This window comes from Kaistia soli DSM 19436 (assembly GCF_900129325.1).
GTDB classification, from domain to species: Bacteria; Pseudomonadota; Alphaproteobacteria; order Rhizobiales; family Kaistiaceae; genus Kaistia; species Kaistia soli.
Window position 1 is genome coordinate 2501 of the sequence record NZ_FQUP01000007.1, and the last position, 112695, is coordinate 115195.

The 112695-nt window shown below is 64.4% G+C and carries 111 protein-coding genes, 1 tRNA gene, 2 rRNA genes, 1 other RNA gene and 1 riboswitch (1 of these 116 running past the window's edge); of the genes, 79 read left to right on the top strand and 36 right to left on the bottom strand.

Translation table 11 applies throughout. The features are described from left to right. Positions 1 to 232 precede the first annotated feature (232 nt). Positions 233 to 2996: ribosomal RNA gene (locus tag BUB39_RS21635) — 23S ribosomal RNA — on the top strand. A 79-nt stretch (positions 2997 to 3075) separates the two neighbouring features. Next, positions 3076 to 3190 (top strand): 5S ribosomal RNA (gene rrf, locus BUB39_RS21640). A gap of 785 nt (positions 3191 to 3975) precedes the next feature. Here rrf and BUB39_RS21645 read toward each other — a convergent pair. Further along, the gene (locus BUB39_RS21645; RefSeq protein ID WP_073057937.1) at positions 3976 to 4197 is read right to left on the bottom strand and encodes an alkylphosphonate utilization protein; all 222 of its coding nucleotides are present in this window, start codon (positions 4195 to 4197) and stop codon (positions 3976 to 3978) included. Between the two features lie 343 nt (positions 4198 to 4540). Between BUB39_RS21645 and BUB39_RS21650 the strand changes: the two genes are divergently transcribed. Both BUB39_RS21650 and BUB39_RS21655 read left to right on the top strand, forming a co-directional pair. After that, the gene (locus tag BUB39_RS21650) at positions 4541 to 4960 is read left to right on the top strand and encodes a hypothetical protein (protein ID WP_073057938.1); all 420 of its coding nucleotides are present in this window, start codon (positions 4541 to 4543) and stop codon (positions 4958 to 4960) included. 24 nt (positions 4961 to 4984) lie between these two features. Then, positions 4985 to 5578, top strand: a complete 594-nt coding sequence (locus BUB39_RS21655) for an OmpA family protein (protein WP_073057939.1) — start codon at positions 4985 to 4987, stop codon at positions 5576 to 5578. 63 nt (positions 5579 to 5641) lie between these two features. Here the strand turns inward: BUB39_RS21655 and BUB39_RS21660 are convergent, their stop codons facing one another. Next, complete coding sequence (locus tag BUB39_RS21660) at positions 5642 to 6493, bottom strand: amidohydrolase family protein (protein WP_073057940.1); 852 nt, start codon at positions 6491 to 6493, stop codon at positions 5642 to 5644. A gap of 370 nt (positions 6494 to 6863) precedes the next feature. On the opposite strand from BUB39_RS21660, the gene ykgO reads away from it, so the two are divergent. The 3 genes from ykgO to BUB39_RS21675 all read left to right on the top strand — a co-directional run bounded on the left by ykgO (position 6864) and on the right by BUB39_RS21675 (position 8517). Beyond that, on the top strand, positions 6864 to 6989 hold the full coding sequence (gene ykgO, locus BUB39_RS21665) for a type B 50S ribosomal protein L36 (RefSeq protein ID WP_073057941.1): 126 nt from the start codon (positions 6864 to 6866) through the stop codon (positions 6987 to 6989). A gap of 166 nt (positions 6990 to 7155) precedes the next feature. Beyond that, the gene (locus BUB39_RS21670) at positions 7156 to 7743 is read left to right on the top strand and encodes a tetratricopeptide repeat protein (protein WP_210187123.1); all 588 of its coding nucleotides are present in this window, start codon (positions 7156 to 7158) and stop codon (positions 7741 to 7743) included. 231 nt (positions 7744 to 7974) lie between these two features. Further along, positions 7975 to 8517, top strand: coding sequence for a glyoxalase superfamily protein (locus tag BUB39_RS21675; protein WP_073057945.1), 543 nt, complete (start codon positions 7975 to 7977; stop codon positions 8515 to 8517). A 75-nt stretch (positions 8518 to 8592) separates the two neighbouring features. Here BUB39_RS21675 and pyk read toward each other — a convergent pair whose 3' ends face one another. From pyk to BUB39_RS21690, 3 genes are all read right to left on the bottom strand, one after another. After that, complete coding sequence (gene pyk, locus BUB39_RS21680) at positions 8593 to 10026, bottom strand: pyruvate kinase (RefSeq protein WP_073057946.1); 1434 nt, start codon at positions 10024 to 10026, stop codon at positions 8593 to 8595. Then, on the bottom strand, positions 10023 to 10616 hold the full coding sequence (locus BUB39_RS21685) for a DUF1036 domain-containing protein (RefSeq protein ID WP_425292928.1): 594 nt from the start codon (positions 10614 to 10616) through the stop codon (positions 10023 to 10025). The genes pyk and BUB39_RS21685 overlap by 4 nt, the downstream gene beginning before the upstream one ends. A 116-nt stretch (positions 10617 to 10732) precedes the next feature. After that, a complete protein-coding gene (locus BUB39_RS21690; RefSeq protein ID WP_073057948.1) occupies positions 10733 to 11626 on the bottom strand; it encodes a DMT family transporter in 894 nt (297 codons plus the stop codon). Between the two features lie 155 nt (positions 11627 to 11781). Between BUB39_RS21690 and BUB39_RS21695 the strand changes: the two genes are divergently transcribed. The 3 genes from BUB39_RS21695 (at position 11782) to BUB39_RS21705 (ending at position 13265) form a co-directional block, all read left to right on the top strand. Then, entirely contained in the window at positions 11782 to 12588 is an 807-nt protein-coding gene (locus tag BUB39_RS21695; protein WP_073058263.1) for an N-formylglutamate amidohydrolase, read from the top strand. Positions 12589 to 12602: 14 nt separating this feature from the next. Next, the gene (locus BUB39_RS21700; protein ID WP_073057949.1) at positions 12603 to 12908 is read left to right on the top strand and encodes a DUF1244 domain-containing protein; all 306 of its coding nucleotides are present in this window, start codon (positions 12603 to 12605) and stop codon (positions 12906 to 12908) included. A gap of 105 nt (positions 12909 to 13013) precedes the next feature. Further along, on the top strand, positions 13014 to 13265 hold the full coding sequence (locus BUB39_RS21705; protein ID WP_073057951.1) for a DUF2312 domain-containing protein: 252 nt from the start codon (positions 13014 to 13016) through the stop codon (positions 13263 to 13265). A gap of 191 nt (positions 13266 to 13456) precedes the next feature. Here BUB39_RS21705 and BUB39_RS21710 read toward each other — a convergent pair whose 3' ends face one another. From BUB39_RS21710 to BUB39_RS21720, 3 genes are all read right to left on the bottom strand, one after another. After that, a complete protein-coding gene (locus BUB39_RS21710) occupies positions 13457 to 15223 on the bottom strand; it encodes a peptidoglycan L,D-endopeptidase MepK (protein ID WP_073057953.1) in 1767 nt (588 codons plus the stop codon). 297 nt (positions 15224 to 15520) lie between these two features. Next, positions 15521 to 17182: a L,D-transpeptidase family protein gene (locus BUB39_RS21715; RefSeq protein WP_175561928.1), complete on the bottom strand. Its 1662-nt coding sequence runs from the start codon at positions 17180 to 17182 to the stop codon at positions 15521 to 15523. 124 nt (positions 17183 to 17306) lie between these two features. Then, a complete protein-coding gene (locus tag BUB39_RS21720; RefSeq protein ID WP_073057955.1) occupies positions 17307 to 18767 on the bottom strand; it encodes a sigma-54-dependent transcriptional regulator in 1461 nt (486 codons plus the stop codon). A 196-nt stretch (positions 18768 to 18963) separates the two neighbouring features. Here BUB39_RS21720 and BUB39_RS21725 point away from each other — a divergent pair, with 196 nt between their 5' ends. The 11 genes from BUB39_RS21725 (at position 18964) to BUB39_RS21770 (ending at position 27214) form a co-directional block, all read left to right on the top strand. Next, positions 18964 to 20796 (top strand): M3 family oligoendopeptidase, encoded by a 1833-nt coding sequence (locus tag BUB39_RS21725; protein WP_073057957.1) that lies wholly within the window; start codon positions 18964 to 18966, stop codon positions 20794 to 20796. Between the two features lie 56 nt (positions 20797 to 20852). Further along, the gene (locus tag BUB39_RS26025) at positions 20853 to 20942 is read left to right on the top strand and encodes an AbrB/MazE/SpoVT family DNA-binding domain-containing protein (RefSeq protein WP_425292929.1); all 90 of its coding nucleotides are present in this window, start codon (positions 20853 to 20855) and stop codon (positions 20940 to 20942) included. A 3-nt stretch (positions 20943 to 20945) separates the two neighbouring features. Further along, positions 20946 to 21077, top strand: a complete 132-nt coding sequence (locus tag BUB39_RS25905; protein ID WP_280174679.1) for a hypothetical protein — start codon at positions 20946 to 20948, stop codon at positions 21075 to 21077. Next, positions 21074 to 21463: a type II toxin-antitoxin system death-on-curing family toxin gene (locus BUB39_RS21735; protein WP_073057959.1), complete on the top strand. Its 390-nt coding sequence runs from the start codon at positions 21074 to 21076 to the stop codon at positions 21461 to 21463. The genes BUB39_RS25905 and BUB39_RS21735 overlap by 4 nt, the downstream gene beginning before the upstream one ends. A gap of 84 nt (positions 21464 to 21547) precedes the next feature. Beyond that, positions 21548 to 22900, top strand: a complete 1353-nt coding sequence (locus BUB39_RS21740; protein ID WP_073057961.1) for an ABC1 kinase family protein — start codon at positions 21548 to 21550, stop codon at positions 22898 to 22900. Further along, complete coding sequence (locus tag BUB39_RS21745) at positions 22897 to 23223, top strand: YnfA family protein (RefSeq protein WP_073057963.1); 327 nt, start codon at positions 22897 to 22899, stop codon at positions 23221 to 23223. The genes BUB39_RS21740 and BUB39_RS21745 overlap by 4 nt, the downstream gene beginning before the upstream one ends. 84 nt (positions 23224 to 23307) lie before the next feature. Further along, positions 23308 to 23433, top strand: a complete 126-nt coding sequence (locus BUB39_RS21750; protein WP_073057965.1) for an aa3-type cytochrome c oxidase subunit IV — start codon at positions 23308 to 23310, stop codon at positions 23431 to 23433. A gap of 88 nt (positions 23434 to 23521) precedes the next feature. Continuing rightward, the gene (locus BUB39_RS21755; RefSeq protein ID WP_073057967.1) at positions 23522 to 24682 is read left to right on the top strand and encodes a Re/Si-specific NAD(P)(+) transhydrogenase subunit alpha; all 1161 of its coding nucleotides are present in this window, start codon (positions 23522 to 23524) and stop codon (positions 24680 to 24682) included. Continuing rightward, positions 24682 to 25176, top strand: a complete 495-nt coding sequence (locus tag BUB39_RS21760) for a proton-translocating transhydrogenase family protein (protein ID WP_073057969.1) — start codon at positions 24682 to 24684, stop codon at positions 25174 to 25176. Before BUB39_RS21755 ends, BUB39_RS21760 begins: the two co-directional genes overlap by 1 nt. A gap of 10 nt (positions 25177 to 25186) precedes the next feature. Further along, positions 25187 to 26590: an NAD(P)(+) transhydrogenase (Re/Si-specific) subunit beta gene (locus BUB39_RS21765; RefSeq protein WP_073057971.1), complete on the top strand. Its 1404-nt coding sequence runs from the start codon at positions 25187 to 25189 to the stop codon at positions 26588 to 26590. Positions 26591 to 26692: 102 nt separating this feature from the next. Next, positions 26693 to 27214 (top strand): GNAT family N-acetyltransferase, encoded by a 522-nt coding sequence (locus tag BUB39_RS21770; protein WP_073057973.1) that lies wholly within the window; start codon positions 26693 to 26695, stop codon positions 27212 to 27214. A 101-nt stretch (positions 27215 to 27315) separates the two neighbouring features. Here BUB39_RS21770 and BUB39_RS21775 read toward each other — a convergent pair whose 3' ends face one another. Further along, positions 27316 to 28176: a tetratricopeptide repeat protein gene (locus BUB39_RS21775; protein WP_084527840.1), complete on the bottom strand. Its 861-nt coding sequence runs from the start codon at positions 28174 to 28176 to the stop codon at positions 27316 to 27318. A gap of 141 nt (positions 28177 to 28317) precedes the next feature. Then, positions 28318 to 28551, bottom strand: a complete 234-nt coding sequence (rpsU, locus tag BUB39_RS21780) for a 30S ribosomal protein S21 (protein ID WP_073057974.1) — start codon at positions 28549 to 28551, stop codon at positions 28318 to 28320. Between the two features lie 227 nt (positions 28552 to 28778). Here rpsU and BUB39_RS21785 point away from each other — a divergent pair, with 227 nt between their 5' ends. Then, positions 28779 to 29564, top strand: coding sequence for an SDR family NAD(P)-dependent oxidoreductase (locus BUB39_RS21785; RefSeq protein ID WP_073057976.1), 786 nt, complete (start codon positions 28779 to 28781; stop codon positions 29562 to 29564). Positions 29565 to 29583: 19 nt separating this feature from the next. On the opposite strand, the gene BUB39_RS21790 is transcribed toward BUB39_RS21785, so the two are convergent. From BUB39_RS21790 to BUB39_RS21805, 3 genes are all read right to left on the bottom strand, one after another. Further along, complete coding sequence (locus BUB39_RS21790; RefSeq protein ID WP_073057978.1) at positions 29584 to 30303, bottom strand: DUF1013 domain-containing protein; 720 nt, start codon at positions 30301 to 30303, stop codon at positions 29584 to 29586. A gap of 590 nt (positions 30304 to 30893) precedes the next feature. Then, a complete protein-coding gene (locus BUB39_RS21800; protein ID WP_073057981.1) occupies positions 30894 to 31118 on the bottom strand; it encodes a DUF2171 domain-containing protein in 225 nt (74 codons plus the stop codon). 48 nt (positions 31119 to 31166) lie between these two features. Beyond that, entirely contained in the window at positions 31167 to 32174 is a 1008-nt protein-coding gene (locus BUB39_RS21805) for an NAD(P)H-quinone oxidoreductase (RefSeq protein ID WP_073057983.1), read from the bottom strand. 93 nt (positions 32175 to 32267) lie between these two features. Here BUB39_RS21805 and BUB39_RS21810 point away from each other — a divergent pair, with 93 nt between their 5' ends. Further along, complete coding sequence (locus BUB39_RS21810; RefSeq protein ID WP_073057985.1) at positions 32268 to 32459, top strand: DUF1192 domain-containing protein; 192 nt, start codon at positions 32268 to 32270, stop codon at positions 32457 to 32459. Between the two features lie 248 nt (positions 32460 to 32707). After that, on the top strand, positions 32708 to 33235 hold the full coding sequence (gene rcdA, locus BUB39_RS21815; RefSeq protein ID WP_073057987.1) for a protease adaptor protein RcdA: 528 nt from the start codon (positions 32708 to 32710) through the stop codon (positions 33233 to 33235). 90 nt (positions 33236 to 33325) lie between these two features. On the opposite strand, the gene rpmE is transcribed toward rcdA, so the two are convergent. Next, entirely contained in the window at positions 33326 to 33550 is a 225-nt protein-coding gene (rpmE, locus tag BUB39_RS21820) for a 50S ribosomal protein L31 (protein ID WP_073057989.1), read from the bottom strand. 233 nt (positions 33551 to 33783) lie between these two features. Between rpmE and BUB39_RS21825 the strand changes: the two genes are divergently transcribed. Then, positions 33784 to 35577: an ABC transporter transmembrane domain-containing protein gene (locus tag BUB39_RS21825; protein ID WP_073057991.1), complete on the top strand. Its 1794-nt coding sequence runs from the start codon at positions 33784 to 33786 to the stop codon at positions 35575 to 35577. Positions 35578 to 35596: 19 nt separating this feature from the next. On the opposite strand, the gene BUB39_RS21830 is transcribed toward BUB39_RS21825, so the two are convergent. The 8 genes from BUB39_RS21830 to tkt form a co-directional block, all read right to left on the bottom strand. Beyond that, positions 35597 to 35977 carry a DoxX family protein gene (locus BUB39_RS21830; RefSeq protein WP_073057993.1) on the bottom strand — a complete coding sequence of 127 codons (381 nt, stop codon included), beginning with the start codon at positions 35975 to 35977 and terminating at the stop codon, positions 35597 to 35599. Between the two features lie 107 nt (positions 35978 to 36084). Further along, positions 36085 to 36561 carry a GNAT family N-acetyltransferase gene (locus BUB39_RS21835; protein ID WP_073057994.1) on the bottom strand — a complete coding sequence of 159 codons (477 nt, stop codon included), beginning with the start codon at positions 36559 to 36561 and terminating at the stop codon, positions 36085 to 36087. 32 nt (positions 36562 to 36593) lie between these two features. Further along, entirely contained in the window at positions 36594 to 37622 is a 1029-nt protein-coding gene (locus BUB39_RS21840) for a peptidoglycan -binding protein (RefSeq protein ID WP_073057996.1), read from the bottom strand. 2 nt (positions 37623 to 37624) lie between these two features. Continuing rightward, positions 37625 to 38641 carry a flagellar motor protein MotA gene (locus BUB39_RS21845; protein ID WP_073057997.1) on the bottom strand — a complete coding sequence of 339 codons (1017 nt, stop codon included), beginning with the start codon at positions 38639 to 38641 and terminating at the stop codon, positions 37625 to 37627. A gap of 132 nt (positions 38642 to 38773) precedes the next feature. Continuing rightward, positions 38774 to 39805 (bottom strand): class I fructose-bisphosphate aldolase, encoded by a 1032-nt coding sequence (locus BUB39_RS21850; protein WP_073058267.1) that lies wholly within the window; start codon positions 39803 to 39805, stop codon positions 38774 to 38776. Positions 39806 to 39982: 177 nt separating this feature from the next. Then, positions 39983 to 41179, bottom strand: a complete 1197-nt coding sequence (locus BUB39_RS21855; RefSeq protein WP_073057998.1) for a phosphoglycerate kinase — start codon at positions 41177 to 41179, stop codon at positions 39983 to 39985. Positions 41180 to 41278: 99 nt separating this feature from the next. Beyond that, positions 41279 to 42286, bottom strand: coding sequence for a type I glyceraldehyde-3-phosphate dehydrogenase (gene gap, locus BUB39_RS21860; protein WP_073057999.1), 1008 nt, complete (start codon positions 42284 to 42286; stop codon positions 41279 to 41281). Positions 42287 to 42362: 76 nt separating this feature from the next. Beyond that, positions 42363 to 44354, bottom strand: a complete 1992-nt coding sequence (gene tkt, locus BUB39_RS21865; protein ID WP_073058000.1) for a transketolase — start codon at positions 44352 to 44354, stop codon at positions 42363 to 42365. Between the two features lie 288 nt (positions 44355 to 44642). Here tkt and BUB39_RS21870 point away from each other — a divergent pair, with 288 nt between their 5' ends. The 25 genes from BUB39_RS21870 (at position 44643) to glmM (ending at position 66083) form a co-directional block, all read left to right on the top strand. Further along, positions 44643 to 44924 (top strand): DUF4164 domain-containing protein, encoded by a 282-nt coding sequence (locus tag BUB39_RS21870; RefSeq protein ID WP_073058001.1) that lies wholly within the window; start codon positions 44643 to 44645, stop codon positions 44922 to 44924. Positions 44925 to 44928: 4 nt separating this feature from the next. Next, a complete protein-coding gene (locus BUB39_RS21875; RefSeq protein ID WP_073058002.1) occupies positions 44929 to 45300 on the top strand; it encodes a cell division protein ZapA in 372 nt (123 codons plus the stop codon). 61 nt (positions 45301 to 45361) lie between these two features. Next, on the top strand, positions 45362 to 45880 hold the full coding sequence (locus BUB39_RS21880; protein WP_073058003.1) for a pyridoxamine 5'-phosphate oxidase family protein: 519 nt from the start codon (positions 45362 to 45364) through the stop codon (positions 45878 to 45880). 33 nt (positions 45881 to 45913) lie between these two features. Beyond that, a non-coding RNA gene (gene ssrS, locus BUB39_RS21885) (6S RNA) lies at positions 45914 to 46071 on the top strand. A gap of 41 nt (positions 46072 to 46112) precedes the next feature. Then, entirely contained in the window at positions 46113 to 46682 is a 570-nt protein-coding gene (locus BUB39_RS21890) for a 5-formyltetrahydrofolate cyclo-ligase (RefSeq protein ID WP_073058268.1), read from the top strand. Between the two features lie 27 nt (positions 46683 to 46709). Beyond that, complete coding sequence (locus tag BUB39_RS21895) at positions 46710 to 47531, top strand: TIGR00282 family metallophosphoesterase (RefSeq protein WP_073058004.1); 822 nt, start codon at positions 46710 to 46712, stop codon at positions 47529 to 47531. A 124-nt stretch (positions 47532 to 47655) separates the two neighbouring features. Then, positions 47656 to 48444 (top strand): inositol monophosphatase family protein, encoded by a 789-nt coding sequence (locus tag BUB39_RS21900; protein ID WP_073058005.1) that lies wholly within the window; start codon positions 47656 to 47658, stop codon positions 48442 to 48444. Between the two features lie 88 nt (positions 48445 to 48532). Then, the gene (locus tag BUB39_RS21905; protein ID WP_084527842.1) at positions 48533 to 49243 is read left to right on the top strand and encodes a thiamine phosphate synthase; all 711 of its coding nucleotides are present in this window, start codon (positions 48533 to 48535) and stop codon (positions 49241 to 49243) included. After that, a complete protein-coding gene (locus tag BUB39_RS21910) occupies positions 49240 to 50493 on the top strand; it encodes a tetratricopeptide repeat protein (protein WP_073058007.1) in 1254 nt (417 codons plus the stop codon). The genes BUB39_RS21905 and BUB39_RS21910 overlap by 4 nt, the downstream gene beginning before the upstream one ends. Positions 50494 to 50590: 97 nt before the next feature. Further along, the gene (locus tag BUB39_RS21915) at positions 50591 to 51340 is read left to right on the top strand and encodes a YebC/PmpR family DNA-binding transcriptional regulator (protein ID WP_073058009.1); all 750 of its coding nucleotides are present in this window, start codon (positions 50591 to 50593) and stop codon (positions 51338 to 51340) included. 102 nt (positions 51341 to 51442) lie between these two features. Next, positions 51443 to 52048, top strand: a complete 606-nt coding sequence (locus BUB39_RS21920) for a hypothetical protein (RefSeq protein WP_084527844.1) — start codon at positions 51443 to 51445, stop codon at positions 52046 to 52048. A 56-nt stretch (positions 52049 to 52104) separates the two neighbouring features. Continuing rightward, a complete protein-coding gene (gene ruvC, locus BUB39_RS21925) occupies positions 52105 to 52614 on the top strand; it encodes a crossover junction endodeoxyribonuclease RuvC (RefSeq protein WP_073058011.1) in 510 nt (169 codons plus the stop codon). 122 nt (positions 52615 to 52736) lie between these two features. Continuing rightward, positions 52737 to 53354, top strand: a complete 618-nt coding sequence (ruvA, locus tag BUB39_RS21930; protein WP_073058013.1) for a Holliday junction branch migration protein RuvA — start codon at positions 52737 to 52739, stop codon at positions 53352 to 53354. Continuing rightward, positions 53351 to 53887: a hypothetical protein gene (locus tag BUB39_RS21935; protein WP_073058015.1), complete on the top strand. Its 537-nt coding sequence runs from the start codon at positions 53351 to 53353 to the stop codon at positions 53885 to 53887. The genes ruvA and BUB39_RS21935 overlap by 4 nt, the downstream gene beginning before the upstream one ends. Before the next feature lie 73 nt (positions 53888 to 53960). Further along, entirely contained in the window at positions 53961 to 54995 is a 1035-nt protein-coding gene (gene ruvB, locus BUB39_RS21940) for a Holliday junction branch migration DNA helicase RuvB (RefSeq protein WP_084527878.1), read from the top strand. Next, complete coding sequence (gene ybgC / locus BUB39_RS21945) at positions 54992 to 55444, top strand: tol-pal system-associated acyl-CoA thioesterase (RefSeq protein WP_073058019.1); 453 nt, start codon at positions 54992 to 54994, stop codon at positions 55442 to 55444. The genes ruvB and ybgC overlap by 4 nt, the downstream gene beginning before the upstream one ends. Positions 55445 to 55683: 239 nt before the next feature. Further along, on the top strand, positions 55684 to 56397 hold the full coding sequence (tolQ, locus tag BUB39_RS21950; protein WP_073058021.1) for a protein TolQ: 714 nt from the start codon (positions 55684 to 55686) through the stop codon (positions 56395 to 56397). Positions 56398 to 56400: 3 nt separating this feature from the next. Continuing rightward, the gene (gene tolR, locus BUB39_RS21955; RefSeq protein WP_073058023.1) at positions 56401 to 56859 is read left to right on the top strand and encodes a protein TolR; all 459 of its coding nucleotides are present in this window, start codon (positions 56401 to 56403) and stop codon (positions 56857 to 56859) included. 5 nt (positions 56860 to 56864) lie between these two features. Then, the gene (locus BUB39_RS21960) at positions 56865 to 57863 is read left to right on the top strand and encodes a hypothetical protein (RefSeq protein ID WP_073058025.1); all 999 of its coding nucleotides are present in this window, start codon (positions 56865 to 56867) and stop codon (positions 57861 to 57863) included. An 80-nt stretch (positions 57864 to 57943) separates the two neighbouring features. Beyond that, the gene (gene tolB, locus BUB39_RS21965; protein WP_084527846.1) at positions 57944 to 59317 is read left to right on the top strand and encodes a Tol-Pal system beta propeller repeat protein TolB; all 1374 of its coding nucleotides are present in this window, start codon (positions 57944 to 57946) and stop codon (positions 59315 to 59317) included. A gap of 224 nt (positions 59318 to 59541) precedes the next feature. Then, positions 59542 to 60036, top strand: coding sequence for a peptidoglycan-associated lipoprotein Pal (pal, locus tag BUB39_RS21970; RefSeq protein WP_073058026.1), 495 nt, complete (start codon positions 59542 to 59544; stop codon positions 60034 to 60036). A gap of 178 nt (positions 60037 to 60214) precedes the next feature. Further along, positions 60215 to 61216 (top strand): tol-pal system protein YbgF, encoded by a 1002-nt coding sequence (gene ybgF / locus BUB39_RS21975; RefSeq protein ID WP_073058028.1) that lies wholly within the window; start codon positions 60215 to 60217, stop codon positions 61214 to 61216. After that, complete coding sequence (tilS, locus tag BUB39_RS21980) at positions 61203 to 62510, top strand: tRNA lysidine(34) synthetase TilS (protein ID WP_073058030.1); 1308 nt, start codon at positions 61203 to 61205, stop codon at positions 62508 to 62510. The genes ybgF and tilS overlap by 14 nt, the downstream gene beginning before the upstream one ends. A gap of 135 nt (positions 62511 to 62645) precedes the next feature. Next, positions 62646 to 64568: an ATP-dependent zinc metalloprotease FtsH gene (ftsH, locus tag BUB39_RS21985; protein ID WP_073058032.1), complete on the top strand. Its 1923-nt coding sequence runs from the start codon at positions 62646 to 62648 to the stop codon at positions 64566 to 64568. Between the two features lie 168 nt (positions 64569 to 64736). Next, positions 64737 to 66083: a phosphoglucosamine mutase gene (gene glmM, locus BUB39_RS21990; RefSeq protein WP_073058272.1), complete on the top strand. Its 1347-nt coding sequence runs from the start codon at positions 64737 to 64739 to the stop codon at positions 66081 to 66083. Between the two features lie 15 nt (positions 66084 to 66098). Here glmM and BUB39_RS21995 read toward each other — a convergent pair whose 3' ends face one another. Next, a complete protein-coding gene (locus BUB39_RS21995; protein WP_073058034.1) occupies positions 66099 to 66662 on the bottom strand; it encodes a cupin domain-containing protein in 564 nt (187 codons plus the stop codon). A 122-nt stretch (positions 66663 to 66784) separates the two neighbouring features. On the opposite strand from BUB39_RS21995, the gene aptA reads away from it, so the two are divergent. The 8 genes from aptA (at position 66785) to BUB39_RS22035 (ending at position 76527) form a co-directional block, all read left to right on the top strand. Further along, on the top strand, positions 66785 to 68107 hold the full coding sequence (gene aptA, locus BUB39_RS22000; protein ID WP_073058036.1) for an omega-aminotransferase AptA: 1323 nt from the start codon (positions 66785 to 66787) through the stop codon (positions 68105 to 68107). A 21-nt stretch (positions 68108 to 68128) separates the two neighbouring features. After that, positions 68129 to 69622 (top strand): CoA-acylating methylmalonate-semialdehyde dehydrogenase, encoded by a 1494-nt coding sequence (locus BUB39_RS22005; protein ID WP_073058038.1) that lies wholly within the window; start codon positions 68129 to 68131, stop codon positions 69620 to 69622. A gap of 155 nt (positions 69623 to 69777) precedes the next feature. Next, entirely contained in the window at positions 69778 to 71028 is a 1251-nt protein-coding gene (locus BUB39_RS22010) for a Zn-dependent hydrolase (RefSeq protein ID WP_073058039.1), read from the top strand. 32 nt (positions 71029 to 71060) lie between these two features. Next, complete coding sequence (gene hydA, locus BUB39_RS22015) at positions 71061 to 72518, top strand: dihydropyrimidinase (protein ID WP_073058040.1); 1458 nt, start codon at positions 71061 to 71063, stop codon at positions 72516 to 72518. Between the two features lie 7 nt (positions 72519 to 72525). Beyond that, the gene (locus BUB39_RS22020; protein WP_073058041.1) at positions 72526 to 73338 is read left to right on the top strand and encodes an ABC transporter ATP-binding protein; all 813 of its coding nucleotides are present in this window, start codon (positions 72526 to 72528) and stop codon (positions 73336 to 73338) included. Positions 73339 to 73455: 117 nt separating this feature from the next. Then, on the top strand, positions 73456 to 74382 hold the full coding sequence (locus BUB39_RS22025; RefSeq protein WP_073058042.1) for an ABC transporter permease: 927 nt from the start codon (positions 73456 to 73458) through the stop codon (positions 74380 to 74382). Continuing rightward, positions 74379 to 75506: an ABC transporter permease gene (locus BUB39_RS22030; RefSeq protein ID WP_073058043.1), complete on the top strand. Its 1128-nt coding sequence runs from the start codon at positions 74379 to 74381 to the stop codon at positions 75504 to 75506. The genes BUB39_RS22025 and BUB39_RS22030 overlap by 4 nt, the downstream gene beginning before the upstream one ends. A 28-nt stretch (positions 75507 to 75534) precedes the next feature. After that, the gene (locus BUB39_RS22035) at positions 75535 to 76527 is read left to right on the top strand and encodes an ABC transporter substrate-binding protein (protein ID WP_073058044.1); all 993 of its coding nucleotides are present in this window, start codon (positions 75535 to 75537) and stop codon (positions 76525 to 76527) included. A 63-nt stretch (positions 76528 to 76590) separates the two neighbouring features. On the opposite strand, the gene BUB39_RS22040 is transcribed toward BUB39_RS22035, so the two are convergent. The 3 genes from BUB39_RS22040 to BUB39_RS22050 form a co-directional block, all read right to left on the bottom strand. After that, positions 76591 to 77157, bottom strand: coding sequence for a DUF2087 domain-containing protein (locus BUB39_RS22040; RefSeq protein WP_073058045.1), 567 nt, complete (start codon positions 77155 to 77157; stop codon positions 76591 to 76593). A gap of 178 nt (positions 77158 to 77335) precedes the next feature. Continuing rightward, positions 77336 to 78514, bottom strand: coding sequence for an NAD(P)/FAD-dependent oxidoreductase (locus tag BUB39_RS22045; protein ID WP_244540347.1), 1179 nt, complete (start codon positions 78512 to 78514; stop codon positions 77336 to 77338). A 78-nt stretch (positions 78515 to 78592) separates the two neighbouring features. Beyond that, entirely contained in the window at positions 78593 to 79054 is a 462-nt protein-coding gene (locus tag BUB39_RS22050; protein WP_073058046.1) for an Lrp/AsnC family transcriptional regulator, read from the bottom strand. Between the two features lie 135 nt (positions 79055 to 79189). Between BUB39_RS22050 and ald the strand changes: the two genes are divergently transcribed. Beyond that, a complete protein-coding gene (ald, locus tag BUB39_RS22055; RefSeq protein ID WP_073058047.1) occupies positions 79190 to 80305 on the top strand; it encodes an alanine dehydrogenase in 1116 nt (371 codons plus the stop codon). 4 nt (positions 80306 to 80309) lie between these two features. On the opposite strand, the gene BUB39_RS22060 is transcribed toward ald, so the two are convergent. Continuing rightward, positions 80310 to 81926, bottom strand: coding sequence for a glycosyltransferase family 39 protein (locus tag BUB39_RS22060; protein WP_073058049.1), 1617 nt, complete (start codon positions 81924 to 81926; stop codon positions 80310 to 80312). Between the two features lie 271 nt (positions 81927 to 82197). On the opposite strand from BUB39_RS22060, the gene cysQ reads away from it, so the two are divergent. The 3 genes from cysQ (at position 82198) to cysN (ending at position 85995) form a co-directional block, all read left to right on the top strand. Beyond that, positions 82198 to 83025 (top strand): 3'(2'),5'-bisphosphate nucleotidase CysQ, encoded by an 828-nt coding sequence (gene cysQ / locus BUB39_RS22065; protein WP_073058050.1) that lies wholly within the window; start codon positions 82198 to 82200, stop codon positions 83023 to 83025. Between the two features lie 145 nt (positions 83026 to 83170). Further along, positions 83171 to 84079, top strand: a complete 909-nt coding sequence (gene cysD / locus BUB39_RS22070; protein WP_073058051.1) for a sulfate adenylyltransferase subunit CysD — start codon at positions 83171 to 83173, stop codon at positions 84077 to 84079. After that, positions 84079 to 85995, top strand: a complete 1917-nt coding sequence (cysN, locus tag BUB39_RS22075) for a sulfate adenylyltransferase subunit CysN (RefSeq protein ID WP_073058052.1) — start codon at positions 84079 to 84081, stop codon at positions 85993 to 85995. Before cysD ends, cysN begins: the two co-directional genes overlap by 1 nt. A 72-nt stretch (positions 85996 to 86067) precedes the next feature. On the opposite strand, the gene BUB39_RS22080 is transcribed toward cysN, so the two are convergent. Both BUB39_RS22080 and ppk2 read right to left on the bottom strand, forming a co-directional pair. Then, positions 86068 to 87258: a RodZ family helix-turn-helix domain-containing protein gene (locus BUB39_RS22080; protein ID WP_073058053.1), complete on the bottom strand. Its 1191-nt coding sequence runs from the start codon at positions 87256 to 87258 to the stop codon at positions 86068 to 86070. A 72-nt stretch (positions 87259 to 87330) separates the two neighbouring features. Further along, a complete protein-coding gene (gene ppk2, locus BUB39_RS22085; RefSeq protein WP_084527850.1) occupies positions 87331 to 88332 on the bottom strand; it encodes a polyphosphate kinase 2 in 1002 nt (333 codons plus the stop codon). Positions 88333 to 88469: 137 nt separating this feature from the next. Between ppk2 and BUB39_RS22090 the strand changes: the two genes are divergently transcribed. The 14 genes from BUB39_RS22090 (at position 88470) to BUB39_RS22155 (ending at position 104616) form a co-directional block, all read left to right on the top strand. Then, a complete protein-coding gene (locus BUB39_RS22090) occupies positions 88470 to 89792 on the top strand; it encodes an ATP-binding protein (protein ID WP_084527852.1) in 1323 nt (440 codons plus the stop codon). Positions 89793 to 89943: 151 nt separating this feature from the next. Next, on the top strand, positions 89944 to 90999 hold the full coding sequence (pstS, locus tag BUB39_RS22095) for a phosphate ABC transporter substrate-binding protein PstS (RefSeq protein ID WP_073058054.1): 1056 nt from the start codon (positions 89944 to 89946) through the stop codon (positions 90997 to 90999). Between the two features lie 149 nt (positions 91000 to 91148). After that, on the top strand, positions 91149 to 92078 hold the full coding sequence (gene pstC / locus BUB39_RS22100) for a phosphate ABC transporter permease subunit PstC (protein ID WP_073058276.1): 930 nt from the start codon (positions 91149 to 91151) through the stop codon (positions 92076 to 92078). A gap of 12 nt (positions 92079 to 92090) precedes the next feature. Beyond that, positions 92091 to 92972, top strand: coding sequence for a phosphate ABC transporter permease PstA (gene pstA / locus BUB39_RS22105; protein ID WP_073058055.1), 882 nt, complete (start codon positions 92091 to 92093; stop codon positions 92970 to 92972). Continuing rightward, entirely contained in the window at positions 92969 to 93754 is a 786-nt protein-coding gene (gene pstB, locus BUB39_RS22110) for a phosphate ABC transporter ATP-binding protein PstB (protein WP_073058056.1), read from the top strand. The genes pstA and pstB overlap by 4 nt, the downstream gene beginning before the upstream one ends. 25 nt (positions 93755 to 93779) lie before the next feature. After that, positions 93780 to 94496, top strand: coding sequence for a phosphate signaling complex protein PhoU (gene phoU / locus BUB39_RS22115; protein WP_073058057.1), 717 nt, complete (start codon positions 93780 to 93782; stop codon positions 94494 to 94496). Between the two features lie 34 nt (positions 94497 to 94530). Then, on the top strand, positions 94531 to 95232 hold the full coding sequence (phoB, locus tag BUB39_RS22120; protein WP_073058058.1) for a phosphate regulon transcriptional regulator PhoB: 702 nt from the start codon (positions 94531 to 94533) through the stop codon (positions 95230 to 95232). 263 nt (positions 95233 to 95495) lie between these two features. After that, positions 95496 to 96245 (top strand): outer membrane protein, encoded by a 750-nt coding sequence (locus tag BUB39_RS22125; protein WP_073058060.1) that lies wholly within the window; start codon positions 95496 to 95498, stop codon positions 96243 to 96245. 164 nt (positions 96246 to 96409) lie between these two features. Beyond that, positions 96410 to 97585: a phosphoserine transaminase gene (locus tag BUB39_RS22130; protein ID WP_073058061.1), complete on the top strand. Its 1176-nt coding sequence runs from the start codon at positions 96410 to 96412 to the stop codon at positions 97583 to 97585. 134 nt (positions 97586 to 97719) lie between these two features. Next, positions 97720 to 99306 (top strand): phosphoglycerate dehydrogenase, encoded by a 1587-nt coding sequence (gene serA, locus BUB39_RS22135; RefSeq protein ID WP_073058063.1) that lies wholly within the window; start codon positions 97720 to 97722, stop codon positions 99304 to 99306. Between the two features lie 147 nt (positions 99307 to 99453). Then, positions 99454 to 100746, top strand: coding sequence for an adenylosuccinate synthase (locus BUB39_RS22140; RefSeq protein ID WP_073058065.1), 1293 nt, complete (start codon positions 99454 to 99456; stop codon positions 100744 to 100746). 52 nt (positions 100747 to 100798) lie between these two features. Then, positions 100799 to 102529: a hypothetical protein gene (locus BUB39_RS22145; protein ID WP_073058068.1), complete on the top strand. Its 1731-nt coding sequence runs from the start codon at positions 100799 to 100801 to the stop codon at positions 102527 to 102529. Between the two features lie 169 nt (positions 102530 to 102698). Next, a riboswitch (TPP riboswitch) is annotated at positions 102699 to 102804 on the top strand. 97 nt (positions 102805 to 102901) lie between these two features. Next, positions 102902 to 103642: an ABC transporter permease gene (locus BUB39_RS22150; protein ID WP_073058070.1), complete on the top strand. Its 741-nt coding sequence runs from the start codon at positions 102902 to 102904 to the stop codon at positions 103640 to 103642. 23 nt (positions 103643 to 103665) lie between these two features. After that, the gene (locus BUB39_RS22155) at positions 103666 to 104616 is read left to right on the top strand and encodes an ABC transporter substrate-binding protein (RefSeq protein WP_073058071.1); all 951 of its coding nucleotides are present in this window, start codon (positions 103666 to 103668) and stop codon (positions 104614 to 104616) included. 7 nt (positions 104617 to 104623) lie between these two features. Here BUB39_RS22155 and BUB39_RS22160 read toward each other — a convergent pair whose 3' ends face one another. The 3 genes from BUB39_RS22160 to BUB39_RS22170 form a co-directional block, all read right to left on the bottom strand. Further along, positions 104624 to 106423: a tetratricopeptide repeat protein gene (locus BUB39_RS22160; RefSeq protein ID WP_073058073.1), complete on the bottom strand. Its 1800-nt coding sequence runs from the start codon at positions 106421 to 106423 to the stop codon at positions 104624 to 104626. Between the two features lie 238 nt (positions 106424 to 106661). Continuing rightward, positions 106662 to 107582: an RNA polymerase sigma factor RpoH gene (gene rpoH / locus BUB39_RS22165; protein WP_073058074.1), complete on the bottom strand. Its 921-nt coding sequence runs from the start codon at positions 107580 to 107582 to the stop codon at positions 106662 to 106664. A 169-nt stretch (positions 107583 to 107751) separates the two neighbouring features. Then, positions 107752 to 108762, bottom strand: a complete 1011-nt coding sequence (locus tag BUB39_RS22170) for an RluA family pseudouridine synthase (RefSeq protein ID WP_073058075.1) — start codon at positions 108760 to 108762, stop codon at positions 107752 to 107754. On the opposite strand from BUB39_RS22170, the gene BUB39_RS22175 reads away from it, so the two are divergent. The 3 genes from BUB39_RS22175 (at position 108761) to BUB39_RS22185 (ending at position 109801) form a co-directional block, all read left to right on the top strand. After that, a complete protein-coding gene (locus BUB39_RS22175) occupies positions 108761 to 109177 on the top strand; it encodes a hypothetical protein (protein WP_073058076.1) in 417 nt (138 codons plus the stop codon). The two genes, BUB39_RS22170 and BUB39_RS22175, sit on opposite strands and share 2 nt — an antisense overlap. 84 nt (positions 109178 to 109261) lie before the next feature. Further along, positions 109262 to 109336: transfer RNA gene (locus BUB39_RS22180), tRNA-Glu, on the top strand. A gap of 48 nt (positions 109337 to 109384) precedes the next feature. Next, positions 109385 to 109801 carry a hypothetical protein gene (locus tag BUB39_RS22185; RefSeq protein ID WP_139251578.1) on the top strand — a complete coding sequence of 139 codons (417 nt, stop codon included), beginning with the start codon at positions 109385 to 109387 and terminating at the stop codon, positions 109799 to 109801. Positions 109802 to 110029: 228 nt separating this feature from the next. On the opposite strand, the gene BUB39_RS22190 is transcribed toward BUB39_RS22185, so the two are convergent. From BUB39_RS22190 to yegS, 4 genes are all read right to left on the bottom strand, one after another. Further along, positions 110030 to 110176 carry a DUF1127 domain-containing protein gene (locus tag BUB39_RS22190; RefSeq protein WP_073058077.1) on the bottom strand — a complete coding sequence of 49 codons (147 nt, stop codon included), beginning with the start codon at positions 110174 to 110176 and terminating at the stop codon, positions 110030 to 110032. Positions 110177 to 110371: 195 nt separating this feature from the next. Beyond that, on the bottom strand, positions 110372 to 111193 hold the full coding sequence (locus BUB39_RS22195; RefSeq protein ID WP_073058078.1) for a universal stress protein: 822 nt from the start codon (positions 111191 to 111193) through the stop codon (positions 110372 to 110374). A 95-nt stretch (positions 111194 to 111288) separates the two neighbouring features. After that, entirely contained in the window at positions 111289 to 111819 is a 531-nt protein-coding gene (locus BUB39_RS22200; RefSeq protein ID WP_073058278.1) for a gluconokinase, read from the bottom strand. Between the two features lie 64 nt (positions 111820 to 111883). Beyond that, positions 111884 to 112695 carry the 3' portion of a lipid kinase YegS gene (gene yegS, locus BUB39_RS22205; RefSeq protein ID WP_073058079.1) on the bottom strand. It continues 109 nt past the right edge of the window, so 812 of the gene's 921 nt are visible here — the last part of the coding sequence; its start codon lies off the right edge, out of view — the gene reads right to left on this strand; it ends in the stop codon at positions 111884 to 111886.

Genomic DNA, 112695 nt, shown 5'->3' on the forward strand with positions numbered 1-112695 from the left:
GCTTCGCCGCTGACATGAGGTCCAGGATGAGCGTGTTGTTTAGACATCGTGAAGAGAGAAGATCCATCTGAATGCCCCTCATCAGGGCATGTCCCCAGATTCGTACGCTTGACCGCATACGCTCGGGTGGATCTCGAAGAAGCTGGTCTTTAACAGGCTATCCTCGCCGAGGGGATGGCCTGCGTCATTGATGGTTCGTCCATGCGAATGGATGGGCATCGATAATGAGAGCGATCAAGTGATAGAAGGGCATTCGGTGGATGCCTTGGCGCTAAGAGGCGATGAAGGACGTGGTACGCTGCGATAAGTCATGGGGAGCCGCGAACAGGCTTTGATCCGTGAATTTCCGAATGGGGAAACCCACTCAGCAATGAGTATCGTGCACTGAATACATAGGTGTACGAGGCGAACCCGGGGAACTGAAACATCTCAGTACCCGGAGGAAAGGACATCAACAGAGACTCCGCTAGTAGTGGCGAGCGAACGCGGACTAGGCCAGTGGCTTATGCGAGACAACCGGAACCTGTCAGGAAAGCAGGGCTTTAGAGGGTGATAGCCCCGTACGGGTAATGCGAGCATAAGTCCTTGAGTAAGGCGGGACACGAGAAATCCTGTCTGAACATGGGGGGACCACCCTCCAAGCCTAAGTACTCCTTAGCGACCGATAGTGTACAAGTACCGTGAGGGAAAGGTGAAAAGCACCCCGACAAGGGGAGTGAAACAGTTCCTGAAACCGGATGCCTACAAACAGTCGGAGCCCAAGGGCGGAGCGATCCGCATTCTGGGTGACGGCGTACCTTTTGTATAATGGGTCAGCGACTTAATCTGACGAGCAAGCTTAAGCCGGTAGGTGTAGGCGCAGCGAAAGCGAGTCTGAACAGGGCGTTCAGTTCGTCGGATTAGACCCGAAACCGGGTGATCTAGCCATGAGCAGGCTGAAGGTGCGGTAACACGCACTGAAGGGCCGAACCGACGTCTGTTGAAAAAGACGCGGATGACTTGTGGCTAGGGGTGAAAGGCCAATCAAACTCGGAAATAGCTGGTTCTCCGCGAAATCTATTTAGGTAGAGCGTCGGACGAATACCTTGGGGGGTAGAGCACTGGATGGGCTAGGGGGATTTACCATCTTACCAAACCTAACCAAACTCCGAATACCCAAGAGTACTATCCGGCAGACAGACGGTGGGTGCTAACGTCCATCGTCAAAAGGGAAACAACCCTGACCACCAGCTAAGGCCCCCAAATCATGGCTAAGTGTGAAAGGATGTGGGGATCCCAAAACAACCAGGATGTTGGCTTAGAAGCAGCCATCATTTAAAGAAAGCGTAACAGCTCACTGGTCTAGACAAGGGTTCCTGCGCCGACAATGTAACGGGGCTCAAGCCATGTGCCGAAGCTGTGGATGTGATCGCAAGATCACGTGGTAGCGGAGCGTTCCGTAAGCCTGCGAAGGGATACTCGTGAGAGATCCTGGAGGTATCGGAAGTGCGAATGCTGACATGAGTAACGACAAACAGTGTGAGAGACACTGTCGCCGAAAGTCCAAGGGTTCCTGCGTAAAGCTAATCTGCGCAGGGTTAGCCGGCTCCTAAGGCGAGGCCGAAAGGCGTAGTCGATGGGAATGGGGTGAATATTCCCCAGCCTGCGGGTAGTGACGAATCCCGTGTATTGTACGGTCTTATTGGATTGACCGTGCCGTGAAGGGGTTCCAGGAAATAGCTCCCGCGTATAGACCGTACCCTAAACCGACACAGGTGGACTGGTAGAGTATACCAAGGCGCTTGAGAGAATGGTGCTGAAGGAACTCGGCAAATTGCCTCCGTAACTTCGGGAGAAGGAGGCCCTGTACTTGGGCAACCAGGTATAGGGGGCACAGACTAGGGGGTAGCGACTGTTTACCTAAAACACAGGGCTCTGCGAAGCCGTAAGGCGACGTATAGGGTCTGACGCCTGCCCGGTGCCGGAAGGTTAAGAGGAGAGGTGCAAGCTTTGAATCGAAGCCCCGGTAAACGGCGGCCGTAACTATAACGGTCCTAAGGTAGCGAAATTCCTTGTCGGGTAAGTTCCGACCTGCACGAATGGCGTAACGACTTCCCCGCTGTCTCCAGCACCCGCTCAGTGAAATTGAATTCCCCGTGAAGATGCGGGGTTCCCGCGGTCAGACGGAAAGACCCCATGAACCTTTACTACAACTTTGCACTGGTATTCGTGTTTGCATGTGTAGGATAGGTGGTAGGCTTTGAAGTTCGGGCGCCAGCTCGGATGGAGCCATCCTTGAAATACCACCCTTGTGAATATGGATATCTAACCGCGGCCCGTCATCCGGGTCCGGGACAGTGCATGGTGGGTAGTTTGACTGGGGCGGTCGCCTCCCAAAGTGTAACGGAGGCGCGCGATGGTGGGCTCAGAGCGGTCGGAAATCGCTCGTCGAGTGCAATGGCATAAGCCCGCCTGACTGCGAGACTGACAAGTCGAGCAGAGTCGAAAGACGGCCATAGTGATCCGGTGGTCCCACGTGGACGGGCCATCGCTCAACGGATAAAAGGTACTCTGGGGATAACAGGCTGATGATGCCCAAGAGTCCATATCGACGGCATCGTTTGGCACCTCGATGTCGACTCATCACATCCTGGGGCTGGAGAAGGTCCCAAGGGTTCGGCTGTTCGCCGATTAAAGTGGTACGTGAGTTGGGTTCAGAACGTCGTGAGACAGTTCGGTCCCTATCTGCCGTGGGTGTAGGAAAATTGAGAGGATCTGTCCTTAGTACGAGAGGACCGGGATGGACGTACCTCTGGTGGACCTGTTGTGGCGCCAGCCGCATTGCAGGGTAGCTACGTACGGACGGGATAACCGCTGAAAGCATCTAAGCGGGAAACCCACCTCAAAACGAGTTTTCCCTTGAGAGTCGTGGTAGACCACCACGTCGATAGGCCGGGTGTGGAAGTGCGGCAACGCATGTAGCTTACCGGTACTAATCACTCGATAGGCTTGATCGCCCTCATTAATCCATGCTCATCCCGACGGATGAAGCGTCAGTGACAACAGCTTCTTCAAATCCGATACGAACTTTGCCGGCCTGGTGGTCATGGCGAGGAGCCTGAACCCGATCCCATTCCGAACTCGGCCGTTAAACTCCTCCGCGCCAATGGTACTTTGTCTTAAGACACGGGAGAGTAGGTCGCCGCCAGGCCTGCAAAGTTCGTATCCAATCTCTCTTCACACCCTTTCAAAAAGCCCCGACGCGCAGAAATGCCCGCCGGGGCTTTTTGTCGTCCGCGAACAGCGGAAGGTGGGGGGCGACGGCCCGGCTCCGGCGGCAACACAACACGGCCCGCTCCATGCGAAACATAAGAGCCGCCCCAAGGCGCTGCCGCCGGTGGGGGGAGGGGGCGGACAGCCGCCAGGACAACCATGTTCCCCAACAGACGCGATCCACGATGCAACCGCCGAACGGCGGGTAACCAAAGGTCGCGCTCCAAGCCCCGCAGCACCCCGAAGCGAACCCGCCGCCCAGGCTGAGATGACGCGCCTGAAAGCAACCGACAAGCCGCGCGCGTGAGCAGCGGCACAGGCAACAACACAAGCAGAGCGTCAGGCATCTGAACACCCCTCACGCTCGCAGGCGCGATCCACGCGCCGACATCGCCCACAACAAACGCCCCCCACCTAAACGCATCCCTACCCACACAAGCCTCCCACAAAGCAGCACTCAGAGGTGTGAAGCCTCGATGCGAACGCCGAATTATGCGCAAGGAAGAGCGCCGCCGGACGACCCACGCGGTTCATCCCCCGCCTGAGCATCCGCATGCACCGCAGCCTACACTAGGATGCGACAAGCGCAGACGATCCGCATCCAACGCGTTGTCAACGCTTGGCGCTGGGGCACTTGGACCGATCGCTCGGTGAGGAGACCGGCCGCGACGGTCTTCTCTCCACGCTCGCGATACACTCTCAGTCCCTGAACTGATCAGGACATCAGGCCTTCTTCAGAAACTCGGTCTTCAGCACCAGTCCCTTGACCTGCTTGGTGTTGCACTCGACCTCGGCCGGGTTTCCCGTCAGGCGGATGCCCTTGACCGTCGTTCCGCGCTTGATCGTCTCGGACGTCCCCTTGACCTTCAAGTCCTTGATCACCGTGACGGAATCGCCGTCCTTCAGCAGATTGCCGTTGCTGTCCCGGACGTTGTCGTCGCTCATTGCATTTCCCTTTGCGCCGCCTCGAAGCGCCATGCCTCTGGCTGGTCGCGACGCTTATCACGGTCGAAGTCCAGGGGGAGCCCATTGAACGGCTTTCGGCTGCGGCACTGGGCGTGGCGAGCGCTTGTAGACATGACAAGTGAAACCGTTGTGGCAGCAAAATCTTCGGTGTCTGTCGCGAGATGAGATTGACTATCGCTCTGGAAGACCCGCCATTAGGCACCGTCGCCAGCGCCGAATCACGGGGACTCCCGCGCGCTGGCTGGCTTTCGACCCGTCGCCCCGGCGGCGGTGAGGATCGCCGGCTTGGCCGGCATATCGATACGGGGAAGGATTCACGTCAATGCGATTCATCACGATCGGGCTGGCCGCCGCCGCCATGGCGATTGGCATGGCCGGCGCCTCGGCTCAGACCATGAGCTATTCCGACGCCGGCGCTCTTTTGGCACAGAGCTGCGGCAAGGACATCACCAAGTACTGCGCCAAGGTCAATCTCGGCGACGGCGCGCTGCGGGACTGCATGATGTCCCAGCAGGCGAAGATCAGCCCGCAATGCCTCACCGACTACCAGGCCGTCGTCGCCTCGATCACCAAGAGGAACGCGGCGCAGCAGTCAGTTGCGAAGCTGTGCAAGAACGACGTTGTCCGGCACTGCCAGGGCATGGTCGCTGGTGATGCGCATTTCCTGAGCTGCCTCAATGCGGCCTCGCGCGTCGTTACCGCCGCCTGCAATCAGGCGATCGTCGATGCGGGCTGGCGCTAAGCCGCGACCGGAGGGACCAAGATCATGAAGAAGACCATATTCGGCGGGCTGGTGCTCGCCATCGCCCTGACCGGTGCCGCCGGTTCGGCGTCCGCGCAGACGGCTCTCGACCAGAACCAGATCATGCAGAGCCTGCAGAGCGCCGCGCGCGCCGCTCCGCCGGAGCTGTCGGCTGCGTTGATCCGCAATGCCGTCCAGGAGCATATCAAGAACAATCCCGGCATGCCGATCACCTGGACGCCGCTGCAGCTGCTTGACGGCCTTGCGCAGATCAATGTCCAGATCCAGTTCGCATTGAACTCTGACATCATCCGTCCAGAGTCCTATGCGACAATCGGTTCGATCGCCGATGCGCTGCATCACCCGATTCTCGGCGGCTACAAGTTCGTCGTCACCGGCAACACGGATACGACCGGTGATCGCCAGGCCAACCTCGTGCTCAGCCAGAAGCGCGCCGACGCGGTGATGGCTGCCCTCGTAACCACTTATGGCGTTGATCCGTCTCGCCTTGAAGCGGTCGGTCTCGGTGAGGAAAACCTCGAGGACACCAAGGATCCGACCAATCCGCTGAATCGCCGCGTCCAGCTGATCAACATCGGCAAGTATCTGCCGAAATAGTCGGAGTCGCCTTAGCGATCCAGATCGCGCCGCGGCCGGTTTTCACCGGCTGCGGCGTTTTCACTAGAGGCGGTAAAACGCGACCGCGTTGTCGTGCCAGAATTTGCGCTGTTCCTCGGCGCTCGTGCCGCTGAGTGCTGCATCGGCGATCTCGACCCAGCGGCGATAGGTGAGCGCCAGCGTCGACACCGGCCAGTCGCCACCAAACATGATCCGATCAAAGCCGAAGGCCTCGATGGCGACCGCGACGTAGCGCTTCAGCTCATCCTCGGTCCACGCCTTGTGATCAGCTTCCGTGACGACCCCCGAAATCTTGCACATGACGTTGGGCAGTCTCGCCAGCTCGCGCATGTCCTCGGCCCAAGGCGACATCAGGCCGTCGCGGATGCCCGGCTTGCCGATATGGTCGAGAATCAGTGGAACATTCGGGACCTGCCGGGCAAAGGCGATGGCGCTCTTCATCTGGCGATGGGTGATGCAGATGTCGAAGGACAGGTTGAACGATTCGAGCAGCCTCACGCCCTCGATAAAGTCCGACCTCAAGCAGAATTCGGGGTCTGGCTCCGACTGGATGAGGCGGCGAACGCCACGCAGAAGATCGATTTCGGCGAGCCTCTCGAGATTTTCACGTACAGCCGCGCCGCGCTCGACGGGCGCGAAGGTGACCATGCCTTTGAGGCGCGGCTCCTGCTTGGCCAGCGACGCGATCCATGTGGCTTCGTCTAGATATTGTGAGGGGTCGGCGTCGCATTGCAGGAACACCATGGCTTCCAGCGGAAGGCCTTCCGTGGCGGCGTGAAACTCGGGCAGCTCATGGCGCCGGTCGAGCGTCTCGTCGCCGTCCAGCCAGGCATAGCGCAGCCGCGCTGGGTCCCAGAGATGCACATGCGTGTCGACGAAGGGAATGGCGGGCATCAGCGACGGCCCCGGGGCTTCGCGACATACGCAAACCGCTGGATCGTGTGGCATGGCAAAGCCCATGCGGCACAGTTCTTCATTCTGGTCCTCCCATTATATCTGCGGCGGGTGGCGCCCACGCGTCCTCACGCTGGCAGGCGTCCGCACACCGTTATTTTCGCCATAGCATGTCGCGCCGCACGAATCGATCGTGGAGCCCGGGCGAAAGGCGGTGGGCAAGGTGGCTCAAAAGGTAGCCAATCCCTTGCGCTCCGGCGTCATCTGGTTGACAAGCCCTGAGCGGCTGCCTATGGTCCGGCCGAATTTTCGAGCGGGCGCCTTGGGCGCTCGTTTCGTTCCCAGATCATCGATTGCGGATATTTGCGCCATGAAAATCAAGAACTCGCTGAAGGCGCTGCTTGGGCGCCATCGCGCCAACCGGCTCGTGCGCCGCAAGGGCCGCGTCTTCATCATCAATAAGGTCAACCCGCGCTATAAGGCGCGTCAGGGCTGATCTTCCGTCGAGGCGGCGTCCGTTCACGGGCTGCTGACACGACGTTCATTTGACGATGCCTGCATGCCGCCTTAGCTTGGCCGGCATGCAGGCATTTTTCGTTCTGGCTCTCACTCTCCTCGTCACGGTGGGGGCGGCATGCGTCCATGCATCCGAGGCGCAGAGCATGCCGCCGCCGCTCGGAGACGGCGCGCCTGACGGCCAGTCGATACGGCCGCAGTCTCCGTCCGACGAATCGAAACCGCCGGTTCCTTCGCAAAAGCCGCTCGCCGAGGAGACGATGGACCAGCTGTTCGCGACCCTTGCCGACCCGTCGGACGAGACGCGCGGCAAGGCGGCGGAGCAGGAGATCCAGCGCCGCTGGCAGCGCTCCGGCAGCGCGACGATCGATCTCCTCATGGGCTGGGCCCAGCAGTCGCTCGCCGCGAAAGACTATGGCCGTTCGCTCGATTTTCTCGACCAGATCGTCATGCTGAAGCCGGACTTCGCCGAAGGCTGGAACCGTCGGGCGACGATCTATTATCTGCGCGACGATTATGGAAAGGCGCTCGGCGATCTCGAGAAGGTCCTGACGCTCGAGCCGCGGCATTTCGGGGCGCTCGCCGGAATCGGCCTGATCTTCCAGGATATCGACCGCAAGGCAGATGCGCTGGCGGCCTTCGAGAAGGCGCTGGCGCTCGATCCCTATCTCGATCCGGAGATCAAGAACGCCATCAAGACGCTGAAGCCGGACGTTCGCGGCAAAGAGATCTGATGCTGCTTCCGGCTTTGGCGGCGCGATGTCCATTGGTGATTCCGGCACTTCCCTGATGACAGGCTGGACTGATCGCGGATAGCGTGGCGCTGCGGCTGAAGGTGGCCGGCAGCTCGCGCCCTTCGAGGCATGGCGAATACCTTCCTATCTTCCTGCGCGCTTATCAGCCCTCGGGCGAAGGCGTCGGCAATGCGGGCACTGACGATGGCTTCGCCGCGACGAGGAGTAGAGATGCGCGACTATCGCGATGCAAAATCCATGGCCAAGGCCCTGCGGGAGACATTGGCCTCCCGGGACGTGACAATCACCCATAGCGAGGCGCTGGAGATCGTCGCGGGGCAGTTCGGCCTCGCCAACTGGAATATCCTGTCGGCGAAGATCGACGGCGATACCAAACAAAGCGATGCGGTCGCCTTCGAGCAAGCCATTCCGATTGTGCGGATGTTCGATGTCGCGAAAGCACACGAGTTCTATCTCGGCTTTCTCGGTTTCACGGTCGATTGGGAACATCGTTACGGCGACAATTTCCCGCTCTATACGCAGATCTCGCGCGCGGGATTGCGCCTGCATCTCAGCGAGCATTCGGGCGATGCGACCCCTGGCGGCAACATGATCGTCTATATGCGCGGCATCGCCACCTTGCATGCCGAGCTCACGGCCAAGAACTACCGCTACATGAAGCCGGGACTTCAAGATGAAGGAAGTCGGCTCGAATTGCAGGTCACCGACCCGTTCAACAACAGAATCCGCTTCGTGGAACTGAAGAGCCGCTGAGCCGAACGCATATGAAAAAGCCCGGGGCCGAGGCCCCGGGCTTGATGACTGGTCGCGGTAGCCTGAAGGCTGGTGTCAGCGGCTGGCGCTGTCGCCGCCGACAAAGGCGATGCGGATCAAGTTCGTTGCGCCGGGCGTGCGCAGCGGCACGCCGGCAGTGATGATGATCCGGTCGTGCGGCTGCGCGAAGCCCTCACGCGCCGCGATATCGCAGGCGCGGCTGACCATGTCGTCGAGATTGTAGGCATCTTCAGAGACGACGCAGTGGAGGCCCCAGACGACCGACAGACGCCGCGCCGTGGCCTCGATCGGCGAGAGCGCGATGATCGGCGTGCGCGGCCGCTCGCGCGCGGCACGCAGGCCCGTCGAACCCGATGCCGTGTAGCAGCAGATGGCGGCGAGGTTCAGCGTCTCGGCGATCTGCCGTGCGGCGGCCGAGATGGCGTCGGCGCCGGTCGCCTCTGGCTCGGTGCGCTGCGCATGCATGATGTTCTTGTGGTTGCTGTCGCGTTCGACGGCTGTCGCGATCTTGTCCATCGTGGCGACGGCATCGACGGGGAAATCGCCTGCGGCTGACTCGGCCGAGAGCATGACCGCATCTGCGCCTTCATAGACGGCAGTGGCGACGTCGGACACCTCGGCGCGCGTCGGCACCGGGGCTGTGATCATCGATTCGAGCATTTGTGTTGCGACGACCACCGGCTTGCCGGCACGGCGGCAGGCGCGGGTGATCTGCTTCTGGATGCCGGGAACCTCTTCGAGTGGCATCTCGACGCCGAGATCGCCGCGCGCGACCATGAGCGCATCGGAGATCTCGATGATTTCGGCGAGGCGCTGCACGGCCTGCGGCTTTTCGATCTTCGACATGATGCCCGCACGGCCGGCCGCGATCTTGCGGACCTCGGCGACGTCTTCGGGACGCTGCACAAAGGACAGCGCGATCCAGTCGACCTTCGCTTCAAGCGCGGCGTCGAGATCGGCGCGGTCCTTCTCGGTCAGCGCGCCGGTGCGGATCGTCGAGTCGGGCACGGAGACACCCTTGCGGTCCGAAAGCTTGACGCCGACTTCGACCGTGGTGAGGGCCGACTTGCCGTCGGTCGAAACGACGCGCAGGCGGACCTTGCCGTCGTCGATCAACAGTCGGTGTCCCGGCTCGAGCGCTTCGAGGATTTCGGGATGCGGCAGGTAGACGCGTCCGGCCGAACCCGGGGTCGGATCCGAATCGAGCGTGAATGTCTGGCCGACGGATATTTCGACGAACTTGTTGGCGAAGGTGCCAAGGCGGAGCTTAGGGCCCTGGAGGTCGGCGAGGATGCCGATCGGGCGGCCTTCCTCGGCGTCGATCTCGCGAATGATCGACACGAGCTCGCGCAGCTTGTCGTGCGCGGTATGGCTCATATTGATCCGGAAGACGTCGGCGCCGGCCTTGAAAAGAGCCAGAATCGTCGCCTTGTCCGAAGACGCGGGCCCGAGGGTCGCGAGAATCTTGACCTTGCGCGACCGTCTCATTGTGCTTTTGCTCCTGCTTGGGCGGGTTCGTTCAATTGAATGGTCCAGTTCGTCTGTTCGCCAGTGTCCACCTCGAAGAAGCCGGAACGATTATAACCGCGCGCCACGCAGTCTTCCGTTCCTTCGATCGTGAACATCTTGTCCTTGGTGCACATCACGTATTTGCCGCTCCACTCACCGCCGTGGTCATAGTCGACCGCATAGACGTAATAGAAGCGTGACACGAGCGTGCCGCTGACGAGGGTCTCGCAGCTATTGACGGGGATGTTCCACCAGCCTTCCGTGGTCCAGATCTTCTTGTCCTTGTAGCCGATGGAGACGCCTACGCGGTTGTTCGTCTTGTTGCAGAGCCTCAGGTCGGCCGATGCAGGAGCTATGCCAAACCCCGGTATCATCAGGAGGAGCGCGGCGAGAGGCCCGGCGGCCAGCAGTCCGGATCGAAGCTTCGCAAAGGGCATCGATATGGACGCCGAACCGTTGAACCAGTTGGGAGCTTTATGGTCGCGATTTTTTTCGGCTGTCAACGCCAGAAGCGGGCGGAGGCTTGCGCAGCTGGCCGAAGCGGGCTTGGAAGCAAAGTCGTCGGTCATGGGTCTCTTCGGTCGTTCGTCGCGTCCGCGGCGGGGCGAATCCAGCACGGACGCCCGCGAGATGTTCGCAACAAAGGCGGCGGCATGATGACCTTGTCCCATTCATCTGGCTCGTCTCACGCTGGGCGACGCGGCCGCGCGACATAGATGCCGGCAAGGATGAGCAAGCCGCCGATCGCCTGCGGCAGCGAGACGGCCTCGCCGAGAAACAACCAGCCGAACACGGCCGCTGCGATCGCCTCAAGAAAGATCACAAGGGCCGAAAAAGCGGCCGGCAGATGGCCAAGCGCGAAAGCCAGCAGGCCTTGTCCACCGGCATGGCTGACGAAAGAGAGGCCGATGATCGCACCGACGCCCTCCGACGAGGTCGGCAGGATGCGCGGCTCGATGACCAATGCGATCGCGAAGAGAATGACGCTGGTGATCAGCGTGGACAGAAAGGTGATCCGTGCTGCGGACATGGTCCGGCGCGCCACCCGCACGGGCAGGAAATAGGCGCCGAAGAACACCGACGTGGCCAGTCCCGCGAGATCGCCCATGAGATGCTGCGGCGATGCGTGCCAGCTCATGCCGATCAGGAAGGCGGCACCGGCGAGGCAGAGTGCGAGACCACCGATGATGGTGGGCGGGACACGCTCGCCGATGAAGAAGCCGGAGCCGAGCGCTACCCAGACCGGGGCCATCGTGGCGAGGAAGGTCGCGTTGGCGACCGTCGTATGCAGGATCGCGAGGTGCCAGAAGATCAGGTCGCCGGCGAAGAGCACACCGGCGAGCAGGATCGGCCCGTCGAAGCGGAAGAGGGTGCCGAGCGGTTCGCCTCGCCTGCGGCTTTCGAAATAGCACCAGGCGAAGAGCAAGGGGAGCGCGCCGCCGACACGCCAGAAAGCGCTGGCAAAAGGCCCGACTTCGGCATGGCGCACGAAGACGGGCGAAATGCCCATCGCGAGAGCGCCGAGCAGCAATGCGGGCAGCGCGACCCGCGCGGCGGAGAAGGCGGATGAGTGGCTCAAGGCGGGATCCGAATTGCCGAGGCGCGGAATTGCTATGGCAGGCGTCCGGCCCCGTCAGTATCATCCGCCGCATGCACGACAAACCCACATTCGATCTCGCCGCGGCGCCGACCTCGCCCGCGACCGGCTATGGCGCTGCCACAGCACCTCACGCGATGCACCCGGCCCGATCAGAGGCGGCTTTCGAAGTCGTGGCGGGAGACGCAGCGTCGGGGCTGCTGCTTTTCTGCGATCACGCGTCGAATGCCGTGCCGCCTGACTATGGCGACCTCGGCCTGCCTGCGACCGAGTTCGAGCGGCACATTGCTTACGACATCGGAGCTGCTGCCGTGACGCGCGGCCTTGCGGCGCGGTTCGGCGTCCCGGCCGTGCTGTCGCGCTTTTCCCGGCTTGTGATCGATCCCAATCGCGGGCTCGACGATCCGACGCTGATCATGCGGCTTTCGGATGGAGCCGTGGTTCCCGGCAACGCCAAGGTCGACGCGGAGGAGCGCAACCGCCGGATCGAACGCTTCTATCTGCCTTATGACGGGGCGATGGGCGACGCGATCAATGCCGCGATGGCCAGCGGCCGCGTCCCCGTGATCCTTTCCGTACACAGCTTCACGCCGATCTGGCGCGGCGTGCCGCGGCCCTGGCATGCGGGCGTGCTCTGGGATGCTGATCCCCGCTTCTCGCAGCCGCTGATCAACGGCCTTGCAGCCGATCCGGCTCTGGTGATCGGCGACAACGAACCTTATCTCGGAGCTCTCAAGGGCGACACGCTCTATCGCCATGCGACGCGGCGCGGGCTTGCCCATGCGCTGATCGAGGTCCGCCAGGACCTGATCGCCGATGCAGCCGGCGTTGCCGAATGGGTCGAGCGGATTGGTGCCGTATTGGACACCATGCATCTCGGCGCGACACCGCATGGCGTCGTGATGCATGGGTCCCTGACCGGGCCGGTCGAGCCCCTTTCCTGAATGACGAGGACGCGATGACCGATATAGACCAGGCGACGCGCACCGAGCTTGAGGCGGCGGCTTTCCGCCGCCTGCTCGCGCATCTTTCCAGCCGGCCCGACGTGCAGAACATTGATCTGATGAACCTGGCCGGCTTCTGCCGCAATTGTCTCGCCAACTGGTACCGCGATGCCGCCGAGGCGAAAGGCCTCGCGATCTCGAAGGAGGTTGCCCGCGAGACCGTCTACGGCATGCCATATGAGGATTGGCGTGCGCTGCATCAGGGCGGCGCGAGTGCCGAAGCGCTCGCAGCCTTTGCCGAGAATCGTCCCAAGGACTGATCAAAAGCGGTGGAGAGCCAAGGCGCTGCGGCGCTGCTGGCGCTTGACCCGTCCCCCGGAAGCGGGCACTCACCCGGCTTGAGAAAGAATACGAGGAGTTCCTTCATGTCCAACGAAGACGTCCAGGGCGTCGCCGCCGCCCAGCTCCGCTCCATTGTCGAGCGGATCGAGCGGCTCGAGGAAGAAAAGAAGGCGATCGCGGACGACATCAAGGACGTCTATGGCGAGGCCAAGGGCAACGGCTACGACACCAAGGTGCTTCGCACGATCATTCGCCTGCGCAAGCAGGATGCCAGCGAGCGGGAGGAGCAGGACGCCATCCTTGACCTCTACAAGCAGGCGCTCGGGATGGTTTGAGCCAGCCGTAGCGGCCTCGCGCCGCCGGTGAGCTTGCTGGACGATGTTGATGCCCGGGACTTGTCCCGGGCATTGTGTTTTCAGGGCTTGGCCGCCGTTTGCGCGCCAGCGCGGGATCAGGCTGGCAAACAAAAAAGGACGCCGTGGCGACACGGCGTCCTTCTTTGTTTTGATCGATCGTGCAGGAAGCGTCAGCGCTTCAGCGAGACGGTCTGCTTGTAGTCGTTCGAGGCGAAGACGAGGGTTCCGACCGGGCGGACCATCGGTCCCGAGAAGCGATCGGTGCGCAGGCCCTCATAGGCGATACGTCCGAAGCCGAGCTGGATCGAGCGCTCAGGAGCTGTGAACAGGGCCGGCTCGCCGAACGGATGCGGCATTTCCATCTCGGCATAGGCCCGCTGGCGGGTCGAGCCGGGGCGGGTCACCAATTCGATCGTGCCAGCGTCGTAGCCGACCGCAGTGAAGCGGGCGAGCGGATCCTGCCAGTCTTCATTGCTCTCGACATTAGCGGCCGTCACGTCAGGCGCCGCGGCACGGCCAGCGACAAGTGCACCGGTACGGGCGTCAATGCGAGGCGCGCCTTCATCCGCGGCCGATGCGTAAGCGAGGACGGGCGCTCCGCCCATCGTATTGCCCTTGCCGACGGCCTCGGCGATGGCCTCCGCAGCGGTTGCAGGCTGATGGGCGGCCGGAAGGGCTGCCATCGCGACCTGCTCGGCACCTGCCGGTGCATTGAGAGCAGCAAGCTGAGCTGCAACGGCATGGCCGGAAACGGCGCCGGTCGAGGATGCGCTGGCGAGCGTGACAGCCGGCCGGGCAACCGGCGACGTGCGCGGCACGGGCAGGGCTTCGGAAGCGTCGGCGACCACGGCGACCGGCTCTTCCGCCGGTGCTTCGTGGCCAACCGGCGACGGCCGCGGAACGGGCGCCATCGCAACGACGGTCTCGACCGCGGCAGCATCGGCCTCGGCGACGACGGCCTGCTCGGCGGCGGGCGCGGTCTGCGGGATCGGCGACGGGCGCGGGACAGGCGCCATCGCGACGAGCATCGGGGCGGCCTCGCTGTCGGGCTCGGCGGCCGGAGCCGTCTTCGGCGCATCCTTGGCCGTGACGACAGGCGCATCGCTGTCGTCGTCGCCAGCAGCCGGAGCGGCCTTGCCGGATGCCTTCACGCTCGGCGCGATGTCGGCATTGTCTTCTTCTTCGTCGGCACCGCCGCCGAAGATGCGCTGCAGGAACGACTTGCCGCCGGCGCCGGAGGCGCTGGCCATGACGATCGCATCGCCGCCATTCGCCTTGCGGGCATTATAGGAGGCGAGCGCCTCGGCATAGCCGGGCAGGGGCTTGCCGTCGGAGGGGATATGCAGCGTCTTGCCGTCCGGGAAGATTCGCACGAGCTGTTCGCGCGTCATCTTCGGCCAGTGGCGAACGCTGCCGGTGTCCATGTGGACGAAAGGCGAGCCGGAGGTCGGATAGAAGCCGACGCCGCCGATCTGCATCTTGAGGCCGATCGCGCGTAGCTTCGGCAGCGCAACGTCCGGAATATAGAAGTCCATCGCCTTGCCGAGCATATGCTGGCTGTGCTTGGCGACGCCGCGCGAACGGGAGCGGAGCATGCCATTGGTCTCGGGCGAACGATAGCCGCAGACGACCTTGATCGGCACGCGCGAGCCGCTCTGCTGATAGACCTGCCAGATGAGGTCAAACAGATGCGGATCCATATTGGTGGGCTGGTTCTTGCGCCAGTCGCGCAGCACCCAGTTGAGGCGCTTCAAACCCTCGGGATCATAGCGTCCATTGCGCTTGAAGACGATCGTGCCGCCTTCGTTGGTATGGACGTTGACGAGGGTCAGGGCCCTGTCGCCAGCGGCCGCATCGGCTTCTCCGACGCGGGCGGTTACCAGCATGGTGCCGGCGACGAGCGCCGAAGCCGTCGCTACACGAACAGTGGAAGCCACTCGCTTCCGCCATCCGCCGTTGCGCTGAGATTGATTCATGTGACTAGTCAACCTGCTTCTGCGTCCACGGCCCGTTCGGGCGCCCCCGTCGAGGGCAGAATGCTTGAATAGAGTTAACCAGCATTTACCGTGATCGTCATTCTCTGGCCCTCGGTATCCGCACACAGGATGAGCGAACGATACTGGCTCACCATCCGGGTCAAGTGTGGCGACAACGCGGCAACACAAAGGCCGCGCATGGAAGCTCCATACGCGGTTTCGCATGTTCGGATGAAAATGTCGACCGTCTATTCGGCGCTAAGGGCCGAGCGCACGCTCCACGCGGGCGTTGTAGCCATAGATGTCGGGCCGCGTCTGTAGCTTCCCTGCATCATCGACGAACGCCGTGAAATAGGTGATGTGAATGGGGATCTTTTTGGGCAGCTTGACCCAGCTTTCGCGCCCGCCAATCATTTTGCGCAGCCGCTGCTTGGTCCAGCCGCCTTCATAGCCAAGCAGCACGTCGGCGAAATCGAGCGGGTTCTGGACGCGGACGCAGCCATGGCTGAAGGCGCGCGCATCGCGCTGGAACAGGCTCTTCGACGGCGTGTCGTGCAGATAGACCGAGTGCTCGTTGGGGAAGAGGAACTTGATCGAGCCGAGCGCATTGTCGTCGCCCGGAACCTGGCGGATCTGGATGTTGCGCGCACTCGCCGTGCTCCAGTCCACCGAGGACGGGCTAACGGGAACGACCTTGCCGCCCACTTTGGCCAAGACCTGATAGCCGTTGCGGGAGAGATAGGACGGATCCTGACGAGCCTTTGGCAGCATCTCCTTCATCGTGATGGAGGCGGGAATGTTCCAGCTCGGATTGACGACGATTGATTCCATCTCGTCGGAAAAGATCGGCGTCTGATTGGTGACTTTGCCGGTGACGACGCGTGTCTGGTGAACGACTGTGTCACCGTCGAAGACACGCACCTCGAATTCGGGAACATTCACCGCGACGTGGAAGGCGCCGAGGTCGCGCGGCAGCCACCGCCAACGCTCCATATTGGCGATGATCTCGGCGGTTTTGTTCTTTCCAACACCGTTCAGGAACGCGATCGTATTGCCGCCGGCAGCACCGTCGGCCTTGAGGCCGCTCGATGCCTGGAAGCGGGCGACCGCTTCTGCCAGGGCGTTGTCGTAAACGTCCGGATTGTCGCTGACCGGCGCGAGCGCCAGCCGGGCGCGCAGCAGCGGGACACGCGGATCGCTGGTGCCGAGCTTCAGCAGCTTGCCCTCGGCAATCGGAGCGGGTGCATCGGCGGGCTGCGTCTTGCGGGCCTCGGCGAGTGCTGCCTTCAGCGCCCGATATCCGGCATGCGGCGGATTGTAGCTGTCGACCGCGGCGGCGGCGTCCTTCGCGGACGAGACGCTGGCGAGAATCTCGACCGGATCGGGCAGCAGCGGCTTGATGGTGATCAGCTTGCCGACGGAAGCCGGATCGAGCCGGCCTGCATACGCTTGGCGCGCATAGGTGAGCAGCGCCCTGTCGAGAGTCATCTCGACGGCGGCGGCAAGATCGGGGCCGAGCGGCGCGGCGCTGCCGAGCGTCTTGGCCGGCAGTGCATAGGCGGCGGGATCAAGGCCGTCATCGGCGGCGCCCGCGATGCGCGCCATGACGGCTTGCGCCGACGGGGTCAGATGCCCGTCCTTCACCCAGACCGGCTGGTAGTCGCGCTCGGAATAGAATTCGGCCATCGCGGCGCGGTCGCGCTTCTCGAGGAACGTCTCCTTCGCCGGCGCAATGGCAATCGCAGCCTTCAGCGCGATGGCGGCCGGATCGCTGGCAACGTCAGCCACCGTCAGGCTCGCCACGCTGCCGGCGCGCTCGCGGAACGTCTTGCCCTCAGGCAGATAAGCGCTCGCAGATCCTGCCGTCAGCACGAGAAGCGCCGTTCCCGCCAACAATGCCGTCAAACGCTTCTCGATCATGGCTGTTTCCCTGCCGAACTTCTGACAGACGACGCACAAACGGGCCTGTCGTTCCCGCCCAGCTTCCGTTTCCGGGCCGGAACTTCTTTCAACACCCGTTCGGACGAAGACGCTGCGATCCTGGTCACTCTGCCGCGAGCTCCTCTTCACCATCGGCAATGCCGAGTTCCTTGAGCTTGCGATAGAGGGTGGAGCGCCCGATTCCGAGTTTCCGGGCAACCGTTGCTATGCGGCCACGGTAATGTTCGATGGCGAGGCGGATGGTGTCGGCCTCGATGGCTTCGAGCGTGCGGATATCGCCGCCAGCGTCGAAGATCATGACGGGCGTGTCGACAGCACTATCGGCCCTCGGCGCTGTGTCCGTGTCAGACAAGTCGATGGCCGGGCGCGTCGCCGGATCGTGCTGCGGCTCGATCTGCGGGAATTCGCCCGCCGTGATCATCGGCCCGTCCGCGAGCACGACCGCGCGGAACATCGCATTTTCGAGCTGACGGATATTGCCGGGCCAAAGGCTGCGCGAAAGCAAGTCGAGCGCATCAGGCGCGATCGCCTGGAGACGCGGCTTCTTCTCCTCGGCGGCGAAGCGGGCGAGAAAATGCCGGGCGAGCTCCGGGATGTCCTCGCGCCGTTCCCGGAGCGGCGGCACGCGGATCGGGAAGACGTTCAGGCGGTAATAGAGATCCTCGCGGAAGCGTCCTTCCTTCACGAGCGCGATCAAATCCCGGTTGGTGGCCGAGATCAGGCGGAAATCGACGCGAACCGACCGCTTGCCGCCAACTGGATCGACCTCGCCCTCCTGCAGCGCGCGCAGCAGCTTGACCTGCGCGTCGAGCGGCAGTTCCCCGACCTCGTCAAGGAACAGCGTGCCGTTATGCGCTTCCTGGAATTTGCCGGCGTGCTTCTCGGTCGCGCCGGTGAAGGCACCGCGCTCGTGGCCGAACAGGATCGATTCGACGAGATTGGCGGGGAGGGCACCGCAATTGACGGTGACGAAAGGCTTTGCCCGCCGCTCGCCCGAGCCCTGGATGGCTCGCGCGATCAGTTCCTTGCCGACGCCGCTCTCGCCCTCGATCAGGATCGGGATCGAGGAACTCGCCGCGCGGCGCGCCAGGGCGATGACGCGGTCCATGGCCGGGCTCGCCGTCACGATATCGCGGAAGCCCAGCGTGCCATTGGCCGAGCGTTTGACTCTCGCCAGTTCGCTTTCCAGCGTGCTGAGCCGCAGCGCATTGGCGATCGACACTTCGATGCGCTCAGGCGACATCGGTTTCACGACGAAGTCGGTCGCGCCGGCCCGCATCGCGCTGACGACGGTGTCGATGCCGCCATGCGCCGTCTGTACGATGACTGGCAGGCTGCGTCCGAGCGGCGGAAGACGTTCCAGCACGCCCATCCCGTCGAGCTCTGGCATTAAGAGATCGAGAATCATCAGTTGGAAGCGATCGCCGTCCGGGCCGGCGAGGCGGTCGAGCGCTGCGCGGCCATTTTCGACGGTCACGACCTCATGGCCGAGCCGGCTCGCGGCTGCTTCGAGCAGCCGGCGTTGCACGGGATCGTCGTCGACGATCAGAATTCTCGCGGACATGAAGGTCGACTGTGCTCCCGGTATCCGGCAAGGCGGCATGCGCTGCCGGCTTGCCGTGCCAAGCGCATGATCGCGGCGGTTCCTTAACGTCGGCCTTACGCCCGCCTTACGATCGCGTCATGTTGTGAAGTGTTGATTGATCGCGGTTGCTGACCCTATCTACGCAGCACCATCCTCGACATCCGGACATCACCCTATGCGCCCGACTGCCAAGCCAGCCTTCGCCCCCGCCGGCGTCGCGACCGCGACGACGAACGAGATCGGGCACCTGCCGGAATGGGACCTCACCGATCTCTATCCCGGCACGCAGTCTCCGGCGATCGAGGCCGATCTAGCCCGGGCCAGCCGCGATTCGGCTGAATTCGAGGCGAAGTGGAAGGGGACACTGGAGGTCCTGGCGCGCGAGGGCGGCCTCGTCGAGCCGATCCGCGCCTATGAGGCGCTCGATGAACTGCTTGGCCGGCTCGTCTCGTATGCCGGGCTCGTCTATTCCGGCGATACCACCGATCCGGCGGGCGCAAAGTTTTATGGCGACGTGCAGCAGAAGGTGACCGACGCCGGCACGCATGTGCTGTTCTTCACGCTCGAACTGAACCGGATCGACGATCAGGTGATGGAAGCAGCGATGGCGGCCGATCCGGCGCTGGCGCATTACCGGCCTTGGATCGAAGACGTCCGCAAGGAAAAGCCCTATCAGCTCGAGGATCGGGTCGAGCAGCTCTTCCACGAGAAGTCGGTGACAGGGCGCGGCGCCTGGAACCGGGTTTTCGACGAAACGATGGCTTCGCTGCGCTTCGACGTGAACGGCGAGATCCTGACGCTCGAGCCGACGCTCAACCTGATGCAGGATGCGGACGAGACGAAGCGGAAGGCTGCCGCCGAGGCGCTCGCCACTACCTTCTCGGAGAATATCCGTCTCTTCACGCTGGTGACCAACACGCTCGCGAAGGACAAGGAAATCTCCGATCGCTGGCGGGGTTTCCAGGATGTCGCGGAATCGCGCCATCTTGCCAATCGCGTCGAGCCCGAGGTGGTCGATGCGCTGGTCGCAGCCGTTCGGGCGGCCTATCCGCGTCTGTCGCATCGTTATTATGCGCTCAAGGCCAAATGGTTCGGCAAGGAACGGCTCGACCATTGGGATCGCAACGCGCCGCTGCCCAAGGTCGCGAGCCGCACCATTCCCTGGACGGAGGCACGCGATACCGTGCTTTCGGCCTATCGGCTGTTCTCGCCGGAGATGGCGTCGATCGCCGAGCAGTTTTTCGACAAGGGCTGGATCGATGCGCCGGTTCGTCCGGGCAAGTCGCCCGGCGCCTTCGCGCATCCGACCGTGCCCTCGGCGCACCCTTATGTACTGCTCAACTACCAGGGCAAGACGCGTGACGTGATGACCCTCGCGCATGAGCTTGGCCATGGCGTGCACCAAGTGCTGGCCGCCCCTCAGGGCGCGCTGATGGCGCCGACGCCGTTGACGCTGGCCGAGACGGCGAGCGTGTTTGGCGAGATGCTGACCTTCCGCGCGCTTCTCGACGCGACCACCGACGGCGTGCAGAGGAAGGCGATGCTCGCGTCCAAGGTGGAGGACATGATCAACACCGTCGTGCGGCAGATCGCGTTCTATTCCTTCGAGCGTAAGGTCCACACTGAGCGGCGCGAGGGCGAGCTCACGGCCGATCGCATCAACGGCATCTGGATGGATGTGCAGCGCGAAAGTCTCGGCGACGCGATCCGCCTCTCGCCGGGCTATGAGGTGTTCTGGACCTACATCCCGCACTTCATCCATTCGCCGTTCTATGTTTACGCCTATGCCTTCGGCGATTGCCTGGTGAACTCGCTCTATGCCGTCTATCGCGAGGCGGAGAGCGGCTTCCAGGAGCGCTATTTCGACCTCCTGAAGGCGGGCGGCACCAAGCACCATTCCGAGCTGCTCGCTCCGTTCGGACTCGACGCACGCGATCCCGAATTCTGGCAGAAGGGCCTCTCGGTCCTCGAAGGCTTCATCGCTGAGTTGGAAGAGATGGAGGGGTAGTTTCTTGAAACCGGGCTCATCCTCCGTTGTACACAATGTACAACGGAGGATGAGCCATGAAGCTTGGGATCAAGAAGATCGGCAATTCGACGGGTTTGATCCTGCCGAAGGATTTGCTCACGCGGCTCAATCTCAGCCAGGGCTAATGGGTGAGCGTGACCGATAATGCCGACGGGTCAGTGACGATCTCCCCCTACGACGCCGATTTCGAGGAATCGATGGCGATCGTTGACGACATCATGGTGGAGTATCGGGATGCGCTGCGCGCGCTCGCCAAATGATCGAGCCAAGGTGGCTGTCGCTCAGAGAGGTTCTGGTCGCGCACGAGCGCCAGTTGTTGCGGTTTGGCGGTCCGGCAGGCTTGCGTGCTCCGGGGCCGCTCGAGTCTGCGCTCGATCAGCCGCGCAACAAATGGACGTATGGAGAGACGGATCTCCCCGTCCTCGCATCGGCATATGCTTACGGCATCGCACGCAATCGCCCCTTCATTGACGGAAACAAGCGCGCGGCGTTTGTTGCAATGGTGCTGTTCATTCGTCGCAATGCCGTCCTGTTTGCTCCCCCGCCTGCAGAGTCGACCCTCGCCATCCTCGGCCTTGCCGCCGGTGAGATCTCCGAGGACAGCCTCGCGCGCTGGATCCGCGACCGCATGCCAGCGGCGGACTGACGCGGCGCGTTGTTTGCTGCAGCCCTTGCAGCGCCGCGCCGGGGCCGCATGTTAGGGGCTCTGCCTCGAAGGGTGCCGCTTCTCATGTCCGATTCCGAACGCAATCGCCTCTCTGGCCGACTGTCACGCTATGCCCGCGTTGGTGTGAATGTCGGCGGGGTCGCGGCCAAGGTGGCCGGCGCGCGGCTGTTCGGAACCAGCCTCGATAAGGGCAAGAACGCCGGCGAACTGGCGGCGGCGCTCGGCGGCCTCAAGGGGCCGCTGATGAAGGTCGGCCAGATCCTCTCGACGGTGCCGGATCTCGTGCCGCCCGAATATGCAGCCGAGCTATCGCAGCTCCAGTCCAACGCGCCGCCGATGGGCTGGCCGTTTGTGCGGCGGCGGATGCAGGCCGAGCTTGGTCCTGACTGGGAGCAGCGCTTCGGCTCCTTCGATCGCCAGCCTGCCGCGGCGGCTTCGCTCGGCCAGGTGCACCGGGCGGTCGGCAAGGATGGCCGCGCGCTGGCGGTGAAGCTGCAATATCCGGACATGCAGTCGGCCGTCGAGGCTGACCTGACGCAGCTCAGAATGTTGTTTTCGGTCTATCGGCGCATCGATGCCTCGATCGATACCAGCCAGATTCTGGAGGAGATCAGCGCCCGCATTCGTGAGGAGCTCGACTACGGCCGCGAGGCGCGCCATGCGTTGCTCTACAAGATCATGCTCGACGGCCAGTCGCTGGTGCGCGTACCGGAGGTCGAGCCCAATTTGTCGACGCAGCGGCTACTGTCGCTGACCTGGCTCGAGGGCGGACGGCTGCTGGACTTCCGCGATCGCTCGCTTGAGGAGCGCAACCGGATCGCGACTGCGATGTTCCAGGCCTGGTGGTCGCCGTTCGCCCATTACGGCGTCATTCACGGCGACCCGCATCTCGGCAATTACACCGTCTTCGAGGAGGATGGCGTCGCGGGCGGCATCAACCTGCTCGACTATGGCTGTATCCGCATCTTCCCGCCGGTCTTCGTCGACGGCGTCGTCAATCTTTTCCACGGTCTGCTCGAGGATGACCGGGCGCGGGTCGTGGCTGCCTATGAGAGCTGGGGCTTCGTTGGTCTTTCCAATGAATTGATCGATGCGCTCAACATCTGGGCGCGCTTCATCTATGCCCCGCTGCTTGATGATCGTGTCCGCACCATCGCCGACGGTGTGGCGCCGGCCGAATATGGCCGCCGCGAGGCCTTCCGCGTTCATCAGGTGCTCAAAGAGAAGGGGCCGGTGACGGTGCCGCGCGAGTTCGTCTTCATGGACCGCGCCGCCATCGGGCTCGGCGCGGTGTTCCTGCATCTGCGGGCAGAGCTGAATTTCCATCGCCTGTTCATGGAGACGCTGGACGGCTTCGACGCGCGGCTGCTCGGTCTTCGCCAGCAGGCGGCGCTGGGCGGCGTCGGACTGGCTTGATATCGCCGTTTCTCTATGGTGCGGCAGCGCTCGCCGAGATTGCCGGCTGCTTCGCCTTCTGGAGCGTGTTCCGCGCCAACGCGTCGCTCGGCTGGCTACTGCCTGGCCTCGGGGCGCTCGTTCTCTTCGCATTTCTGCTGACATTGACGCCGGCCGCCAGCGCGGGTCGGACATTCGCCGTCTATGGCGGCGTCTATATCGCGGCGTCTCTGGCCTGGCTTTGGGCCGTCGAAGGCATCCGCCCGGATCGCTTCGATCTGATTGGCGGGGCGATCGCGCTGGTCGGCGCCGCGGTGATCCTCTGGGCACCCCGCGCGAACTGAGCGCGTCAGCGTGGCGGATTGCGAGGCGTTATCTTCTGAGCTATAGCCCCGGGCAGCCTGAGTTCAGTCGAGGAGCCCGATCCGATGGCCGAAAGCCCCATGGACTACGCGGAACATGACCGCACCTATCACTTCTTCATCGGGCTGACGAAATACGGCACGATCGCCGTCGTGGTCATCCTGATCCTGATGGCGCTGTTCCTGCTCTGACAGAACGCGCTGCCGCGCCGGCGCGGTGTTGGCCGGCCGGCATCCGGAAGAGACGGTTGCCGTCCGTTTCCAACATCGAGGACCATTCATGAAGATCGGTGTACCGGCGGAGATCGACGGCGGGGAGACGCGCGTCGCCGCGACGCCCGAGACGATCAAGAAATTCATCGCGCTCGGCGCCACGGTCGCCGTCGAACGCGGCGCTGGCCTCGCCTCGCGCATCACGGATCCTGATTATGAAGCCGTTGGCGCGACGATTGCGCCGGACGCGGCTGCAGCCGTTGCTGATGCCGATGTGGTGCTGAAGGTTCGCCGACCGCTCGAAAGCGAGCTGCCCGGCTACAAATCTGGCGCACTGGTCATCGCGACCATGGACCCCTACGGCCATGAGGATGCGGTCAATGCCATGGGCGAAGCCGGCATCACGGCGATCGCCATGGAGTTCATGCCGCGCATCACCCGCGCGCAGGTCATGGACATCCTTTCCAGCCAGGCCAATCTCGCTGGCTACCAGGCGGTGATCGACGCGGCCTCGACCTATGATCGCGCGCTGCCGATGATGATGACCGCCGCCGGCACTGTTCCGGCGGCCCGCGTTTTCGTCATGGGCGCCGGTGTCGCGGGTCTGCAGGCGATTGCGACCGCCCGGCGTCTTGGCGCGGTGGTCACGGCGACCGATGTCCGCCCGGCCGCCAAGGAGCAGGTCGAGAGCCTCGGAGCGAAGTTCGTCGCCGTCGAGGACGAGGAGTTCAAGCAGGCCGAAACGGCGACCGGCTACGCAAAGCCGATGTCGCCCGAATATCAGGTCAAGCAGGCGGCGCTCGTTGCCGAACACATCAAGAAGCAGGACATCGTCATCACGACCGCCCTGATCCCGGGACGCGCCGCGCCGCGCCTCGTGACTGCGGCGATGGTTGCCTCGATGCGGCCTGGCGCCGTGCTGGTCGATCTCGCGGTCGAGCGCGGCGGCAATGTCGAGGGCAGCAAGCCCGGTGAAGTCGTCGATCTCGATGGACGCCGCATCGTCGGATACCTCAACGTGGCCGGCCGCATCGCGGCCACGGCGTCCCAGCTCTACGCGAAAAACCTTGCGGCCTTCCTGGAGACGCTGGTCGACAAGACGAGCAAGGAACTGGCCGTCAACTGGGATGATGAACTCGTCAGGGCGACGGTGCTGACGCGCGACGGTGCGGTCGTGCATCCTGCCTTCAAGCCGAAGACCGTCACCGCGGACGAAGGGAGCCTCTGATGGCCAATTTGACGCCGGAACAGGCGGCTGCCGTCGCCCAGCAGGCCGCCGATGCCGCGACCGCGGCTGCCGAGGCCGCCCAGCAGGCTGCCCGCGCTGCCCATCAATATGCCGCCCAGGCCGGCGTGCCGGGCGATGGCGGACTGGCGGATGCCACCAGCCTTGCGCTTCACGCGGCAACGGGCGGGGCCATTGATCCCTTCGTCTTCCGCCTCTCGATCTTCGTTCTCGCGATCTTCGTCGGCTACTACGTCGTCTGGCAGGTGACGCCGGCACTGCATACGCCGTTGATGTCGGTCACCAATGCGATCTCCTCGGTGATCGTGGTCGGCGCCTTGCTGGCGGTGGGCGTGGACGCAGTCGGCAATACGGCAGGCCATGGCCTTGCCCAGGGCTTCGGCTTTGTCGGGCTGATCCTTGCGAGCGTCAACATCTTCGGCGCCTTCCTCGTCACCAGCCGCATGCTGGCGATGTACAAGAAAAAGACGAAGTGAGGATCGCGCCATGACAACCGCCAACATCACGGCCGTCCTCTATCTCGTCTCCGGCGTCCTGTTCATCATGGCTCTGCGCGGGCTTTCGAGCCCGGCAACGTCGCGGCAGGGCAACCTCTACGGCATGGTCGGCATGGCAATCGCCATCCTGACGACGCTGGTGCTCGCCGCGCCATCGAGCGCGACCGCCTGGGCATTGATCATCCTTGGCCTCGGCATCGGCGGCGGCATCGGCGCGGTTATCGCCCGCCGTATAGCGATGACCGCGATGCCGCAGCTCGTCGCCGCTTTCCACTCGCTGGTCGGCCTCTCCGCCGTCATGGTCGCCGCCGCCGCGCTCTATGCGCCGGCTGCCTTCGGGATCGGCGAGGTTGGCGACATCCACCGCCAGGCGCTGTTCGAAATGAGCCTCGGCGTCGCGATCGGCGCAATCACCTTCACCGGCTCGGTGATCGCCTTCCTGAAGCTCAACGGCAACATGTCTGGCAAGCCGATCATCCTGCCGATGCGGCATCTGATCAACATCGCGCTCGCCGCGCTGCTGGTCGTGCTGATCATCGCGCTGGTTTCGAGCGGCAACCCGACGCTGTTCTGGCTGATCGTCCTCGTCAGCCTCGTCCTCGGCGGTCTGATCATTGTGCCGATCGGCGGCGCCGACATGCCGGTCGTCGTCTCGATGCTCAATTCCTATTCCGGCTGGGCGGCGGCGGGCATCGGCTTCACGCTCGGCAACACCGCGCTCATCGTCACGGGTGCCTTGGTCGGCTCTTCGGGCGCGATCCTCTCCTACATCATGTGCAAGGCGATGAACCGCTCGTTCATCTCCGTCATCCTCGGCGGCTTCGGTGGCGAGCAGGCTGCAGCCGCTGGCGGCGCGGTCGAGCAGCGTCCTGTGAAGCAGGGCTCGGCCGAGGACGCGGCCTTCATCATGAAGAACGCCTCGAAGGTCATCATCGTGCCTGGCTATGGCATGGCAGTGGCGCAGGCCCAGCACGCGCTGCGCGAAATGGCCGACAAGCTGAAGCATGCCGGCGTCGAGGTGAAATACGCCATCCATCCGGTGGCCGGGCGCATGCCGGGCCATATGAACGTGCTGCTGGCCGAAGCCAATGTTCCCTATGACGAGGTGTTCGAACTCGAGGACATCAACTCGGAATTCGCACAGGCCGACGTCGCCTTCGTCATCGGCGCCAATGACGTGACCAATCCGGCGGCGAAGACCGACAAGACCTCGCCGATCTACGGCATGCCAATTCTCGATGTCGAGAAGGCGGGGACAGTGCTCTTCATCAAGCGCGGCATGGGCTCGGGCTATGCCGGCGTTGAGAACGAACTGTTCTTCAAGGACAACACCATGATGCTCTTCGCCGACGCGAAGAAGATGGTCGAGAGCATCGTGAAGTCGCTCGACTGAACGAAGGGCCGCCTCCTTCCGACAAGCGGCCGCCTTCGGGTGGCCGTTTGCTTTTGAGGGCGTGCTGAATGCGCAAGTTCCGCACCTGTGGAGGTCCGACAGATGGGTGATCCGGCTATCGCATCGTTCGAGCTGCGGCAGCTCCGTGCGCCGGATGCCGAAGCATTTCGCGCCCTGCGCCTTGCCGGTCTCATCAACGCGCCGACGGCCTTTGGGGCCAGCCCGGCTCAGGAGGTGGCGCGTCCGATCGAGACGGTTCGGGCGCTGCTTGACGCGGCACCCAACGCCGTTTTTGGAGCCTTTGTCGAAGGGCGGCTGGTGGGTCTCGCTGGCTTCTTCAGGCATGACGGAGACAAGGCGCGCCATCGCGGCCAACTCTGGGGCGTCTATGTCGACCCTGCTGTGCGAGGGCGAGGGGTTGCCCGCCGTCTCGTTGAGGCGGTGATCGATCACGCACGCCGCCATGTTGCCATTCTCGAGGCGGCGGTTTCGGTCGGCAACGATCATGCCGGGGCGCTCTATAGCGTGCTCGGGTTTGAAGCCTATGCGCGCCACCCGGCGGCGCTCATGGTCGAGGGCGCCTTCATCGACGAGATTTTGCTGCGCCTCGATTTCCGCGCGTAGCCGGTCGAGCGTGCGCTCTTGGGCCTGCGCTCTTGGCGGGCCTGTCATGCCGGCTCGAACAGAGCCGCGGGAGACGACTACCGGCCAGTCAGCAGCGTGTATCAGGCGCCGTTCGGAGCCGTGCGGCGCATGCCGTCGCGGGCTGGGACGTAGCCCGGATTGATGATCTGGGCGCGGGCGAAAGCATCATGCGCCTTGCCGGGCTCGCCGAGCTTTTCGAGCGCGAGACCCTGATAGGTCCAGCCGAGATAGGACTGCTTGTCCTTCCGGACGGCGATGTTGAAATCGTCAAGCGCCGCCTTGTAGTCGCCCATCGCGAGATAGGAGAGACCGCGGCTGAGATAGGGATCGACCGTGTTCGGCGCATAGGTCGTCGCGGCGGTCAGATCCTGGATCGCGTCGTCATGGCGGTTCTGGCTCTGATAGATCAGAGCGCGGTTGTAATAGCCCTTCGGGTCGTTCGGCTCGAGCTGGATGGCGCGCGTCAGGTCGGCCAGCGCCAGATCGACCTGCCCCTGCGAGCGATAGAGATTGGCACGGCCGACATAGGCGTCGCTGTAGTTCGGATTGAGCTGGATCGCGGTGTTGTAGTCCGCCAGTGCCTTCTGGTCCTGCTTCATGCGCCGCTCGACAAGCGCGCGATTGGAGTAGGCCTGGTAGAAGTTCGGGTTAAGCTGGATCGCCCTGTTGAAGTCGGCGAGGGCGTCCTCATAGCGGCCAGCGCGGCCATAGGCCGTGCCGCGCACATTGTAGCTCGAGGCGTCGTTCGGGCTCTGGCTGACGACCGCGCTCAGTGAGGCGATATTGGCCGGCGAGGCGATCGCCGGGTCGATGCCCGCTTCCGGGCCTGGCAAGCCGGACTGGCAGCCCGCGAGGGCGAGGGCGATGAGCGAGCCACCGATAAAATGGCCCGCAGTTCTCGATCCGCCCGGTCGGCGCAGCATCAGCATCGAGACGTTCATGGGCGGCTCCTCATTCGGTGTGTCCAGGCGCCAGGATGAAGACGAGCAAAGGGCAACGAACACCGCGCCTGCGGGCTCGTTACCCTTATGACCTTAGCGGAAGGGCGAAAGGATGGCGCCGACTAAAGTCGGCCGCCAGTCTCAGTGCTTGTTCGCTTTCGGCGCCGCGACGATGCCGAGCTCGCGCTGGGCCTTCTTGCGCGCCAGCTTGCGGGCGCGGCGAACGGCCTCGGCCTTCTCACGAGCGCGCTTCACGGACGGCTTCTCGTAGAAGTCGTGGAGCTTCATCTCGCGGAAGATGCCTTCTCGCTGCATCTTCTTCTTGAGGACCTTGAGCGCCTGGTCGACGTTGTTGTCGCGAACGAGTATCTGCACGCGGTTGCGTCCTGTCTTGATCCGATCGGTAGGGTTTGCGGGAACGTCAGGCGCGCTTCGCTAACAAATCTGCGGCCTTTGTCCCGAATTCGGGGGCTCTCATAGCAGAAGCCGCAAAGGGCGTCAAAGCGTCTGCGGGACGAAAAGCGCGGATTTTCGGTGTTTTTGAGCCGTCTCAGCCGCTATGTGTCATTGCTGACGCATGATCCGGGTAAAGGAATGACACTGTGAAGCTCGAGAACAAACTGGCCATCGTCACCGGCGGCGCAAAGGGAATCGGCTTCGCCATTGCCGAACGCTTTCTTCAGGAGGGCGCGCGGGTCGTCATCGCCGACATCGACGAGGACGCAGGGTCAGCGGCGGTCCAGCGCCTCGGCGCGGAGGGGGCCTGCCGTTTTGTGCGCTGCGATGTCGGCGATCGCGACGACGTCGCCAATCTCGTCGCGGCCGCAATGACCTTCGGCGGCGAGATCGATATTCTCGTCAACAATGCCGGAATCGTCGCAGGTGGTGATTTTCTCGATGTCGCCGAAGAAGATTTCGACCGCGTGCTGCGCGTCAACCTGAAAGGCGCATTCCTGTGCGGACAGGCGGTGGCGCGCCACATGGCTGCGCGGGTCGACGCCGGCGGCACAGCCGGTGCGATCGTCAACATGACATCGGTTAATGCAGTCTTCGGCCTGCCAAACCAGGTGCCCTATACGGCCTCGAAGGGCGGGCTCATGCAGCTCACGCGGGCGATGGCCGTCTCGCTCGCGCCGCGCGGCATCCGCGTCAATGCGATCGGCCCCGGCTCGATCGCGACGGATATTCTTGCCAGCGTCAACAGCGATCCCGAAGCGAAGCGGCGGCTTCTGTCGCGGACGCCGCTCGGCCGTATCGGGGAGCCTTCGGAAATCGCCGCCATCGCCGCGTTTCTGGCATCGGACGATGCCAGCTATATCACGGGCGAGACGATCTACGCCGATGGCGGCCGTCTCGCGCTCAATTACACCGTCGCCGTCAAGGATTGAGGGCGGCGGGACGTTCTTACTAGAGGTCCTCGTCGTCCTCGACCGGACCCTTCAGCGACTTCAGCTTCGCGAAGACTGCGTCGGCGTCGAGTTCGTCTTCCTTCGGCTCTTCCGGGCGATAGGAACGGAGCGCTGCGGAGGCGAGCGCGTCGGCAGCCGTCGTCTCCTCGGGGCGCAGCAGCGTCTCGCCATCGGCACCGACTTCGCGCGGCGGGGCGCTCTTCGCGGCCTTCTCGACTTCGAAATCGAGATCGATCTGCGAGCAGAGACCGAGTGTCACCGGGTCCATCGGCGTGAGATTGGTCGAGTTCCAGTGGCTGCGACCGCGGATCGAGTCGATCGTTGGCTTGGTCGTGCCGACCAGACGCATGATGGCGGCGTCCTTCAGCTCCGGATGGCTGCGTAGCAGCCACAGAATGGCGTTCGGACGGTCCTGGCGGCGCGAAACCGGCGTGTAACGCGGGCCCTTGCGCTTCTGAACGGGAACGCGAACCTTGGTCTCGGCCATCTTCAGCTTGTATTTCGGATCGCGCTGGGCGCGGTCGATTTCTTCACGCGTGAGCTGACCCGTCAGGACCGGATCGAGCCCCTTGATCGTCTGTGCGGCTTCGCCATCGGCGATCGCCTTCACTTCGAGCGGGTGCAGCTTGCAGAATTCGGCGATCTGGTCGAACCCGAGCGAGGTGTTTTCGACGAGCCAGACGGCGGTCGCCTTCGGCATCAGCGGGATGTTCGACATAAGTCTCTCCTGATCGCTCGCCCGGTTGTCCGCCGGAGGAGCAGGATTTCGTCTGATTGACGGGGTATGCCGGCTATATAGACCCCTGGACCCTTTGAATCAAACTATTCGGCTGCTTGCGGCGATGGCATCGGCGCCAGCGTCAAAAACAACGGGCGCGGCCAAGCCGCGCCCGTCATCGTCGAAAGCTGTTTCTTAGTTGGCCGGAGCAGGCGTCGCGGGTGCGGGCGCCGGTTCAGCCGGGGCAGGAGTCGCAGGAGCCGGTGTGGCCGGGGCAGGCGCCGGTGCGGTCTCAGTCGCTGCCGGCGGCGGAGGCGGCGGAGCGACGGTGCTGCGGGACTGCCACCAGAACCACGCGATCACGATCACGACGACGACGACAACCACCCAAATCCACGTATTTTGGCGTTGCATTCCGTTCCTCCTTGTTCTTCAGGAACTCAGACACTGTATTCCATACCTGATTCACGCGTCGTTACGAAGTGCAGTGGCAAGAAGCGGCCTTCTGAGGGCATGATCACGCTGCTGCGCTCGGATGACCATTTATGAAGGCACCGCCGACGCGCGGCATCGACTGATGGGCGTCTTGCTCAGACGCGGTCACGAAAGATTTCGGCGCAGCACTTGCTGAGACGAACGGCGCTGTCCACCTCTGACACCCAGTCGAGCGGGATATAGTGGTGGAGTCCGTCGGGAGAATCGCGCCGCGTCAGCTTGATCTCGTTATCGGGAAGCACGCGGTCGACGAACCCGACGCGGTTACCGCGCGAATCCAGCACCTGCATCCTGCTGAGGATCATATTCGAATTGATCATGGCCTCCCTCCTTCAAACAAAGTTCAATGCGCGAAGGACGGCTTGGTTTCATGGCTTCCCGGTGAGGAGCATGATTTTCCCGATGTGGCCGGAACGTTCCATAAGTTGATGCGCCTTTGCCGCTTCGCGAAGCGGAAGCATCGCATCGATCACCGGACGGACGCGGCCGGACTCGATCAGCGGCCACACCTCGCGATGGACCGCTGCAGCGAGCCGTTCCTTGAAGGCCACAGGTCGTGCCCTCAATGTCGATCCTGTCCAGGTCAGGCGCCGTGTCATCAGGCGCTGCGCGTCGAACTGGATCTCCGATCCGCCGAGAAACGCGATCTGTACGATCCGGCCATCTTCAGCCGCGGCCGCCATGTTGCGGGCGACATAGTCGCCGCCGACCATGTCGAGGATGACGTCGGCGCCACGACCCTCGGTGGCTGCCCTGGTCGCAGCCACGAAATCCTCCTCGCGATAGTTGATCGCCACGGAGGCGCCGAGGTTGATGCAGGCCGTGCACTTGTCGCTTGAGCCGGCTGTTGCGATCACCCGCGCACCGCGCGCCGCTGCGATCTGGATCGCGATCGTGCCGATTCCGGATGTTCCGCCATGCACCAGCAGCGTTTCGCCGGCGACGAGGCCACCGCGCTCGAACACGTTGTGCCACACGGTGAACACCGTTTCCGGCAGCGCTGCAGCCTCGACCAGTGACAGGCCGGCTGGGATGGGAAGGGCACAGCCGGATGACGCCACGGCATATTCGGCATAGCCGCCGCCCGCGAGCAGGGCTGTTACCGCGTCGCCGATCGCATGGCCGATAACGCCCGATCCGAGAGCCACGACCTGGCCGGAAACCTCGAGTCCCGGCAGGTCGGATGCGCCCTTTGGCGGCGGGTAGAGTCCTTGGCGCTGGAAGGTGTCCGGCCGGTTGACGCCTGAAGCCGCGACCTTGATCAGGATTTCACCTGGACCGGGGCGGGGAAGGGGCCGATCGACGAGATGAAGCACCTCGGGTCCGCCGGCGCCTTCAATCGCGATGGCGGCCATTGTGGCGGGAAGGTCGGGCATGCGGGCTGTCCTCATCGGCGTCGCTGCAAGGGGCGAACATTGTTGCTAGTCTCCGTCCCAGAAGGTCTCGAAGCAAGCGCAGGAGGTGCCACGATGGCGTTGTTCGATGAGCCAGCCAAGGAGAAGCCGCTGCCGCACCGGCTCGGCGAGGACGTTTCGGCCCTCTCCATCGATGAATTGCAGGAAAGGGTTGGGCTGCTCGAAGCCGAGATCGTCCGGCTGCGCGCGGCGATCGAGGGCAAGACTGCCTCGCGCCACGCAGCCTCATCCTTTTTCAAGAGCTGAAGAATGTTAGCAAAGCATTAACCTTTACGGTCGATTATATGGGGTGTCCGGTTCTCCGGACTGGAGCGGGGCCTGTCCGCTCTGTTTCTCTCCCTCCCTGTTGACCTATAAGAGCCGTGCCAGAAGCGGCTCTTTTTTTGTTCGCTCGGCCACGTGTCGCGGCTGGCAGGAATCCCTTAGCGGTTCGCTGCCATGCTGCGCCGAAGAATTTGGCTGCCTGAGGGCGGCTCGGGAGATTGGCAGGCGCGATGAGCAACGATAATTCCACCAAGGAGGACGACGTCGCGCCGATCGTTTTCGGCCGGCGCTTCGCGCATTCCGAGACGTTCAAGACGCTGTTCCGCGAGGGCATGGACTTGGTCGAGGAGACGGCTGCGTATCTCGACGGAGATGGCCGCTCCGAATCGCGCGACCTGATGCGCGCCGCTTCTCTCGGCTATGCGACCGAATCGATGCGCCTGACGACGCGGCTGATGCAGATCGCATCATGGCTCCTGCTGCAGCGCGCCGTGAACGACGGCGAGATGACCGCCGAACAGGCCGGCCAGGAACAGGCGAAGGTCCGCCTCCGGGGCTACAATTCCTCCATCACCGGCCCGGCCTGGGACGAACTTCCGGCGCGGTTGCGTTCGTTGATCGAGCGGTCCATCCGACTGCAGGATCGGGTCGTGCGGCTCGACGACGCGCTTTCCGGCGCTCCGACGGAGGCCCCGGCTGATAATCCCGTGGGTTATCAGATCGGACGGCTCGCCCGCGCATTTGGCGGCGGCGAATAGCTAGGCGACGTTCCAAAATCCAGCTGTTCGAAATGAAAAACCCCGACGCAGGCGCCGGGGTTTTTCATTTCTGGACTTCGGGACTGATGATCAGCCGCCGATGAAGCCCTTGAACTTGTTGTTAAAGCGCGAGACGCGGCCGCCGCGGTCGAGCAGCGTCTGGTTGCCGCCGGTCCAGGCCGGATGCGTCGACGGATCGATGTCGAGCTGAAGCTTTGCGCCCTGCTCGCCATAGGTCGACCGGGTCTGGTACTCAGTGCCGTTCGTCATCACGACCGTGATGGCGTGGTAGTCAGGATGAATGCTCTTCTTCATCGCTCGGTCCTTCGAAACCGGTCGCATCAGGACCGCTTTGCCGGCCGGGCCTGGCGCCCGTACGGCCACATGAATGGGAAAGCCGGCCGCGCACAGGCGACCGCTCTATCGGGGCGACGATATAGCCCACCCCTTCCGGACGCACAAGAGCGGACGCGCGCTTGAAACGGCCGAATCCCTCATGCAACTAAGCCGGAGGAGCGGCGCCGGCCGCGCGAGGGATCGAAAGCGACATGACTGACCGCGACGACCGGCGGCGGGAGGCGACGAATCGCTCGCGCGGCGCGTTGAAGCCGCTGCGGATGCTGGTGCCCTATGTGCTGCGCTACAAGCCGCAACTGGCCGGCGCCGCGCTCGCGCTCATCGCCGCTGCCGCTGCGACACTGACCGTGCCGATGGCCGTCCGGCGGATGATCGATCATGGCTTCAACGCTGACGACGCCGCGGCAATCAACACCTATTTCCTGGCGCTGATCGCGGTCGTCGCGGTTCTGGCCGCCGCGTCCAGCCTCCGCTTCTACTTCGTCACCTGGCTCGGCGAGCGTGTGGTGGCGGATCTGAGGGCCGACGTCTTCCGTCATCTCGCCTCGCTCGGCATCGACTTCTTCGATCGCAACCGTTCCGGCGAGATCACGTCGCGCCTCACGGCTGACACGACGCAGATCAAGGCCGTCGCCGGCGCCAATGTCTCGATCGCGCTCAGGAACATCGTGATGTTCATCGGCGCCATCGGGCTGATGGTGGTGACCAGCCCCGGGCTTTCGGCACTGGTTCTGGTCGCGCTTCCCGTGGTGGTGTTGCCGCTGGTTGGATTCGGCCGCAGGGTGCGGGTTCGTTCGCGCAAGGCACAGGACATGCTGGCGGATGCCTCGGCCTATGCCAGCGAGGCAATCGGCGCGATCCGCACGGTCCAGGCTTCGACGGCCGAGGTTGCCGTTACCGGTCGTTTCGCCGGCGCAGTCGAGTCGGCCTTTGCCGCGGCGCGCCAATCGACGGCCGCCCGCGCCGCGCTGACTGCCTTCGGCATCTTCATGGTGTTCTCCAGCATGGTCGCGATCCTCTGGTGGGGCGCGCAGGACGTACTGGCCGGCCGGATGAGCCCGGGAACGCTCGGCCAGTTCCTTTTCTACGCCGTGATCGGCGCGGGGGCTCTCGGCGAACTCAGTCAGGTCTGGGGCGATATCGCCAATGCCGCCGGGGCAGCCGAGCGGCTATCGGAGATCCTCGACGAGCGCGCCAGCATCGCCGCGCCTGCATCGCCCCTGCCGATGCCACAACCTGCGCGCGGGGCGATCGCGTTCGAGAATGTGTCGTTCCGCTATCCCGAGGGTGGCCGCGAGGCCGCGATCACCGGCATCGACTTCGCGATCCGCCCCGGCGAGCGGATCGCTGTCGTCGGCCCGTCCGGTGCCGGCAAGTCGACCCTGTTCAACCTGATCCTGCGCTTCTACGACCCGACAAGCGGCCGCGTCCTCTTCGATGGGATCGACCTTGCTGGGCTCGATCCGCTCGCGCTCCGAAGCCAGATCGCGATCGTTCCGCAGGACCCGACAATTTTTGCCGCTACTGCGGGCGAGAACATCGCTTTTGGCGACGTGGCGGCCACGCCTGAGGCGATCCGCGCTGCCGCGCGCGCCGCGCATGCCGACGGGTTCATCGCTGCCCTGCCGGAGGCCTATGGGACCGAACTCGGCGAGCGCGGCGTGACACTATCGGGTGGCCAGCGCCAGCGCATCGCTATCGCCCGCGCCCTGTTGCGGGACGCGCCGCTTCTTTTGCTCGACGAGGCGACCAGTGCGCTCGACGCCGAAAGCGAGGCGGCCGTGCAGGAGGCGCTCGACCGCCTCATGGCTGGTCGAACGACAATCGTCATTGCCCATCGCCTGGCGACGATCCTCAAGGCCGACCGCATCCTCGTGATGGATGGCGGAAGGATCGTCGAGGAGGGCCGCCACGAGCAGCTTGTTGCCGCAGGCGGCCTCTACGCGCGGTTGGCGCGGTTGCAGTTCCGCGCCGACGCGGCCTGAGATCAGGGCAAGCCCGCGATCAGGGCAGCCAGGCCTTGAGGCGTTCACGCTGAAGATAAATCAGTACGAGCAGCAAAGCCGCGATGACGATCGTGTGGACGACGTCGCCATGCAGCACGAAAGCTTGCGCGAGAAATGCGCCGGCATCGACGCAGAGCAGGAGAACGGCGCCGAGGACCGACACCGCCGGTACCAGCAGCGCAATTCCTCCAATGAGTTCTAGAAGGCCGGTCAAATAGCGGAACCATTGGCCGAGGCCAATCATGCCGAATTCCTCGACCATCATCGTCTGCCCTGAGAGCTTCATGAAGGCTGCAAAGAGGAAGAGCGCCGCCAGCAGGATGCGCAGGATCCAGATGACGATCGTCGTTACGCGGGAAGGGGCGGCAAGGGTGGCCATGAAAGCTGTCTCCGGAGGCTCAACTGGGCGGAAGCATGATCCCTTCGCCAAGATAGAAAATGCTCATTCCGGTTGACGCAGTGTTCGCGCTTTCACGCCCAACCGCACTACGGCCATCGTGCCAGTGGCGCGATGTCGGCAATGTGCGTGGCGCGCCATTCGCCGGCCGCTGGGCGAAAGCCATAGCGCTCATAGAGCTGGGCGGCGACGGGATTGTCGGTGTGGAGACGGAGCCTCCGCCAGGTTCCACGCGCGCGGCCAAGACATGCTGCGACAAGCCCTTCGGCAATGCCGCGCCGGCGCGCCGCAACGCGGACATAGATGAAGCGGAGCCGCCCGGTCGCCTTGTCCTCAACAAAGGGGTCGGCGCTGATCGTTGCCATCGCCAGCAGCGCGCCGCCGCCAAACGCCACGAACAGCGCCTCGCCGTCGCCGGCAAATGCGCCGGCTTCCCAGGCAGGCCGAAAGTCCGCGACCCACTCATGATCCGTCTCGACGGCTTCCTGGAGAAGAGCGTCGAGACCGGGCGGCAAGTCTGGGTCGCCCCAGCGGACGATCTCGATCGGGCTGCTTGACTGATCCATGACTATGACGCCTCCGGATCGAGCCGCTCCGACTAGCGCTCCGTGAGCTTCAGTTCGATGCGGCGATTCTTGGCATTCGCCTCGTCGCTGTCGCCGGGCTCCAGCGGCTGATACTCGCCAAAGCCGGCGGCGACCAGATGCTGGGGCGAGACGCCGCGATCGATCAGATAGCGCACCACGGCAATAGCGCGGGCAGCCGACAACTCCCAATTGTTGCGGAAGCGGCCGGTGCCCGAGAGCGGGCGCGCGTCGGTGTGACCGTCGACACGCAGCACCCAGGCGATCTCAGGAGGAATCTCACCTTCAAGCTGCTTGATGGCGTCGGCGAGCTTGTCGAGCTCGACCTTGCCGGCGTCGTTGAACTCGTCGGAGCCGGAGGGGAACAACACTTCGGATTGGAAGACGAAGCGGTCGCCGACCACGCGGATATCCGGACGGTCGCCGAGGATTTCGCGGAGGCGGCCGAAGAAGTCCGAGCGGTAGCGCGACAGCTCCTGGACACGCTGGGCGAGGGCGACGTTGAGACGCTTGCCGAGATCGGCGATCTGGGTCTGGCTCTCCTGGTCGCGCTTTTCCGAGGCGCCGAGCGCATCTTCGAGAGCGGCGATCTGGCGGCGCAGCGCCGCGATCTGCTGGTTCAGGATCTCGACCTGCGATAGCGCCTTCTGGCTCACCACCTTCTCGTTCTCGAGCGCCTTGGTGATGATGGCGATCTGGCCGTCGGCCGAATTGGCGGCCTGCGAGGAACTGTCGGCGGCGCCCTTGAGACGGTCGCGCTCGCTCTCCGCCGCACCCAGCGAGGCGCGCATGCTCGTGAGTTCGTCGTTGAGCTCCTGCTTGTTGGAGCGCTCCATCGCAAGGAGTTCCGTCAGCTCCGCGATCTGCGAATTGAGACGGTTCAGCACCGTGTCCTTGCCGCTAATCTCCCGCGTCTGCAGGAACTGCAGCAGCGCGAAAATCGACAAGAGGAAGATGAAGACCAGCAGGAGATTGGAGAGGACGTCGACGAAGGCGGGCCAGACATCGCTTCTCGCCTCGCGGCGGCGGGCGCGTACGGCCAAGTCTATTCTCCCGGCGTCGGTTGTTTCAGCGCGCGGGCGATGACTTCGAGCAATTGCTGGATGTCGCGCTGCTGGTCAGCCTGCTGCTCAACCCAGCCGCGCACGACCTGCTGCTCGCTGCGCATGTGCTGGACGAGACCCTGAATGCCTTCGGCCAGATTGGCCATGGCAGCGGTCGCGCGCTGCGAGGAGGCTGGCGCCCCGGCGCCGCCGCCTTCCTGGAGGGCAAGTGTCAGCCGTTCGACGGCAAGGCGGAGATCATCGCCAGAAGCGGCGCGATCGGTCACATCCAGCATCGTCGGATCGAGGTCGGTGACCGTCGCCAGCCAGTCTTCAAGCTCGGTGTAGAACTTGTTCTGGGCCTGGCCGGCCTGGAGATCGAGAAAACCAAGGATCAGCGAGCCCGAAAGGCCGAACAGCGAGGACGAGAAAGCCGTGCCCATGCCGGCCAGCGGGCTCTGCAGGCCGGCCTTCAGATCCTCGAAGATGACGGCGCTGTCGCCTGTGCCGACATTCAGCGAGCCGATGGCGTCGGCAACGGCGCTCACGGTCTGCAGCAGGCCCCAGAACGTGCCGAGCAGGCCGAGGAAGATCAGGAGGCCGGTGAGGTAGCGCGAGGTGTCGCGGTCCTCATCAAGGCGCATCAGGATCGAATCCAGCACCGATCGCATCGTCTGGGTCGAGATCGACATGCGGCCGATGCGGTCGCCGAGGATCGCGGCCATGGGCGCGAGCAGAACGGGCATGCGCTCCATCTCGGCCGAGCGGTCCGAGGTCCGGAACGAGTTGACCCAGCGGATTTCCGGGAAGATTCGGATCACCTGGCGGAAGGCCAGCATGATGCCGATCGCCAGCACCGCAAGGATGACGCCGTTCAGTGCCGGATTGGCGAGGAAGGAGGCATAGGCCTGGCGATAGAGGATGAGGGCGACGAAGCCGGCGATGATCAGGAAGATGATCATCCGCCAGAGATAGACCTGGGGGCTCGCAAGCCTGTAGGGATCGAAGTCTCGTGCCATCGGTCGGGCCGGCCGTCTCAAAGGGGAGGTGTACCTCACTCCTGTAGCGTGATTTGGCCGAAATTAGGAAGACTTTTGGACAGCCGGGCGATCTAGCCGCCCGGCCGAGCCTCGCAGCGGTGGCGCGATCGGTCAGGCCGCCTGCTTTTCCTTGGCGTCGGTCCATTCGCCGACCGTCGCAAGACCGTTCATCTCGCAGCGATGCAGGAAGGCGCGCTGACCGGCCGCGACATTCTCCGCCTTGCCGCCCCAGGCCTGGATTGCCGCCGCCTGCAGCGCGCGGCCGAAGGAGAAGGTGATCGGCCAGGGCAGGCCCTTGATCTGGTTGATGGCCGAGAGATTGGCCGTCGCTTCCTCATCCGACTGGCCGCCGGACAGGAACGCGATGCCCGGCACCGTGGTCGGAACGCTTGCATGGAACACCGCGACCGTGCGCTCGGCGATCTCCTGCGCGCTGACGACCTGACCGCTGTCCTTGCCGGGGACGACCATGTTCGGCTTGAGGATCATGCCGGTGAGATCGACGCGGAGACGCACCAACTCCTCGAAGACGACGCGCAGCACTTCCTGCGTCACGGCCTGGCAGCGCTCGATGTCGTGCGTCGCCTCGACGCCGTCCATCAGCACTTCCGGCTCAACGATCGGCACGATGCCTTCCGACTGGCAGAGCGCAGCGTAGCGAGCGAGGGCATGGGCGTTCGCATAGGTCGCGCCGGCAGTCGGAAGGACCTTGGAGATGGCGATCGCTGCCCGCCACTTCGCGAAGCGTGCGCCGAGGCCGCGATACTCGGCCAGCCGCTTGCCCAGGCCGTCGAGCCCTTCGGTGATCGTCTCGCCCGGGAAGCCGACCATCGGGATCGCGCCGGCATCGACCTTGATGCCGGGAATGGAGCCGGCGTCCTCGATCAGCTTGACGAGGGGCGTGCCATCCTTGGCCGACTGGCGGATCGTCTCGTCGAAGAGGATGACGCCGGAGATGTGGTCGTGCATCGCCTTCTTGGCGCTGAACAACATCTCGCGGTAGTCGCGCCGGCTCTCGACCGTCGAGGTCAGATTGATCGTGTCGAACCGCTTCTTGATCGTGCCAGAGCTCTCGTCGGCAGCAAGGATTCCCTTGTGTGGCACAACCAGGCGGCGGGCAATGTCCTGCAAGCTCTCGCTCATGCGTATCGATCTCTTGTCGAAGCGGGGATCGGCCGATCCGACCCGCAAACCCTGCATACCGTGCGGGTTTTGATTTTGCATCGCAAAATAAAACCCGAAGAAGAGAACGTTCCGCCAGGATGAAGAGGGCGTCAATCAGGAGGATCGCGCGGCCCTCAAAAGATCACGATCTTCGCATCATCCGCGCCGGAGAACCTCGACGCCCGGCAGTTGCTTACCCTCAAGCCATTCAAGGAACGCGCCGCCCGCTGTCGAGATATAGCTGAAGTCATCTGCCGCGCCGGCTGCATTCAACGCGGCGACCGTGTCGCCGCCGCCGGCGACCGAAAGCAGGTGGCCGTCGCGTGTCCGCGCCGCTGCATGTTGCGCCGCCGCCAGCGTGCCGCGGTCGAACGGCTCCATCTCGAAGGCCCCGAGCGGTCCGTTCCAGACCAGCGTCGCGGCGTCGTCGATCGCCGACTTGACGCGCTCGATCGAATGCGGGCCGATATCGAGGATCATCGCGTCGGCCGGAATTGAATCGACTGCATAGGCTTGGCTCGGCGCCCGAGCCTCGAAGCGCCAGGCGACCACGGCGTCGACCGGCAGGATGATGGCGCAGCCGCTGTCGGCGGCCGTAGCGAGGATGCGACGCGCGGTATCGGCAAGCTCATGCTCGCAAAGCGACTTGCCGACATTGTAGCCTTGGGCGTTCAGGAAGGTATTCGCCATGCCGCCGCCGATCACCAGCGCGTCGACCTTGGTCACCAGATTGTTGAGCAACTCGATCTTGGACGAAACCTTGGCGCCGCCGACGACAGCGATCACCGGGCGGCGCGGCGCGGTCAGCGCCTTCTCAAGCGCTTCCAGTTCCGACTGCATCGAGCGGCCGGCAAAGGCCGGAAGCTGGCGCGCGATGCCTTCGGTCGAGGCATGGGCGCGGTGCGCGGCCGAGAAGGCGTCGTCGACATAGATGTCGCCGAGCTCGGCCAGGGCCGAAACGAAGATCGGGTCGTTCTTTTCCTCGCCCTTGTGAAAGCGGGTGTTTTCCAGGAGCAGAACATCGCCGTCCGACATCCGCGCGATCGCCGAGGCTGCGTCGTTGCCGATGCAGTCATTGGCGAAGGCAACCGGCTTGCCGAGCAGCGTCTGCAACACGGGAACGACGGGCGCGAGCGACATGTCGGGGACGCGCTCGCCCTTCGGCCGGCCGAAATGGGCAAGCAGGATCGCCTTGCCGCCCTTCTTCGTCACCTCGTTGACCGTCGGCAGAATGGCGCGGATGCGCGTGTCGTCGGTGACGACGCGGTCGTTCATCGGCACGTTGAGATCAACACGGATCAGGACGCGCTTGCCCTTCACTTCGGCGGAATCGAGGGTTCGGAAGGCGGTCATGCTGCGTGTCCTCGTGGATTGCTGCGGGTCCGGACCATGCCCGGACCCGATCTTCATCGGTGGCTTCTGTTCGCCAATACGCTCAGACCGACGTGATGATCAGATCGTCTTGGCGAGGGCGACCGACATGTCGGCCATGCGGTTCGAGAAACCCCATTCATTGTCGTACCAGGCGAGCACACGAACAAACGTGCCGTCGATCACCTTGGTCTGGTCGAGATGGAAGGTGGCCGAATGCGGGTCGTGGTTGAAGTCATGCGAGACGTTCGGCTGGTCCGTCACCGCGAGAATGCCCTTCAGCGGGCCGTTCGCAGCGGCGACCATGGCGGCGTTGATCTCTTCCTTGGTCGTGGCGCGGTCGGCGACGAAGGTCAGGTCGATCAGCGAGACATTCGGCGTCGGAATACGGATAGCGCTGCCGTCGAGCTTGCCCTTCAGGGAGGGAATGACGAGGCCGATCGCCTTGGCGGCGCCGGTCGAGGTCGGGATCGAGGAGAGCGCTGCGGCGCGGCCGCGATAGAGATCCTTGTGCATCGTATCCAGAGTCGGCTGGTCGCCGGTGTAGGAATGCACCGTCGTCATGTAGCCGTGATGGATGCCGACGAGGTCCTGCAGCACCTTGGCGACCGGCGCCAGGCAGTTTGTCGTGCAGGAACCGTTCGAGATGACAAGGTGGTCCTTGGTCAGGCCGTCATGATTGACACCGAAGACGGCGGTGTAATCGGCATGGTCGGCGGGGGCCGAGACGATGACGCGCTTGGCGCCAGCGGTCAGGTGCGCCGCCGCCTTGTCGCGCGAGGTGAAGATACCCGTGCACTCCAGCGCGATATCGACGCCGAGCTCGCCATGCGGCAGCGTCGCCGGGTCCTTAATGGCGGTGACGCGGATCGGCTTGCCGTCGACGACGATGCTGTCGCCCTCGACCCTCACATCCTTCGGAAAGCGGCCATGCACCGAATCGAAGCGAAGCAGGTGCGCATTGGTCTCGACCGGGCCGAGATCGTTGACCGAGACGACCTCGATGTCCGTGCGGCCCGATTCAACGATCGCGCGCAGGATGTTGCGCCCGATCCGGCCAAACCCGTTGATAGCAACCCGCACCGCCATATCTGGTCTCCTGAAGAGGCGCATCGCGCCGTCGTTGTCATGGTCGGCCGGGACGCGTGCCCGGCCGCTCCGTCATTCACGTGTTCGAATCGAGCCGCTTCAAAGCCGCATCGGCCGCCGCATCGGCCGTGATTCCGAAATAGGGATAGAGCGCCTCGATCGGCGCGCTGGCGCCGAAGGTGCTCATGCCGATGAAGATGCCGTCATTGCCGATGAAGGCGTCCCAGCCCTGGCGGATGGCGGCCTCGACGGCGACCTTGACCTTCGAATTGCCGATCGTCGCTGCTTGGTACGCCTCGTCCTGCTTGAAGAACAGCTCGAAGCAGGGGACCGAGACGACGCGGGCCGTGCGGCCAGCGGCCTCGATCTTCGCCTTGGCGTTGACCGCGATCTCGACTTCCGAGCCGGTGGCGAACAGCGTCACGTCGGCGGTCTCGGGCCCATCGATCAGATAGGCGCCGCGGGCCGACTTGTTCTCCGACGAATGCTGGACGCGCAGCACCGGAAGGTTCTGGCGCGAAAGGGCGAGCAGCGAAGGATTGTGTCGGCTCTCGAGCGCGATCTGCCAGGCTTCGGCAACCTCGACGGCGTCCGCGGGGCGGAAGACGTTGAGTTGCGGGATGGCGCGGAGTGCGGCGAGATGCTCGACCGGCTGGTGGGTCGGGCCGTCCTCGCCGAGGCCGATCGAATCATGCGTCATCACATAGATGACCGGCGCGCCGGTGAGCGCCGAAAGGCGGATCGCCGGGCGGGCATAATCGGAGAACACGAGGAACGTGCCGCCATAGGGCGCGAAGCCACCATGCTGCGCGATGCCGTTCATCGCCGCCGACATGCCGAATTCGCGGATGCCGTAATGGATGTAGCGGCCGGAATAATCGTCGGGCGTTAGCGGACGCTGCGGCTTGCCGCGCGTCAGGTTCGAGCCGGTGAGGTCCGCCGATCCGCCGACCAATTCCGGAACGATGGCGGTCAGCATGTCGAGCGCCATCTCCGAGGACTTGCGGGTGGCGACCTTCGGCTTGGTATCGGAAAGGCTGCGCTTGTAGGCCTCGACCGCCGCCTCGAAATTGCCGGGCAGGATATTGGCGAAGCGGCGCTTGAACTCGGATTTGACGTTGTGCTCGCGAGCGGCGAAGCGCGCCTCCCAGGCTTCGCGATCGGCGATCCAGCGCTTGGCGGTGTCGTGCCAGGCGCTCGAAACGTCGTCCGGAATCTCAAACGCCGGATAGGGCCAGTGCAGCGCCTCGCGGGCGCCGGCGATCTCGGTCGCGCCAAGCGCGGAGCCGTGCGAAGCGTGGCTGTCGGCCTTGGTCGGGGCGCCGTAGCCGATAATGGTCTTGCAGGCGATCATCGAAGGCTTGTCGGACGCCTTGGCGCGCTCGATCGCCGCGGCAACGGCCTCGCGGTCGAAGCCGTCGACATGCTCGGCATTCCAGCCCGACGCCTTGAAGCGCGCGACCTGGTCAATCGAGGTCGAAAGGTCGGTATGACCGTCGATGGTGATGCGGTTGTCGTCCCAGAGGACGATCAGCTTGTTGAGCTTCAGGTGGCCCGCGAGGTCGATCGCCTCGTGGCTGACGCCTTCCATGAGGCAACCGTCACCGGCGATGACATAAGTGTGGTGGTCGACGATATCCTCGCCGAATTCGGCGGCGAGCATGCGCTCGGCCAGCGCGAAGCCGACCGACATGGCGAGACCCTGGCCGAGAGGACCGGTGGTGGTCTCGATGCCTGTGGTGTGGAAGTTCTCGGGGTGGCCCGGGGTCTTGGAATGGAGCTGACGGAACTGCTTCAGTTCGTCCATCGTCACGACGCTCGATCCGAGCAGCTCGAGGATGGAATAGAGCAGCATCGAACCGTGGCCGGCCGACAAAATGAAACGGTCACGATCGGGCCAATGCGGCTGCGCGACGTCAAATTTCAGGAAGCGTGTGAAGAGCACGGTCGCCACATCGGCCATGCCCATCGGCATGCCGGGATGGCCAGACTTCGCCTTCTCGACGGAATCCATGGCGAGCGCGCGGATGGCGTTGGCCATGCGCGTTTCAAGTTGGGGATCAATCATGATTTGCTCTTCGCTTCGAATGGGGGCGGAGCTGATCGCATCGCCGCGCCCGGCCTCGTTGTCGTTCGGATCGATACCCGGCCGCAGCGACCGTCGGGAAAGGTCGAAGCGACAAATAACAGGTCAGGGAGTCGAGTCAATCGCGCGCGATGCCGGGGCGCCGGCTTCGATTCCGCGCGCTTCATGGCGTTTTCCTTTGCCGGCGACGTGCCATTGACGCTCGGTTCCAGCCCTGCCTAGAATCAACCGACACGGCTTCGACACCGGGCCAGAGGGGGCGAGGCAGACATGCAAGGTACGTCTCCTATCGAGAATGCGTTGAGACGTCTCACGGCTGCGCTGGATGCGTTGGAGGGTGCGGTCGACGGACGGCTGGATTCCGGGCACAGGCTCGAGGAACTCGAAGCCGAATTGCAGCGTATCAGCCTCGACCGTTCGCGCCTCGCGCAGTCGCTCGACGTGGCAGAGGCGCGCTCCGACCGGATCGAGGAGGCGAATCAGGACGTATCGCGGCGGCTCGTCGCAGCGATGGAAACGATCAGGTCCGTCCTCGATCGCAACGGAGCGTAAGCCCATGCCGCAGGTCAACGTCACCATCAATGGCAAGATCTACCGCATGGCCTGCGACGACGGGCAGGAGGCGCACCTCGAGGGGCTGGCGGATCGCCTGAATGTGGTCATCGATCGCCTGCGCGGCAGCTTCGGCGAGATTGGCGATCAGCGGCTCACGGTGATGGCGGCGCTGACGATGGGGGATGAACTCACGGAGGCGCATCGGCGCATCCGCCGCCTGGAAGCCGAGCTCGCCGGCATCAACGAGACCAAGTCGGCCGTCATCGCCCGGTATGAAGAGGCGGAAGCAGGCTTTGCGCGCGCCATCGACCAGGCAGCCGTCCGGATCGAAGGATTCGCCGACCGGATGATCGCGCAGCGTCGCCAGGGCTGAGGGCAGGGAACCGCCATCCGGCCGGGCCGTTCACTTCGAATTGCGGTTCGAGGAGACGCCGATGTCCGAGACAGACCCTTCCGTGAAGACTGGCCCAGAGGCGCGCGCGAAAGTGTTCGCGCTGGTCGCGGATGCGCATATCGCGATGATGGCCAATCTCGGCGCGCACGGCCGCTGGCACGCAAGGCCGATGGCGACCGGCAAGGAACCGCTTGATGGTGCCCTGTGGTTTCTCACGGATGCCCGTTCGGGCAAGATCGAGGAGCTGGAGCAGGAGCCGACGGTGTTGCTCGCTTATTCCGACGAAGCGGCGGGCCGCTATGTCTCGATCTCCGGCATGGCATCGATCTCCCGCGAGCCGGCGAAGGTGCGCGCCCTGTGGTCGGAGGCAGCGCGCCCCTGGTTCTCAGGTGGGCCTGACGATCCCCATCTCGCGCTCATCCGTGTCGATATCGAGGAAGCCGAATACTGGGATGCCCCGTCCTCCGCGATGGTGAGCCTCTACGGCTATGCCAAGGCGATGTGGACCGATGAGCGTCCAGATGGCGAAGGCGAGCATGGCACGGTGGATTTTTCCTAGGAGGCGGCGGCATGGTCGCCTATATTGGCGGTGGCGATGCTGCGCGGCCCGACAGGATGTCTAATTCCCCGGGGCCTTATCGATCCAAAAGGGAGCTGTCCCTGTCCTGGCCCCTGGGCTAGGGTACACGGCGCCCACCTACGCTGTAGGTTCCCGGGATCGATCAATCCATCGGCCCATCGTGGGTCGCCACCTTTCCTTTTCATTTCAGACGTTCGAGACCGGTTCCGCCTTGTCCGAGAAGTCAGAGCTTCGAGCCGCGACCCTCGCTCGGCGCGATGCGATTTCGCCGGCCGCCCGTGCCGCCCATGCGATGGCGGCCGCCGAACACGCCAAGCCGCTTCTCGTCGATCTCCGCGGCCGCGTCCTCTCCGGTTATTTTCCTATCCGAAGTGAAGCCGATCCGCGGCCGCTGATGTCGATTGCCGCGGCGCGGGGTGTCGAACTGGCCCTTCCCGTCACCACGCCGGCAGGGCTGCTGTTCCGCCGCTGGCATCATGGCGATCCACTTATCCCGGCCGGGTTCGGTACATCGGGCCCTTCGCCGGCGGCGCCATCCGTGATCCCGGACATCCTCGTCATGCCGCTCGCCGCCTTCGACCGGCGGCTCCACAGGATCGGCTATGGGCAGGGGCACTACGACCGCGCGATCGACGGACTGCGGGCTGACGGGCACAAGCCGCTGCTCATCGGCCTTGCCTTCGCGGCGCAGGAGGTCGAAAAGGTTCCTTTCGAGCCGCATGACATTCCCCTCGATTTCATCGTCACGGAGGAAGAGCTGATCGCGGTGCAGTGCGCCTGACGGCGCAGACCTTTTTGGGGATCAACCGTGCGTCTGCTTTTCCTCGGCGACATTGTTGGGCGGCCCGGACGGGCGGTCGTGTCCAGCCAGCTTCCCGGCCTCGTCGACCGCCACAGGCTCGATTTCGTCATCATCAATGGCGAAAACGCTGCCGGCGGCTTCGGCATCACCGAGGAGATCGTGCAGGATGTGCTCGACGCCGGCGCTGATGTCATCACGACCGGCAACCATGCCTTCGACCAGCGCGAGGCGCTTGTCTTCGCCGAGCGGCAGCCACGCTTTCTGCGGCCTGTGAATTTTCCGGTGGGCACGCCCGGGCGGGGCGCCAATCTCTTCGTCGCCCGCAACGGCGCGCGCGTCCTTGTGGTCAATGTGATGGGCCGCGTCTTCATGGATGCGCTCGACGATCCTTTCGCGGCGCTCGATCGCGAGGTCGCCGCCTGTCCGCTCGGCGAGCAGGCCGACGCCATCGTGATCGACTTCCACGCAGAAGCCACGAGCGAGAAGCAGGCGGCAGCCCATCACCTTGATGGGCGTGTCAGTCTCGTCGTCGGAACGCATACCCACGTGCCGACGGCCGACCATCGCATCCTGCCAGGCGGCACCGCCTACCAGTCGGATGCCGGCATGTGCGGCGACTACGATTCCGTGCTGGGGATGGAGAAGGAGGAGCCGGTGCGGCGCTTCCTGACCAAGATTCCCTCGGGCCGGTTCTCGCCGGCCAGCGGGGAGGGGACGCTCTGCGGCATCGCCGTGGAGATCGACGAGGCGACGGGTCTTGCGAAGGCCGTGGCGCCGCTTGCCATCGGCGGCGTGCTCGAGCAGCGACTGCCGCCGTTCTGGGCCTGAAACCGTTCTGGGGTTGACGGCCGGCGCCATTCCGTGATCGGAGAAGCGCCCACCCGTCATTCGTCTTCGCCCGGCCTCGACGGGAGCGACCGCTCCCTCGGCATGGCGCAACAGGAGTTCCGTCATGGCCCGTTCGGCCCTCTTGAATGTCATGGTCGCCGCCGCGATGAAGGCCGGCCGGACGCTTGCCCGCGACTTCGGCGAGGTGGAAAACCTGCAGGTCTCGCTGAAAGGACCGGGAGATTTCGTTTCGGCCGCCGACAAGAAGGCCGAGCGGACGCTCGTCGAGGAGCTTTCGAAGGCACGGCCCGGCTATGGCTTCCTTGCCGAGGAATCGGCCGAGATCGAGGGCACCGACCGGGCTCACCGCTGGATCATCGATCCGCTCGACGGCACAACGAATTTCCTGCACGGCATTCCGATCTTCGCCATCTCGATCGCGCTGGAGCGTGAAGGCCAGATCGTCGCCGGCGTGATCTTCAATCCGGTCATGGACGAACTCTATGTCGCCGAGCGTGGCGGCGGCGCCTTCGTCAACGACCGCCGCATGCGCGTCGCCAAGCGCAATGCGCTGCCCGACTGCGTGATCGCAACCGGCATTCCGCATCTCGGCAAGCCCGGCCATGCGACCTATCTGCAGAAGCTCGGTCATGTGATGCTGGAAACGTCGGGGGTGCGCCGCAACGGCGCTGCCGCGCTCGATCTCGCCTGGGTCGCCTCTGGCCGGTTCGACGGATTCTGGGAAGACGGCCTGAAGCCTTGGGATATCGCGGCCGGTATGCTGATGGTGCGCGAGGCCGGTGGTTTCGTCAGCGATTTGCAGGGCGGCGATACCATGATGCAGAGCGGCGACGTCTGCGCCGGCAACGAAACCATTCACCGCAAACTGCTCGCGACGCTGGCACGGGCCTGAGGGCGGCGGGCCGGGCGCTTCCGCGCCCCGTCCCGTTTTCGCCATAAGGCTGTGCCGAAGTCCGGCGGTTTTTCCGAGAAGCCGAAGCATGGCCAAATCCACAAAGACCGGCAGCAGCCCGCAGACATCGTCGAAGAAGAAGAAGGGTGCGGCGCTTGATCCGCCCTTCGCGCGGCTCTGCCTGATCACGCCGCCCGTTTTCGACCTCGCGAGTTTCGCGCCTCTGTTGGATGCCGCGCTGGCATCCGGTGCAGTCGCCTCGCTGATCATTGCGACGGAGGGGTTGGCACCGGATCTCCGTCTGGCCGCTGTCGAGAAACTCGTCCCGATCGCGCAGGCGAATGGTGCCGCTGCGATCCTCACGGATAGCGACCTCGTCGTGCGGGCGGGTGCCGACGGTCTGCATGTGACAGGCGGAATCGCCGATTTGCGCCGCGCCGTCGATCAATGGCGCCCGGACCGGATCGTCGGCAGCGGCGACATCCACAGTCGCCATGAAGCGATGCTGCTCGCCGAGACCGAATGCGACTACCTGTTCTTCGGGCGGTTCGATGGCGATGACAGCGCCACGATCCACGACAAAACGCTCGATCTCGCCGCCTGGTGGTCCGCGCTCTTCGAAATCCCAGCAGTCGTCATGGGCGGCACGAGCCTCGATTGCATCGCTGAGGCGGCCGCCGCGCGTATCGAATTCATCGCGCTTCGCGCCGCCGTCTGGGATCACCCCGAGGGCCCGGCCGCCGCCGTCGAAGCTGCGGCTCGGCTCGTCCTCGCTGCCCAACCCGAGGGGGCAATATGAGGCTCGCGGCCCTTGCCGCTGCGCTTGCGCTCGGCATCGTTCTGCCGGTCGCGGCCGATGCGGCGCCGCCTAAGCCCGAGCCTAAGCCGGCAAGCGATGCCGCTGCCGGCACCACAGCCCCGACTGCGGGCCAAACCGGCCAAGCGGCGCAACCGGACGGCAAGGTCGAATTGTTTGAGCCGCCGCCGGATCCGATGCTCGGCGTGCCGCCGCCGGATGCCGGTGTGCTGCCCTCCGCCGATCAATATCTGCGTTCAGGGCGCGGCCTCGATGCCGATGTCGGCGACCCCGCCTTTGGCGCCTTCCAGCGTGGCCTCTATCTCACGGCATTCAAGCTGGCACTCGAACGGGCCAAGGTCGGCGACCCTGCTGCGCAGACGCTTGTCGGGCGCATCTACCAGGATGGTCTCGGCGTCAAGCAGAGCGACCGCGCGGCGGCAGCCTGGTATCAGCAGGCCGCGCTCGGCGGCGATCCCGCGGCGCAACTTTCGCTTGGCCTGCTCTATCTAGACGGCAAGGGCGTCAATAAGGACAAGGCCAAGGCAGCCGACGCTTTCGAGCAGGCCGCCGCGTGGAACGACCGCGCCGCGCTCTATAATCTCGGTCTGCTCTATCTCGAAGGGGAGGTGAGGCCTCGCGATCCGCTAAAGGCCGCCGATCTCTTCGGCAGGGCGGCGGCGCAGGGCAGCGCCGATGCGCAATATGGACTTGGCGAGCTCTATGCGGCCGGCGACGGGGTTATTCTCGACGATGCGATCGCCACGATGTGGCTCGGCAAGGCTGCAAAGGCCGGCCATGCCGATGCGGAAGTCGAATATGGCATCCGTGTCTTCAATGGCACCGGTATTGCCAAGGACGAGGCGGCCGCCGCGATATGGTTCAAGCGTGCGGCTGAGGGCGGCAATCCCATCGGCCAGAATCGCTATGCCCGCATGCTGGCGATCGGCGCCGGCGTGCCGCAGGATCGGATCGAGGCGGCCAAGTGGCACCTCATCGCTGCCAAGGCGGGCGCGAAGGACACGTGGCTGGACGATTTCATCGGCCGCCTGCCCGATGCCGATCAGAAGAAAGCCAAGGATGCGGCTGCGAATTGGCCGCCCGGCAGCGTCGCTTCGCCCGTCGGGGCGCAGGTGCTGAAGCATGATGATCGCATCGCAAAACCCGTCATGACCGGTCCGGCTCCGGCTGATGAATTGCCCCCGCCCGGGCTCAAGCCGCCCGTGACCGTGGCTAAGCCGCCGCCGGGCTAAGCGTCGCCGGCTTTATTTCGGGTGGCCCAGCCCCTATAAGCGGCCATCGAACGACGAGCGCGGGGCTGCCGCGCCGCAGCTGACAGGACGACGGACGATGGCCGGCCATTCACAATTCAAGAACATCATGCACCGCAAGGGCGCAGCCGACGCCAAGCGCTCCAAGCTGTTCGCCAAACTGGCTCGCGAAATCACCGTGGCCGCCAAGCTCGGCCTGCCGGATCCGAAGATGAATGCGCGCCTGCGCCTCGCCATCCAGAACGCGCGCGCCGAAAATATGCCGAAGGACAATGTCGATCGCGCCATCAAGAAGGCGCTCGGCAATGACGGCGAGAACTATGACGAGATCCGCTACGAGGGCTACGGCCCCGGCGGTGTCGCGGTCGTGGTCGAGGCGCTGACCGACAACCGCAACCGCACCGCCAGCGCCGTCCGCTCCTATTTCACGCGCGCCGGCGGCGCGCTCGGCGAGACCGGCGCGGTCTCGTTCATGTTCGATCACGTTGGTCAGATTACCTTCAAGCCCGAGGCCGGCACGCCCGACGCGATCATGGAGGCGGCGATCGAGGCCGGCGCCGACGATGTCGAGAGCGGCGAGGAAGGCCATGTCGTGATCGCCGCCTTCGAGGCGATGGGCGATGTCGCAAAGGCACTCGAAGAGACAATCGGCGAGGCCGAGTCGGTCAAGGCCGTCTGGAAGCCGCAGAATCTCGTTCCGGTCGACGAAGAGAAGGCGGCGTCGCTGCTGAAGCTGATCGACCAGCTCGACGACGACGACGACGTCCAGGCCGTCTACACCAATTTCGAAGTCTCGGACGAAGTGCTGCAGAAGCTGACGGCCGCCTGATCCGCCTGCGGCTCACGCCGCCAACACATTTTCGCGCGCTTCGGTTTGGAGCGTCCCGTTGGGCTAGATTGTCCGGCGGGGCCTCAGTCCGGAACAACAACCATGCGCGCGCCTGTATTTTTCCAACGCTTCGTTTTCGGTGCCGCGCTCGTCGCGGCGACATCGGCATTGGCAGCCTCGCCGCCAACCCGTATCCGCGGGACGGTCGAGACGCTCACCGGCGATCTCTTGACCGTCAAGCAGGCAGACGGCACGGAGACCACCATTCATCTTCCGCCGCATCTCTCGGTGACGGCGCTGGCGAACAGCAAGCTCTCCGACATCAAGGCCGGCGATTATGTCGGCTCTGCCGCCGTCGCCGGGGCGGACGGCAAGCTGCATGCGCAGGAAGTGCACATCTTCTCCGAAACGATGCGCGGTGTCGGTGAGGGTCATCATCCGATGGCCGGACCCAGCCAGACCATGACCAACGCGACCGTCGCCACCGTCAAGGCGGATCCGTCGGGTTCGACGCTGCGGCTGACCTATCCGGGCGGCGAGCAGGCGATCGAGGTCGGACCCGACACCCGCATCGTCGCCATCATCCCCGGCGACATGGCGCTCGTGAAGCCCGGCGCGCTTGTCGCCGTGATGGTCAATCCGCAGGGCGACGGCGCGCTGACCGCGCGCGCGATCCAGGCGGAGAAGGATGGCGTGCCGCCACTCTGAGCAGACGTTCACCGAACGTTCTTCTTTGCCGCGCCATCTTCGGCTAATTCTGGAGGATGGCGGCAGTGATTCGAATATTGGGCATCGACCCCGGTTTGCGACGTACAGGCTGGGGCCTGATCGAGTGCCGCGGCAATACACTTTCCTATGTTGCCGCAGGCACGGTCCGCGCGACTCTCGATGGCGAGATGGCGCATCGGCTCGTGGCGCTGCATGAGGGGCTGACCAAGATCGTCGCGGCCTTCCAGCCCGACGAGGCGGCGGTCGAGCAGACTTTCGTCAACAAGGATCCGGCCGGCACGCTGAAGCTCGGCCAGGCGCGCGGCATCGCGTTGCTGGTGCCGGCGCTGGCGGGCATCTCGGTCGCCGAATATTCGCCGAATTCGGTCAAGAAGACGGTTGTGGGTGCTGGTCACGCCGAGAAGGCTCAGATCCGCATGATGGTCGGTGTACTGCTCCCGAAAGCGGACTTCGATTCAGACGATGCCGCCGACGCGCTTGCGGTCGCAATCTGTCACGCCCATCACCGTGTCTCGCTGGCGCGGATGAAGGCGCTGGTAGGTTGAGGGCGGCTTGTGACAGCATTGCGCAACCTGCCTCGTGTCATGGGCCGGATCGCCGCTGAAGGCCGGTTGCCGGCCGCCTATAGGTCAGCGGTGCAGAACAACTCCATCGGGGACGACAGCACATGATCGGCAAGCTCAAGGGCATCGTCGATTCCTTCGGGGAGGATTGGGTCATCCTGGATGTCGGCGGCGTCGGCTATCAGGTGCACTGCTCCTCGCGCACGCTTCAGGGATTGCCCGCGCCGGGCGAGGCGGCGCAACTTGCGATCGAGACCTATGTCCGCGAAGACATGATCCGTCTCTATGGCTTCGCCGGTGATATCGAGCGCGAGTGGTTCCGCCTCCTGATGACCGTACAAGGCATCGGGGCCAAGGTGGCGCTGGCGATCCTCGGTGTGCTGAAGCCGGGCGACCTCGCCACGGCGATCGCGATGTCTGACAAGGCACAGATTGCGCGGGCGCCGGGCGTTGGTCCGAAAGTGGCGGCCCGAGTCGTGGCGGAACTGAAGGACAAGGCGCCGGCCTATTCGACGGCTGACCCGGCCGCGATCGCGCTGCAGGCCGAACTCGTCGAGAAGCGGGCACCGCAGCCAATCGCGGATGCGGTCTCAGCGCTCGTCAATCTCGGTTATCCGCAGGTTCAGGCGAGTACAGCGGTCGCTGCCGCGGCGCGCAACGCCGGCGAGGGCGCGACGACCGAGCAATTGATTCGTCTCGGCCTCAAGGAATTGGCCCGGTGAGCGGCGGGCCAACCGACGCCCAGCCCCGGCCGTCAGGTGGGCGCGAATTGTTCCAAATCACGGTCGGCGTCGCGCTCTTCGTGCTGGTGGCGCCGCTGGTGCTGGGCGCCGTACTGTTCCTGGGAGTGATCGTAACGACCTTTGCCGGCGATGCCATCGATGCCATGACGCTCGGCCGGACGTTCGATCCGACCACTTCGATGATCGTCGCGACCGGACTGATGCTGGTCATGCTGCGCGTCGGCTGGCTGATGATCTACGGCGCCTTGCTGTTGCCCTCGGCAGCGGCTGGCGCCGCGATCGCGGTCCGGCGGATCCTGTTCGGCGCAGCCAGTTGGCGATTTGCGGCCGCGACGGGGATCATCGTCGGCCTCATCGCCGATGTCGCTGTTGTCGGGTATGGGCATTCATTCCTCGGTGCGACGCGCATCGCGCTTTTCGCCGGCTGGGTCGTGATCGGCAGCCTTGTTGCCACGCTCATCTGCTGGCGCATCGCCGCGTTGGCGCCCGCTGCCGCGGGATGGACGCGATGACCATTGGCCGCGTCATCATCGGTCTGCTAGGGACTTTGCCGATCAGCGCGGCCTTGCTGCCGCCGGAGGGATGATGAGCGACAGCCGATTGCTGGGCGGAGCCGAGCAGCAGGAGGACGACGACCGCACGCTGCGGCCGAAAGTGCTGGCCGATTTCGTCGGGCAGGCGCAGGCGCGCGCCAATCTGTCGGTATTCATCGAGGCGGCACGCGGGCGCAAGGATGCGCTTGATCATGTGCTTTTCGTCGGTCCGCCGGGTCTCGGCAAGACGACGCTCGCGCAAATCGTGGCGCGCGAGCTCGGCGTCAATTTCCGTGCGACCTCAGGTCCGGTCATCGCGAAGGCGGGCGATCTTGCGGCGCTGCTCACCAATCTTGAAGAGCGCGACGTCCTGTTCATCGATGAAATCCATCGGCTTTCGCCAGCTGTCGAGGAGATCCTCTATCCGGCGATGGAGGATTATCAGCTGGATCTCATCATCGGCGAGGGGCCAGCGGCGCGGTCGGTGCGCATCGAACTTGCGAAATTCACGCTTGTCGGAGCGACGACGCGCCTCGGGCTGCTGACGACACCGCTGCGCGATCGCTTCGGTATCCCGGTCCGGCTGCAGTTCTATACGGTGCCGGAGCTCGAACACATCGTCTCGCGCGGGGCCCGACTGATGGGCGTTGCCATGAGCGAGGACGGCGCCAGCGAGATCGCGCGGCGGTCGCGCGGGACGCCGCGCATCGCTAGCCGGCTGCTCCGGCGGGTGCGCGACTTTGCGCTGGTCGAGGGGTCAGGCGTGATCGACCGCACGATCGCCGACAAGGCGCTGTTGCGGCTCGAAGTCGACGCGATGGGTCTCGATCAGCTCGATCGGCGCTATCTGACGACGATCGCGATGTCGTTTGGCGGTGGCCCGGTTGGCATCGAGACGATTGCAGCGGCTCTCGCCGAGCCGAGGGATGCGATCGAGGAGATCGTCGAGCCCTATCTGATCCAGCAGGGCATGGTGCAGCGGACGCCGCGGGGCCGCGTCCTGACGCCGCATGCCTTCGCGCATCTCGGCCTCGCTGCGCCCAGCGCGCCCGCTGTTCCCCTGCCGCTTTTCGAGGACGACCCGTGAGCGAGGCCAATCTTCCTTCGTCCGGCCGCCACACGCCGGAAGGGCATGTGTTGCCGGTCCGCATCTATTTCGAGGACACCGATTTTTCCGGCGTCGTCTATCACGCCTCCTATGTGCGGTTCCTGGAGCGGGGACGAACGGAATATGTCCGCCTGCTCGGTGTTCATCACGCGGCCCTTGATGCCGGGGAAACGGGCGAATCGCTCGCCTTTGCCGTGCACAGGCTTGAAATCGAGTTTCGCCGGCCAGCACGGATCGACGACGTTGTCGAAGTCGTGACGCGGCCGAAGGAGATTCGCGGCGCGCGAATCATCCTGTCGCAGCAGGTGATGCGCGGCACCGAGCGGCTCGTCGACGCGACCGTGACGGTTGTTCTGGTCAACCGAGCGGGACGGCCGTGCCGCATTCCGGACGCACTGGCGGAGCGATTTGCTGCGGCGCCAGGATAAGGATTGATTAACCATGCGGTCGCTATAAGGAAGTGACGCGGAAGCGGCCGAGAACCTGTTGGAAACGCCCTCTTTTCGACAAATTTGAAGGCGAGACACCCACCGGGAAATCACGTCCGGCCCGCCGCTTGCAAGGACATTATTTCCAGGCGGGGATCAGCATCAGGCCGGTCCCGACCTCGTAAATGCCAAGGTCCGCACCGAGGCATCGAGGGTCAACCCCGAGAGGTTCGAAGCGAATGAATCCGGCCGACGTGGGCCAGGCAGCACTCGACGCGCCTGCTGCAAGCCTGTCCCTCATCACGCTGTTCCTCAACGCGCATATCGTCGTCAAATGCGTCATGCTGGGGCTCGGCTTCGCTTCGATCTGGAGCTGGGCGATCATCGTCGACAAGGTCCTGCTCTACGGCCGCGTCAAGCGGCAGATCGACCGGTTCGAGAAGGTGTTCTGGTCGGGCCAGTCACTGGAAGATCTCTATCGCTCCCTGTCTAGCCGGCCGGCGTCCGCCATGGCGGCGCTCTTCGTGGCGGCGATGCGCGAGTGGAAGCGCTCGTTCGAGGCCGGTGCGCGCTCGCCGATCGGCTTGCAGATGCGCATTGATCGCGTGCTCGACGTGACGATCGCGCGCGAAAGCGAGCGGCTCGAAAGCCGGCTGCTCTTCCTCGCGACCGTCGGTTCGGCCGGGCCGTTCATCGGCCTGTTTGGCACCGTCTGGGGTATCATGACGTCGTTCCAGGCCATCGCGGCGTCCAAGAACACGTCGCTTGCCGTCGTGGCGCCCGGCATCGCGGAAGCGCTGATGGCGACCGCGCTCGGCCTCATCGCGGCCATTCCCGCTGTTATCGCCTACAACAAGCTTGCGAGTTCCGCAGGCAAGATCACTGGTCGTCTCGAGGGCTTTGCCGACGAGTTCTCCGCGATCCTGTCGCGTCAGATCGACGAGAGGAACTAAGCGATGGGCATGGCTGTCGGTGGAGCGGGCGGGGGAGGCGGGCGCCGCGGCGCGCGCCGTCGTCGCCGTTCGACCGCAATCATGAGTGAAATCAACGTCACGCCGTTCGTCGACGTTATTCTGGTCCTGCTCATCATCTTCATGGTCTCGGCACCGATGCTGACCTCCGGCGTGCCGATCAACTTGCCTGAGAGTGAGGCCAAAGCGCTTTCGGCCGATAAGGATCCGATCTCCATCACCATCGATCCGACGGGTAAGATTTTCCTGCAGGACACCGAGATTCCGGCTGACGAGATCGTGCCGAAGCTCAAGGCGATCGCCACCACCGGCTATGACGAGCGTATCTTCGTGCGGGGTGACAAGAGCAGCAATTATGGCGCGATCATGCAGGTCATGGGCCTGATCTCCGGCGCCGGCTACCGCAACATCGGGTTGGTCACGATCGACTCCCAGGGCGGCTGATCCCGATGCGTACCGGGCTCATCACTTCGATTATTGCCCATCTCCTCATTCTGTTCTGGGGCCTCTTTGCGCTGCCCGACACCAAGCCGTTCGATACGAGTTCGGTGGAGGCGCTGCCGGTCGAACTCGTGCCGATTTCCGAGCTGACCAGCTTGCAGAAGGGCAAGAAGACGGCCGAGGTGAAGGACAAGCCGTCGCCGAACAAGCCGGCTGAAAAGGATTCGCCGAAGCCGGCGCCGACACCTCCGCCGCCGAAGCCGACGCCTCCCTCGACCCCGCCGCCGCCTAAGGCCGAGCCGACCCCGCCGGCTCCGAAGGCGGAACCAACGCCGCCCACCCCGAAGGCCGAGGAGACGCCGCCGCCTCCGACGCCTGCTGCGCCGGAGAAGCCGGCCGAACCGGCGCCCGCCCCGACGCCTGAACCCGCCCCCGCACCGAAGCCGGCCGAGGCGGAGAAGCTGGCAGAAGCACCGCCGCCGCCGCCGGCGCCGAAGCCGCGCGTTCGCCCGACGCCGCCGACCCCCACGCCGCCGAAACCCGATCAGACTGCCGCAGTCAAGCCGGCGACGCCGACGCAGAGCACGACCGATTCGAAGTTCGACCCTGACAAGATCTCGGCGCTCCTCGATCGTCAGAAGCCGACCGGCAGCACGCAGGCGAGCCAGGAGCCGGAGAGCTTTGGCGCCGAAGAGGCGCGCAACCCGACGGCGGTGATGTCGCAGAGCGAGCTCGACGCGTTGCGCGCGCAGGTCCAGCGCTGCTGGCAGCTCCCGGTGGGATGGACAAATCCCGCCGAGGTCACCGTCACCATTCGCTTCAAGCTCAACCAGGACGGCACGGTCAATGGTACGCCGAGCGTCGAGCAGTATCCTGCCAGCAACTATGGCACCGTCGCCGCAGAGGGCGCGGTGCGTGCCATCCTGCAATGTGGGCCGTATCAGCTTCCGGTCGAGAAATACGACCAGTGGAGCGAAGTCCAGATGCGCTTCAGCCCTCAGGGTTGAAGCGTCTTCGTCACTGCACCGCCGTTATCTTCATGCATGACCGGCCCAACTCAAGACTTTCGGACCTAAGGAACACCATCATGACGGTTCACGCTGCCGAGAGACGCGCCGCCGGGCCGCTCCGCTTCTTCCGCCTGACGCTCGCATCGCTCGGCCTAGCCGCGGCGGTGCTCGGCGGCGGAATAATGACGGCTGACCGGGCCGAGGCGCTGATCAGCCTCGACGTCACCGAAGGCAATGTCCAGCCGCTGCCGATCGCCATTCCGGCCTTCATCGGCGGCAGCGCCGAGGACGCGCAGCTCGCGGCCGATGTTTCCGGCGTCGTCGCGGCGGACCTCAAGCGCTCCGGGCTGTTCCTGCCGCTCGATCCGGCATCGTTCATCGAGAAGATCACGCGTGCCGACCAGACCCCACGCTTCCAGGACTGGACCGTCATCAATGCCCAGGCGCTGGTGACCGGCGGCGTCTCGCGCCAGCCGGACGGCCGGCTTAAGGCCGAGTTCCGCCTGTGGGACATCTATGCCGGGCAGCAGATGGCCGGCCAGCAATTCTATACGAGCCCCGACAATTGGCGCCGCGTTGCCCATATCATCGCCGATGCGATCTATGAGCGCCTCACCGGAGACGGCGGCTATTTCGACACGCGTATCGTCTATGTCGACGAGAGCGGCGCCAAGGACAAGCGCATCAAGCGTCTCGCGATCATGGATCAGGACGGCGCCAATGCCCGCTTCCTGACGCGCGGCAACGATCTGGTGCTGACGCCGCGCTTCAATCCGTCGTCGCAGGAAATCGTCTACATGTCCTACGGCCAGGATCAGCCGAGCGTCTATCTGCTCAATATCGAGACCGGCCAGCGCGAACTCGTCGGCAATTTCCCGGGCATGACCTTCGCGCCGCGCTTCTCGCCCGACGGGCAGAGCATCGTGATGAGCCTTGAGGATCAGGGTAACGCCAATATCTACCGGATGGACCTGCGCTCGAAGAAAACGACGCGGCTGACCAATTCTGCCTCGATCGATACCAGCCCGTCCTATTCGCCGGACGGCACGCGGATGACGTTCACCTCCGATCGCGGCGGCAGCCAGCAGATCTACGTCATGGGCGCCGACGGATCGAACCCGACGCGTATCTCGTTCGGCCAAGGCTCCTATTCGACGCCGGTCTGGTCGCCGCGTGGCGATCTCATCGCCTTCACGCGCCAGTCCGCGAACGGCTTCGCCATCGGCGTCATGAAGCCCGACGGTTCGGGCGAACGCATCCTGACCGAGGGCTTTCACAATGAGGGTCCGACCTGGGCGCCGAATGGCCGCGTGCTGATGTTCTTCCGCGATGTTCCGGGACCGACGGGCGGACCGCAGCTCTGGTCGATCGACCTGACGGGGTATAACGAGTTCCGCGTTCCGACGCCGAATTTCGGCTCGGACCCGGCTTGGTCGCCCTTGATCAACTGAAGCGGGGCCCCTAGCGTGCGCGCCGCTCAATTTCCCTCATCCGTCTCGGATCGCCGGCCGCTTTTGCGCGTTGGCGGAATCGAGGCGGAGCAAGGCTTCCGCCGCGCGGCGTCGCGTAACGCGCTATCGCTTAACCTTTGATCAACCCTGTCCGTGAACCCGCACTTAACCAAGCGCGGCCTAAAAACCGGAAGTCCGATCATGGTGGACAAGGAGTTTCTTTAATGATGGATATTCGATCGGTCTCGCACGGGATGAAGCTCGTCGGGTTCCTGGGCCTTGCTTTGATGCTGGCTGCCTGTGCTAACAAGCCGGGTGGTCCAGAAGGCGCTGGCGCCGGCGGCATCGGCTCGGCCACGCCGGGCAGTGCGCAGGACTTCGTGGTCAATGTCGGCGACCGTGTCTTCTTCAGTACAGACGAGACCGACGTTTCGGCCCAGGGTCGCGTCACGCTCGACAAGCAGGCCGCCTGGCTGCAGCGCTTCCCGCGCTACCAGGTGACGATCGAGGGTCACGCCGACGAGCGCGGCACCCGCGAATACAACATCGCGCTCGGCGCCCGCCGCGCCACCAACGTCAAGAACTATCTCGTCTCGCGCGGCATCAGCCCGGCCCGTATCCGCACCATTTCCTATGGCAAGGAGCGTCCGGTCGCGGTCTGCAACGACATTTCCTGTTGGTCGCAGAACCGTCGCGCCGTCACCGTGCTCGACAACTAGGCCCATCCGTCCACCAGCGGATCGTGATACGCGGCGGTTCCCGGAAACGGGGCCGCCGCTGTCGTTTATGGCCGGCGTCAAACTTTGGCCGAACTCAACACTATCTATGGGCTGAAAGGGATGCCGCGGTCAGCGGCGGTTTCTCCGGCGCGCCGCGCGCTGTCCCGTGGATGGATCAATGACGACACGCGACACATTTCTCGCCGTGGCGCTGGGTGCCATGGTACTGGCGTCGAGCGCGCCCGCCCATGCGGGCCTGTTCGACATCTTCAAACGCGAGCAGCAGGTCCCCGAGCAAAACGCCCCGGCGCCGCCTTCGTCGGTCGGCGGCGGCGGCGATATGACGGGGACGCCCGGCTTCTCGGCACAGGCTGCCTCGCCGTCCAGCGAGGCGCAGGTTGCCATGCGGATGGACCGCATGGAGCAGCAGATGCGCCAGATGACCGGTCAGATCGAGGAGCTGACGTTCCAGCTCAATCAATTGCAGGCGCAGATCCGCGCGACGCAGGGCGGGACGCCCGGCAATCGCAAGGCTGCGGCCGCAGCGCCCGTCGCGCCGGCGCTTCGACCCTCAGCCAGCCCGACTGCTGCCGCGCCGGGGCCTGATCCGATTGGTCAGGCGATCGGGTCCGCCTCGCCGAGCGCGACCCAGGGCGTCGCTCCTGCCGACGCCGGCGGGCCGGGCACCCCGCCGCGTCCGCTCGGCCAGTTGCCCGCCAGCGAGAGCGGCCAGCCACTGGATCTGGCGACACTCGCCGCGCCGGCGGCTACGCCTTCGCCCGCGCCGGCACCCTCGGGCAACTCTCGCAACGATTATGATGCGGCCTATGATCTGGTGCTGAAGGGCGATTACGACGTCGCAGAGAACGCGTTCCAGCTGTTCCTCGCCAATTATCCCGGCGATGCGCTGGCCCCGGATGCGCAATTCTGGATCGGCGAAAGCCTCTATCAGCGTAGCGATTTCCGTGGTGCGGCCGACGCGTTCCTGACCGGGTACCAGCAATATCCGAAAAGCGCGAAGGCGCCCGACATGCTCCTGAAGCTCGGCCTTTCGCTGGTCGGCCTCGGGCAGCGCGATGCTGCCTGCGGCACCTATGCCGAGATTCTGAAGAAGTATCCGAAGGCCTCCAACGCGCTGATGCAGCGCGTCAAGACTGAACAGGCCAGTGCGAGCTGCTGAGCCCGCCGGCGATCTGGAGGTCGCCGGACTGTTCGGCCGTTGGGCCACTGAGCCAGTGATCGCCCTGGCGGTCTCGGGCGGGGCGGATTCGCTCGCGCTGATGTCGCTGGCGCATCGCTGGCGGCAATCTCTGGATACTGGCCCGCGTCTCGTCGTCCTCTCGGTCGATCATGGACTGCGGCCCGAAGCGGCAACCGAGGTTGCAGCCGTCGGGACGGCGGCGGCCAAGCTCGGTCTGGCGTTCCAGGCGCTACGCGGCACGGGGTCGGCGCCGACCTCCGACATCGAGGCCGCGGCGAGAGATTTGCGCTACGGCCTCCTGTTCGCGGCGGCGCGTGCCGAGGGCGCGACCGTGCTCATGACTGCGCACCATGCCGACGACCAGGCGGAGACGCTGCTTCTGCGGATGGCGCGCGGTTCGGGTGTCTACGGCCTTGCGGCGATGGCGGCCGAGAGCCGACGCGAGGAGATGCGCATTGCCCGTCCGCTGCTCGGTCTCCGCCGGGTGGATCTGGCCGCCGTGGTTGCAGCATCCGGCCTTACTCCGGTGAGCGATCCGCATAATGAGGACAGCCGCTTCGCACGGGCTCGCCTCCGTCGTGTGATGCCGGCGCTCGCCGGGGAGGGTCTCGATACCCCGACGCTGGTGGCAACCGCCGCGCGCTTCCGCCGCGCGGCATCGGCGCTCGACGACTACGCCGATCGCCTGCTCCAGTCGGCCAAAGTCGACGTTACCGGCGCGGTGCGGCTCGAGGTTGCACGGCTCGCAGCGGAGCCGGAGGAAACGCGGCTGCGTGTTCTCGCTCGCATTTTGCGGGCGGTGGGCGGCGCCATCTACGGCCCGCGCCTCGACAGCTTGGTCGAGCTTGCGTCGGCAATGACATCAGGCGTTGGGACGGTTCCTGCGCGGACACTTGCCGGAGTGACGATCGAGCGGCGGAAAGGCGAATTGCGGTTTCAGCGTGAGGCTGGCCGCGCCGGCCTGCCCGAGATTCACGTTGCCGGTGCCTTCGAGGGCGTCTGGGATGGGCGCTTCATCGTGCGCATTGTGGCAGCCGAAGCGCGACTGAGGCTCGCCCCGCTCGGAGACGCCGGACGGCGATCGCTTGGCGCCTGTCTCGAGGACGGATTGCCGCGCGCCATGGAAGCGAGCCCAGCGCTTTTTCAGGACGACAGGCTCATCGCCGCGCCCATCCTGGGGTTCCAGGCCGCGCCAGAGCATAATATCCGTGCCGAAATGCGCTCGATCGTGCCGCTGCGCCTGCTTGATCGCAGGCGGATCGATGATCTATGACCGGCCTCTCAACCATTCTGGCATTTTATGCATCGGCGCTGCCAGAGCTTCACTTGGCTTCCCAGGCCCGTACACCTATCTTAGCCGGTGACGAGCCGCGCCCGTGCGCAGCTCCCCGCCCTTGAAGGGACTCTTATGAACGCGAATTTTCGCAACTTCGCCGTTTGGGTCATTATCGGCCTGCTTTTGATCGCGCTTTTCAACCTGTTCCAGAATCCGGGTCCGCGCGCAGCTGGCCAGGACATCGCCTATTCGCAGTTTCTGAATGATGTCGATTCCGGGCGGGTGAAGAGCGTTGTGATCGCGGGCCAGCAGATCAGCGGCTCCTACAGCGACAATAGTGGCTTCCAGACCTTTGCCCCACAGCAGGATTCCGATCTTGTAAAGCGCCTCGAGGCGAAGAGCGTCGCCATTTCGGCGAAGCCGCCGTCCGAGGCCGGCACGTCGCTGATCGGCGTGCTGATCTCCTGGTTCCCGATGTTCCTGATCCTCGCGGTCTGGATCTTCTTCATGCGCCAGATGCAGGGCGGCGCCGGCGGCAAGGCGATGGGCTTCGGCAAGTCAAAAGCCAAGCTCCTGACCGAGGCGCATGGCCGCGTGACCTTCGATGACGTCGCCGGTGTCGACGAAGCCAAGGAAGACTTGCAGGAGATCGTCGAATTCCTGCGCGATCCGCAGAAGTATCAGCGGCTTGGCGGCCGGATTCCGCGCGGTGTGCTGCTTGTCGGCCCGCCCGGTACCGGCAAGACGCTGACGGCGCGCGCCGTCGCTGGCGAAGCCAATGTGCCGTTCTTCACGATCTCGGGTTCCGACTTTGTCGAGATGTTCGTCGGCGTCGGCGCGAGCCGCGTGCGCGACATGTTCGAGCAGGCGAAAAAGAATGCTCCTTGCATCATCTTCATCGACGAAATCGACGCCGTCGGACGCCATCGCGGCGCCGGGCTTGGCGGCGGCAATGACGAGCGTGAGCAGACGCTGAACCAGTTGCTCGTCGAGATGGATGGCTTCGAGCAGAACGAAGGCATCATCATCATCGCCGCGACCAACCGTCCCGACGTGTTGGACCCGGCGCTTCTGCGTCCCGGCCGTTTCGACCGTCAGGTGATCATCCCCAACCCGGATGTCGTCGGCCGCGAGAAGATCCTGAAGGTGCATGCCCGCAAGGTTCCGATGTCACCCGACGTCGACCTGAAGACGCTGGCCCGCGGCACCCCCGGGTTCTCCGGCGCCGACCTGATGAACCTCGTCAACGAGGCGGCGCTGATGGCGGCCCGGCGCAACAAGCGCATGGTCACCATGCGCGAGTTCGAGGATTCGAAGGACAAGGTGATGATGGGCGCCGAGCGGCGTTCGCTGGTCATGACCGAGGACGAGAAGCGCCTGACCGCCTATCACGAGGCCGGTCATGCGATCGTCGCACTCAACGTCCCCGCGACCGATCCGGTCCACAAGGCGACGATTATCCCGCGCGGCCGTGCGCTCGGCATGGTCATGCAGCTGCCCGAACGCGACAAGCTGTCGATGAGCTACGAGCAGATGACGTCGCGCCTTGCTATTATGATGGGCGGCCGCATCGCCGAGGAAGTCACCTTCGGCAAGGACAAGGTCACGTCGGGCGCCGCGTCCGACATCGAGCAGGCGACGCGCCTTGCCCGAGCCATGGTCACGCGCTGGGGCTTCTCTGAAGAACTCGGTACCGTCGCCTATGGCGAGAACCAGGAAGAAGTGTTCCTCGGTCACTCGGTGTCGCGGACGCAGAATATTTCGGAAGAGACGGCTCGCAAGATCGACGCCGAAGTGCGGCGGCTGGTTGAGCTTGGCCTCGACGACGCCCGCCGCATTCTTTCCGAGAAGCACGGCGATCTCGAGATCCTGGCACAGGGCCTGCTCGAATATGAATCGATGAGCGGCGACGAGATCCGGGGCCTGCTCGCCGGCAAGCCGCCGATCCGCGACACGGGCGACGATACGCCGCCCTCGCGCCCCTCGGTGGTGCCGACGACGCGCGGGCCTCGGCCGAAGGGTGACACCGGACTGGAGCCGCAGCCGCAGTCCTGATCGAATTGTTTGCCACGCAATAGGGCGGCCTTCGGGCCGCCCTTTTTGTTTGTGCATTCTTTTATCCGAGGGCGTGGCGACGATGTAACCGTCGCTCATCAATTTTGAACGGTATTCGCCTAGTGTTCGGACTATGAAGGTCCGCATGCGAAAAGACGGATGGCAGTGATGGCGCGCAAGCTCTTCGGTACAGACGGCATTCGGGGCAAGGCCAATGCTTTCCCGATAACGCCGCAGATGGCGCTACAGGTCGGCATTGCAGCCGGCATTGCCTTCCGCAACGGTTCGCATCGCCATCGTGTCGTGATCGGCAAGGATACCCGCCTCTCGGGCTACATGATCGAGCCGGCGCTGACCGCCGGCTTCACGGCTGCCGGCATGGACGTGTTCCTGCTCGGGCCGATGCCGACGCCGGCCGTCGCGATGCTGACGCGCTCGCTCAGGGCCGACCTCGGCGTCATGATCTCGGCCTCGCACAATCCCTATGAGGACAATGGCATCAAGCTGTTCGGCCCGGACGGCTACAAGCTTTCCGACGAAGCCGAGGCACGGATCGAGGCGCTGATAGAGGAGGATCTGTCTGGCCGCCTCGCCGCATCCGGCGATCTCGGACGCGCCAAGCGTATCGATGGCGCTCGCGAGCGCTACGTGGAATTCGCCAAGCGGACGTTGCCAAAATCGCTTGATCTCTCAGGCCTAAGGATCGTCATCGATTCAGCCAATGGCGCTGCTTACAAGGTGGCGCCGGAAGCGCTGTGGGAACTTGGCGCTGAAGTGATTTCGATTGGCGACAAGCCCGATGGGCTCAATATCAACCGCGATGTCGGCTCGACGGCGACGGATGCGCTGAGGCGCAAAGTCCACGAGGTACGTGCGGATATCGGCATCGCGCTCGACGGCGATGCTGATCGCGTGATCCTGATCGACGAGCGCGGCGAGATCGTTGACGGCGATCAGCTCATGGCGGTGGTTGCTGCTTCCTGGGCTGAGGAGGGAAAGCTCTCGAAGCCCGGCATCGTCGCCACGATCATGTCCAATCTCGGCCTTGAGCGTTATCTCGGTTCGCTTGGCCTGTCGCTTGCCCGCACCAAGGTCGGCGACCGCTATGTCGTCGAACATATGCGCAGCCACGGCTTCAATGTCGGCGGCGAGCAATCGGGCCATCTGATCCTCTCGGATTTCTCGACGACGGGCGATGGTCTCGTCTCGGCCCTGCAGATCCTCGCAGTGGTGCGGCAAACCGGCAAGCCGGTGAGCGAGGTCTGTCGCCGCTTCGAGCCGGTGCCGCAGATCCTCAAGAACGTCCGCTTCGGCGGTGGCAAGCCGCTCGATACCGCAAGCGTCAAGGCGGCGATCGCCGAGGGCGAGGCACGCTTGTCCGGCTCCGGCCGTCTGGTGATCCGCCCGTCCGGCACGGAGCCGCTCATCCGCGTCATGGCGGAAGGCGATGACGAGACGGTCGTCACCTCGGTCGTCGACGATATCTGTGTCGCGCTGAAGCAGGTGGCAGCGTAGCCCGCCCACACCGTCCTAGAAGGTCGGTGGCGTGCAGGCGGAGACGAGTTCGAGTTCGCCTTCGCCGATATTTTTGAAGGCGTGCGGCTGGCGGCTGTCGAAGAAATAAGCGTCACCTGGACCAAGCTCATAGCGGGCGCCGGCGACCTCCAGCAGCATGCGGCCGCGGATGACGAGGCCGGCTTCCTCGCCCTGATGCGACAGCATGGCCTTGCCGCTCTCGGCGCCCGGCCGATAGCGCTCATGGATCATCTGCAGCGCGCGGCCTTCGAGATTGGCGCCGACCTGGCGGAAGGAGATCGGACCTCCTGCAATCTCTTTCAACTCGTCAGCGCGAAACACCACCTGCTCGCGATCACCAGGCGGCCCGGCAAAGAACTCTCCAAGGCTGATCGGGATGCCTGCCAGAATCTGCCGGAGACCCGAGACCGAGGGGCTGATGCGGTTGGCCTCGACCATCGACACGGTCGCATTGGAGACGCCGGCGCGCTTGGCCAGGGCGCGCTGCGAGAGCCCCTGCTTGAGGCGCAGATCGCGCAGGCGGGCGCCAACATCGATGTCAAAATGCGTGGCGTTCATGTGTTCAATATAAAGAACACTCTTAACGTCCGCAACGAATTGACCGGCTTTTCTGGCGGGCCTACGTTCAGGAAAATGACCGGTCGAACCGTTCCGCCCGGCATCCCGGAGACCTTTTCAACATGACTGCGCCCGTCCGTCCTAACAATCTTGAAGCCTTCTGGATGCCGTTCACCGCGAATAGGCAGTTCAAGCAGAACCCGCGCATGCTGGTTGGCGCGAAGGACATGTACTACACCTCGGCCGACGGACGGCAGATCCTGGACGGCACGGCCGGCCTCTGGTGCGTCAATGCCGGCCATGGTCGGGCGAAGATCGTCGAGGCGGTTTCGGCGCAGGTGGCTGAGCTGGATTACGCGCCGGCCTTCCAGATGGGCCATCCGAAAGCCTTCGAGCTTGCGGCGCGCCTCGCCGGCATGATGCCGTCGCCGCTCGACCATGTGTTCTTCACCAATTCGGGTTCGGAATCGGTCGATACGGCACTCAAGATCGCGCTCGCCTATCATCGCGCCCGCGGCAAGGGCTCGAAGTTCCGTTTGCTCGGCCGCGAGCGCGGCTATCACGGCGTCGGCTTCGGCGGCATCTCGGTCGGCGGCATTTCGGGCAACCGCAAGACGTTCGGCACGCTGCTCACGGGTGTCGACCACATCCGTCACACGCACGATCTCGAGCGTAACGCCTTCACGCGTGGCGAGCCGGAATATGGCGCCGAATTTGCCGACGATCTCGAAAAGGTCATCGCGCTGCATGACGCCTCCAACATCGCGGCCCTGATCGTCGAGCCGGTCGCCGGCTCTACGGGCGTGCTGCTTCCGCCGAAGGGGTACCTCAAGCGCCTCCGCGAAATCTGCGACAAGCACGACATCCTGCTGATCTTCGACGAGGTCATCACCGGCTTCGGCCGCCTCGGCACGCCGTTCGCCGTCGATTATTTCGATGTCGTCCCGGACATGGTCTGCACGGCCAAGGGCATCACCTCGGGCGTGGTGCCGATGGGCGCGGTGTTCGCCTCCAAGAAGATCTACGACACCTTCATGGACGCGCCGGAAAACACGATCGAGTTGTTCCACGGCTATACCTATTCGGCGCATCCGGTCGCCTGCGCCGCAGCGCTGGCGACGCTCGACATCTATGCCGAGGAGGGGCTGCTCACCCGCGCGGCCGAGCTTTCCGACTACTGGGCCGATGCACTTCACAGCCTCAAGGGCCTGCCGCATGTCATCGACATCCGCAATCTCGGCCTGATCGGCGCGATCGAGCTGGAGCCGATCGCAGGCAGCCCGACCAAGCGCGCCTTCTCGATCTTCCTCAAGGCGTTCGAGAGCAACCTGATGATCCGCACGACCGGCGACATCATCGCGCTGTCGCCGCCGCTGATCATCGAGAAGACGCATATCGACCAGATCTTCGAGACGCTCGGCCGTCTCCTGAAGCAGGCCGACTGACGGGAAGGGGAGGAGCCCAGCATGGACAGGATCGCCAATCTCGTCGGTGGCAAGAAGCTGCCCTCGACCTCGGCCCGCACGGCGCCGATCTTCAATCCGGCGACCGGCGAGCAGATCGCCGAACTACCGCTCTCGACAGCGGCTGAACTTGACGCGGCGGTGGCTGTCGCCAAGGCGGCATTCCCGGCCTGGGCCGAAACGACGCCGCTGAAGCGCGCGCGCGTGATGTTCCGCTTCAAGGATCTCCTGGAGCAGAACGCCGACCGCATCGCTCGTGCGATTTCATCCGAGCATGGCAAGACGCATGACGATGCGCTCGGCGAAGTGCAGCGCGGCCTCGAAGTGGTCGAGTTCGCCTGCGGCATCCCGCATCTCCTGAAGGGCGAATATTCGAAGAATGTCGGCCCTTCGATCGACAGCTATTCCGATCGCCAACCGCTCGGCGTCGTTGCCGGCATCACGCCGTTCAACTTTCCCTGCATGGTGCCGCTGTGGATGTATCCGGTGGCGATCGCCGCCGGCAATTGCTTCATCCTGAAGCCGTCGGAGAAGGATCCGAGCGCGGCGATGGTGGTCGCTGAACTGCTGCACGAGGCCGGGCTGCCTGCCGGCGTGCTCAATGTCGTGCATGGCGACAAGGAGATCGTCGACGCGATCCTCGCGCATCGCGACATCAAGGCGGTCAGCTTCGTCGGCTCGACGCCGATCGCGTCCTATGTCTATGCGACGGGCACGGCGGCCGGAAAGCGCGTGCAGGCGCTCGGCGGCGCCAAGAACCACATGGTCATCATGCCCGACGCCGACATGGACAAGGCCGCCGATGCGCTGATGGGCGCGGGCTACGGCTCGGCCGGCGAGCGTTGCATGGCGGTTTCCGTGGCGGTGCCCGTCGGGGCCAGGACCGCGGATGCGCTGATCGAGGCGCTGGCGCCGCGCGTGCGCGCGCTGAAGATCGGCCCAGCTACCGACCGCGAGGCCGAGATGGGCCCGCTCGTCACGAAGCAGCATCTCGACAAGGTCGCTTCCTATATCGACAAGGGCGTCGCCGAGGGCGCGAAGCTCGTCGTCGACGGCCGCGGCTTCAAGCTGCAGGGCTATGAGGGCGGCTACTTCATCGGTGGCACGCTTTTTGATCATGTGGACAAGGAAATGACGATCTACCGCGAGGAGATCTTCGGTCCGGTCCTCTCGGTGCTGCGCGCCGGGAGCTATGACGAGGCAGTCGAGCTGATCAATGCCCATGAATTCGGCAACGGCACCGCGATCTTCACCCGCGATGGCGACGCTGCGCGCTCCTTCGCTGACAAGATCGAGGCAGGGATGGTCGGCATCAATGTGCCGATCCCGGTCCCGGTCGCCTATCATTCCTTCGGCGGCTGGAAACGGTCGATCTTCGGCGACCACGCCATCTACGGGCCGGAGGGCGTGCGCTTCTATACGCGCATCAAGACCGTCACCTCGCGCTGGCCGGATGGCATCAAGTCGGGTGCCGTGTTCAACTTCCCGACGATGTGAGGGCTTTCAACGCGACGCCTCCAAAGTCTACTCTCGACTTCATCCTGGGGCTTGACCCGGGGATCCAGGCTCTCGGTCATCGAGGGAAAGTCTGGATTGCCGGGCCAGGCCCGGCAACGACACGCTGCCGACCGTCATCGAAGGACCAGAACGATATGACCGCCCCGACCGACAACCTCCGCATCAATGGCGAGCGCCTGTGGGACAGCCTGATGGAGATGGCGAAGATCGGGCCGGGGCTCAGGGGCGGCAACAACCGCCAGACGCTGACCGACGCCGATGCCGAAGGGCGAAAGCTCTTCGAGGGCTGGTGCGAGGCCGCCGGGCTCACGATGGGTGTCGACAAGATGGGCACCATGTTCATGACGCGGCCGGGCACGGATCCGGCGGCGCTGCCGGTTTATGTCGGCTCGCATCTCGACACGCAGCCGACTGGCGGCAAGTTCGACGGCGTCCTCGGCGTGCTCTCGGCGCTCGAAGTGGTGCGCAGCCTCAATGATCTCGGCATCAAGACGAAGCATCCTATTGTCGTTACCAACTGGGCGAACGAGGAGGGAGCGCGTTTCGCGCCGGCCATGCTCGCGTCGGGCGTGTTCGCCGGCCAGCTGACACTCGATTATGCCTATGGCCGCAAGGATCCCGAGGGCAAGACCTATGGCGAGGAGCTGAAGCGCATCGGCTGGGTCGGCGATGAAGAGGTCGGCGCGCGCAAGATGCACGCCTATCTCGAATATCATATCGAGCAGGGGCCGATCCTCGAGGCCAGCGAGAAGCAGATCGGCGTCGTAACACACTGCCAGGGCCTCTGGTGGCTGGAGGTGACGCTGACCGGCAAGGAGGCGCATACCGGCTCGACGCCGATGGCCATGCGTGTCAATGCCGGGCTGGCGATGTCGCGGATCATCGAGATGGTCCAGGCGGTGGCGATGGAGAACCAGCCCGGGGCCGTTGGCGGCGTCGGGCAGGTGTTTTTCACGCCGAACTCGCGCAATGTTCTGCCCGGCAAGGTCGTGTTCACGATCGATATCCGCAGCCCCGATCAGGCGAAGCTCGATGGTATGCGCGCGCGGATCGAGGAAGAAGCGCCGCTCATCGCTGCAGAGCTCGGCGTCGGCTGCTCAATCGAGCCGGTCGGCCATTTCGATCCGGTGACCTTCGATCCGACGCTGGTCGCACGCGTACGGAACGCCGCCGAGCGGCTCGGCTACAGCCATATGGACATCATCTCGGGAGCCGGACACGACGCCTGCTGGGCCGCGAAGGTGGCGCCCGCCACCATGGTCATGTGCCCCTGCGTCGACGGGTTGTCGCATAACGAAGACGAAAACATCACACCGCAATGGGCATCAGCCGGGGCGGACGTGCTTCTGCACGCCGTGCTCGAGACGGCCGAGATCGTCGGCTGATCCGCCTGCCAGAACCGAAGAGGGATTTGACTATGACGACGGTGATCAAGGGCGGCACGATCGTAGCCGCGGACCGCAGCTATGAGGCTGATATCCTCATCGAGGGCGAGACGATCAAGGCGATCGGGCCGGATCTGAAAGGCGATACGGTCATCGACGCGGCCGGCGCCTATGTGATGCCCGGCGGCATCGATCCGCACACGCATCTCGAAATGCCCTTCATGGGTACCACGGCAGCCGAGACCTGGGAGAGCGGCAGCTTCGCTGCGCTTTCGGGCGGCACGACGATGGTCGTCGACTTCGTCATTCCGGGCGAGGACGGCATGCTCGCCGCCTTTGACGCCTGGGCCGAGCGCTCGGCGCGGCAGGCTTCGGGCGATTACTCCTTCCACATGGCCGTCACGGGCTGGTCGGAGAAGCATTTCGACGAGATGGAGAAGGTGGTGGCGCGCGGCGTCAACACCTTCAAGCATTTCATGGCCTACAAGGGCGCGTTGATGGTGAATGACGACGAGATGTTCGCGTCATTCCAGCGCTGCGCCGCGCTTGGCGCGCTGCCGCTCGTCCATGCCGAGAATGGCGATATCGTCGCCGCGCTGCAGCAGAAATACATGGCAGAGGGCCGTCCGGGACCGGAGAGCCACGCCTTCTCGCGGCCACCCGAGGTGGAAGGCGAGGCGACCAACCGCGCGATCATGATCGCCGACGCCGCCGGCGTCCCCGTCTATATCGTGCACACTTCCTGCGAGCAGGCGCATGAGGCGATCCGCCGGGCGCGGCAGAAGGGCATGCGCGTCTATGGCGAGCCGCTGATCCAGCATCTCGTGCTCGACGAGGGCGAGTATTTCAGCAAGGACTGGAACTATTCGGCGCAGCGCGTGATGTCTCCGCCGTTCCGCAACAAGAGCCATCAGGACAGCCTCTGGGCGGGTCTCGCCGCCGGTTCGCTGCAGGTGGTTGCGACCGACCACGCAGCGTTCACCACGGCGCAGAAGCAGTTCGGTCTCACAGATTTCACCAAGATCCCGAACGGCACCGGCGGCCTCGAAGACCGTATGCCCGTACTCTGGACGCGCGGCGTCGAGACGGGCCGGCTGACGCCGAACGAGTTCGTCGCGGTGACTTCAACCAATATCGCGCAGATCCTCAACATCTATCCGCAGAAGGGCGCCATCCTGCCGGGCTCGGATGCCGATCTCGTCGTTTGGGACCCGACCCTGACCAAGACGATCACGGCTGCCAACCAGAAATCGATCATCGACTACAACGTTTTCGAAGGCATCGCCGTGAAGGGCCTGCCGCGTTACACAATCTCGCGCGGCGAGGTTGTCTGGTCGGATGGACAGAATTCCGGCCCGAGGCCTGGTCGCGGCAAGTTCATTGCCCGCAAGCCATTTCCGGCCATCAATCGTGCGCTGTCGAAATGGAAGGAACTGACGGCGCCGCGTTCCGTGACGCGATCGCCCGAACATATGCCGATCGGCGTCTGAGCGCCTGATGACCGGGGAGGGGACATCGGGAACCGCGAAGGAAGCGCCGGCGATCAAGATTGCCGGCCTGTCGCTCGTCTTCAACACTAATGACGGCCCGGTGCAGGCGCTGTCCGATATCGACCTCGAGGTGAAGCGCGGCGAGTTCGTCTCGTTCATCGGCCCGTCAGGCTGCGGCAAGACCACGCTGTTGCGCGTCATCGCCGATCTGGAGCAGCCGACCGGCGGATCGATCACGGTCAATGGCGTCTCGCCGGAGGAGGCGCGCCTCGCGCGCGCCTATGGCTATGTCTTCCAGGCGGCGGCGCTCTATCCTTGGCGCACTATCGCCAAGAATATCGCGCTGCCGCTGGAGATCATGGGTCTCACCAGGGCGGAATGCGACAAGCGCGTCGCCGATAACCTTGCCCTCGTCGACCTCGCGGGCTTTGAGCGGAAATATCCGTGGCAGCTTTCCGGCGGCATGCAGCAGCGCGCCTCGATCGCCCGTGCGCTCGCCGTCGAGCCCGAGCTTCTGCTGATGGACGAGCCGTTCGGCGCGCTCGACGAGATCGTCCGAGATCATCTCAACGAGAAACTGCTGCGGCTCTGGGACCGGACGCAGAAGACCGTGGTCTTTGTCACGCATTCGATTCCCGAGGCTGTATTCCTCTCGACCAAGATCGTCGTGATGTCGCCACGGCCCGGTCGCGTCACCGATGTCATCGAGTGCGGCTTTCCGCGCCACCGCACGCTCGATATCCGCGAGACGCCTGAATTCCTCGCCATCGCAGCGCGTGTCCGCGCCGGGCTTCGGGCAGGGCATTCCTATGAGGATTGATGGCTCGTTGATCGAGCCCCAGCGGTCAGGCCCGGCGATGACAGGCATGAGAGCTTCAGCCAAAGGCGCGAAGGCTTCTGCCAGTCACGGCGCCGGACTGGCCGACAAGGTGACGACATGACGACTGCCGTGTCGCACCGCCTGGCGAAGCCGCCAGGCAAGCTCGTTCCCGTGCTCGTCGTCACGCTGGCGCTGATCGCGCTCTGGTATGTCGGTGCCTATTTCATGAATGCCACTCTGGCGCGCGATGCGTTCGCGCGCGCCAAGAAGGAGCCGACCGCGAGCGAGCTGCTGTTCGCCACCTATGCCATGGATCGGCCGCTGCTGCCGGCGCCGCACCAGATCGTCACTGAAATCTGGAAGTCGACCGCCCTGACGCCGGTCACCTCCAAGAAGAGCCTCGTCTATCATTCCTGGATCACGCTTTCGGCGACCTTGGCCGGGTTTCTCTCCGGTGCGCTGCTCGGCCTGATCCTTGCCGCAGCGATCGTGCATGTGCCGAGCCTTGATCGCAGCCTGATGCCCTGGGTGATCGCCTCACAGACAATCCCGATCGTTGCGATCGCGCCGATGATCGTCGTGGTCGGCTATAATCTCATGAACGGGCAGATGGGCTTCTCGACCGATACGTCGCGCTTCATCGCCAAGGCGCTGATCTCGACCTATCTCTCCTTCTTCCCGATTACGGTCGGGCTGGTGAAGGGGCTGCGCTCGCCCGACACCATTCTCGTCGACCTGATGCGCACCTATTCGGCCAATCGCTGGCAGACCTTCTGGAAGCTGCGCATGCCGGCGGCGCTGCCCTTTCTATTTGCCTCAATGCAGGTCGCGATCGCCATCAGCCTGGTCGGCGCCATCGTCGGCGAACTGCCGACCGGCGCCTCAGCCGGTATCGGCGCGCGGCTGCTCGCCGGTTCCTATTATGGACAGACGGTGCAGATATGGTCGGCGCTGATCGCTGCATCCGTGTTGGCAGCGCTCCTTGTTTGGATGGTGAGCCTAGGGGGCACGGCCGTCGTCAAGCGGATGGGGCTCGCGCGATGAACCACAGCCGCGGCCATATCCAGCCCTGGATCGCGTTGGTCGGGCTGATCGCGCTCAGCGCGCTGCCGCTCGACGCGGCCGATCCTACGCGCCTGCTGATCCGCGAGGGCCCCGTCGGCTGGGGGCTCGTCGCGTTGATGGCGGCCGCCATCGTCGCCGCTATCCGAGCCGGACGCAGCCTTGCCGCAGCAATTTTGCTGGCGCTTGCCGCGCATGGCGGCGCGGCGATGGCGATCGGCCTGTTGCCGAGCCTTGCCGGTCACACGGGCAGCGGCTTCTGGGCGCTGGTCCTGACGTCCTGGCTGCTCGTCTGGGCGCTGGTGACGGAACTCTCCGAATGGCCACGCCGGCCCGGGCTGCCGGGGCTCGTGCTCTCGCTGCTGATCCCCTTCCTGTTCGGGATCTGGCTGCTGATCCTCTGGCAGATCGTCGTGGTCGTCTTCCAGGTGCCGTTCGTGCTGATCCCCCCGCCTTCGGCGATCGGCGCGCGCATCGCAACCTCGCTGCCCATCCTTGCCGCCGACTTCCGGCAGACCTTCTTCAAATCGGTGGTGGCGGGCTATGCGATCGGCTGCGGCGCCGGCTTCCTGGTCGCAATCCTCGTCGACCGCGTCTCATTCCTGAAGCGTGGCCTGCTGCCGATCGGCAATCTCGTCTCGGCGCTGCCGATCGTCGGTATCGCACCGATCATGGTGATGTGGTTCGGCTTCGACTGGCCGTCCAAGGCGGCGGTCGTCGTCGTCTCGACCTTCTTCCCGATGCTGGTGAACACGGTAACTGGGCTCTCCGCCTCGCAGCCGATCAGCCGCGATCTGATGCGCACCTACGCCGCAACGTATTGGCAGACGCTGTTCAAGCTGAGGCTGCCCGAGGCGATGCCGTTTGTCTTCAACGCGCTCAAGATCAATTCGACTCTCGCCCTGATCGCGGCCATTGTAGCCGAGTTCTTCGGCACGCCGATCGTGGGCATGGGCTTCCGCATCTCTACCGAAGTCGGGCGCATGAATATCGACATGGTGTGGGCGGAAATCGCGGTGGCGGCGCTGGCCGGCTCCGCGTTCTACGGCGTGGTCGCGCTCGCCGAGCGCGCCGCGACTTTCTGGCATCCGTCCTTCCGCACCTAGGGACGGAAACGACAACCTGGAGGGGTCAATGAAGAAGTGGATGATGGGCGCGATCGCTGCCGCGACCGGCCTTGCGATGAGCGCGCCGGCCTATGCTGCCGATCAGCTGACCCTGCAGCTGAAATGGGTCACGCAGGCTCAGTTCGCCGGCTATCTCGTCGCAAAGGCGAAGGGCTTCTACGAGGCCGAAGGGCTCGACGTCACGATCAAGCCGGGTGGCCCGGACGTTTCGCCGGTGCAGGTGATCGCCGCCGGCGGCGCCGACGTGATCGTCGACTGGATGGCAGATGCGCTCGCCTCGCGCGAAAAGGGCGTCAAGCTCGTCAACATCGCGCAGCCGTTCAAGAGTTCGGGCCTGCTGCTCGTCTGCCGCAAGGACACCGGCATTGCCACGCCCGCCGACTTCAAGGGAAAGACCCTCGGCGTCTGGTTCTATGGCAATGAATATCCGTTCATGGCCTGGATGAACAAGCTCGGCTACAAGACCGATGGCGGCGCCAACGGCGTCACCGTGCTGAAGCAGGCGTTCAATGTCGATCCGCTGGTACAGAAGCAGGCCGACTGCATCTCGGCCATGACCTACAACGAATATGGCCAGATCCTCGACGCCGGCCTCAAGGCCGAAGACCTCGTCGTCTTCAACTATCGCGACGAGAATGTCGGCATGCTGGAAGACGGGCTCTATGCGCTCGAGGACAAGCTCGCCGATCCCGCCTATGTCGACAAGCTCGCCCGCTTCGTGAAGGCGTCCGAGAAGGGCTGGGCCTATGCGCGCGAAAACCCGGACGAGGCGGCACAGATCACGGTCGATGCCGACGAGTCGGGTTCGCAGACATTAGATCACCAGAAATACATGATCGGGGAAGTGAACAAGCTCACCGACGCTACGTCCGGCGCGCTCGACCCGGCTGATTACAAGCAGACGGTGCAGACCATGCTGTCGGCCGGCGGCGTCATCTCCAAGGAGCCTGACGCGGCCGCGACGACGACGGCGGTCACCGACAAGGCCGGCCTCAAATAGGCTTAGCCACAAGTTGCAATGCAGGGATCGGGCGCCGTCTGGCGCCCGATTTCGTTCAGGCGATCATGTCGCCATTTCCAGTGCCGAAACCCGCCTGATCAACGCCCGCGCATCCGGCGGCGGCTCGCGCTCGATGCGACGATAGACGCTTCCTTCGGCGTTTCTGGTGATCAGACGGCAATCCACCAGTTCGCGCCGCAGCAGCGCATGATCCCCAAATGTGTGCCGCTCGGCCAGAAATGCTTTCACACCGGCATCTCCAAGGGTCTGCCGGGTGGGAAATGCCGCCCAGAGCGCCCATAGGCAGAGCAACTGATGGTTTCGACGCGCCGGCCAGCGGATCAGGCGGCCGCGCGCATCGAAGTGGCGCTGAGCACGCGCCACGAGAGCAAGATCAGGACCGGCCGGCACCGGCAGCGGCGACAGTGGCAGCGCGGCAGCGGTGTCGGGCGATTGCTGCACCGTGGCGGCGCGCAACTGCTGGAACTTGCGGTGGCCGGTCGAGCGCGCCAGCATGTTAAGCACTTCGACATGGCTCGGAAGGGCGCTGCGGCCCTCGAACTGCTTGCGCAGCGACTTTGCCAATGCGGAGATGTCGCCCACAGAGAAGGCGATCGGGGTTCGTGTCATGACCAATCCTCGATGTGCCGATCCATCGGATTGTCGCGGTCACCGCTTGCGACCCGGCACGAGGCTGGTGTCAGTCTGATCGCATGATGCAGGTTTAGCTTCCCCTCGCGGGGCGGTGACGCCTGGGTGAACTGCTGACCCTACACCATCATAGCGGCTCGCTGCGCCGAGCGCCATGTCAGACGATGTTCTTCTCGAACAAGGGTCGGTTGTGGGTGATGCGCTCATAGCCGAGAGGAGAAAGGTCGAGCGTCTGGTAGGCGCCGTCGACGGCTAGCTCGGCGAGGCCGCGGCCGACGGCGGGCGCCTGCTGCAGGCCATGGCCGGAGAAGCCGTTGGCGATGAAGAGATTGTCGAAGGGCGGCACACGGCCAACGATCGCGTTGTGGTCGAAGAGGTTCATGTCGTAGTGCCCGGCCCAGGATCGCGCCTGTCGAATGGTCTCGAACGCGGGCACTCGGCTCGCCAGAACCGGCCAGATCAGATCCTCGAACAGCGCATGGTCGACATCGAAATCGGTCGCGAGAGGATCATGAGCTTCGTCCGGTGCCGAGCCACAGAGGAAGAGCTCCCCCTCCGGACGGCAATAGACGCCGGACGGATCGATCAGCATGGGAAAGCCCGGCAGCTTTTCCTTGCAGGCGAAGGTGAAGATGCAGCGCTTGCGCGCCTCGACCGGCAGTGGCACGCCAATATCCTCCAATAGCTCCCGTGCGCCAGTTCCCGCCGCGATGATCACCGCGTCCGCTGTCGCGGTGGCGCCATCGGCGAAGCGCACGCCTGTGGCACGGCCGCGTTCGGTCAGGATTTCAGTCACCGTCGCGCTGGCGGTCTCGACGCCAAGCGATCGCGCCCTCTTACGAAGCGCCTGCATGAGGCCGTAGCCGTCGAACCAGCCTTCGCCGGTAGCGCCGAAGGCGCCGGCGGCGATGTCGTCGAGGACGAGATAGGGGAAGCGCTCGGCAAGCTCTGCTGGGTTGAACAGCACGATGTCAGCGCCGCGGCTGGATTGCAGCGCGTGGTTTTCGGTCAGTGTCGCCGTGCCGGCGGCGGTGGCGAGAAAGAGATAGCCGCCCTCGTTGAGACTGATGAACGGCCGGTCATTCTCGACAGAGAGAGTGTCGCCGATCGCGCGCAGGAATTCGATGCCGTAGAGCGACATGTCGATATTCACCGGCGAGGAGAATTGCTGCCGGATCGAGGCGGCGGAAAGAGCGCTGGCCGCCTGCTGGAAGGTCGGGTCCTTCTCGACCAGCAGAACGCTGCCGGAAAAGCGCGGATGCGCGGCGATGTGATAGGCGGCGGAGGCGCCGTGAACGGCGCCGCCGACGATGATGACGTCATGGTGGCGCGCCACGCTCTCGCTCCGTCCCGGAAGTTCCACCATGACCATGCCATGCGCCTATTTCGTCGTCGATGCGGCGAAGCGGTCGTGTCAGCCGATCGGCACGAGAGGTCGCTCGATGGCCTCGCGGAGCGCGAATTTCGATTCGATGCGCGCAACGCCCGGCAGGTGGCCCAGCACATTCGCATGTAATCGTTCGAAATCCGGCAGGTCGCGCGCCACGATCCGCAGCAGATAGTCGCTCGAGCCCGACATCAGATAAAGCGAGAGGATGTTGGGGCATTTCCGCGCCGCGGCCTCGAAGGCCTTGAGCGCCTCGTCGTTCTGCCGATCGAGTGAGATTTCGACAAAGGCCGTGATGCCAAGGCCGAGCGCATTCGGATCGACGACCGCACGGTAGCCAGCGATGACGCCGCCTGTTTCGAGGCGCTGCAGACGGCGTGTGACGGCAGAGGCGGAGAGGCCGATCCGCTCGGCAAGTTCCACGGCAGAAAGCCGGCCTTCGCGGGCGAGCGCCCCAACGATCCGCCGGTCGAAATCATCGAGCTGCATGAATCATGCGCCTTCCGCTTCGTTGCCGCAGTCTCAATGCGCGCTCACGCGCATATGGGCATGAAATAGCACGAAATCTGCTCTCTTGCGGCGATATTCTCCATGCACAGCCAATAAGAGCCAGGGGATATCATCATGCTCGTCGGCGTTCCGAGAGAAATCAAGAACAACGAATTCCGCGTCGGCCTGACGCCGGCCGCCGTGCGCGAATATGTGGCGCGGGGCCATGGCGTCCTCGTCGAGACCGGCGCGGGGTTGGGCATCGATGCGCCCGACGCCGCCTACGTCGCGGCCGGCGCCACGATCGCCGCTTCGGCCGGCGAGGTGTTCGCCAAGGCCGGCATGATCGTCAAGGTCAAGGAGCCTCAGCCCGAGGAGTGGGCACAGTTCCGGCCGGGCCAGATTCTCTTCACCTATCTCCATCTCGCGCCCGATCCGGTGCAGGCGCGCGGCCTGATGGAATCGGGCGTGACGGCGGTCGCCTACGAAACGGTCACTGACGCTCATGGCGGGCTACCGCTGCTCGCACCGATGAGCGAAGTTGCGGGCCGCCTGTCGATCCAGGCCGCGGCAACGGCGCTGCAGAAGCCGAATGGCGGCCGCGGCATCCTGCTCGGCGGCGTGCCGGGTGTGGCGCCGGCCAAGGTCGTCGTGATCGGCGGCGGTGTCGTCGGCATGCATGCGGCTCGGATGGCCGCCGGCCTTGGCGCCGAGGTGACCGTCCTCGACCGCTCGGTGCCGCGCCTCCGCGAGCTCGACGAGACGTTCGCCGGACGTATCCGCACCCGTTATTCGACGATCGACGCGCTCGAGGATGAAGTCATCTCGGCCGATGCGGTCATCGGCGCGGTGCTCATCCCCGGCGCAGCGGCGCCGAAGCTCGTCACGCGGGCCATGCTGCCGAAGATGAAGCGCGGCGCGGTGCTGGTCGATGTCGCAATTGACCAGGGCGGTTGCTTCGAGACATCGCACGCGACGACCCATGCCGAGCCGACCTATGTCGTTGACGGCGTCATCCACTACTGCGTCGCCAATATGCCGGGCGCCGTGCCGCTGACCTCGAGCCATGCGCTCAATCACGCCACGCTGCCCTTCGGAGTAGCGCTGGCCGGGGAAGGGCTTGCCGCGCTCGCCCGCGATCCGCACTTGCGCAATGGCCTCAACGTCCATCGCGGCCGGATCACGCATCGCGCCGTCGCGGAGGCGCTCGGCGAGAGCTTCGCTGATCCTGCCGGGAATATCGCGGCCTGAGCGGTCACTCCGTGGTCTGCGTCGCCGTCGCGCAATTTCTGAGCGACGGCGGAAGCAGAGACGGATCACGCGCCACGGCGAAGAGGGTGAGCGCGGAAAACCGCCATCTGCAGACTGTCCGGTCGGCGGTGACATCGGGCGGAAGCCAATCGGCGTAGAGCGTCGCGATCCAGGCGACATCGCGCGCCTTTGCGGCGCTCCAGATCCGGTCCATCGGCTCAAGCGGTGGCCGCACGAACTGGTAGGTGATGCCGTCGGACTTCGGCAAGTAGTGGGCGAGGTCGCGTGGAGTCTGGTCGCTATTGGCGAGGATTTCGGTGTCGCTGATGCCGTTTGCGCGAAGAAAGGCGGCAACGCTCCGCCAATCCAGCTTTCGCTCCGACACGAGCATGTCGGCGGCCTGAAGTGAAATGGCCAGAAAGAAGATCGCCAGCAAAGCGGCGCCCGGGATGCGCCAGGCCGGACGGGACACGAGAAACGTCATCGCGGCCGCGACCAGAAGGATGGTGGCTGGCATCATGCCGAGCATGTAGCGCGGCGTCACGGCAGTGAAGCTTCCGATGATGATGAAGACAAGCGGCGTGCCGATCGCCGTGACGATCAGGTAGCGGCCGACGGTTCTGCTGATACCGAGGAGAGCGCCTGCTGCTATCAGTGCCAGAAGAGCGGCCCCCAGCCAGGTCTCATAGCTTGCCGGCAAGAAGTGATTGGCATCGTAGTCGACGGCAAACCCGTAGATGGGTCGATAGGAGTCGAGGAAGCGGTTGGCGGCTGATGTGGCGACCTGCCACTTCATCAACCCTTCGGCTTTTCCGCCGAGGCTGATGAAGCCAGGCACCAGGCCCATCATCGCGACGAGCGTCACGACCGAGGTTGCGAGGAAATGGCGCCGCCAGAGTAATCGCTTTTCGGTGGATTCTCGAAGAGCGCCGCAGGCAAGGGCGCCCGCTTGCAACATGGCGACGGCCACGATGCCGGCTGGAATCGTCAGCGCGGCACCGACGGTGCCGACGGTCGCCGCCCAGGCATAGCGTTTGACACCCGATTGCCGCGTCAACATCGACAGATGGCCGAGCATGGCCAGGACGACGAAGAACAGCATCATCGTGTATGGCCGCGCCTCCTGACCGTAGGCGATCAGGATCGGCAGCGTCACATAGAGAAGGACGGTCGCGACGGCGGCGAATGCGCCTATGAAGCGCAGCGCGATGATCGCCAGAAGGCCGGCGGCACCCGCGCTGAACAGGGCTGATGGCAGGCGGAGCCAGAATTCATTCGCCGCGCCGAGGCCTAGGATCTTGATGAGCGCAAAATAGCTCGGGAAATGGCCATTGGCGAGGCGATCGCGGATGAGCTCGCCCCAGGATGCCTCCGCGACATCGGCTGTCAGCACTTCGTCGTACCAGAGCGCCAGCCTGCCGAGCGTTGGCAGCAGGACGGCCAGCACGAGAAGGGCAGCGCTCAGGAAGATCGCCAGTTCGACCCCGAGCGGCCAACGTCTGCCGGTGGTCCAGATGCCCGCCGATCCGGCTAGGCTTTCCTGTCCGTTCGGGTCCGCTCGTTCGCGCTGTGCAGCGCGAATGGCCCGCGATCCCGCTTGAAGTCCGGGCGATCCATCCATAAGTCCCGAAGCTCCACTGAGACGCGCCGAAGCAAGCGTTGCCGGCGCCAAACTAGAGCATGATCCAGTCCTCGTGAAGAACCGGAGCCGGGAGGCCGCCCCGCTCCGCCTCGCGGCGCCCAATGCTGGAGCGCATCCCGCGATCCTCCTTGTCAATTCTTGTGCGAGGCCGCGTCTGGGGTTACTAGCTGCTCCGCGACGGGCCTCGATGGCGCCGGCTTGCTCGCCTGCCGACGGACGTCTTTCGGCAACCGAACCGCGATGGGTCCGCATGACGACCGCCTCCCTGCCGATCTCCGACGCTGAACTGCTCGAAACCCTTGTCGATACGGTGTTGCGGGCGGGCCGTGTTGTTCTCGAAGTCTATGACAGCGCTTTTGCGGTCGAGCAGAAGGGCGATTCATCGCCCGTTACCGAGGCGGATCGGCTCGCCGAGGTGATTATCCTGGCCGATCTCGCGCGCCTCGTGCCGGGCATTCCGGTCGTCGCGGAAGAAGCCTGCTCAAGCGGCCAGGTGCCGGCGGTCGGCGCGACGTTCTTCCTGGTCGATCCCGTCGATGGAACGCGCGAATTCATCAGTCGCAATGGCGATTTCACGGTGAATATCGGCCTTATCCGCAACGGAACGCCGGTACTCGGCATCGTCTATGCACCGGTGCGCGGCGCGCTGTATCTTGGACGTCTCGGCGCGGCGGCGGAACGCCTCTACGTCGAGAACGACCGCGTTGTCGCGCGACAGATCATCGGCGTCGCATGTCCATGTCCGGAGCCGCCTCGCATCATCGCAAGCCGTTCGCATCGGACGTCCGAGACGGATGCCTTCATCGCCACTCACCCCGGCGCCTCGATCGTCTCGGCCGGCTCTTCGCTCAAATTCTGCCTGATGGCGGCGGGGGAGGCTGACCTCTATCCGCGCATGGGCCCGACAATGCAGTGGGATACGGCGGCCGGCGATGCCGTGTTGCGGGCTGCCGGTGGCATCGTCACCGAGACAGACGGCCGTCCGCTTGGTTATGGCCCGAACGGGCGGCCCGGAGCCATGGCCTTCGCCAACCCGTGGTTCGTGGCATATGGATGTGTTCGGACCAATCTCGACTAATCCTGTATACTTAGCGGAAATCCCTTTCCCTGTTTGGAGCCGTCCGCGCGATGTCGCGTGGTATTGGGCCTGATAAACGCGACGCCCGTGCTTGAGAGAGGGCAGCTGCGAAGACTAGGTTCCGAGTTGTGCCGGAGCCCACCGAATGACATCTCATCTGAAGCCGCATCTTCGCCGCCTTGAAGCCGAGGCGATCTTCATCATGCGCGAGGTTGCAGCCAATTTCGCGAACCCCGTGATGCTCTATTCGATCGGCAAGGACTCGTCGGTCATGCTGCATCTGGCGATGAAGGCGTTCTATCCGGCCAAGCCGCCCTTTTCCCTGCTGCATATCGATACGACCTGGAAGTTTCGCGAGATGATCGCGTTTCGCGACGAGACCGTGCGTCGGCTCGGCCTCAATCTCCTCGTGCACACCAACCCTGAGGGCAAGGCGGCCGGCATCAATCCGTTCGATCATGGCTCGTCCAACTACACCCAGGTGATGAAGACTGAGGCGCTGAAGCAGGCGCTCGACGCGGGCGGCTATGACGCCGCGTTCGGCGGCGCTCGGCGCGACGAGGAAAAGAGCAGGGCCAAGGAGCGGGTCTTTTCCTTCCGCACTGCCAGCCATGGCTGGGATCCCAAGAACCAGCGACCCGAACTCTGGTCGCTCTACAACACGCGTATTGGCGCGGGCGAGACGATCCGTGTCTTCCCGCTCTCCAACTGGACCGAGCTCGATATCTGGGAATACATCCTCGCCGAGCAGATCCCGATCGTACCGCTCTACCTTTCGGCAGAGCGTCCGGTCGTCGAGCGGGGCGGCCAGCTGATCATGGCCGATGACGAGCGCATGCGACTGCTGCCCGGCGAGACGCCGGTGAAGCGCCGCGTCCGCTTCCGCACGCTCGGCTGCTACCCGCTCACCGCTGCGGTCGAGTCTGACGCCGAGACGATCGAGGACATCGTCGAAGAAATGTTGCTGGCCACGACCTCGGAACGTCAGGGCCGGCTCATCGACCACGATGAATCCGGCTCGATGGAAAAGAAGAAGCGCGAGGGATATTTCTGATGGCCGAGCCCGTGACCCTCCGCCCCGACAGCGAGGCCCCGGCGCGCAGCCTGGCGCTCGGCGATGCCGACAAGAGCCTGCTGCGCTTCCTGACCTGCGGTAGCGTGGACGACGGCAAGTCGACGCTGATCGGCCGTCTGCTGCTCGATTCGAAGCGGCTGTTCGAGGACCAGATCGCAACGCTCGAAAAGGATTCGAAGAAGTTCGGCACGGTCGGCGATGATATGGACCTGGCGCTGCTCGTCGACGGCCTCGAAGCCGAACGCGAACAGGGCATCACCATCGACGTCGCCTATCGCTTCTTCGCGACGGAGAAGCGGAAGTTCATCGTCGCCGATACGCCCGGCCATGAGCAATATACGCGCAACATGGCGACCGGCGCCTCGACAGCTGATCTCGCCGTCCTCCTGATCGACGCCCGCAAGGGCATCCTCAGCCAGACGCGACGGCATGCGACCATCGCCTCGCTGCTTGGCATCCGTCATGTCGTGCTGGCGATCAACAAGATCGATCTCGTCGGCTACGACCGGGCGGTATTCGACGCCATCGTGGCGGCATTCGACGCCGATGCCGGCCATTACGGCTTCGCGACGCGCGTCGCGATCCCGATCTCGGCGCGCTATGGCGACAATGTCAGCCTGCATAGCGAACATATGCCCTGGTATCGCGGGCCGACGCTGATCGAGCATCTGGAGAATGTCGAGCTCTCGTCCGGCGCCGCCGCGACGAAGCCGCTCCGCTTTCCCGTGCAGTGGGTCAATCGGCCGGATCTGACCTTTCGCGGCTATGCCGGGACGCTTGCTGCCGGCACGGTTCGTCCCGGCGACGACGTCGTCGTAGCGCGGAGCGGCCAGCCAGCCCGTATCGAGCGCATCGTCACGTTGGACGGCGACCTCAACCAAGCGTCGGCCGAGGATGCCGTCACGCTGACGCTCGACCGCGAGATCGATCTTTCGCGCGGCGATATACTGGTGCCGCCGGGCGCGCGCCCCGATGTCTCCGACCAATTCGCCGCCCATGTCATCTGGATGGCAGAAGAGCCGATGCTGCCTGGCCGGCCTTATCTCATGAAGATCGGCACGCGGACCGTGGGCGCCGCCGTCACCGAGCTGAAGCACCGGGTTGAGATGGACACGCTGAAGCCGCTCGCGGCCAAGACGCTGTCGCTCAACGATATCGGCTTCGCGAATTTCTCCCTCGCTGAGCCGATCGCCTTCGACCCCTATGACGATGTGCGGACGACGGGCGCCTTTATCCTGATCGACCGCTTCACCAACCAGACAGTTGCTGCGGGCATGATCCGCTTCGGCCTACGCCGTGCCACCAATATCCATCGCCAGGCCCTGACCATCGACAAGGCGGCGCGGTCGGGCGCGAAAAGCCAGAAGCCGGCCATTCTGTGGTTCACCGGGCTTTCGGGCGCCGGCAAGTCGACGATCGCCAATCTTGTCGAGCAGAAGCTGCATCTGGCCGGGCGCCACACCTATCTGCTCGATGGCGACAATGTCCGTCATGGCCTCAACCGCGATCTCGGCTTCACAGATGCTGACCGCGTCGAGAACATCCGGCGCGTGGCCGAGACGGCCAAGCTCTTCGTCGACGCCGGGCTCATCGTGCTGGCTTCGTTCATCTCGCCGTTCCGCTCGGAGCGGCAGCTCGCCCGCGATCTGGTCGAGGAGGGCGAGTTCGTCGAGATCTTCGTCGATACGCCGCTTGCGGTTGCAGAGGCCCGCGATCCCAAGGGGCTTTATCGGAAGGCCCGCGAAGGCAAGATCGTGAACTTCACCGGCATCGACAGCCCCTATGAAGCGCCCGAAAAAGCCGAGTTGCGGCTCGAAGCCGGCAGCGCAAGCGCTGAAGATCTCGCAGATCGCGTCATCGACTATCTTTCGGCCAACGGCTTCATCCCGCGCTGAGGCGTGGGATGAAGTAGAGGCCTCCAAAAGGCTTGATTTGGTCCGGAAGATGGTGCGTGCGGCTGCGGCTGCTCAGGGTAGCAGGTCGATGGTCACGGAACGGATATCGGCCGCGGTCTGGTCGCCAGGAATGCCGGGCTCGATCAGGATCGCATCGCCTTCACCACCGGTGCGCTCCTTCGGTACCTTCCAGGTCATCGTCAGGGACTGGAAGTCGCTGCCGAGCTTCAGATCGGACCAGCCGCTGAGCTGGTGACCGTTCTGATAGGCGAGACGCAGCGTCGCGGCCGGATTGTCCCTGGCACCCCGCGCGGCCACGACGATACGAATGTCGTGGCCGGCGATCCGCTGATAGACGCCCGGCCCGACGATGAGACGTGCACCATTGGCGCTCGCGGATGACGAGATCTCGACGAAGCCGGCGTCGGCGCTCCCCTCGAATTTGACGGGGTTATCCGACGCCGACTTGAACCCCGATGGGTCATGCCCGTCGAACAGCACGAGGCTCTCCGTTGCCGGGGGGCCGGCGGGCGAGACGACTTCCGGGACTGCATCTGGCGCCGCGACGGCCGATTCTGACGGATTATCGGCCGGAGGCGCTGATTGTGTAGGCGGAGGGACAGCCTCTGCCGGAACGTCGGTGCTCTCGAGCGTATCTGTGCTGGGAGGGGCCGACTCGGTCGCCGCAGGCGCAGTCCCGCCGGCCGATTGCTCGACCGTCGTTGGCGTCGTGCTGCCAAGCGTCATCTGCTGGGCCAAATAGAGCCCGGCAATCAGGATCACCAAAAACCCGACGAGCCCGCCGGCGATGAGCGCCAGGGTCTTCACCGATAGTCCACGCGTCTCGTTCAGCGGCTCGGAAGCCTCGTCTACGTCTGGTTCGATATCTTGATCGCCTTCCAGCGATTGATCTTCGAGGTCGTCCTCGTCGAAGGGGCCCTCGTCAGGATCTTCGTCGACATAGTCCTCATCGCCCGCCTCATACTCCTCGTCGAAATCCGAGCTCGCAAGCGGGGCATCAGGCGTCGGCTCGACAGCTGCGCGAGCAGGGGTGGGCGCGAAGTCGGCTTCAATCGCGCGGATATACGCGTCGACCTCGTCGATCTTCCGTTCGATCGCCTCGGCGCTCAGCGGCGGATCATAGACGGCAAGCAGCCGCAGCATCGAGGCGCGGACATTGCCGAGCGCAATGCGCCGCGCCTCCCGATCCGAGGGATCGAGGTCGGCAATGGCGCGTCGAAGGGCTGTTTCGAGATGGCTCATGATTCGTTGCCGGGAAGAATTAGGCGAAGATCGCGGTCATGGCGAGCCGTCGGCGTGATCCCTGCTCTTATCTCAGCCGCGGCGGCGAAGGAATTTTGGCCCGAAGCCGAGCACCCGCGGATCCGGCGTTCCAACGACCGATGTGTCGCGACCTGGGTAATCGACGCTGGAAAGCACCTGTCGGATAACGTTGATGCGGGCGCGGCGCTTGTCATTGGCGAGCACGACCGTCCATGGCGCCCCTTCGGTGTGGCAGGCGTCGAGCATCGTATCGCGCGCCTTGGTGTAGTCGTCCCATTTGTCGAGCGCCGCATAATCGATCGGCGAGAGCTTCCAGATCTTAAGCGGATTGTGTCGCCGCTCATGGAAACGCTTCATCTGGGTCTCACGGCCGATATCGAGCCAGAACTTGAAGAGAATAAGGCCAGAATCGACCAGAAGGCTTTCAAAAGGCGGCACCTGTGCGAGAAATGCCTTGTGCTCGGCTGGTGTGCAAAAACCCATCACAGGCTCGACCCCGGCGCGATTGTACCAGGAGCGGTCGAAAGTGACGATCTCGCCGGCGGTCGGCATCTCTGCGACGTAGCGCTGAAAGTACCACTGGCCGGCCTCCGTCTCGGTCGGCTTCGGCAGCGCGACGTCGCGGGCATGGCGCGGGCTTAGATACTGGCGGAATGCGAAAATGGCCCCGCCTTTGCCGGCGGCGTCGCGGCCTTCGAAGACCAGCGCCATGCGCAGGCCCTTGGCCATGACATGCGCCTGCAGCTTGACCAGTTCGATCTGCAGGGGAATGAGCTCCGCTTCATATGCATCGTTCTTCAGCGGCTTGTCGTAGGGATAACCACCGGCCTTGAAGGCAGCCTTGTCGATCCAGTCCGGCAGGATAGGGTCGTCGAGATCGAAGCGACCATGTTTCGTTTCGACGGCGGGCGCATCCGCCGCCGGCTCGAGCTGGGGCGGCAGCGTGTCCGATTGAGGCTCAGGGCGCGACGCGGCGGCGCTGTCTGCCTTCTTCTTCGCTCCGTTGCCGTTGCCAGCGCCCTTGCCCTCCCGCTTATCGCTGTCCTTCGCCATGAACGATCCCTCCGCCGGACTTTTATGTTGGCTTTGATTCTGTCACAGACGTCATCCGTTTGTCCCGCATGTCATGCGATCCTGTTTTTTCGGACGGCTTGAGATCGTGGCGGGGGAATCAGGAGGCAGACGCGAGCATGGCGGGTGAATCGGCAGGGCGTGACGAAGGCGCGGCGGCGCCGGGCGGTGATGGCGGCGTGGTCGGCCGCCTCGGCGCTGCTCGCTATGTCCTGCTCGGTTTCATCGGCCTGCTGACGATCCTCGTCGCCGCCGGAGCGCTCGCGCTGCATACGGCCGCGTTGCTGTTCTTTGCCGTGACGCTGATGATCGCGGCGCTGCCGCGCGGCGAACGTCTCGTGCCACGCCGGCTCGCCCAGCGCGCACCGCCTTCGGTCTGGCCCGAGACGGGCCTCAAGCAGATGGCGGATGCCCTTCCGGATCCCTGTGTCATCCTCGATCGACGAGGCTTCGTCCGTTACCAGAACCATCTCGCCGAAGCGGCCTTTCCGATCCGCCCCGGCGATCCCCTGACATTCCGCCTCCGTGCGCCCGATCTCCTGCGCGCCTATGAGCGGGTGGCCGCCGGCGGCGCGGCGGAACGGCTTGAATTCGTCGAGCGGGTGCCGACAGAACGCTGGTATGACGCATGGTTCTCGCCGATCGAGACGCGCGACGATCACGGACGTGGCGGCTTCATCATGTTGCTCTTCTCTGACAAGACTGAACAGCGGCGCGCCGAGCGCGTCCGCGTCGACTTCGTTGCCAATGCCAGCCACGAGCTGCGCACGCCGCTGGCCTCGCTCGCCGGATTCATCGAGACCCTGCAGGGCCCGGCGCGGGATGACGCCGTCGCCCGCGAACGCTTTCTCGGCATCATGCATGAGCAGGCGACGCGGATGAGCCGCCTGATCGACGATCTCTTGTCGCTGTCGCGCGTCGAGATGAAGGCACATATGCGGCCCGAGGCGCCTGTCGATCTGGCGGCGGTGCTGCGCGGGGTCGTCGATGCGATGGAACCGCTGGCGCGCGAGCAGCAGGTGGCGATCGAATCGCGCCTGCCCGATGCGCCGATGGTGATCGCTGGCGATCGGGACGAACTGGTGCAGGTGTTCCAGAACCTTGTCGAGAACGCCTGCAAATATGGCCGCTCTGGTGGCCGCGTGGTGGTTGAACTCGAACCAGGCGATGCCGGCGAGGGTCCGCGGGCGACGGTGAAGGACTTTGGGCCCGGCATTGCGGCCGAGCACCTTCCGCGATTGACGGAGCGCTTCTACAGAGCCGACGAAGCGGCCAGCAGCACGCGCGGAACAGGGCTTGGCCTCGCCATCGTCAAGCACATCCTCAATCGCCATCGCGCCCGTCTCGTGATCGAAAGCCAGCCGGGGGAGGGCGCCGCGTTCATTGTCGAATTCGCAGGCGTCACCATTGTCCCGAAGCGCATCGATTCGACGAAAGCATAACATTTACATAGACTTGATCTGTCACAAAAGCGTATTGCTTTCGTCATAGAACCATTACCTGAGGTCACTAGGGTCCGACCCGTTCCAAGCCTGTTGCACTGCGGCAATGGCTCGGAGGCCCACAAAATTGACTCCATCAGGGAGATGGTCTGTGAAACTCACGAACATCGTACTCGCGGCCGGCGTTGTCGCCGCCGCCATCGGTTTCGGTTCCGCCCAAGCCGTCGATATCTCGGGGGCTGGCGCGACCTTCCCCTATCCGATCTATGCCAAGTGGGCTGACGCCTACCAGAAAGAGACCGGTGACAAGCTCAACTACCAGTCGATCGGTTCCGGCGGCGGCATCAAGCAGATCAAGGCGAAGACCGTCACCTTTGGTGCGTCCGACGCGCCGCTGAAGCCGGAAGAGCTCGAGAAGGAAGGGCTCGTCCAGTTCCCGACCGTCATCGGCGGCGTTGTTCCGATCATCAACGTCCCGGGCATCAAGCCGGGCGACGTCACGCTTAGCGGCCAGGTTCTTGCCGACATCTTCCAGGGCAAGATCACCCAGTGGGATGACGCGGCCATCAAGGCTCTGAACACCGGCGTCGACCTGCCTTCGACTGCCATCGCTGTCGTGCATCGCTCGGACGGCTCGGGCACCAGCTTCGTGTTCACGACCTACCTGTCGCAGGTCAGCAAGGGCTGGGCTGACGACGTCGGCGCTGCTTCGGCCGTCGAATGGCCGGTCGGCCTCGGCGCCAAGGGCAATGAGGGCGTCGCTGCCGGCGTGTCGCAGACGGTCGGCTCGATCGGCTATGTCGAATATGCTTTCGCCGCGCAGAACAACATGACCTTCACGAAGCTCGTCAACAAGGACGGCCAGACGGTCGCTCCGGAAGTGCCGAACTTCGCCGCCGCCGCCGAAGGCGTCGATTGGGCCAACCTGCCGGGCTACTACGTCATCCTGACCAACGAGCCAGGTGCCAAGGCCTGGCCGATCACTGCCGCCACCTTCATCCTGATGCACAAGACCCCCAAGGATGACGCCGCTTCCGCCGCTGCCCTGAAGTTCTTCAACTGGGCCTATGCGAACGGCGACCAGATGGCTGCCGATCTCCACTACATCCCGATGCCGGACGCCGTCGTCGCCAACATCAAGGCGACCTGGGCCAAGGACATCGTCGGTGCGGATGGCAAGCCGCTCTTCGTCGAGGTCGCGAAGTAAGCGTCGACCGTTGATCCGGGGAGAGGGCTCCATGCCCTCTCCCTCTCGCTTCAGTCACGGGCTCCACATAGAGCCGGGGGAATGACATGGTGGATGCTGTTATGACCGGCTTGCGGAGCACAGGCGTCGATAGCTCCAAGCTCAAGCGGATGAGCCGGCTGCGTTCCGGCGACATTCTGTTCAACTGGGTGACCTTCGCCGCGGCGCTGATGGTCCTGGTGTTGCTTGGCGGCGTTATCATCTCGCTGATCCACGGCTCGATCCCGGCCTTCCAGACTTTTGGCCTCGGCTTCCTGACGACGCAGAGCTGGAACCCGGTGACCGAGAAATTCGGCGCGCTGGCCCCGATCTACGGCACGGTCGTCACCTCGATCATCGCGCTCGTCATCGCCGTGCCGGTCGGCATCGGCATCGCGATCTTCCTCACCGAACTCTGCCCGCCCTGGCTGAAGCGTCCGATCGGCGTCGCCATCGAATTGCTCGCCGGCATTCCCTCCATCATCTACGGCATCTGGGGCCTGTTCGTCTTCGCGCCCTTCTTCCAGACCACCATCCAGCCGTTCCTGATCGGTCTCTTCGGCGACGTTCCCGGCCTTTCCAGCGTCTTCGCCGGGCCGCCCTACGGCATCGGCGTCATGACGGCCGGTATCATTCTCGCCATCATGGTCCTGCCCTTCATTACCTCGATCACCCGCGACGTGTTCGACACCGTCCCGCCGGTGCTCAAGGAGGCGACCTACGGCCTTGGCTGCACGACGGCGGAAGTGGTCACCAAGGTGGTGCTGCCTTATTCCCGCGTCGGCGTCATCGGCGGCATCATGCTCGGCCTTGGCCGCGCGCTCGGCGAGACCATGGCGGTGACCTTCGTCATCGGCAATGCGCACAAGATCTCTGCCTCGATCCTCGCGCCGGGCACCACAATCTCGGCCTCGATCGCCAACGAATTCACCGAGGCGGTCGGCGATCTCTATACCTCCTCGCTGATCGCCCTTGGCCTGATCCTCTTCGTCATCACGTTCATCGTTCTTGCGGCCGCCCGCATCATGCTGGCCCGCATGAACGCCAAAGCCGGCAACTGAGGCGAATACACCATGGCATCGCTTGGAAACTCCGCCGTTTCGTCGCCGACTGCACAGTCGCTCTATCGCAGGCGCCGACGCGGCAACGGCATCCTCCTGTCGCTGTCCTTCGCGGCGACGATCTTCGGCCTCGCCTGGCTGTTCCTGATCCTGGCGGCGCTGCTCTGGCAGGGCTTCTCGGGCCTGTCGCCGGCGATCTTCACAGAGATGACCCCGCCTCCGGGCGAGGGCGGCGGCCTGCTCAACGCCATCGTCGGCAGCTTGATCATGACCGTCGCCGGCGTGGTGATCGGCACGCCGATCGGCATCCTGGCTGGCACCTACATGGCCGAATATGGCCGCCACAACCAGCTGAGCAACGTCGTCCGCTTCATCAACGACATCTTGCTGGCGGCGCCGTCGATCGTCATCGGCCTGTTCGTCTATGAGGTCGTAGTGGCACCGATGGGCCACTTCTCGGCCTTCGCCGGTTCGATCGCCCTCGCCATCCTGGTGATCCCGGTGGTCGTCCGCACCACCGAGGACATGCTCAACCTCGTGCCGAACACTTTGCGCGAGGCTTCGGCCGCACTTGGCCTGCCCCGTTCGGTGATGATCCGCAAAGTCGCCTATCGCGCGGCGATGTCGGGCATCGTGACCGGCGTGCTGCTGGCCATCGCCCGCGTCTCGGGCGAAACGGCACCGCTGCTGTTCACGGCGCTCAACAACCAGTTCTGGAGCACCGACCCGAACGCGCCGATGTCGAGCTTGCCCGTCACCATCTTCCAGTTCGCCCTCAGCCCCTATCCCGAGTGGCAGAAGCTCGCCTGGACCGGCGCGCTGCTGATCACTGTCGCGGTGCTTGCGCTCAACATCGTAGCCCGCACCTTCCTTAGCCCGAGGACTTCGAAATGATGCAGACCGCCGTCGCGCCGAACGCGCTGCCCGAAAAGATTTCGATCAAGAACCTCAAATTCTTCTACGGCGAAAACCTCGCTCTGAAGTCGATCAACCTGCCGCTCTACGAGAAGAAGGTCACCGCCTTCATCGGGCCGTCGGGCTGTGGAAAGTCCACGCTGTTGCGCGTCCTGAACCGGATGTACGACCTCTATCCGAAGCAGCACGCCGAGGGCGAAGTCCTGTTCGACGGTGGTAACATCCTTGCTCCGGGCCAGGACCTCAACCTTCTGCGCGCCCGCATCGGCATGGTGTTTCAGAAGCCGACGCCGTTCCCGATGTCGATCTATGACAACATCGCCTTCGGCATTCGCCTTTACGAGAACCTGTCGCGGTCCGAGATGGACGAGCGGGTCGAGGCGGCGCTGACGCGTGGGGCTCTCTGGAACGAGGTCAAGGACAAGCTCAATTCGAGCGGCCTCAGCCTCTCCGGTGGCCAGCAGCAGCGCCTCTGCATCGCCCGGTCGATCGCCGTTCGTCCCGAAGTCGTGCTGTTCGACGAGCCCTGTTCGGCGCTCGACCCGATCTCAACCTCCAAGATCGAGGAACTGATCGACGAGCTGACGGCCGACTACACGATCGCCATCGTGACGCACAACATGCAGCAGGCCGCGCGCGTCTCCGACTACACCGCCTTCATGTATCTCGGCGAACTCATCGAGTTCGACGAAACGTCGAAGATCTTCACGGCCCCGGGCGACAAGCGCACCCAGGATTACATCACCGGACGCTTCGGCTGAGGCCGGACCGCGCCAGGAGGACGACATGTCGGAACATATCGTTACCCGCTACGACGACGAGCTGAAGGACGTCCAGCGCCGCATCGCGGAGATGGGCGGCATGGCCGAGCGTCTCGTCGACCTGTCGGTCCGCGCATTGACGCGCCTCGACACGACGATGGCCAATTCCGTCATCGCCGACGACCGCCGCCTCGACCAGGTGCAGCGCGAATGCGAAGAGCTGGCGATCATGATCATCGCCCGCCGCCAGCCGATGGCGCTCGACCTGCGCGAAGTGATCGGTGCGATGCGCATTTCCAACGATCTCGAGCGAATCGGCGATCTGGCCAAGAACATCGCCAAGCGCGTGCTGGCACTCGATGGCCAGTTCCAGTCGAAGCGCTTCATTACCGGCGTCGAGCACATGGCCGAGCTGTCGCTCGCCCAGCTCAAGGATGTTCTTGACGCCTATGCGGCACGAGACGTCAACCAGGCCTTCGAGGTCTGGCGCCGCGATGCCGACATCGATTCGATGTATACGTCGCTGTTCCGCGAATTGCTGACCTACATGATGGAAGATCCGCGCAACATCACGCTGTGTACGCATCTTCTGTTCTGCGCGAAGAACATCGAGCGCATCGGTGACCATGCCACCAACATCGCGGAAACGGTGCACTATGTCGTCACCGGCGAGGCGTTGACGCAAGACCGCCCGAAGCAGGACGAGTCGAGCGTAACCAGCGTCTCCTACGAGACACGCTGAGCAGCGCGCCTCGAAGAAGGACACCAGGACCGAGATGACGCCACGCGTGATGATCGTCGAGGACGAGGAGGCTCTTGGCCTCCTCCTCCGCTACAACCTTGAAGCCGAGGGCTATGCGGTTGAGGTCGTGCCGCGCGGCGACGATGCCGAGACCCGACTGAAGGAGACGGCGCCGGATCTCTTGCTGTTGGACTGGATGCTGCCTGGCATTTCCGGCATCGAACTCTGCCGGCGGCTCAGGGCGCGCGACACCACTCGCACGCTGCCGATCATCATGCTCACCGCGCGCGGCGAGGAGCAGGAGCGGATCCGCGGCCTGGCGACGGGTGCTGACGACTATGTCGTGAAGCCGTTCTCCGTGCCCGAGTTGATGGCCCGCGTGCGCGCCATTCTGCGCCGCTCGCGGCCCGAGGTGATCGCGTCGCTGCTTCGGGCCGGCGATATCGAGCTTGATCGCGAGACACACCGGGTCCGACGTTCAGGGCGTGAACTGCGCCTTGGACCGACGGAGTTCCGGCTGCTGGAGTTCTTGATGAAGAGCCCCGGCCGAGTCTTCTCGCGCGAACAACTCCTGGACGGTGTCTGGGGACGCGATGTCTATGTCGACGAGCGGACTGTCGACGTCCATATTGGTCGTCTGCGCAAGGCGGTCAATCGCGGCCGCGTCAAGGATCCGATCCGAACCGTACGCGGCTCCGGCTATGCTTTCGATGATCAGTTCGTCGGCATGAACTGATCTTCAAATCCAAATCTTAATCTTCACCATTATTGAGGTCGGTGCCGCGTCGTTCCGCACGCCGGCTGACGGCCGTTCGTGCCAAGCGGTTGGGCGAATTGGTGATTCGGCTTGGCGGCCGGTGTTTAGACATCAGTAACGTAAACAGCCGTGGTTAAGCGACGTAGTTAATCTGTTCTTAAAGCTTCTCCGGCAGATTCATCTTCGGTGAATTTGTATCGATCGGGCTTGGCCTCGATCCAGTCGATGCCGGGGAGACTTCCATGCATTACGTGAAGACAATGACGCTCGCCGCGATGATCGGGGCGGGCCTTGCCATGTCGGGGGCTGCGATGGCCGCCGACATGCCCGAGCCCTATGTTGAGCCGGCTCCGCCGGTGATCGCGACCGGCGGCTGGTATCTGCGCGGCGACATTGGCTACAAGTGGTATAACAATCCAAGCACCAGCTTCGTCACCAGCACTTACGTCGACGACTGGAACAACAATTCGCTCGACAATACCGGCGTCATCGGCCTCGGTGCCGGCTATCGCTTCAACGATCACTTCCGTGTCGACGCCACCGTCGATTATGAATTCCAGGCCGGCGCCTATGGCGAGGGCTATTGTGGCGGTTGCGGCGGCGTCGGTCATACGATCGAGACGGCCAATATCGACGCCTGGACATTCCTCGCCAACGGCTATGTCGACATCGGCACCTGGTCCGGTTTCACGCCCTATGTCGGCGCGGGTATCGGCACCTCCTATCTGCAGACCAGCGACGTCGCCTATCTCAATCCAAACGGCGTCGGCGGAACCTGGGACGGCGCGGGCAACTGGAACTTCGCCTATGCCCTCATGGCAGGCGTTTCCTACGCCTTCTCGCCGAACGTGTCGGTCGACCTCAACTATCGCTATCTGAATCTCGGCGACGCCGTGTCGGGCTATATTCCGGCTGGCGGCGGCGGCACGATCAACTACGACAACATCTCGGCCAACGAGGTTCGCCTCGGCCTGCGCTACAACTTCTACTGAGCGCAGCGGCGATCGATCAAAGAGGGGCGCGTCCGCAAGGATGCGCCCCTCGTCTTTTCAGGTGGTGAGGCACGGCCACGCGTTGACTTCCCTCTCGCCCGCGCCTAAAGCCGTCCGCGGGACACGCCTCCCCAACGAGGCGCTGCTATCTGAGAGGGTAGATCATGGCAGATCTCGCGACGCCCGGCTCCCGGCCGGTCAATCCCAACTATTCTTCCGGCCCCTGCGCCAAGCGACCCGGCTGGTCGCTCGAAGCGCTCAAGGATGCGGCACTCGGTCGCTCGCATCGGGCCAAGATCGGTAAAGCCAAACTCCAGAAGGCGATCGACCTCACCCGCGAGGTTCTCGGAGTGCCTGCGGATTACCGCATCGGCATCGTACCGGCCTCCGACACCGGCGCTGTCGAGATGGCACTGTGGTCGCTGCTCGGCGCTCGCGGCGTTGATGTGCTCGCCTGGGAAAGCTTCGGCGAGGGCTGGGTCACCGACATCGTCAAGCAGCTGAAGCTCTCCGACGTCCGCACGCTCAGCGCCGACTACGGCAAGCTGCCTGACCTCAACAAGGTCGATTTCGACCGCGACGTCGTCTTCACCTGGAACGGCACCACTTCGGGCGTGCGGGTTCCGGACGGCAACTGGATCGATGGCGATCGCGCCGGTCTCACGATCTGCGACGCGACGTCCGCTGCCTTCGCGCAGGACCTAGACTGGCCGAAGCTTGATGTGGTGACCTTCTCCTGGCAGAAGGTGCTCGGCGGCGAGGCGGCGCATGGCATGCTCATCCTGTCGCCGCGTGCGGTGGAACGGCTCGAGAGCTACAAGCCGGCCTGGCCGCTGCCCAAGATCTTCCGCATGACCAAGGGCGGCAAGCTGATCGAAGGCATCTTCGTCGGCGAAACCATCAACACGCCGTCGATGTTGGCGGTCGAGGATTATCTCGACGCGCTGACCTGGGCGCAGTCGATCGGTGGCTTCAAGGGCCTCGCCGCACGCTGTGACGCCAATCTCAAGGTCTTGGCCGACTGGGTCGAGAAGAGTGAGTGGGCGGAATTCTTGGCCGTCGAGCCGAAGTCGCGTTCCAACACGTCGGTCTGCCTGGTGATCGCCGATCCAGCCGTCAAGGCGCTCGACGCCGATGGCCAGGCCGCCTTCGCCAAGGGTATTGCCAGCGCGCTCGAGAAGGCCGGCGTCGCCTATGACATCGGGTCCTATCGCGATGCGCCGGCAGGACTAAGAATCTGGGCTGGCTCGACCATCGAGGCGTCAGATCTCGCGATCCTGACCGAATGGCTCGACTGGGCGTTCAAATCGCAGAAGGCCGGTCTCAAGAAGGCCGCCTGAGTTCCTCTTCAGCACATCAACGCCCGTCATGGCCGGGCTCGTCCCGGCCATCCACGTCTATGATCCCCATCGATGGGGCGCCGTGGATGCCCGCACAAGCCCGGGTATGACGCGCCAGAAAAAGGCCAGCCACCATGGCACCGCGCGTTCTCATTTCCGACAAGCTCTCCAAGACCGCCGTCCAGATCTTCAAGGATCGCGGCGTCGAGGTCGACTACCAGCCCGACCTCGGCAAGGACAAAGAGAAGCTGCTCGAGATCATCGGCAATTATGATGGCCTCGCCATCCGCTCCAACACCAAGGTGACGGAGAAGGTGATCGCCGCCGCGACCCATCTCCGCGTCATCGGCCGGGCCGGCATCGGCGTCGACAATGTCGACATTCCCGCCGCAACGGCGAAGGGCATCATCGTGATGAACACGCCCTTCGGCAATTCCATCACTACCGCCGAGCATGCGATTGCGATGATCTTCGCGCTCGCCCGCCAGATCCCCGAGGCCAACGCATCGACGCAGGCCGGCAAGTGGGAGAAGAACCGCTTCATGGGCGTCGAGGTGACGGGCAAAACGCTCGGCATCATCGGCTGCGGCAATATCGGGTCGATCGTTGCCGACCGCGCCGTCGGTCTCAAGATGCGCGTCATCGCATTCGATCCGTTCCTCTCGGACGAGCGTGCCGTCGCGCTCGGCGTCGAGAAGGTTGAACTCGAAGACCTCTTCCGCCGCTCCGATTTCATTACCCTGCACACGCCGCTGATCGACAAGACGCGCGGTATCATCGACGCCAAGGCGATCGCCCAGATGAAGGACGGTGTGCGCATCATCAATTGCGCGCGCGGCGGGCTGGTCAACGAGGCCGATCTCGCCGAGGGGCTGAAGTCCGGCAAGGTCGGCGGTGCGGGCTTCGACGTGTTCGTCGAGGAGCCGGCGACGGAGAATGCGCTGTTCGGCCTGCCGAACTTCATCGCCACGCCCCATCTTGGCGCCTCCACCACCGAGGCGCAGGAAAACGTCGCGCTGCAGGTCGCCGAGCAGATGGCCGACTATCTTGTGAAGGGCGCCGTCTCCAACGCCCTGAACATGCCGTCTATCACTGCCGAGGAAGCGCCGCGCCTGACGCCTTTCGTCAAGCTCGCCGACCAGCTCGGGTCGTTCGCGGGCCAGCTGACCGAGACGGGGATCACCGCGATCAAGCTCGAATATGAGGGCGATGTCGCGGCGCTTAACGTCAAGGCGCTGACCAATGCGGCGCTGGCCGCCGTGTTGCGGCCGCAGCTCCAGACGGTCAACATGGTCTCGGCGCCCGCGATCGCGCGCGAGCGCGGCATTGCGGTCGAAGAGGTTCGCCGCGAGCAGCAGGGCGCCTATGAGAACTATATCCGCCTGACCGTGACGACCGAGAAGCAGGAGCGTTCGGTCGCAGGGACGGTGTTCGCCGATACCAAGCCGCGCATCATCCAGATCAAGGGCATCAACATGGAAGCCGAGCTCGGCCGCCACATGCTCTACGTCACCAACAAGGACAAGCCCGGCTTCATCGGCCGCTTCGCCAGCCTGCTCGGCGCCGAGGGGATCAACATCGCCACCTTCAATCTCGGCCGACAGGCCGCCGGCGAGGACGCGATCGCGCTGGTCGAGGTCGACGAGGCGATCTCGGATGACGTGATCGGCCGCGTCGGCGCGCTCGAAGGTGTCGTCCAGGCCAAGCGCCTCTCTTTCTGAGCGACGGATTCGCGCCGGTTGCCGGCGGGGGTCGCGCGGCCGGTACGGAATCGATATAAGGTTCGCGCGCTTCGCCCCGGCCCGGTGCCGGGGCGCGGCATGTCAGGATATCCCGAAAGGCGCCCAAGCGGGCGGAGAGGCCGTTTCATGGGGAATGTGGTCGTCGTCGGCTCGCAATGGGGCGACGAAGGGAAGGGCAAGATCGTCGACTGGCTGTCGGAGCGGGCGGATGTGGTCGTGCGCTTCCAGGGCGGGCATAATGCTGGCCATACGCTGGTGATCGATGGCGTCAGCTATAAGCTCAGCCTTCTGCCTTCCGGCGTCGTCCGTCCGGGCAAGCTTGGCGTCATCGGCAATGGCGTTGTCGTCGATCCACACGCGCTGGTGGCCGAGATCGATCGTCTCGCGGCCCAGGGCGTCGCCGTTTCACCGGACAATCTGCGCATTGCCGAGAACGCCGCGCTGATCCTCTCGCTGCATCGCGAGCTCGACACCTTCCGCGAGACCAGCAATTCCGGCACGCGCATCGGCACGACGAAACGCGGCATCGGCCCGGCTTATGAAGACAAGGTTGGCCGCCGCGCCATCCGCGTCATGGATCTCGCCGATCTCGAAGTGCTGCGCGACAAGATCGATCGGCTGTTGTCGCATCACAATGCGCTGCGCCGTGGCCTCGGCCAGGCGGAAATCGATCCGAACGTTCTCTATGAGGAACTCGCCTCGGTCGCCGACAAGGTGCTGCCGTTCATGGATTCGGTCTGGCGGCTGCTCGACGAGCATCGCAAGGCTGGCAAGCGCATCCTGTTCGAGGGCGCGCAGGGCGCATTGCTCGACATCGATCACGGCACCTATCCGTTCGTCACCTCGTCCAACACGGTCGCCGGCCAGGCCGCGACCGGTTCGGGCGTCGGGCCCGGCTCGGTCGGATATGTCCTCGGTATTACCAAGGCCTATACGACGCGCGTCGGCGAAGGCCCGTTCCCGACCGAACAGACCGGCGAAGTCGGGGACTTCCTCGGCACGCGCGGCCACGAGTTCGGCACCGTCACGGGACGCAAGCGTCGTTGCGGCTGGTTCGATGCGGTCCTGGTGCGGCAGACCGTGCGCACCTCGGGCATCCATGGTATTGCGCTGACCAAGCTCGATGTCCTGGACGGCCTTGAAGAAATCAAGATTTGCGTTGGTTATAGGCTGGATGGTCGCGAGATCGACTACCTGCCGGCAGCCCAGGCTGCGCAGGCTCGTGTCGAGCCGATCTACGAGACGCTCGAAGGCTGGCAGGATTCCACCGCTGGGGCACGGCGCTGGAACGACCTGCCGGCTCAGGCCGTCAAATATGTGCGCCACGTCGAGGAATTGATTGGCGCGCCCGTTGCATTACTGTCGACGAGCCCCGAGCGCGACGACACGATTCTCGTCCAGGATCCGTTCCAGGACTGAGCCCGACGCAAGTCGGCGCCGGTCCGGACGCTCCGCTTAGCAGAATGGAACGATGACCGACTATTACGTCGTACTGAAGAGGGCCGTCGGAGGGCTGGAACACGAAGCCTCCGACGTGCGCCGGTCGATCTATGACAAGGCGCGCTCGGCTCTGCTTGGCCAGCTCAAGGCGATCACGCCACCGCTCACCACAGCCGAGATTTCCAAGCAACGCCTGGAACTCGAGGAGGCGATTCGCCGCGTCGAGCGGGAGGCTGCGATGACGGCAGCCGGGCCGTCGCCTGCGCGTGTGCGCGCCGCCGCAGCGGCCGCCGACGCGATGGCCGCCGAGGCGATGCGCCTGGCGACAGAGGAAGAAGCCGAAGTCGAGGCCGAGGCTGCCAATCCCGCGCCGCCGCCGGCACCCCCGCGGCCGCGCGCGACGCCTGTGCCGCCGGACTTCCGAGCGCCGGAGCCGCGTTCGAGCGATCAACGCGGCATGGCGCCGCGCAATGCCGATGCGTCTTTGGACGCCGGGCAAAATCGTAACGCCGCGCGGGTATCGCCGCCTCGTCAGCCAGCTGCGCCGGCGTGGACGCCTGAGGAAGAGCCGATCGCTGAAGTGCCGCGCCGTGTCTCCCAGGCCCCGCGCCAGGAGCCGCGCTTCGGCGACGAAGTCGAGGCGATGGAAGAGCCGGTCGACGTTGCGCCGATTGAGGCCGACGAGCGGTCCGAGTGGCCTGATGACAGCGACTCAGAGACACGCCTCGCGCCAGTCGACGAGCCACCGCGCCGTGAACGCCGCGAAAAGCGGCCCCGCAAGGAACAGCCCGCCTATGTGGAGCGCGCCAAACCCTCTCGCGGTCCGGCGATCATCATCATCCTGATCATCGCGGTTCTCATTCTCGGCGGCATCGCGGCGCTCGTCTGGTCGCAGCGTGCTAAGGTCAATGATGTCGTTGGGGACCTGATCTCTTCCGACAAGGGATCGGCACCGACGGCGCAGACCGAGCCGGCACCTGATGCCGCAAGCTCGAAGAATGCCGACCGCCTCGGCGGGGCGCCTGCCGAGGAAGCGCCCAAATCTGTCCGGACCGTGACCGCCGAGCCGCCGGCCGAGGGGACGGAGCCCGATCCGCTCGCCGGTGTCGTTCAGCCCGGCAGCAATGCGCCGAGCGAGACTGCACCGGCTCCACAGTCGGACGCGTCCGCATCGCCTGCCACGCCTGCGCCGGCCGAGCAGACCGACAATGCCGCGACACCTGGCGACGATCTCGTCGCGCAGAAGGCGATTCTCTATGAGCAGCCGCTCGGCGGCAGTGCCAATGTGACCGCGCTGCAAGCGAACGTGACATGGAAGTTCGAGCCTGACTCGTCCAACGGCCCGCAGATCGTCGCCAATGTCGATGTGCCGGACCGGCAAATGAAGGTGACGGTCAATATACGCAAGAACAACGACACCGCGCTGCCGGCGAGCCACCTCGTCGAGGTGATCATCGATACGCCGGCCGATTTCCCGGGCGGCGGCGTTAAGGCGGTCCCGGCCTTCGTGATGAAGCCGACAGAGGAGGCGCGCGGCGTTCCGCTCGACGGCGCTGCCGCCAAGGTGGCTGACGGTTTCTTCTGGATCGCGTTCGCCAATGACAGCGCGCCGATGGCGCAGAACATCGCGCTGATGAAGGAACGCAACTGGATCGATATTCCGCTTGTCTACAACAACGACCAGCGCGCGATCCTGACGCTCGAAAAGGGCACACCTGGGCAGCGCGTGTTCGACAAGGCGCTGGCCGCCTGGGGCAATTGACGGGGAGGGCGGCTCTCCTGAGCCGCCCTGCTTCCCGCTGACGCATCATCTCGTTCTATCGCTTGATCCTGTCGCCGCCGAACGCTTCGCTCGGCGGCGATCTGTTTTCTGCGCGTTGGGTCGTCCTTCTCGGCCCTCTTGCGCTTGTGGGACGCTTCGGCCATGCTCCGGCCATTCCGAGGGGTGTTCGCGAACGCGAGCTGAGATGGCCTAGGGCCGAACCCTTCGAACCTGATCCGGGTCATGCCGGCGAAGGGACGGGAAGCTTGATCCAATTGGCTCGTTCATCGCCGACGCGTGGCTTATTCCGTTTGTGGAAGGGGCTGGCCGTCCTTGGCTGAGCAGTCGCCATCATTGCGTGTCGTCGCGTCCATGTTGCGCGGCTTCGCCATTGCCGTCGCATTGATCGCGATCTGGCAGGCGGTGATCATGATATTCGCGCCGCCGCCCTTCATGCTGCCGCCGCCCGCCAAGGTCTGGCAGGCGCTGGTGTCGCGGCCGGAACTCTGGTCGCGCGATGCGCTGACGACGCTCACCGAAACCATCCTCGGCCTCGTCACCGGATCAATCGCCGGCGTGCTGCTCGCGCTGGCGATGATGCTGATGCCGCCACTCGGTCGGGTCCTGATGCCATTGCTCGTCGTAACGCAGGCCTTTCCGGTCTTCGCCATCGCGCCGCTGCTCGTGCTCTGGTTCGGCTTCGGCATCGGCTCGAAGATTGTCATGGCAACCATCGCCATCTTCTTTCCGGTCGCCTCGGCCTTTCATGACGGCCTGACGCGCACCGATGAGAGCCTGATCGATCTGGGCCGGCTGCACCGCGCCCGCCATGACCAAGAGCTTTTTCTCCTGCGCGTGCCGAGCGCCCTGCCGGCCCTGGCCTCGGGGTTGCGCGTCGCGGCTGTCTACGCGCCGGTCGGCGCGTTGATCGGCGAATGGGTCGGCGCGTCCTCGGGTCTCGGCTACGCGATGTTGATGGCGAATGGCCGCGCGCAGACCGACGTCGTCTTCGCCGCCCTCGCGCTGCTGGCCGTCATGGCCCTGCTGGTGCGCGCCGTGGTCGTCGCCCTCACGCGCCACATCGCCCCTTGGGCGCCGGAAACGCGAACCTGATCTCCCTAAGGAAGGAAATACCGATGAGACCGATCCTCCGCCGTGCCGCCCTTGCCCTGACGATGGCCCTCGCGCTGCCTGTCATCCCGGCAATGGCTGCCGACAAGCTCACGGTCCTCCTCGACTGGTTCGTCAATCCCGACCATGCGCCGCTGGTCATTGCCAAGGAGGGCGGCTTCTTTGCGCGACACGATCTCGATGTCGATCTGATCGCCCCGGCCGACGCCAGTGCACCGCCGCGCCTTGTCGCCGCCGGGCAGGCTGACATCGCGGTCAGCTACCAGCCCGATCTGATGCTGCAGGTGAAGGAAGGACTGCCGCTCGTCCGCATCGGGACGTTGGTCGAGACGCCGCTCAACTGTCTGATTGTTTTGAAGGACGGCCCGATCAAGACGCTGGCCGACCTGAAAGGCAAGAAGGTCGGCTACTCCGTGGCGAGCCTCCAGGACGCCTATATCGGCGCCATACTCGGCTCAGCCGGGCTGACAGCCAAGGATGTCGAGATGGTGAATGTCAATTTCAACCTGACGACGGCGCTGATGTCCGGCCAGGTCGACGCGGTCATCGACGGCTATCGCAATTTCGAGCTGACGCAGCTTGCGATCGAGGGCAAGCCCGGCATTGCCTTCTTCCCCGAAGAGCATGGCGTGCCGCCCTATGATGAGCTCGTCTATGTGACCCGCAAGGATCTTGCCACCGACCCACGCATGGCGCGCTTCATCGCGGCGGTCGAGGAGGCGACGATCTTCCTGACCAACCATCCTGACGAAGGGCTTGCGCTGTTCCTCAAGGCGCATCCCGATCTCGACGACAAGCTGAATCGCACCGCTTATGCCGATACGCTGCCACGCTTCGCCAAGCGACCGGCGGCGCTGGACCCCGGCCGCTATGATCGTTTCGCGGCCTTCCTGAAGGACAAGGGACTGCTGGATACGATCCCGCCGGTCGAAAGCTACGCCATCGCGCCGCGCTGAACGGGTTTTACGCTTCTGGAAGGCCTGCGATGCGCAGGCCTTCCAGATAGCGCTCCATGTCTGCGTCACCGAGATTGTGGACCGCCTGGCGTACCTCTGCCAGCGTCATTCCCGGCCGTTCCTGGAGCAGCCGGGCAACGGCAGTCCGGGCGAGCGGCATGTCGCCGGCGAGTGCCGCGGAGGTGGCCAGCAGGCGATTGGCCCAGATCATCCCGGGACGCGCGTCGAGAGCCTGGCGCGCTTCGCGGGCAGCTTCGGCATAGTCCCCGAGCATGAACAGACAGGTCGCCATGCCGGCATAGGCATTGAAGCGCACGGGGTCGTCGGGGCTAAGAAGGATGGCGCGGCGGAGACTGGCCAGCCCTTCGCGCGGCTGGCCCGAATAGGCCTGAATGAAGCCGAGCCGCGTCCAAGCCCATGCAAGGGTCGGATCGAGCGCCAGGGCGCGGTCGATATGGACCCGCGCCTGCGATTGGTCGACATTCAAGATCGACAAGGTGGCGCCGATCATCACATGCACGAGCGCGTCCGGCTCCGCAGTCTCGGCTGCCTTCTGCGCGAGCGCGAGCGCGAGGCGCTTGTCGCGTTCGACATCGTCGGACCAGAGATACGTGACTTCCTGGCTGAGGCACCACGCTTTCAGCCCCAGCGCCTGGCCGGATCGCGGATCCGTAGCGAGCGCTTCGTCGAGCAGGCGGATGGCGGTGGCGTTATCTTCGCGCCGATGTGCCCAGAAATGCGGCATCGCCTTCAGGACAAGATCGTGGGCGCGCAGGGCGTCGGTATTCTTGCGGCGGGCGCGGTCGATTTCCGCGGTCCGGATCGCTGGATGAAGCGCTCCGGCAATGCTTGTCGCGACCTCGTCCTGCAGGGCAAATGGATCGTCGACCGTTCCTTCCATTCGGCCGGACCAAAGATGTGTGCCCGTCTCGGCCTCGATCAGCTGCGCCGTAATGCGGATGCGATTGCCGGCGCGGCGTACGCTGCCCTCCACGGCATAGCGAAGGCCAAGATCGCGGGCGAGGGCACGGATATCGGGCGACGCGGCAAGCGAGTGCCGACCGATCAAGCGAATCGAGCGCACATGAGCGAGCGTCGCTGTCGTCTCCTCGGCGACACCGTCGGCAATGCTTGCGCAGCTCTTGTCCGAGGAAAGATCGCCGAAAGGCAAAATCGCCACCAGGGGGCGCTGGTCCTCCGGGGGTTCGGCGGCCAGCCCTGGCAAGGCGAGCACGCCGGGCGTCAGCATCTGATTCTGCGTGGGCTGGATGTCAGGAACCGTGCGGCCCGGAGGAACCCAGAACCAGGCCTCAACGGGGTAGGGCACGCTGCGCAGCATCAGAAAGCCCACTGGCTTGAAGGCCGATGCCGGTTCGCCAAGCAACTGCCAGCGCACGGAATGCGTGATGGCGATGCCGCCCGGCGGCGCCGCGGCCTGCAGGCGCATGGCAAAGCCGAGCGCGGCGCCGAAACGGTCGTGGTCGGATAGGATCACATCGGCGAGGACGATTGCGGCCCGGACCTCGATCTGAGGCCGGTCGGAGGCGGCATTGTGCTCGGCCATAGCGAGCTGGAAGCCCATGCACCACTCGACGGCATCGAGCACGCTCGGAAACTCGACCAGTCCGCCATCGCCCATCATCTTGATGATCTGGGCGCTGAATTTAGGCAGCGTCGCCCTGACAAGCGTCTTGTAGATGGCCCGCATCTCGCGAAGCGTGCCGAGTTCATCGCGCTGGACCAGCTCGGAATAGCCGACCATATCGAGCGCAGCTATGACGGTGAGGCGGCGACGCGGACGCGCCATTGAGCCTTTTCCAATTTAGCAAGAGCTGATTTTGACTGACCCTTTTCCGACAGGTGATCGATCGGACGAGCCTTACCCCGAACCGATGGTTATTCATGATCCGTGCCGGATGCACGATGTAATTGCAGGGGCAAGCGATCACGATATTGTCATCGCTGGAACAAGCCAGACAATGGCTGCAAGGATTGCGTGAATTGAAGAGGAAGCCTGTCGCAGGCGATGTCTTGAGGCCGAGGCCTCAGAGACTTGCCTGCTCCAGTTCATCGTCATCGGAATGGCCACGCTCAAGCTCGCGTGCGCCCCGCTTGACGGCCTTCTGGACTTTCTCGAAGGCGCGCACCTCGATCTGGCGCACGCGTTCGCGGCTGACGCCGAATTCGGTCGACAGTTCCTCGAGCGTGATCGGCTCCTCTGCGAGACGGCGAGCCTCGAAGATCCGACGCTCACGATCGTTCAGCACGCCCATGGCGTCCTTCAGCAGGCGGCGGCGGTTGTCCGCTTCTTCCTGATTGGCGAGTACCGTTTCCTGGCTCTCGCTGTCGTCGACGAGCCAATCCTGCCACTCGCCACCTTCGGCATCGGCCCGGAGCGGTGCATTCAGCGAGGTATCGCCGCCGAGGCGGCGGTTCATCGAGATGACGTCCTCGTTGGTGACCCCGAGCTTGGTGGCAATCTGCTGAACCTGATCGGGCTTCAGGTCGCCCTCGTCGAGCGCCTGGATCTGGCTCTTCATCTTGCGCAGATTGAAGAACAGCCGCTTCTGGTTCGCTGTGGTGCCCATCTTCACGAGGCTCCACGACCGCAGGATGTATTCCTGGATCGAGGCCTTGATCCACCACATGGCGTAGGTCGCGAGGCGGAAGCCCTTTTCAGGCTCGAACCGCTTCACCGCCTGCATGAGGCCGACATTCCCCTCAGAAATGACCTCGCCGATCGGCAGCCCATAGCCGCGATAGCCCATGGCGATCTTGGCGACGAGGCGCAGATGGCTCGTCACCAGACGATGGGCGGCATTCCGATCGTCATGTTCCTTGTAGGCCTTGGCGAGCATATACTCCTCGTCGGGGGCCAGCATCGGAAAGCGCCTGATCTCGTCGAGATAGCGCGATAGTCCGGCCTCGCCCGAAGCGATGACCGGCAAACTTGCCCTGGCAGCCATTGAGACCCCCTTCCTTTCACGGCGTCGCAGACAGCCAACGCCGAATGCGGCCATAACGGCCCGCTTGGCTATATATGGGTGTTAATTCCAGCGAAAACAGGGCTATCCCGCAGCGCGGGATCACAAGGCCGAGACTGCTCCGCGATCGTGAAGTCGCAGTTTTAACGACCTAGAGTGCCTCGAAACCTTCGATCAGGCTAGCGAGATCCGCAGGAGGCTCCGCCTCGAAACGCAGCGTCTCGCCGGTGACGGGATGCTCGAAGCCAAGCAGCCACGCATGCAGCGCCTGCCTCGGAAAATGTGAAACCTCGGAACGGAGTGGTTCGGGCAGAAGGCCTGATTTCGTCAGAAAGCCCTTGCCATAGTCCTGGTCGCCGATCAGCGGGTGACCAAGCGCCGCCATATGGACGCGGATCTGATGCGTGCGCCCCGTTTCGAGGCGCAGGTCGATCAGGCTGGCGATCGGGGCCGAGGCCGGCCCGAAGCTCTCCGAAACGGTATAATGGGTGATCGCCTGCTTGCCGCCCTGCTTGACGATCGCCATCTTCTGCCGGCTCGTCGGCGAGCGACCGAGCGGCGCGTCGACAAGGCCGTAGGGCAGGGACGGCACGCCCCAGACGATGGCCTGGTAGCCGCGTTCGAGCGGGCCGCTGCGGCCGTGATCGGCGAATTGCGCCGCGAGGCCCTTATGGGCGCGGTCGGTCTTGGCGACGACCATCAGTCCCGTCGTCCCCTTGTCGAGGCGATGGACGATGCCTGGGCGGCGGACACCGCCGATGCCGGAAAGGCTCGATCCGCAATGGGCGATCAGCGCATTGACCAGCGTGCCGGTCCAGTTGCCGGCAGCGGGATGAACCACAAGACCGGCCGGCTTGTCGATTACGACCAGCGCATCGTCCTCATAGACGATGTCCAGCGGGATCGCCTCGCCCTCGGGCTCGGCCGGTTCTGCTTCCGGGATGGTGACGCGGACATGGTCGCCCGAATTGACCGGCTTTTTGCCCTCGACTATGGTCGCGCCGCCGACGCTGACATGGCCCGCTTCGATCAGGGCCTTGAGGCGGCTTCGGCTCAATCGTTCGATGCGGGCGGCGAGCCAGGCATCGAGACGCCGGCCTGTTGCCTCGGCTTCGACCACGAGGTCGACGATATCCTCGCCGTCGTCCGGAAAGTCATCCATGGTTCGCGCTTCTTCCGCCCCACATCCGCTGCAGCCTCGATCGCTCGATGATGACGAGCGCGAAGAGCCGCCGCTCGATCCGGCGGTCGAGCGCATCCGCCAGCGCCTGAAGCGGCTGATCATTATTTCGAGCGCAACGCTTCTTGTGGGGCTTATCGCCGTGCTCGCTGCCGTCATCTACAAGATCGGGCCAGGACAAGACAAGGCCAGCCTTGCCGCATCCGCCGGCGAAGCGACGATTGCTGGTGCGCTGCCTGCGGGAGCCAAGCTGCTTTCGACGGCGCTGGACGGCCGGTTGTTGGCGCTGACCTTCGAGTCGGATGGAGTTGTCCGCATCGCGATCGTCGATCTTGCCACCAACAAGGTTCTGCGGCGGGCTGTGCTGTCCGGGGCATTGCTGCCCGCGACGCCCTGACTTCTTCACCGCATTTCCGCCGCGCCGCTTGCCAAGCGCCGAGGGGTTCGCTATATCGCGAACGTCGCTGAACAAGCGACCCGCGCGCCCTTCGTCTAGCGGTCAGGACGTCGCCCTCTCACGGCGAAAGCAGGGGTTCGATTCCCCTAGGGCGCGCCAAACTTCCTCGATACACCGGTTTATCCCGCGGCTCTGCTGCCGGTTGTGATGCTGTCGGCTCTGGCAGCGGCATTACCAGGTGTGGCCGTTGCGGGAGTGCGCGCTTGCAGCAGCCCCGGCAGCGTGACAGCCTGCTTTGTGGAACGCTGTGAGGTCATCTCAGATTGCGCCCGTTTCGCCGGCCGCGTGGTTCTCACCGCGGCGGCGGCGATCGTCATCGTGTTGGCTGTGGTCCATGAGGCCGACGCGTGCCAGGGCTGCGGTTGCCGCGGCGGGCCGGGCTATCGCGCGCCAAACGGCCGCTGCGTGAGCTGGGCGCAAATCGGCCGCATCTGTGGATCGCCGCCGACCACGCACTGCGCCGCAGAAGGTCCCAACGCCGGCGCCGATGAGGCTGCGCAGGAAGGGCAGAGGATCCAACGCCTGAAGGATGCCGCGGGCAAGAATGACGGCGCAGGCGAGTGAGGTCCTTTGCCTGGCCGCCGGACAGACACCGGCAGGGATGATCACTTCGAAGCGCGAGCCGCGTCTATCGGATCGACCGCAATGGCACAACCTGGCCACTGAACGCGAAAACGCCCGCCGGGGAGGAGATCGGCGGGCGTTCTCATGAGGGGCAGCCGGCGAGGGAGGAGGTTCGCTTGCTGCCAGATCGCGGGGACGGGGGAGGACCGTCCGCGCGAAGTCTTGAACTTAGTAGCCGACGGAGCGGCGAGCGACCTGATCGATGTCGGCGCGGTTGATGCCGAGATCGGCAAGCTCGCGCTTGGTCAGGCGGGAAAGCTCATTGTAGGTTTCCCGGTATTTACGCCAGTTCTTGAAGCCATTGACGATGTTCATCTCGGCACCTTTTCTTTCGATCTTCGATGGGCGCCGGCTGTTGCCGTCCGTCCGTTCTCGTTGACTGAAAGATAGGCCCGGTCCCTCCATGCGAGCAGGCCAAAAAATCGCATGGCTGAACTGCGGCCAGTGCAAAGCAGCATGGATTGCCCAACTTATTGTGCGATGCAATATCGCCAGGCCTTCCGACCCGCATCAGGCTGGAATAGCGAGTACCGGGCAGGGGGCGTGGCGCATCACGCGTTCGGTATGGGTGCCGCGAAGCATGTCGAGGAGACTGTCGCGTTTGCGCGTTGGCATCACGATGAGCCCCGCGCCGTCGGCCTCATTCAGGATGGTCTCTACGATTGGGCCCTTCGCTTCACGGACAACAGCGCTTTTGTCACCGTCGCCCCAGACGATGCGCGGCGGCTCGGTCCCGACATGGATGAAATCGGCGATATCGCGCGAGAGGCCGATCGCGTTCGTCAGCCCGGCCAGGATCGAAAGCGCATAGGCAGGCTCCGGATCGGCGGCAACCGGCACGAGAATGCGGCCGAGCGACAGCGCGCCGGTCTCGCTGTCGACGAAGCCCGGAACCTCCGAAGGCACCAGCAGGACCGGTGCCTCGGCGAGCGCGGCGATCTTCTCCGCGACCGAGCCATGCATGACGCGATCGAGCCCCTCGCGGCTATGCGTGCCGAGCACCAGGAGATCGACAGCGTGTCGCGCGATGAAATGCTGCACGCCGGCGGATGCGTCACGGTCGCGGATATCGACCTTGAAGACGGCGACGCCCGTGGCCGGCTCGACGGCTTCGCGGGGCGCGTCGGCCGCGAGCAAGCCCCAGCGCGCCAGCGTTTCGCGCACCGCCGGGGCGTGATCTCCGGATGAGTGCGGATCGCCGAGACGATGGACATGCAGGATGTGCAGTTCCGCCTTGAGCAGGATGGCGAGCTTGAGTGCATGCGCGAAGGCACTCTCGCTGGCCGGTGTGAAATCGGTCGGATGCGCGATCCGGTATCTGGGCGATGTCATGTCTCGTCGGGTCCCCGTTGCCACGGCGAGCCTATCAAATTCCTGTTGCTGCTTCACGGGGCGCCCGGCAGGCCATGGATGCCATGGTGAATGAACTAGGCGTCGCGTTCGATCTTGGCGATCGTGGCGGCCAGCTCGGCGTCGATGTCGCCATCGAGATCGATGATCAGCACGTCCTCGTCCGCTCCGGGCCTTTCCAGCGTCGCGAGCTGGCTGTCGAGCAGGGAGGCGGGCATGAAATGGCCCTTGCGGGTGTTCATCCGTTCGCGCAGCAGCGCCAGCGAGCCATCGAGAAAAACGAAGGTCGTGCGCCGCCGCGTCGCGCTGGTCAGGATCGTGCGATAGCTGCGCTTCAGCGACGAGCAGGCGGCAACGATCCCTGCAGGACCGTCGTCGCTCTCAGCGAGGCGGGCGGCGATCGCCTCGAGCCAGGGCTTGCGATCGGCGTCGTCGAGCGGAATGCCGGCCGACATTTTCGCGACATTGGCGGCGGGATGCAGCTTGTCGCCCTCAAGGAACGTGGTGCCGAAATGCGCGGCGAGTGCCTCACCAATGGTCGTCTTGCCCGACCCAGACACGCCCATGACGATGAGATTGCGCTTGAGAAGGGGGGTGGTCGTGGTCATGCTCGCTCCCGGCATCGGCTTTTGATCCGCCTTCATCCGATGCAGGCCGGCTTTGCGCAACCCTTCAATCGAGCGGCGTGACCACAGCGGCGGCACCGAGATGCAGGGCGAGCGCGCGCGACCGACACTCGACGCGGAAGCGGCGCGCCTTGATCGGCTCGCCGTCGAGATTGACAGAGAGTTCCTTGTCCGAGCGGTATTCGAACCACGGGCTACGCGCACGCACCTGCAGGCCGGGCAGGGCTACGGCGCCCTGCAGGAGAATCCCCGTCAGAGCATCGAGACGATTTTCAGCTGGAAGCTCCGGCAGCACCATGAGGTCAAGCGCGCCATCGTCGAGCAGGGCGTCGGGACAGAGCATGATGCCGCCGCCGGCCTGACGGCCATTGCCGATGGCAAGCGCCAGGAACGCGCCTTCCCATTCGAAACCTTCGCCTGTGATCCTTCCGGAATTGGCGGAAAGCTCACGGAAACGCGAAACGCCGGTCAGCACGTAAGCGAGCCCGCCGATGCTGCGCTTCAGGTCCGGGTCGGTTTCGACAGTGACCCGCGAGCCGAAGCCGCCGGTCAGGAGATTGATGAAAGGGCGTCCATCGACGAGGCCGATATCGATGGGCCGGGCGGGACGCGTCACGGCGAGCCGAAGCGCGGCGGTGGCGTCGGCGGCTGGGATGTCGGCCGAGCGGGCGAAATCATTGGCGGTTCCAAGCGGCAGCACGCCGAATGAGCAGCCAGGGGGCGGCTCGGCCTTGAGCGCCGCGGCGAAGACTTCGTTGACGGTGCCGTCGCCGCCGCCGGCGATGATCGCGTCGAGACTGCCGGCCTTTGCCTCGGCGACGGCTTCCGTCGCCATGCGGCCGGCGTCGCCAGCCTCGA

Bases quoted from the DNA above. Each gene is read 5' to 3' on its own strand.
- BUB39_RS22195 (WP_073058078.1), bottom strand. From the start codon at position 111,193: ATGACATCGCCCAGATACCGGATCGCGCATCCGACCGATTTCACACCG.
- BUB39_RS21905 (WP_084527842.1), top strand. From the start codon at position 48,533: ATGGCCAAATCCACAAAGACCGGCAGCAGCCCGCAGACATCGTCGAAG.
- BUB39_RS22190 (WP_073058077.1), bottom strand. From the start codon at position 110,176: ATGAACATCGTCAATGGCTTCAAGAACTGGCGTAAATACCGGGAAACC.
- BUB39_RS21855 (WP_073057998.1), bottom strand. From the start codon at position 41,179: ATGACCGCCTTCCGAACCCTCGATTCCGCCGAAGTGAAGGGCAAGCGC.
- BUB39_RS21655 (WP_073057939.1), top strand. From the start codon at position 4,985: ATGAAGAAGACCATATTCGGCGGGCTGGTGCTCGCCATCGCCCTGACC.
- rcdA (WP_073057987.1), top strand. From the start codon at position 32,708: ATGAGCAACGATAATTCCACCAAGGAGGACGACGTCGCGCCGATCGTT.
- BUB39_RS21685 (WP_425292928.1), bottom strand. From the start codon at position 10,616: ATGACCGACGACTTTGCTTCCAAGCCCGCTTCGGCCAGCTGCGCAAGC.
- BUB39_RS22035 (WP_073058044.1), top strand. From the start codon at position 75,535: ATGAAGAAGTGGATGATGGGCGCGATCGCTGCCGCGACCGGCCTTGCG.
- BUB39_RS22145 (WP_073058068.1), top strand. From the start codon at position 100,799: ATGACCGACTATTACGTCGTACTGAAGAGGGCCGTCGGAGGGCTGGAA.
- BUB39_RS22150 (WP_073058070.1), top strand. From the start codon at position 102,902: ATGTTGCGCGGCTTCGCCATTGCCGTCGCATTGATCGCGATCTGGCAG.
- BUB39_RS21720 (WP_073057955.1), bottom strand. From the start codon at position 18,767: ATGTCCGCGAGAATTCTGATCGTCGACGACGATCCCGTGCAACGCCGG.
- BUB39_RS21675 (WP_073057945.1), top strand. From the start codon at position 7,975: ATGCGCGACTATCGCGATGCAAAATCCATGGCCAAGGCCCTGCGGGAG.
- ybgF (WP_073058028.1), top strand. From the start codon at position 60,215: ATGACGACACGCGACACATTTCTCGCCGTGGCGCTGGGTGCCATGGTA.
- BUB39_RS22160 (WP_073058073.1), bottom strand. From the start codon at position 106,423: ATGGCGCGTCCGCGTCGCCGCCTCACCGTCATAGCTGCGCTCGATATG.
- BUB39_RS21735 (WP_073057959.1), top strand. From the start codon at position 21,074: ATGATCGAGCCAAGGTGGCTGTCGCTCAGAGAGGTTCTGGTCGCGCAC.
- BUB39_RS22080 (WP_073058053.1), bottom strand. From the start codon at position 87,258: ATGAGCCATCTCGAAACAGCCCTTCGACGCGCCATTGCCGACCTCGAT.
- BUB39_RS21705 (WP_073057951.1), top strand. From the start codon at position 13,014: ATGTCCAACGAAGACGTCCAGGGCGTCGCCGCCGCCCAGCTCCGCTCC.
- BUB39_RS21800 (WP_073057981.1), bottom strand. From the start codon at position 31,118: ATGATCAATTCGAATATGATCCTCAGCAGGATGCAGGTGCTGGATTCG.
- BUB39_RS22140 (WP_073058065.1), top strand. From the start codon at position 99,454: ATGGGGAATGTGGTCGTCGTCGGCTCGCAATGGGGCGACGAAGGGAAG.
- BUB39_RS22030 (WP_073058043.1), top strand. From the start codon at position 74,379: ATGAACCACAGCCGCGGCCATATCCAGCCCTGGATCGCGTTGGTCGGG.
- BUB39_RS22060 (WP_073058049.1), bottom strand. From the start codon at position 81,926: ATGGATGGATCGCCCGGACTTCAAGCGGGATCGCGGGCCATTCGCGCT.
- BUB39_RS21775 (WP_084527840.1), bottom strand. From the start codon at position 28,176: ATGAACGTCTCGATGCTGATGCTGCGCCGACCGGGCGGATCGAGAACT.
- BUB39_RS21830 (WP_073057993.1), bottom strand. From the start codon at position 35,977: ATGGCCACCCTTGCCGCCCCTTCCCGCGTAACGACGATCGTCATCTGG.
- tolB (WP_084527846.1), top strand. From the start codon at position 57,944: ATGACGGTTCACGCTGCCGAGAGACGCGCCGCCGGGCCGCTCCGCTTC.
- BUB39_RS22040 (WP_073058045.1), bottom strand. From the start codon at position 77,157: ATGACACGAACCCCGATCGCCTTCTCTGTGGGCGACATCTCCGCATTG.
- BUB39_RS21770 (WP_073057973.1), top strand. From the start codon at position 26,693: ATGGGTGATCCGGCTATCGCATCGTTCGAGCTGCGGCAGCTCCGTGCG.
- BUB39_RS22050 (WP_073058046.1), bottom strand. From the start codon at position 79,054: ATGCAGCTCGATGATTTCGACCGGCGGATCGTTGGGGCGCTCGCCCGC.
- BUB39_RS21670 (WP_210187123.1), top strand. From the start codon at position 7,156: ATGCCGCCGCCGCTCGGAGACGGCGCGCCTGACGGCCAGTCGATACGG.
- rpmE (WP_073057989.1), bottom strand. From the start codon at position 33,550: ATGAAGAAGAGCATTCATCCTGACTACCACGCCATCACGGTCGTGATG.
- pstB (WP_073058056.1), top strand. From the start codon at position 92,969: ATGATGCAGACCGCCGTCGCGCCGAACGCGCTGCCCGAAAAGATTTCG.
- phoU (WP_073058057.1), top strand. From the start codon at position 93,780: ATGTCGGAACATATCGTTACCCGCTACGACGACGAGCTGAAGGACGTC.
- BUB39_RS21850 (WP_073058267.1), bottom strand. From the start codon at position 39,805: ATGAGCGAGAGCTTGCAGGACATTGCCCGCCGCCTGGTTGTGCCACAC.
- BUB39_RS21695 (WP_073058263.1), top strand. From the start codon at position 11,782: ATGCACCCGGCCCGATCAGAGGCGGCTTTCGAAGTCGTGGCGGGAGAC.
- BUB39_RS22185 (WP_139251578.1), top strand. From the start codon at position 109,385: ATGCTGTCGGCTCTGGCAGCGGCATTACCAGGTGTGGCCGTTGCGGGA.
- serA (WP_073058063.1), top strand. From the start codon at position 97,720: ATGGCACCGCGCGTTCTCATTTCCGACAAGCTCTCCAAGACCGCCGTC.
- tolQ (WP_073058021.1), top strand. From the start codon at position 55,684: ATGAATCCGGCCGACGTGGGCCAGGCAGCACTCGACGCGCCTGCTGCA.
- BUB39_RS22155 (WP_073058071.1), top strand. From the start codon at position 103,666: ATGAGACCGATCCTCCGCCGTGCCGCCCTTGCCCTGACGATGGCCCTC.
- ald (WP_073058047.1), top strand. From the start codon at position 79,190: ATGCTCGTCGGCGTTCCGAGAGAAATCAAGAACAACGAATTCCGCGTC.
- BUB39_RS21810 (WP_073057985.1), top strand. From the start codon at position 32,268: ATGGCGTTGTTCGATGAGCCAGCCAAGGAGAAGCCGCTGCCGCACCGG.
- BUB39_RS22175 (WP_073058076.1), top strand. From the start codon at position 108,761: ATGGTTCGCGCTTCTTCCGCCCCACATCCGCTGCAGCCTCGATCGCTC.
- BUB39_RS21835 (WP_073057994.1), bottom strand. From the start codon at position 36,561: ATGGATCAGTCAAGCAGCCCGATCGAGATCGTCCGCTGGGGCGACCCA.
- BUB39_RS26025 (WP_425292929.1), top strand. From the start codon at position 20,853: ATGAAGCTTGGGATCAAGAAGATCGGCAATTCGACGGGTTTGATCCTG.
- BUB39_RS22010 (WP_073058039.1), top strand. From the start codon at position 69,778: ATGACCGCCCCGACCGACAACCTCCGCATCAATGGCGAGCGCCTGTGG.
- BUB39_RS21765 (WP_073057971.1), top strand. From the start codon at position 25,187: ATGACAACCGCCAACATCACGGCCGTCCTCTATCTCGTCTCCGGCGTC.
- BUB39_RS21715 (WP_175561928.1), bottom strand. From the start codon at position 17,182: ATGATCGAGAAGCGTTTGACGGCATTGTTGGCGGGAACGGCGCTTCTC.
- BUB39_RS21845 (WP_073057997.1), bottom strand. From the start codon at position 38,641: ATGGCACGAGACTTCGATCCCTACAGGCTTGCGAGCCCCCAGGTCTAT.
- pal (WP_073058026.1), top strand. From the start codon at position 59,542: ATGATGGATATTCGATCGGTCTCGCACGGGATGAAGCTCGTCGGGTTC.
- BUB39_RS21650 (WP_073057938.1), top strand. From the start codon at position 4,541: ATGCGATTCATCACGATCGGGCTGGCCGCCGCCGCCATGGCGATTGGC.
- aptA (WP_073058036.1), top strand. From the start codon at position 66,785: ATGACTGCGCCCGTCCGTCCTAACAATCTTGAAGCCTTCTGGATGCCG.
- ruvB (WP_084527878.1), top strand. From the start codon at position 53,961: ATGAGCGACAGCCGATTGCTGGGCGGAGCCGAGCAGCAGGAGGACGAC.
- gap (WP_073057999.1), bottom strand. From the start codon at position 42,286: ATGGCGGTGCGGGTTGCTATCAACGGGTTTGGCCGGATCGGGCGCAAC.
- hydA (WP_073058040.1), top strand. From the start codon at position 71,061: ATGACGACGGTGATCAAGGGCGGCACGATCGTAGCCGCGGACCGCAGC.
- ruvA (WP_073058013.1), top strand. From the start codon at position 52,737: ATGATCGGCAAGCTCAAGGGCATCGTCGATTCCTTCGGGGAGGATTGG.
- BUB39_RS21920 (WP_084527844.1), top strand. From the start codon at position 51,443: ATGCGCGCGCCTGTATTTTTCCAACGCTTCGTTTTCGGTGCCGCGCTC.
- BUB39_RS21915 (WP_073058009.1), top strand. From the start codon at position 50,591: ATGGCCGGCCATTCACAATTCAAGAACATCATGCACCGCAAGGGCGCA.
- BUB39_RS21870 (WP_073058001.1), top strand. From the start codon at position 44,643: ATGCAAGGTACGTCTCCTATCGAGAATGCGTTGAGACGTCTCACGGCT.
- BUB39_RS21910 (WP_073058007.1), top strand. From the start codon at position 49,240: ATGAGGCTCGCGGCCCTTGCCGCTGCGCTTGCGCTCGGCATCGTTCTG.
- cysN (WP_073058052.1), top strand. From the start codon at position 84,079: ATGGCCGAGCCCGTGACCCTCCGCCCCGACAGCGAGGCCCCGGCGCGC.
- ykgO (WP_073057941.1), top strand. From the start codon at position 6,864: ATGAAAATCAAGAACTCGCTGAAGGCGCTGCTTGGGCGCCATCGCGCC.
- cysQ (WP_073058050.1), top strand. From the start codon at position 82,198: ATGACGACCGCCTCCCTGCCGATCTCCGACGCTGAACTGCTCGAAACC.
- BUB39_RS22200 (WP_073058278.1), bottom strand. From the start codon at position 111,819: ATGACCACGACCACCCCCCTTCTCAAGCGCAATCTCATCGTCATGGGC.
- ppk2 (WP_084527850.1), bottom strand. From the start codon at position 88,332: ATGGCGAAGGACAGCGATAAGCGGGAGGGCAAGGGCGCTGGCAACGGC.
- BUB39_RS22125 (WP_073058060.1), top strand. From the start codon at position 95,496: ATGCATTACGTGAAGACAATGACGCTCGCCGCGATGATCGGGGCGGGC.
- BUB39_RS21645 (WP_073057937.1), bottom strand. From the start codon at position 4,197: ATGAGCGACGACAACGTCCGGGACAGCAACGGCAATCTGCTGAAGGAC.
- BUB39_RS21960 (WP_073058025.1), top strand. From the start codon at position 56,865: ATGCGTACCGGGCTCATCACTTCGATTATTGCCCATCTCCTCATTCTG.
- BUB39_RS21805 (WP_073057983.1), bottom strand. From the start codon at position 32,174: ATGCCCGACCTTCCCGCCACAATGGCCGCCATCGCGATTGAAGGCGCC.
- BUB39_RS21825 (WP_073057991.1), top strand. From the start codon at position 33,784: ATGACTGACCGCGACGACCGGCGGCGGGAGGCGACGAATCGCTCGCGC.
- BUB39_RS21740 (WP_073057961.1), top strand. From the start codon at position 21,548: ATGTCCGATTCCGAACGCAATCGCCTCTCTGGCCGACTGTCACGCTAT.
- ftsH (WP_073058032.1), top strand. From the start codon at position 62,646: ATGAACGCGAATTTTCGCAACTTCGCCGTTTGGGTCATTATCGGCCTG.
- cysD (WP_073058051.1), top strand. From the start codon at position 83,171: ATGACATCTCATCTGAAGCCGCATCTTCGCCGCCTTGAAGCCGAGGCG.
- BUB39_RS21900 (WP_073058005.1), top strand. From the start codon at position 47,656: ATGGCCCGTTCGGCCCTCTTGAATGTCATGGTCGCCGCCGCGATGAAG.
- pyk (WP_073057946.1), bottom strand. From the start codon at position 10,026: ATGAGACGGTCGCGCAAGGTCAAGATTCTCGCGACCCTCGGGCCCGCG.
- BUB39_RS22005 (WP_073058038.1), top strand. From the start codon at position 68,129: ATGGACAGGATCGCCAATCTCGTCGGTGGCAAGAAGCTGCCCTCGACC.
- glmM (WP_073058272.1), top strand. From the start codon at position 64,737: ATGGCGCGCAAGCTCTTCGGTACAGACGGCATTCGGGGCAAGGCCAAT.
- BUB39_RS22020 (WP_073058041.1), top strand. From the start codon at position 72,526: ATGACCGGGGAGGGGACATCGGGAACCGCGAAGGAAGCGCCGGCGATC.
- BUB39_RS21755 (WP_073057967.1), top strand. From the start codon at position 23,522: ATGAAGATCGGTGTACCGGCGGAGATCGACGGCGGGGAGACGCGCGTC.
- BUB39_RS21760 (WP_073057969.1), top strand. From the start codon at position 24,682: ATGGCCAATTTGACGCCGGAACAGGCGGCTGCCGTCGCCCAGCAGGCC.
- BUB39_RS21880 (WP_073058003.1), top strand. From the start codon at position 45,362: ATGTCCGAGACAGACCCTTCCGTGAAGACTGGCCCAGAGGCGCGCGCG.
- tkt (WP_073058000.1), bottom strand. From the start codon at position 44,354: ATGATTGATCCCCAACTTGAAACGCGCATGGCCAACGCCATCCGCGCG.
- BUB39_RS21995 (WP_073058034.1), bottom strand. From the start codon at position 66,662: ATGAACGCCACGCATTTTGACATCGATGTTGGCGCCCGCCTGCGCGAT.
- BUB39_RS21725 (WP_073057957.1), top strand. From the start codon at position 18,964: ATGCGCCCGACTGCCAAGCCAGCCTTCGCCCCCGCCGGCGTCGCGACC.
- ruvC (WP_073058011.1), top strand. From the start codon at position 52,105: ATGGCGGCAGTGATTCGAATATTGGGCATCGACCCCGGTTTGCGACGT.
- BUB39_RS22025 (WP_073058042.1), top strand. From the start codon at position 73,456: ATGACGACTGCCGTGTCGCACCGCCTGGCGAAGCCGCCAGGCAAGCTC.
- BUB39_RS21700 (WP_073057949.1), top strand. From the start codon at position 12,603: ATGACCGATATAGACCAGGCGACGCGCACCGAGCTTGAGGCGGCGGCT.
- BUB39_RS21790 (WP_073057978.1), bottom strand. From the start codon at position 30,303: ATGTCGAACATCCCGCTGATGCCGAAGGCGACCGCCGTCTGGCTCGTC.
- BUB39_RS22170 (WP_073058075.1), bottom strand. From the start codon at position 108,762: ATGGATGACTTTCCGGACGACGGCGAGGATATCGTCGACCTCGTGGTC.
- BUB39_RS22130 (WP_073058061.1), top strand. From the start codon at position 96,410: ATGGCAGATCTCGCGACGCCCGGCTCCCGGCCGGTCAATCCCAACTAT.
- BUB39_RS21660 (WP_073057940.1), bottom strand. From the start codon at position 6,493: ATGCCCGCCATTCCCTTCGTCGACACGCATGTGCATCTCTGGGACCCA.
- rpoH (WP_073058074.1), bottom strand. From the start codon at position 107,582: ATGGCTGCCAGGGCAAGTTTGCCGGTCATCGCTTCGGGCGAGGCCGGA.
- BUB39_RS21875 (WP_073058002.1), top strand. From the start codon at position 44,929: ATGCCGCAGGTCAACGTCACCATCAATGGCAAGATCTACCGCATGGCC.
- BUB39_RS22090 (WP_084527852.1), top strand. From the start codon at position 88,470: ATGGCGGGTGAATCGGCAGGGCGTGACGAAGGCGCGGCGGCGCCGGGC.
- pstA (WP_073058055.1), top strand. From the start codon at position 92,091: ATGGCATCGCTTGGAAACTCCGCCGTTTCGTCGCCGACTGCACAGTCG.
- pstC (WP_073058276.1), top strand. From the start codon at position 91,149: ATGAGCCGGCTGCGTTCCGGCGACATTCTGTTCAACTGGGTGACCTTC.
- tolR (WP_073058023.1), top strand. From the start codon at position 56,401: ATGGGCATGGCTGTCGGTGGAGCGGGCGGGGGAGGCGGGCGCCGCGGC.
- phoB (WP_073058058.1), top strand. From the start codon at position 94,531: ATGACGCCACGCGTGATGATCGTCGAGGACGAGGAGGCTCTTGGCCTC.
- BUB39_RS21750 (WP_073057965.1), top strand. From the start codon at position 23,308: ATGGCCGAAAGCCCCATGGACTACGCGGAACATGACCGCACCTATCAC.